At 64.5% G+C, this 114,136-nt stretch carries 114 protein-coding genes, 1 tRNA gene, 1 pseudogene and 1 riboswitch (2 of these 117 cut by a window edge); of the genes and pseudogenes, 73 read left to right on the top strand and 43 right to left on the bottom strand.

Features of this window, described 5'->3' with window-relative positions:
* Together CH305_RS09050 and CH305_RS09045 are read right to left on the bottom strand one after the other, a co-directional pair.
* Positions 1–233, bottom strand: partial view of an ABC transporter ATP-binding protein gene (locus CH305_RS09050; RefSeq protein ID WP_094703439.1) — the beginning only. It extends 520 nt beyond the left edge of the window; only the first 233 of its 753 coding nucleotides appear in the window; it begins with the start codon at positions 231–233; the stop codon falls past the left edge of the window.
* A 374-nt stretch (positions 234–607) separates the two neighbouring features.
* Positions 608–1,138, bottom strand: coding sequence for a GNAT family N-acetyltransferase (locus tag CH305_RS09045; protein ID WP_094703438.1), 531 nt, complete (start codon positions 1,136–1,138; stop codon positions 608–610).
* Positions 1,139–1,418: 280 nt separating this feature from the next.
* On the opposite strand from CH305_RS09045, the gene CH305_RS09040 reads away from it, so the two are divergent.
* From CH305_RS09040 to CH305_RS08940, 21 genes are all read left to right on the top strand, one after another.
* Positions 1,419–2,366, top strand: coding sequence for an ABC transporter ATP-binding protein (locus tag CH305_RS09040; protein WP_094608995.1), 948 nt, complete (start codon positions 1,419–1,421; stop codon positions 2,364–2,366).
* 9 nt (positions 2,367–2,375) lie between these two features.
* A complete protein-coding gene (locus tag CH305_RS09035; protein WP_094703437.1) occupies positions 2,376–3,158 on the top strand; it encodes an ABC transporter permease in 783 nt (260 codons plus the stop codon).
* A 103-nt stretch (positions 3,159–3,261) separates the two neighbouring features.
* On the top strand, positions 3,262–4,200 hold the full coding sequence (locus tag CH305_RS09030; protein WP_094703436.1) for an ACP S-malonyltransferase: 939 nt from the start codon (positions 3,262–3,264) through the stop codon (positions 4,198–4,200).
* Entirely contained in the window at positions 4,187–5,677 is a 1,491-nt protein-coding gene (locus CH305_RS09025) for a class I adenylate-forming enzyme family protein (protein WP_094703435.1), read from the top strand. The genes CH305_RS09030 and CH305_RS09025 overlap by 14 nt, the downstream gene beginning before the upstream one ends.
* Entirely contained in the window at positions 5,658–5,888 is a 231-nt protein-coding gene (locus tag CH305_RS09020) for a phosphopantetheine-binding protein (RefSeq protein WP_094703434.1), read from the top strand. The genes CH305_RS09025 and CH305_RS09020 overlap by 20 nt, the downstream gene beginning before the upstream one ends.
* A gap of 44 nt (positions 5,889–5,932) precedes the next feature.
* Entirely contained in the window at positions 5,933–7,159 is a 1,227-nt protein-coding gene (locus CH305_RS09015) for a PLP-dependent aminotransferase family protein (RefSeq protein ID WP_094703433.1), read from the top strand.
* A complete protein-coding gene (locus tag CH305_RS09010; RefSeq protein ID WP_094703432.1) occupies positions 7,156–9,438 on the top strand; it encodes a lantibiotic dehydratase in 2,283 nt (760 codons plus the stop codon). The genes CH305_RS09015 and CH305_RS09010 overlap by 4 nt, the downstream gene beginning before the upstream one ends.
* Entirely contained in the window at positions 9,435–10,493 is a 1,059-nt protein-coding gene (sbnA, locus tag CH305_RS09005) for a 2,3-diaminopropionate biosynthesis protein SbnA (protein ID WP_094703431.1), read from the top strand. The genes CH305_RS09010 and sbnA overlap by 4 nt, the downstream gene beginning before the upstream one ends.
* The gene (locus tag CH305_RS09000; RefSeq protein WP_094703430.1) at positions 10,490–11,527 is read left to right on the top strand and encodes a hypothetical protein; all 1,038 of its coding nucleotides are present in this window, start codon (positions 10,490–10,492) and stop codon (positions 11,525–11,527) included. Before sbnA ends, CH305_RS09000 begins: the two co-directional genes overlap by 4 nt.
* On the top strand, positions 11,524–12,282 hold the full coding sequence (fabG, locus tag CH305_RS08995; RefSeq protein ID WP_094611301.1) for a 3-oxoacyl-ACP reductase FabG: 759 nt from the start codon (positions 11,524–11,526) through the stop codon (positions 12,280–12,282). The genes CH305_RS09000 and fabG overlap by 4 nt, the downstream gene beginning before the upstream one ends.
* 53 nt (positions 12,283–12,335) lie before the next feature.
* Positions 12,336–12,626 (top strand): acyl carrier protein, encoded by a 291-nt coding sequence (locus CH305_RS08990; protein WP_094703429.1) that lies wholly within the window; start codon positions 12,336–12,338, stop codon positions 12,624–12,626.
* Complete coding sequence (gene fabZ / locus CH305_RS08985; RefSeq protein ID WP_094703428.1) at positions 12,626–13,141, top strand: 3-hydroxyacyl-ACP dehydratase FabZ; 516 nt, start codon at positions 12,626–12,628, stop codon at positions 13,139–13,141. Before CH305_RS08990 ends, fabZ begins: the two co-directional genes overlap by 1 nt.
* A gap of 1 nt (position 13,142) precedes the next feature.
* Positions 13,143–15,233: a GNAT family N-acetyltransferase gene (locus CH305_RS08980; RefSeq protein ID WP_094703427.1), complete on the top strand. Its 2,091-nt coding sequence runs from the start codon at positions 13,143–13,145 to the stop codon at positions 15,231–15,233.
* Complete coding sequence (locus CH305_RS08975; protein ID WP_256983623.1) at positions 15,149–16,273, top strand: hypothetical protein; 1,125 nt, start codon at positions 15,149–15,151, stop codon at positions 16,271–16,273. The genes CH305_RS08980 and CH305_RS08975 overlap by 85 nt, the downstream gene beginning before the upstream one ends.
* A 35-nt stretch (positions 16,274–16,308) precedes the next feature.
* The gene (locus tag CH305_RS08970; RefSeq protein ID WP_094703425.1) at positions 16,309–18,618 is read left to right on the top strand and encodes a beta-ketoacyl-[acyl-carrier-protein] synthase family protein; all 2,310 of its coding nucleotides are present in this window, start codon (positions 16,309–16,311) and stop codon (positions 18,616–18,618) included.
* Positions 18,615–19,196, top strand: coding sequence for a 4'-phosphopantetheinyl transferase superfamily protein (locus tag CH305_RS08965; RefSeq protein WP_141215819.1), 582 nt, complete (start codon positions 18,615–18,617; stop codon positions 19,194–19,196). Before CH305_RS08970 ends, CH305_RS08965 begins: the two co-directional genes overlap by 4 nt.
* Positions 19,193–20,434 carry a hypothetical protein gene (locus CH305_RS08960; RefSeq protein ID WP_094703424.1) on the top strand — a complete coding sequence of 414 codons (1,242 nt, stop codon included), beginning with the start codon at positions 19,193–19,195 and terminating at the stop codon, positions 20,432–20,434. The genes CH305_RS08965 and CH305_RS08960 overlap by 4 nt, the downstream gene beginning before the upstream one ends.
* Positions 20,431–21,864, top strand: a complete 1,434-nt coding sequence (locus CH305_RS08955) for a DHA2 family efflux MFS transporter permease subunit (RefSeq protein ID WP_094608985.1) — start codon at positions 20,431–20,433, stop codon at positions 21,862–21,864. Before CH305_RS08960 ends, CH305_RS08955 begins: the two co-directional genes overlap by 4 nt.
* A gap of 60 nt (positions 21,865–21,924) precedes the next feature.
* Positions 21,925–24,318, top strand: a complete 2,394-nt coding sequence (locus CH305_RS08950; protein ID WP_094703423.1) for a phosphotransferase — start codon at positions 21,925–21,927, stop codon at positions 24,316–24,318.
* 304 nt (positions 24,319–24,622) lie between these two features.
* A complete protein-coding gene (locus CH305_RS08945; protein ID WP_179278234.1) occupies positions 24,623–25,768 on the top strand; it encodes a sensor histidine kinase in 1,146 nt (381 codons plus the stop codon).
* Positions 25,769–26,377, top strand: coding sequence for a response regulator transcription factor (locus tag CH305_RS08940; RefSeq protein WP_094703421.1), 609 nt, complete (start codon positions 25,769–25,771; stop codon positions 26,375–26,377). It begins immediately after the preceding gene.
* Between the two features lie 84 nt (positions 26,378–26,461).
* On the opposite strand, the gene CH305_RS08935 is transcribed toward CH305_RS08940, so the two are convergent.
* Positions 26,462–27,289, bottom strand: coding sequence for an SDR family oxidoreductase (locus tag CH305_RS08935; protein ID WP_032378836.1), 828 nt, complete (start codon positions 27,287–27,289; stop codon positions 26,462–26,464).
* 167 nt (positions 27,290–27,456) lie between these two features.
* A complete protein-coding gene (locus CH305_RS08930; protein ID WP_032378835.1) occupies positions 27,457–28,014 on the bottom strand; it encodes a helix-turn-helix domain-containing protein in 558 nt (185 codons plus the stop codon).
* 66 nt (positions 28,015–28,080) lie between these two features.
* On the opposite strand from CH305_RS08930, the gene CH305_RS08925 reads away from it, so the two are divergent.
* The 4 genes from CH305_RS08925 to CH305_RS08910 all read left to right on the top strand — a co-directional run bounded on the left by CH305_RS08925 (position 28,081) and on the right by CH305_RS08910 (position 31,081).
* Positions 28,081–28,779, top strand: a complete 699-nt coding sequence (locus CH305_RS08925) for an AzlC family ABC transporter permease (RefSeq protein ID WP_094703420.1) — start codon at positions 28,081–28,083, stop codon at positions 28,777–28,779.
* The gene (locus CH305_RS08920) at positions 28,776–29,087 is read left to right on the top strand and encodes an AzlD domain-containing protein (protein WP_094703419.1); all 312 of its coding nucleotides are present in this window, start codon (positions 28,776–28,778) and stop codon (positions 29,085–29,087) included. Before CH305_RS08925 ends, CH305_RS08920 begins: the two co-directional genes overlap by 4 nt.
* A 569-nt stretch (positions 29,088–29,656) precedes the next feature.
* Positions 29,657–30,676, top strand: a complete 1,020-nt coding sequence (locus tag CH305_RS08915) for a DUF5914 domain-containing protein (RefSeq protein ID WP_179278233.1) — start codon at positions 29,657–29,659, stop codon at positions 30,674–30,676.
* The gene (locus CH305_RS08910) at positions 30,677–31,081 is read left to right on the top strand and encodes a VOC family protein (protein ID WP_212709781.1); all 405 of its coding nucleotides are present in this window, start codon (positions 30,677–30,679) and stop codon (positions 31,079–31,081) included.
* Here the strand turns inward: CH305_RS08910 and CH305_RS08905 are convergent.
* Both CH305_RS08905 and CH305_RS08900 read right to left on the bottom strand, forming a co-directional pair.
* Positions 31,065–31,554 (bottom strand): annotated as a pseudogene (locus tag CH305_RS08905) (SRPBCC family protein). The gene CH305_RS08910 and the pseudogene CH305_RS08905 overlap by 17 nt on opposite strands.
* A complete protein-coding gene (locus CH305_RS08900) occupies positions 31,551–31,895 on the bottom strand; it encodes a helix-turn-helix transcriptional regulator (RefSeq protein ID WP_094703418.1) in 345 nt (114 codons plus the stop codon). The pseudogene CH305_RS08905 and the gene CH305_RS08900 overlap by 4 nt, the downstream one beginning before the upstream one ends.
* A 229-nt stretch (positions 31,896–32,124) precedes the next feature.
* On the opposite strand from CH305_RS08900, the gene CH305_RS08895 reads away from it, so the two are divergent.
* Together CH305_RS08895 and CH305_RS29020 are read left to right on the top strand one after the other, a co-directional pair.
* Complete coding sequence (locus CH305_RS08895) at positions 32,125–32,574, top strand: Hsp20/alpha crystallin family protein (RefSeq protein WP_170944665.1); 450 nt, start codon at positions 32,125–32,127, stop codon at positions 32,572–32,574.
* Positions 32,575–32,612: 38 nt separating this feature from the next.
* Entirely contained in the window at positions 32,613–32,786 is a 174-nt protein-coding gene (locus tag CH305_RS29020; protein ID WP_155292641.1) for a hypothetical protein, read from the top strand.
* A 51-nt stretch (positions 32,787–32,837) separates the two neighbouring features.
* Here the strand turns inward: CH305_RS29020 and CH305_RS08890 are convergent, their stop codons facing one another.
* The 7 genes from CH305_RS08890 to CH305_RS08860 are packed head-to-tail and all read right to left on the bottom strand — an operon-like array spanning position 32,838 to position 39,427.
* Positions 32,838–33,293, bottom strand: coding sequence for a GNAT family N-acetyltransferase (locus CH305_RS08890; protein ID WP_094703489.1), 456 nt, complete (start codon positions 33,291–33,293; stop codon positions 32,838–32,840).
* 8 nt (positions 33,294–33,301) lie between these two features.
* Positions 33,302–34,819, bottom strand: a complete 1,518-nt coding sequence (locus CH305_RS08885) for an NAD(P)/FAD-dependent oxidoreductase (protein ID WP_094703417.1) — start codon at positions 34,817–34,819, stop codon at positions 33,302–33,304.
* The gene (locus CH305_RS08880; RefSeq protein WP_094703416.1) at positions 34,816–35,553 is read right to left on the bottom strand and encodes a class I SAM-dependent methyltransferase; all 738 of its coding nucleotides are present in this window, start codon (positions 35,551–35,553) and stop codon (positions 34,816–34,818) included. Before CH305_RS08880 ends, CH305_RS08885 begins: the two co-directional genes overlap by 4 nt.
* Complete coding sequence (locus CH305_RS08875; RefSeq protein ID WP_032401604.1) at positions 35,550–35,783, bottom strand: RNA-binding S4 domain-containing protein; 234 nt, start codon at positions 35,781–35,783, stop codon at positions 35,550–35,552. Before CH305_RS08875 ends, CH305_RS08880 begins: the two co-directional genes overlap by 4 nt.
* A 43-nt stretch (positions 35,784–35,826) precedes the next feature.
* Positions 35,827–38,013: a cation-translocating P-type ATPase gene (locus tag CH305_RS08870; protein WP_094703415.1), complete on the bottom strand. Its 2,187-nt coding sequence runs from the start codon at positions 38,011–38,013 to the stop codon at positions 35,827–35,829.
* Positions 38,010–38,888 (bottom strand): hypothetical protein, encoded by an 879-nt coding sequence (locus tag CH305_RS08865; protein WP_094703414.1) that lies wholly within the window; start codon positions 38,886–38,888, stop codon positions 38,010–38,012. Before CH305_RS08865 ends, CH305_RS08870 begins: the two co-directional genes overlap by 4 nt.
* Positions 38,889–38,914: 26 nt before the next feature.
* Positions 38,915–39,427, bottom strand: a complete 513-nt coding sequence (locus tag CH305_RS08860) for a GNAT family N-acetyltransferase (protein WP_256983621.1) — start codon at positions 39,425–39,427, stop codon at positions 38,915–38,917.
* 124 nt (positions 39,428–39,551) lie between these two features.
* On the opposite strand from CH305_RS08860, the gene CH305_RS08855 reads away from it, so the two are divergent.
* The gene (locus CH305_RS08855) at positions 39,552–41,237 is read left to right on the top strand and encodes a cutinase family protein (protein WP_256983619.1); all 1,686 of its coding nucleotides are present in this window, start codon (positions 39,552–39,554) and stop codon (positions 41,235–41,237) included.
* Positions 41,238–41,259: 22 nt separating this feature from the next.
* Here the strand turns inward: CH305_RS08855 and CH305_RS08850 are convergent, their stop codons facing one another.
* Both CH305_RS08850 and CH305_RS08845 read right to left on the bottom strand, forming a co-directional pair.
* Positions 41,260–42,492 (bottom strand): hypothetical protein, encoded by a 1,233-nt coding sequence (locus CH305_RS08850; RefSeq protein ID WP_143545265.1) that lies wholly within the window; start codon positions 42,490–42,492, stop codon positions 41,260–41,262.
* Between the two features lie 16 nt (positions 42,493–42,508).
* Positions 42,509–44,044 carry an aldehyde dehydrogenase family protein gene (locus CH305_RS08845; RefSeq protein ID WP_094703410.1) on the bottom strand — a complete coding sequence of 512 codons (1,536 nt, stop codon included), beginning with the start codon at positions 44,042–44,044 and terminating at the stop codon, positions 42,509–42,511.
* Between the two features lie 124 nt (positions 44,045–44,168).
* Between CH305_RS08845 and lat the strand changes: the two genes are divergently transcribed.
* Positions 44,169–45,497 (top strand): L-lysine 6-transaminase, encoded by a 1,329-nt coding sequence (gene lat, locus CH305_RS08840; protein ID WP_094703409.1) that lies wholly within the window; start codon positions 44,169–44,171, stop codon positions 45,495–45,497.
* Positions 45,498–45,565: 68 nt separating this feature from the next.
* On the top strand, positions 45,566–45,970 hold the full coding sequence (locus CH305_RS08835; RefSeq protein ID WP_037152235.1) for a hypothetical protein: 405 nt from the start codon (positions 45,566–45,568) through the stop codon (positions 45,968–45,970).
* Between the two features lies 1 nt (position 45,971).
* Here the strand turns inward: CH305_RS08835 and CH305_RS08830 are convergent, their stop codons facing one another.
* A complete protein-coding gene (locus CH305_RS08830) occupies positions 45,972–46,826 on the bottom strand; it encodes a LysR family transcriptional regulator ArgP (protein WP_094703408.1) in 855 nt (284 codons plus the stop codon).
* Between the two features lie 75 nt (positions 46,827–46,901).
* Here CH305_RS08830 and CH305_RS08825 point away from each other — a divergent pair, with 75 nt between their 5' ends.
* From CH305_RS08825 to CH305_RS08810, 4 genes are all read left to right on the top strand, one after another.
* On the top strand, positions 46,902–47,519 hold the full coding sequence (locus tag CH305_RS08825) for a LysE/ArgO family amino acid transporter (RefSeq protein WP_094703407.1): 618 nt from the start codon (positions 46,902–46,904) through the stop codon (positions 47,517–47,519).
* A gap of 87 nt (positions 47,520–47,606) precedes the next feature.
* The gene (locus CH305_RS08820) at positions 47,607–47,960 is read left to right on the top strand and encodes a PLD nuclease N-terminal domain-containing protein (protein ID WP_032401614.1); all 354 of its coding nucleotides are present in this window, start codon (positions 47,607–47,609) and stop codon (positions 47,958–47,960) included.
* Between the two features lie 33 nt (positions 47,961–47,993).
* A complete protein-coding gene (locus tag CH305_RS08815) occupies positions 47,994–48,515 on the top strand; it encodes a DUF664 domain-containing protein (RefSeq protein WP_094703406.1) in 522 nt (173 codons plus the stop codon).
* A complete protein-coding gene (locus tag CH305_RS08810; RefSeq protein ID WP_032401616.1) occupies positions 48,512–48,904 on the top strand; it encodes a VOC family protein in 393 nt (130 codons plus the stop codon). The genes CH305_RS08815 and CH305_RS08810 overlap by 4 nt, the downstream gene beginning before the upstream one ends.
* A 4-nt stretch (positions 48,905–48,908) precedes the next feature.
* Here the strand turns inward: CH305_RS08810 and CH305_RS08805 are convergent, their stop codons facing one another.
* Positions 48,909–49,334, bottom strand: a complete 426-nt coding sequence (locus tag CH305_RS08805) for a VOC family protein (protein WP_052065274.1) — start codon at positions 49,332–49,334, stop codon at positions 48,909–48,911.
* Complete coding sequence (locus CH305_RS08800) at positions 49,315–49,692, bottom strand: VOC family protein (protein WP_094703405.1); 378 nt, start codon at positions 49,690–49,692, stop codon at positions 49,315–49,317. The genes CH305_RS08805 and CH305_RS08800 overlap by 20 nt, the downstream gene beginning before the upstream one ends.
* Before the next feature lie 51 nt (positions 49,693–49,743).
* On the opposite strand from CH305_RS08800, the gene CH305_RS08795 reads away from it, so the two are divergent.
* The 3 genes from CH305_RS08795 (at position 49,744) to CH305_RS08785 (ending at position 51,983) form a co-directional block, all read left to right on the top strand.
* Positions 49,744–50,568, top strand: coding sequence for a helix-turn-helix transcriptional regulator (locus CH305_RS08795; RefSeq protein WP_255182614.1), 825 nt, complete (start codon positions 49,744–49,746; stop codon positions 50,566–50,568).
* Between the two features lie 115 nt (positions 50,569–50,683).
* Positions 50,684–51,754, top strand: coding sequence for a phospho-N-acetylmuramoyl-pentapeptide-transferase (mraY, locus tag CH305_RS08790; RefSeq protein ID WP_032379473.1), 1,071 nt, complete (start codon positions 50,684–50,686; stop codon positions 51,752–51,754).
* Between the two features lie 16 nt (positions 51,755–51,770).
* Positions 51,771–51,983 (top strand): hypothetical protein, encoded by a 213-nt coding sequence (locus CH305_RS08785; RefSeq protein WP_032378810.1) that lies wholly within the window; start codon positions 51,771–51,773, stop codon positions 51,981–51,983.
* Positions 51,984–51,994: 11 nt separating this feature from the next.
* On the opposite strand, the gene CH305_RS08780 is transcribed toward CH305_RS08785, so the two are convergent.
* A complete protein-coding gene (locus CH305_RS08780; protein WP_143545264.1) occupies positions 51,995–52,666 on the bottom strand; it encodes a hypothetical protein in 672 nt (223 codons plus the stop codon).
* A gap of 210 nt (positions 52,667–52,876) precedes the next feature.
* Between CH305_RS08780 and CH305_RS08775 the strand changes: the two genes are divergently transcribed.
* Together CH305_RS08775 and CH305_RS08770 are read left to right on the top strand one after the other, a co-directional pair.
* Positions 52,877–54,007: a Cmx/CmrA family chloramphenicol efflux MFS transporter gene (locus tag CH305_RS08775; RefSeq protein ID WP_094703403.1), complete on the top strand. Its 1,131-nt coding sequence runs from the start codon at positions 52,877–52,879 to the stop codon at positions 54,005–54,007.
* A gap of 29 nt (positions 54,008–54,036) precedes the next feature.
* Positions 54,037–54,501, top strand: coding sequence for a MarR family winged helix-turn-helix transcriptional regulator (locus CH305_RS08770; RefSeq protein WP_094703402.1), 465 nt, complete (start codon positions 54,037–54,039; stop codon positions 54,499–54,501).
* A gap of 2 nt (positions 54,502–54,503) precedes the next feature.
* Here the strand turns inward: CH305_RS08770 and CH305_RS08765 are convergent, their stop codons facing one another.
* Together CH305_RS08765 and CH305_RS08760 are read right to left on the bottom strand one after the other, a co-directional pair.
* Positions 54,504–54,728 carry a hypothetical protein gene (locus tag CH305_RS08765; RefSeq protein WP_032401622.1) on the bottom strand — a complete coding sequence of 75 codons (225 nt, stop codon included), beginning with the start codon at positions 54,726–54,728 and terminating at the stop codon, positions 54,504–54,506.
* Positions 54,721–55,446, bottom strand: coding sequence for a haloacid dehalogenase type II (locus CH305_RS08760; protein WP_094703401.1), 726 nt, complete (start codon positions 55,444–55,446; stop codon positions 54,721–54,723). The genes CH305_RS08765 and CH305_RS08760 overlap by 8 nt, the downstream gene beginning before the upstream one ends.
* 195 nt (positions 55,447–55,641) lie before the next feature.
* Between CH305_RS08760 and CH305_RS08755 the strand changes: the two genes are divergently transcribed.
* From CH305_RS08755 to CH305_RS08745, 3 genes are read left to right on the top strand one after another with little or no spacing between them, the layout of a single operon-like run.
* Entirely contained in the window at positions 55,642–56,808 is a 1,167-nt protein-coding gene (locus CH305_RS08755) for a hypothetical protein (RefSeq protein WP_052077383.1), read from the top strand.
* The gene (locus CH305_RS08750; RefSeq protein WP_256983618.1) at positions 56,805–57,179 is read left to right on the top strand and encodes a cupin domain-containing protein; all 375 of its coding nucleotides are present in this window, start codon (positions 56,805–56,807) and stop codon (positions 57,177–57,179) included. Before CH305_RS08755 ends, CH305_RS08750 begins: the two co-directional genes overlap by 4 nt.
* On the top strand, positions 57,176–57,640 hold the full coding sequence (locus tag CH305_RS08745) for a GNAT family N-acetyltransferase (protein ID WP_179278232.1): 465 nt from the start codon (positions 57,176–57,178) through the stop codon (positions 57,638–57,640). Before CH305_RS08750 ends, CH305_RS08745 begins: the two co-directional genes overlap by 4 nt.
* A 1-nt stretch (position 57,641) precedes the next feature.
* Here the strand turns inward: CH305_RS08745 and CH305_RS08740 are convergent, their stop codons facing one another.
* Positions 57,642–58,715 (bottom strand): aldo/keto reductase, encoded by a 1,074-nt coding sequence (locus tag CH305_RS08740; RefSeq protein WP_032401626.1) that lies wholly within the window; start codon positions 58,713–58,715, stop codon positions 57,642–57,644.
* A gap of 127 nt (positions 58,716–58,842) precedes the next feature.
* On the opposite strand from CH305_RS08740, the gene CH305_RS08735 reads away from it, so the two are divergent.
* Together CH305_RS08735 and CH305_RS08730 are read left to right on the top strand one after the other, a co-directional pair.
* Complete coding sequence (locus CH305_RS08735; RefSeq protein WP_032402031.1) at positions 58,843–59,703, top strand: helix-turn-helix transcriptional regulator; 861 nt, start codon at positions 58,843–58,845, stop codon at positions 59,701–59,703.
* A gap of 88 nt (positions 59,704–59,791) precedes the next feature.
* Positions 59,792–60,661, top strand: coding sequence for an AraC family transcriptional regulator (locus CH305_RS08730; protein ID WP_094703398.1), 870 nt, complete (start codon positions 59,792–59,794; stop codon positions 60,659–60,661).
* Between the two features lie 116 nt (positions 60,662–60,777).
* Here the strand turns inward: CH305_RS08730 and CH305_RS08725 are convergent, their stop codons facing one another.
* Positions 60,778–61,221 carry a MarR family winged helix-turn-helix transcriptional regulator gene (locus CH305_RS08725; RefSeq protein WP_037152200.1) on the bottom strand — a complete coding sequence of 148 codons (444 nt, stop codon included), beginning with the start codon at positions 61,219–61,221 and terminating at the stop codon, positions 60,778–60,780.
* A 59-nt stretch (positions 61,222–61,280) separates the two neighbouring features.
* Here CH305_RS08725 and CH305_RS08720 point away from each other — a divergent pair, with 59 nt between their 5' ends.
* Positions 61,281–61,808 (top strand): phenolic acid decarboxylase, encoded by a 528-nt coding sequence (locus CH305_RS08720; protein WP_037152197.1) that lies wholly within the window; start codon positions 61,281–61,283, stop codon positions 61,806–61,808.
* A 1-nt stretch (position 61,809) separates the two neighbouring features.
* Positions 61,810–62,265, top strand: a complete 456-nt coding sequence (locus CH305_RS08715) for a DUF3237 domain-containing protein (protein ID WP_094703397.1) — start codon at positions 61,810–61,812, stop codon at positions 62,263–62,265.
* Between the two features lie 81 nt (positions 62,266–62,346).
* Here the strand turns inward: CH305_RS08715 and CH305_RS08710 are convergent, their stop codons facing one another.
* The gene (locus tag CH305_RS08710) at positions 62,347–62,778 is read right to left on the bottom strand and encodes a PPOX class F420-dependent oxidoreductase (protein WP_032401631.1); all 432 of its coding nucleotides are present in this window, start codon (positions 62,776–62,778) and stop codon (positions 62,347–62,349) included.
* Positions 62,775–63,275 (bottom strand): tetratricopeptide repeat protein, encoded by a 501-nt coding sequence (locus tag CH305_RS08705; RefSeq protein ID WP_212709779.1) that lies wholly within the window; start codon positions 63,273–63,275, stop codon positions 62,775–62,777. The genes CH305_RS08710 and CH305_RS08705 overlap by 4 nt, the downstream gene beginning before the upstream one ends.
* Positions 63,276–63,312: 37 nt before the next feature.
* On the opposite strand from CH305_RS08705, the gene CH305_RS08700 reads away from it, so the two are divergent.
* The 3 genes from CH305_RS08700 (at position 63,313) to CH305_RS08690 (ending at position 66,759) form a co-directional block, all read left to right on the top strand.
* Positions 63,313–64,215 carry a LysR family transcriptional regulator gene (locus CH305_RS08700; protein ID WP_094608951.1) on the top strand — a complete coding sequence of 301 codons (903 nt, stop codon included), beginning with the start codon at positions 63,313–63,315 and terminating at the stop codon, positions 64,213–64,215.
* Between the two features lie 114 nt (positions 64,216–64,329).
* Entirely contained in the window at positions 64,330–65,439 is a 1,110-nt protein-coding gene (locus tag CH305_RS08695) for an isocitrate/isopropylmalate dehydrogenase family protein (RefSeq protein ID WP_094703396.1), read from the top strand.
* A 3-nt stretch (positions 65,440–65,442) separates the two neighbouring features.
* On the top strand, positions 65,443–66,759 hold the full coding sequence (locus CH305_RS08690) for a CitMHS family transporter (protein ID WP_094703395.1): 1,317 nt from the start codon (positions 65,443–65,445) through the stop codon (positions 66,757–66,759).
* 1 nt (position 66,760) lies between these two features.
* On the opposite strand, the gene CH305_RS08685 is transcribed toward CH305_RS08690, so the two are convergent.
* Positions 66,761–67,129, bottom strand: a complete 369-nt coding sequence (locus CH305_RS08685) for a glyoxalase (RefSeq protein ID WP_032401633.1) — start codon at positions 67,127–67,129, stop codon at positions 66,761–66,763.
* Between the two features lie 60 nt (positions 67,130–67,189).
* On the opposite strand from CH305_RS08685, the gene CH305_RS08680 reads away from it, so the two are divergent.
* Positions 67,190–67,660 (top strand): nuclear transport factor 2 family protein, encoded by a 471-nt coding sequence (locus CH305_RS08680; protein ID WP_176458185.1) that lies wholly within the window; start codon positions 67,190–67,192, stop codon positions 67,658–67,660.
* A gap of 119 nt (positions 67,661–67,779) precedes the next feature.
* Here the strand turns inward: CH305_RS08680 and CH305_RS08675 are convergent, their stop codons facing one another.
* From CH305_RS08675 to CH305_RS08660, 4 genes are all read right to left on the bottom strand, one after another.
* The gene (locus CH305_RS08675) at positions 67,780–68,538 is read right to left on the bottom strand and encodes an ABC transporter ATP-binding protein (protein ID WP_094703394.1); all 759 of its coding nucleotides are present in this window, start codon (positions 68,536–68,538) and stop codon (positions 67,780–67,782) included.
* Positions 68,535–69,560 (bottom strand): iron ABC transporter permease, encoded by a 1,026-nt coding sequence (locus CH305_RS08670; RefSeq protein ID WP_094703393.1) that lies wholly within the window; start codon positions 69,558–69,560, stop codon positions 68,535–68,537. Before CH305_RS08670 ends, CH305_RS08675 begins: the two co-directional genes overlap by 4 nt.
* Positions 69,557–70,585 carry an ABC transporter substrate-binding protein gene (locus CH305_RS08665; protein WP_094703392.1) on the bottom strand — a complete coding sequence of 343 codons (1,029 nt, stop codon included), beginning with the start codon at positions 70,583–70,585 and terminating at the stop codon, positions 69,557–69,559. The genes CH305_RS08670 and CH305_RS08665 overlap by 4 nt, the downstream gene beginning before the upstream one ends.
* Positions 70,586–70,650: 65 nt before the next feature.
* Positions 70,651–70,715: riboswitch (cobalamin riboswitch) on the bottom strand.
* A gap of 45 nt (positions 70,716–70,760) precedes the next feature.
* Positions 70,761–71,960: an MFS transporter gene (locus CH305_RS08660; RefSeq protein WP_032401637.1), complete on the bottom strand. Its 1,200-nt coding sequence runs from the start codon at positions 71,958–71,960 to the stop codon at positions 70,761–70,763.
* A 47-nt stretch (positions 71,961–72,007) separates the two neighbouring features.
* Between CH305_RS08660 and CH305_RS08655 the strand changes: the two genes are divergently transcribed.
* The 4 genes from CH305_RS08655 to CH305_RS08640 all read left to right on the top strand — a co-directional run bounded on the left by CH305_RS08655 (position 72,008) and on the right by CH305_RS08640 (position 75,642).
* Positions 72,008–73,057, top strand: a complete 1,050-nt coding sequence (locus tag CH305_RS08655) for a LacI family DNA-binding transcriptional regulator (RefSeq protein ID WP_256983616.1) — start codon at positions 72,008–72,010, stop codon at positions 73,055–73,057.
* A gap of 106 nt (positions 73,058–73,163) precedes the next feature.
* Positions 73,164–74,513: a bifunctional diguanylate cyclase/phosphodiesterase gene (locus tag CH305_RS08650; RefSeq protein WP_094703390.1), complete on the top strand. Its 1,350-nt coding sequence runs from the start codon at positions 73,164–73,166 to the stop codon at positions 74,511–74,513.
* A gap of 15 nt (positions 74,514–74,528) precedes the next feature.
* The gene (locus tag CH305_RS08645) at positions 74,529–74,948 is read left to right on the top strand and encodes a TIGR03668 family PPOX class F420-dependent oxidoreductase (RefSeq protein ID WP_032401639.1); all 420 of its coding nucleotides are present in this window, start codon (positions 74,529–74,531) and stop codon (positions 74,946–74,948) included.
* Between the two features lie 139 nt (positions 74,949–75,087).
* The gene (locus tag CH305_RS08640) at positions 75,088–75,642 is read left to right on the top strand and encodes a GNAT family N-acetyltransferase (protein WP_094703389.1); all 555 of its coding nucleotides are present in this window, start codon (positions 75,088–75,090) and stop codon (positions 75,640–75,642) included.
* Here CH305_RS08640 and CH305_RS08635 read toward each other — a convergent pair.
* Positions 75,624–76,607 carry a hypothetical protein gene (locus CH305_RS08635; RefSeq protein WP_094703388.1) on the bottom strand — a complete coding sequence of 328 codons (984 nt, stop codon included), beginning with the start codon at positions 76,605–76,607 and terminating at the stop codon, positions 75,624–75,626. The genes CH305_RS08640 and CH305_RS08635 overlap by 19 nt on opposite strands.
* 304 nt (positions 76,608–76,911) lie before the next feature.
* Here CH305_RS08635 and lysX point away from each other — a divergent pair, with 304 nt between their 5' ends.
* From lysX to CH305_RS08610, 5 genes are all read left to right on the top strand, one after another.
* Entirely contained in the window at positions 76,912–80,223 is a 3,312-nt protein-coding gene (gene lysX / locus CH305_RS08630) for a bifunctional lysylphosphatidylglycerol synthetase/lysine--tRNA ligase LysX (RefSeq protein WP_094703387.1), read from the top strand.
* Between the two features lie 108 nt (positions 80,224–80,331).
* Positions 80,332–81,228 (top strand): alpha/beta fold hydrolase, encoded by an 897-nt coding sequence (locus CH305_RS08625; protein WP_179278231.1) that lies wholly within the window; start codon positions 80,332–80,334, stop codon positions 81,226–81,228.
* 100 nt (positions 81,229–81,328) lie between these two features.
* Complete coding sequence (locus tag CH305_RS08620; protein WP_032401643.1) at positions 81,329–82,333, top strand: beta-ketoacyl-ACP synthase III; 1,005 nt, start codon at positions 81,329–81,331, stop codon at positions 82,331–82,333.
* Between the two features lie 172 nt (positions 82,334–82,505).
* Entirely contained in the window at positions 82,506–82,907 is a 402-nt protein-coding gene (locus CH305_RS08615) for a PPOX class F420-dependent oxidoreductase (protein ID WP_032401644.1), read from the top strand.
* A 50-nt stretch (positions 82,908–82,957) separates the two neighbouring features.
* Complete coding sequence (locus tag CH305_RS08610; RefSeq protein ID WP_094703386.1) at positions 82,958–83,449, top strand: DUF4190 domain-containing protein; 492 nt, start codon at positions 82,958–82,960, stop codon at positions 83,447–83,449.
* On the opposite strand, the gene CH305_RS08605 is transcribed toward CH305_RS08610, so the two are convergent.
* A complete protein-coding gene (locus tag CH305_RS08605) occupies positions 83,435–84,664 on the bottom strand; it encodes an MFS transporter (RefSeq protein WP_094703486.1) in 1,230 nt (409 codons plus the stop codon). The genes CH305_RS08610 and CH305_RS08605 overlap by 15 nt on opposite strands.
* 82 nt (positions 84,665–84,746) lie before the next feature.
* Between CH305_RS08605 and CH305_RS08600 the strand changes: the two genes are divergently transcribed.
* The 3 genes from CH305_RS08600 (at position 84,747) to CH305_RS08590 (ending at position 87,873) form a co-directional block, all read left to right on the top strand.
* A complete protein-coding gene (locus CH305_RS08600; RefSeq protein ID WP_094703385.1) occupies positions 84,747–85,658 on the top strand; it encodes a LysR family transcriptional regulator in 912 nt (303 codons plus the stop codon).
* Positions 85,659–85,662: 4 nt separating this feature from the next.
* Positions 85,663–86,277 carry a histidine phosphatase family protein gene (locus CH305_RS08595; RefSeq protein ID WP_032401646.1) on the top strand — a complete coding sequence of 205 codons (615 nt, stop codon included), beginning with the start codon at positions 85,663–85,665 and terminating at the stop codon, positions 86,275–86,277.
* An 87-nt stretch (positions 86,278–86,364) separates the two neighbouring features.
* Complete coding sequence (locus CH305_RS08590; protein WP_032401647.1) at positions 86,365–87,873, top strand: phage infection protein; 1,509 nt, start codon at positions 86,365–86,367, stop codon at positions 87,871–87,873.
* Here CH305_RS08590 and CH305_RS08585 read toward each other — a convergent pair.
* Positions 87,808–88,104, bottom strand: coding sequence for a putative quinol monooxygenase (locus tag CH305_RS08585; RefSeq protein ID WP_032378781.1), 297 nt, complete (start codon positions 88,102–88,104; stop codon positions 87,808–87,810). The genes CH305_RS08590 and CH305_RS08585 overlap by 66 nt on opposite strands.
* 98 nt (positions 88,105–88,202) lie before the next feature.
* Between CH305_RS08585 and CH305_RS08580 the strand changes: the two genes are divergently transcribed.
* Positions 88,203–89,729 carry an MFS transporter gene (locus CH305_RS08580; RefSeq protein ID WP_032378780.1) on the top strand — a complete coding sequence of 509 codons (1,527 nt, stop codon included), beginning with the start codon at positions 88,203–88,205 and terminating at the stop codon, positions 89,727–89,729.
* Here the strand turns inward: CH305_RS08580 and CH305_RS08575 are convergent.
* The 4 genes from CH305_RS08575 to CH305_RS08560 all read right to left on the bottom strand — a co-directional run bounded on the left by CH305_RS08575 (position 89,708) and on the right by CH305_RS08560 (position 97,350).
* Entirely contained in the window at positions 89,708–90,610 is a 903-nt protein-coding gene (locus CH305_RS08575) for a cutinase family protein (protein ID WP_032378779.1), read from the bottom strand. The two genes, CH305_RS08580 and CH305_RS08575, sit on opposite strands and share 22 nt — an antisense overlap.
* A gap of 205 nt (positions 90,611–90,815) precedes the next feature.
* Positions 90,816–92,267 carry a glutamate synthase subunit beta gene (locus CH305_RS08570; protein ID WP_094703384.1) on the bottom strand — a complete coding sequence of 484 codons (1,452 nt, stop codon included), beginning with the start codon at positions 92,265–92,267 and terminating at the stop codon, positions 90,816–90,818.
* The gene (gltB, locus tag CH305_RS08565; protein WP_032401650.1) at positions 92,260–96,849 is read right to left on the bottom strand and encodes a glutamate synthase large subunit; all 4,590 of its coding nucleotides are present in this window, start codon (positions 96,847–96,849) and stop codon (positions 92,260–92,262) included. Before gltB ends, CH305_RS08570 begins: the two co-directional genes overlap by 8 nt.
* 415 nt (positions 96,850–97,264) lie before the next feature.
* Positions 97,265–97,350 (bottom strand) — tRNA-Leu (locus tag CH305_RS08560).
* A gap of 207 nt (positions 97,351–97,557) precedes the next feature.
* On the opposite strand from CH305_RS08560, the gene CH305_RS08555 reads away from it, so the two are divergent.
* The 7 genes from CH305_RS08555 to pknB all read left to right on the top strand — a co-directional run bounded on the left by CH305_RS08555 (position 97,558) and on the right by pknB (position 107,332).
* Entirely contained in the window at positions 97,558–99,006 is a 1,449-nt protein-coding gene (locus CH305_RS08555; protein ID WP_094703383.1) for a DUF3662 and FHA domain-containing protein, read from the top strand.
* A gap of 170 nt (positions 99,007–99,176) precedes the next feature.
* A complete protein-coding gene (locus CH305_RS08550; RefSeq protein ID WP_094703382.1) occupies positions 99,177–99,641 on the top strand; it encodes an FHA domain-containing protein in 465 nt (154 codons plus the stop codon).
* Positions 99,638–101,080 (top strand): PP2C family serine/threonine-protein phosphatase, encoded by a 1,443-nt coding sequence (locus CH305_RS08545; RefSeq protein ID WP_032401652.1) that lies wholly within the window; start codon positions 99,638–99,640, stop codon positions 101,078–101,080. The genes CH305_RS08550 and CH305_RS08545 overlap by 4 nt, the downstream gene beginning before the upstream one ends.
* The gene (locus CH305_RS08540) at positions 101,077–102,534 is read left to right on the top strand and encodes an FtsW/RodA/SpoVE family cell cycle protein (RefSeq protein ID WP_032378773.1); all 1,458 of its coding nucleotides are present in this window, start codon (positions 101,077–101,079) and stop codon (positions 102,532–102,534) included. Before CH305_RS08545 ends, CH305_RS08540 begins: the two co-directional genes overlap by 4 nt.
* A complete protein-coding gene (locus tag CH305_RS08535; RefSeq protein ID WP_032378772.1) occupies positions 102,531–104,015 on the top strand; it encodes a penicillin-binding protein 2 in 1,485 nt (494 codons plus the stop codon). Before CH305_RS08540 ends, CH305_RS08535 begins: the two co-directional genes overlap by 4 nt.
* Before the next feature lie 6 nt (positions 104,016–104,021).
* Positions 104,022–105,398, top strand: coding sequence for a serine/threonine-protein kinase (locus CH305_RS08530; RefSeq protein WP_094703381.1), 1,377 nt, complete (start codon positions 104,022–104,024; stop codon positions 105,396–105,398).
* Positions 105,395–107,332 carry a Stk1 family PASTA domain-containing Ser/Thr kinase gene (gene pknB, locus CH305_RS08525; RefSeq protein ID WP_094703380.1) on the top strand — a complete coding sequence of 646 codons (1,938 nt, stop codon included), beginning with the start codon at positions 105,395–105,397 and terminating at the stop codon, positions 107,330–107,332. The genes CH305_RS08530 and pknB overlap by 4 nt, the downstream gene beginning before the upstream one ends.
* 8 nt (positions 107,333–107,340) lie before the next feature.
* Here pknB and CH305_RS08520 read toward each other — a convergent pair whose 3' ends face one another.
* Positions 107,341–107,982 (bottom strand): aminodeoxychorismate/anthranilate synthase component II, encoded by a 642-nt coding sequence (locus CH305_RS08520; protein WP_094703485.1) that lies wholly within the window; start codon positions 107,980–107,982, stop codon positions 107,341–107,343.
* 13 nt (positions 107,983–107,995) lie between these two features.
* Positions 107,996–108,739, bottom strand: a complete 744-nt coding sequence (locus tag CH305_RS08515; RefSeq protein ID WP_094703379.1) for a DUF881 domain-containing protein — start codon at positions 108,737–108,739, stop codon at positions 107,996–107,998.
* A gap of 202 nt (positions 108,740–108,941) precedes the next feature.
* Between CH305_RS08515 and crgA the strand changes: the two genes are divergently transcribed.
* Positions 108,942–109,205 (top strand): cell division protein CrgA, encoded by a 264-nt coding sequence (crgA, locus tag CH305_RS08510; RefSeq protein WP_032378768.1) that lies wholly within the window; start codon positions 108,942–108,944, stop codon positions 109,203–109,205.
* Between the two features lie 36 nt (positions 109,206–109,241).
* Complete coding sequence (locus CH305_RS08505; RefSeq protein ID WP_052077388.1) at positions 109,242–109,727, top strand: PH domain-containing protein; 486 nt, start codon at positions 109,242–109,244, stop codon at positions 109,725–109,727.
* 97 nt (positions 109,728–109,824) lie between these two features.
* On the opposite strand, the gene CH305_RS08500 is transcribed toward CH305_RS08505, so the two are convergent.
* Together CH305_RS08500 and CH305_RS08495 are read right to left on the bottom strand one after the other, a co-directional pair.
* Complete coding sequence (locus tag CH305_RS08500) at positions 109,825–110,754, bottom strand: rhomboid family intramembrane serine protease (protein ID WP_094703378.1); 930 nt, start codon at positions 110,752–110,754, stop codon at positions 109,825–109,827.
* A gap of 24 nt (positions 110,755–110,778) precedes the next feature.
* The gene (locus CH305_RS08495) at positions 110,779–111,315 is read right to left on the bottom strand and encodes a peptidylprolyl isomerase (protein WP_094616207.1); all 537 of its coding nucleotides are present in this window, start codon (positions 111,313–111,315) and stop codon (positions 110,779–110,781) included.
* An 82-nt stretch (positions 111,316–111,397) separates the two neighbouring features.
* On the opposite strand from CH305_RS08495, the gene CH305_RS08490 reads away from it, so the two are divergent.
* On the top strand, positions 111,398–111,778 hold the full coding sequence (locus CH305_RS08490) for a hypothetical protein (RefSeq protein WP_052058541.1): 381 nt from the start codon (positions 111,398–111,400) through the stop codon (positions 111,776–111,778).
* Here the strand turns inward: CH305_RS08490 and CH305_RS08485 are convergent.
* Together CH305_RS08485 and CH305_RS08480 are read right to left on the bottom strand one after the other, a co-directional pair.
* Positions 111,773–113,404, bottom strand: a complete 1,632-nt coding sequence (locus tag CH305_RS08485; protein WP_094703377.1) for an alpha/beta hydrolase — start codon at positions 113,402–113,404, stop codon at positions 111,773–111,775. The genes CH305_RS08490 and CH305_RS08485 overlap by 6 nt on opposite strands.
* Positions 113,405–113,541: 137 nt before the next feature.
* On the bottom strand, positions 113,542–114,136 hold the 3' portion of the coding sequence (locus CH305_RS08480) for a diguanylate cyclase (RefSeq protein WP_230592326.1). Its footprint extends 404 nt past the window's final position; 595 of the gene's 999 nt are visible here — the last part of the coding sequence; its start codon lies beyond the right edge, outside the window — the gene reads right to left on this strand; it ends in the stop codon at positions 113,542–113,544.

Genomic DNA, 114,136 nt, shown 5'->3' with positions numbered 1-114,136 from the left:
TGGGCGATGTCGGTGCCCGCAATCATGACGATGCCACTGGTCGGACGGTCCAGACCTGCTGCGCAGTGCAACAGCGTCGACTTACCCGAACCCGACGGGCCCATGATCGCAGTGAAACTACCCCGCGCGAAGTCCATCGACACCCCGCCGAGAGCTGTGACTGCGCGATGACTCTCGCCGTGTACCTTCCGAACATCGTCGAGCCGGACCGCAGGTGCTTCGTGTCGAATCATGCAGCAATTGAATCTGTTTCGTCGACGCGGCACAGTGCCGCACGCACTACACAATATTCGGGGGTCAGCCCTACCATCGGCGACGGGCGATGTGCCTACGATGGCCGGGCCCTCGATCCACGCCCGGGATCGTCGAGCACACCCCGTCGACGGGGTGTGGATCCCCACGAAGGGCGGCAATCCCAGCATCATGCGCGTAGCTGGCACCTGGCCCGTCCCGGGAACCGAAAACAGCTGGCCTGCGTCCAAGGAGATGGGGCTTTCGCGAGAACAGGTGAGGCAATGCGTGGAGCACGTCGATCGATAACGGCAGCAGTGGCGCTTGTGCTCCTCACTGGCTGCTCAGGATCTGACGTCGTCGAACATCTCGGCGCTCACTCCGGAGAACTGATAGACCGCAACGCTTTTCGGTGGACCTCGACTTCGCGTTTGTCGTTGTCCAGTCGCCGTTCTACCGGCAGATAGCCGAGTGAGCGCCACCATCCGATGCTCTCGACCATGCTCACCATCGGACCCACGAACACATGGGTCCACCCCTGTGCCACAAGAATGCGCTCGAGCTCCGCCAGCACCGGATTCGCCACACGCTCATGCTCCAGTTCCCCGTCGACGATCAGACTGCCCACCCACGGTTGACCTTCGCGGGGATGCGGAACCAGCAACGTCATGACCCCCACGATTCGTTCTGCTGCACGAATCACCAGGCAGTGAGAGTTCTCCATGACCGTGTTGTGCCAGAGAAATTTCTCGACATCCACCTCGGTGAAGACGGTGACGCCGGTGTGCAACGTGCTCGCATCGAGGAACTCGGGGTTGCTGTTGAACACGGCCAGGAACCGCTCGGTGGTGTCTCCGCCATCGACCTCACGGACCGTATACGAACCCGCGTCGAATCCGATTTCCATCACGCCACGATAAGTCCACTACCCAATCCACGCCCTTCATCGTCATTCACGCCCGCTCTAGGCGGTGTGAATCCCCGCGAGGGGCGTGAATCCCTGCATCGGGGCGCTTACGTGACACCTGGTCCGTAATTGCACGTGACAGTTGTCAACAGTTCATCGTGACGGCCGAAACGACGTGCCATTTGGCGTTGACCTGCGCTTTCTCCGAGGTGAAGAGTCTGATGTGTCGCCGAGGAACACGGCTGAAGATCCACTGACGAAAGAGCGAAGGGAATTGCAGATGATCACGCAGAGTTCAACTCGCGCCGAGGCGGTGAGTACCGAGACTGCACTCGCGGTGCACGCCAAGGGTGTCCACAAGTCGTTCAGCGACTCCACGGGTTCGAAGTTCCGCGCCGTTCGCGAACTGAACCTCTCGATTCCCCGCGGGCAGGTTGTGGCGTTTCTCGGACCGAACGGCGCAGGCAAGAGCACGACGATCGACATGATCCTCGGACTCACCGAACCGGACGGCGGCACCATCGAGGTGCTCGGCACCGATCCGCTGACCGCCGCGTCGACAGGACGCAGCGCAGCGGTACTGCAGTCCGGTGGACTGTTGCCGGACGTCACTGTCGGCGCACTGGTCACTATGATGGGCTCGCTGTACATCGGTGCCGATCCTGCCGCCGCGATCACCCGGGCCGGGCTCGGTGAACTGGTGAATCGACGCGTATCGAAATGCTCTGGTGGCGAACAGCAGAAGGTGCGGTTCGCTCTCGCGCTCCTGTCCGACCCCGAACTACTGCTGCTCGACGAACCGACCGCCGGCATGGATGTCACTGCGCGCAAGCACTTCTGGCAGGCGATGCACGCACAGGCAGCCAACGGCACCACCGTGATGTTTGCAACCCACTACCTCGAAGAGGCACAGGACTTCGCCGATCGAATCGTCGTCATCGTCGACGGCGCCCTCGTCGCCGACGGCACGGTGGCCCAGATCAAGGCCACCGTCTCCAATCGGACCGTCGACGCCAACCTGCCACGCTCCGAGGCCGAATTCGTTGCAGGGCAGACCGGCTCGCGACTGCAGGAACTCGCCAACGGCCGGTTCCGCTTCGTGTGCACCGATACCGACCCCGTGGTGCGCGCACTGAGCACGTCGACCTCCGCGACCGATATCGCGATCGTGTCGGCCTCACTCGACGAAGCATTCTCGGCGCTGACCGACCGCACTCACCAGAACTGAGGACATTCGATGACCACTACAACCTCACTACGCCCCCGCCGCGGACTACACCCCAAGTTCGTACTGCACGACATCCGTAGGCAGATCACCCCACAGAATCTGATCTTCACCGTCGCGCTGCCCGCCGTGCTCTACCTCGCCCTGTTTCGCGTCGTGGAACCCAGCGCCGGAGTCGATCTGCCGCACGGCAACTTTCAGGCCTGGATGATGATCGGAATCGCCGTCTACGGTGCGTCGATCGGCACCATCTCGCGGGCCGCGGGCATCTCGAACGAGAAGGCCAACGGCTGGCTGCGGACAATTCGCCTGTCGCCCTTGGGTGCCGGCGGCTACGTCGCATCGCGCATCATCGCCTGCCAGGTGTACGCGGCCATTCCGGTCATCGTGGTCGGCATCCTCGGAGCACTCACCGGGGCCCGCGCCGACGCGATCGTCTGGATCACCGGGCTCGTCGTGGCCTGGATCGGATCTGCCATCTTCTCCGCTCTCGGCCTGGTGCTGGGGATGCTGCTGCCACCCGAGGTGGTCACCCACGTTCCCGGCGTCGTCATGACCGGCCTCGCCTTCCTGGGCAACATCTTCATCCCGCTCTCGGGCGGCATGCTCGCAGTCGCGCAGGTGACACCGCTCTACGGTGTGGCGACACTGGCCCGCTACGCGCTGACCGACGGCTACAACCTCGACGGATCTCACGCCTCACTGGCAGGTGCTTTCATCAACGTGGCAGCCTGGTTCGTCGGATTCTCCTTCGCCGCCGTCCGACGATTCGCTGGGGCAACCGGCCGCCAGTGACTCACGTGTACTTCCCATCCTCTTCCAGCAGCACCCGACGCATCGGCCACTCCGGCCGCCGCGCGAGAAAGCATGCCCCGAACCTACGAGCACGAGGACCACCATGATCACCCTTCTCGCCCCCGGACAGGGAGCACAGACGCCGCGGATGCTCGCACCGTGGCTCAAGGACCCCGATCGACATCGACTGGTAGCGAACTGGTCTCAGCGCGCCGACATCGACTTGATCGCGCTCGGCACCACCGCGAGCAAAGACCAGATCGCCCGTACCGAGCACGCACAGCCCCTCCTCGTCACCGCCGCACTCCTTGCCGGGCTTCCGGTGATCGACGCCCTGGCAGACGCCGGCCAGGCCCACACCGCGGTGGCAGGGCATTCGGTCGGAGAACTGGCCGCAGCAGCGTTGGCCGGAGCACTCGACCCGGCGGACGCGGTACATCTGGCCGCCGTGCGAGGCCGCGCGATGGCCGCCGCGTGTGCAGCCACCACAGGATCGATGGCGGCCGTACTCGGCGGGGATCTCGAAACCGTCACCGAGGCAATCGAATCAGCCGGCCTCACCGTGGCCAACCACAACGGCCCGGGTCAGGTGGTGGCCGCAGGTCCGATCGACGCGATCGAGGCTTTCGTCGCAGCACCACCCGTCGGAACCGCCGTACGCCGTCTGCACGTGGCAGGTGCGTTTCACAGTGCCGCGATGCAGTCGGCCACCGAGGTCTTCGCCGAGGCGATTGCGTCGGTTCCTGTGCGCGATGCCAACGTCCCCATCGTGTCCAACGCCGACGGCTCGTTCGTCAGGAATGCAGCGTCCCTGCGCGAGCGACTCGTGGAACAGATCACCGCACCTGTCCGCTGGGACCTCTGCCTCGAGACCTTCCGCGCAGCCGAGATCACCAGCGCGATCTGCCTGCCACCGGCCGACACTCTGGCCGGAATCGCCTCGCGCACATTGCCATCGGCCACCGTCGTGCGCATCACCTCGCCGCGCGACATCGATCGCCTGTCGTCCACGACGAAGGGCCGATCCGATGCTGCTGCCTGAGCTCCTCGGCCAGGGTCGGGAAACCGACATTGCCATCGTCGACGGCGATACCGAGCTCACCTACGGGTCGCTGCGGGAACGCGTTCTGCGTGCGACGGCGTGGTTGATCGACAACGGCATCAGGCCCGGTGATCGCGTCGTACATCACGGACGGTCCAGTGCAGCATTCGTCGAGCTGCTGTTCGGAACCGTCTGTGCAGGAGCAGTGTTCGTACCGATCAACAACGAACTCACCGCGAGCCAGGCAGCACACATAGTCCGCGACAGTGGCTGCCGACTCGTCGTCACCGATCACCCAGAGCGACACCAGGACAGCCCGGTGCGGGTTCTCACCGTCGACAGCGTCACTGCCGCCCTGGGGAGCTCCCGATCCACAACTCCGATCACCAGACCCGTTCGACCCGACGACATCGCACTGCTGATCTACACCTCCGGAACCACAGGTAGTCCCAAGGGCGTCGTGTGCCCACACGGAGCAGTCGCTGCCGCGGTCAGCGCCATCGGCACCGGCCTGGGCTACCGATCCGACGACGTTGTGCTGTGCCGTCTCCCCTTGTCGTTCGATTACGGCCTCTACCAAGTGTTTCTATCCTTCGCAGTCGGAGCCTCGGTGGTGGTTGCCGAGGGGATCCAGGATCTGCGCATCCTCGACCTGGTGGTACGCCGCTCCGTGACCGTCATCCCACTGGTACCGGCGCTCGCCCAGATCCTGCGCATCGTGGCTCGCCGCACAGCCTCGATCACCACAGTTCGCCTCTTCACCAACACCGGTGCCCGGCTGGCACCCGAACTCGCTCGAACCCTGCTCCAGTCTTTCCCAGGATCCCGCTACGCCTCGATGTACGGCATGACCGAATGCAAGCGCATCTCCATTCTGCCGCCCGAGGAGTTCACCGAGTACCCGGATTCGGTGGGGTACCCCATCGCCGGCGACGACATCCGCATCGTCGCAGGCGACGGAACGTCCGTTTCGGCAGGAACTCCCGGTGAGATCGTGGTCTCCGGCGAGACGGTCATGGCCGGGTACTGGAACGTACCGATGAACGCACAGAACAGATTTCGTCCCGGTACCGATGGTCTCGAGCTGCACACCGGCGACCGGGGCTACGTGGACGACCGCGGGCGGCTCTACTTCTTGGGACGCGACGACGACGTCGTCAAACGCAACGGTGTTCGCATCTCACTCGTCGAAATCGAATCGTGTGCAGAGTCCTTCGACTCCGTGGACGAGGCGGTTGCCGTTGTCACCGAGGACGGAGCCCTGCGTCTGATCGTCACCGGGTCAGCCGATCCGCGCTGGGTGCATCAGCAGCTGCGCGCCGCGCTCGATCCCGTCCGGCATCCCAACGCCGTCATCCAACGCCCCTGCATCCCCCTCACCGCAAACGGAAAGCCCGACCGGCGCGCCCTGCGCGCCGAACTCGACACCACCACCTCGACACCTTCAGGAGACCACCATGCAGCGCTCGCAGTTTGATTCCGTTCTCGCCGCTCTCGCCCCCGAGTCGGTCGTGGCACCCGATCGTCCGTTCTCGCAGTCGTCCATCGATTCCCTCGGCGTGGTCAACATCCTGGTTGCCATCGAGGATGCATTCGGAGTCGAGTTCGACGAGCAATCCCTCACTGCAGGTATGGCTCTGAGCCCAGACGTCCTGTTCGACACCGTATCGAATCTCGCTGCGGCATAGCTGCAGGAGTTCATCGCACCCGACTCTTCGAGGACGGATCTCACATGCTCACCACTGCACTGCCACCGACGCGACCTACCCGGTCGTCGTTACCCCGCCTGTTCGATACCGTGGCCGACACCATCAACCTCGCCGGCGGATTGCCGGATCCCGAGCTCTTTCCCTCCAGCGACATCAGCGACGCCATGCGCAGCATGCTGCGACTCGGCGGGCGAACCCTGCTGCAGTACTCCACCTATCGCATGCCCGACGCCCTTGCAACCGCTATAGCCGGGGCCATGGAATTCCGCGGCGCCTCGGTGAACGCGGCAAATCTCATCCCGACTGCCGGTTCGCAGAACGGATTGCTCACCATCGCATTGGCATTCGCCGGCAGCGGAGCCACCGTGCTGTGCGAGACACCGATCTACCCGGGTGCTGCGGCGGCGTTTCGTACCGCCGGCCTGCACACCGTCGCAGTCGAATCGGACCGCGAAGGCCCCACTCCGGAGTCCATCCGGACGGTCGCTGCCGACGTGCGCGGAACGGGCGGTCGCCCGGTGCTGCTCTACACCAATCCGACGTTCCACAACCCGACCGGGCGATCGATGTCCGCGGACCGACGCGGGGGCATCGTCGAGGCGGCAGCATCGGCCGAGCTGACGGTGATCGAGGACGATCCCTATGCGCTGCTGAGCTTTCCGGGCGTGACGATCGACAACCGCACCGCCCCGACACTGCACAGTCTCGATCCGCAGCGGGTGATACACCTCGGAACGTTCTCGAAGATCCTCGCACCCGGCCTGCGGTGCGGCTGGATCGAATCGCCCGCCGCGCTCGCCGACGAGCTACGCACCGTAACCGAGATCACTACTCTCTCCCCCGCGCCGCTGGCCCAAGCAACCGTCGGCCGCTACTACGCCAAGCACGGCTGGCTCGATCTGGTGGACGCCTTCCGCACCGTGTATGCGCGTCGTGCAGCACTGATGGACACTCAACTCGCCGAACGTCTCGATCAGGGCGAGTGGGAATGGCAATCCCCACGTGGCGGCTTCTACATCTGGTTGCGTCGTCGCGACGGCTACCCGACGGCATCGGTCGTCGAACATGCTGCAGCTCAGGGCGTTTCCGTCGTCGGTGGCAGCCACTTCTCGCTCGCCGACGAACACGCCGACGGAATTCGTCTCAGCTTCTCCCACGTTCCCGACGGTTCCGTGGTCGAAGCGGTCACCCGGTTCGCCGCAGGCGTCACGGCTGCGCGAGCGGACGAGACCGAGAGGGCAGCGTCGTGACCGCCGTCGAACTTCCGCACACCACCGGGCATGCCGCGCTGACCGACCCGCCCTTCACCCGCACCCTCGCTCTGGGCACCACCGACTGGGACCTGTGGCGAACAGCCAATCTGCGCAGCGCCGGCTTCTCTGCCGACGGCCTCGACGTCTTCGGTGGGCCGTCCGTCGCCACCGAGGAGGAGTTCACCGCGTCCCGCGACGAGGAGGAAGCTCGTCTGACGCTCCTGGTCGAACGCGAGGATTTCGTCACCGCACTGGTGTGGCAGAACCGCGGTGCCTGGCGTCAGATCGCCAGTCCGTTCTGTGGATCGCCGTCCAAGCGTCGACAGCGTCTGCGATCACTTGCCCTGTACTGGCAGCGCTACTGCGGGAAGGCCGAGACCATCGGCTATTTCGGTCCCGGAGCGTGGGTGGAACTGGGTGAGAGCACCGAGGGAGAGCTCGAGCACGGGCCGCAGCTGATCCGCGAACGCCGCACCTTCCTCGAGGCTTGGGCCGCGGCGGCGATCGGCGCAGCATGGTCCCGAGACGAGCAGATCCGACGCTGGCTCCCGCCGTACCTGCGCCCCGATGTCGCAGTCGATACGGATCGGTCGCAGGCCCGATCGGGATCGCGCCGCATCCGGCTCGCCGAGGACGACCTCCGCATCGTGCTCCGCTGTGACGGGCACGCCACCATCGACCGGATAGCCGACGAACTCGCACTCGACGCCACGACGGTGGACACGGCAGTGCGCAAGCTCGTTCGGCGCAAGGTATTGAACTGGGACGCCAGAATTCCGACCACCGCCGACGCTCACCGCATCCTCGAGTCCCGCGTACTCCCCATCGCCGACGCCGCCGTGGCGGCCCGCTGCCTTCGCGATCTCGCGGACATCGACGGTGGGCTGCGGGCGGTCTCGGAGGCCGACACCCCGGATTCTCTCGACGCTGCTCTCACCGCACTCTCGGCCGACTTCGAGCGAATCACCGAGGTGAAAGCACACCGCGCCGAGGCGAAGTCGTACGCCGCCCGCAGCGTCTGCTTCGAGGACGCGGCCCGCGATGTGACCATGACCATCGGTACCGCTGCGCTGGCCCCGCATGCCGACGCTCTGGCACTCATAGCCGACGCCGCGCGGTGGTTCACCGATCGCCTCGCCTACTACGTCGTCGCCGAGATCGACGCGATCATCGACCGCGCGGCCCGCGGCGATCTGACCTCGATCACCCTTGCCGAGGTATGGCCCCGCACCATGACGGTGTTCTGGGGCGAGGGCACTGGGGCCGACCGCGCTCGCCGTGAACTCGCCGACCGATGGTCGCAGTCGATCGCCCTCGAACCGGGCGAGCTGGACGGTGCCGTCATCAAGCGCAGCGCAGCCGAACTGACGACACGGGCAGCATTCACCGATCTCACCGGTACCGCGGTGAATCTGCCGCACAGTCCGGATCTGCAGTTCGTCGCCGAGAACGCCGATCGACTTCTGGCCGGTGACTCCACTGCGATTCTCGGCGAGATGCACGCCGCTCTGGTCTCGCTGGACGTGCCGGTGTTCACGTGGAACGTGGGAGCCGCCGACGACTTCCGCGACACCATCAACGCAGTCTCGGGGGTCCGCAGACTGGTCCCGCTGCTGCCCTCGACGTGGGAGCGCAACACCGGCCGGTTCGTACCCACCACGTGCGGCCACGACGAGACGTCGATCGGCTTCACCAATGCCGCTGCGCGCGAGCCTCGATCGGTGGTGGCGGCGTCGGACATTCGATTCGACAGAACCGAGGGGCACACGTTCGTGGTGCTGCCCGACGGACGCCGATACACCCTCGCCGAAGCCTTCGCCGTGCCACTGTCGATCGTCGCAGCCGACGGCTTCAAGGTCGGGCTGCACGGACAGAGGACCCCACGGCTCGAGGTCGATCGTACGGTGGTGTTCCGACAGACCTGGCGCAGTCCGTTCGGCGAACTCGCTCTGTCCACGAAAACCGTTGCATGGCAGGACTTCGCGGCCGTCACCCGTTGGCGCCGCCAGCTGGGATTGCCGGGCCGGGTGTACGCGAAGGTGCCGGGCGAGACCAAGCCGCTCTATCTCGACCTCGACAGCCCGACACTCGTGGCGGCGTTCGTCCATCAGGTCCGGCGCCAGCAGCACCGACTCGATCCGATCGTCGTCACCGAATGCCTGCCCGCTCCGGGCAGTTCTTGGCTCGCCGACGCTGTCGGGCACCGCTACGTCAGCGAGATCCGCCTGCAGATGTTGCCGGCGACATCTCCCCCGAGAACCGGAGGTGCATCATGACCGTAATTCTGGACGGCACGGCAACCCGACATCCGACCAGCCCCGTGCACGACGGCATCGTCGCCGCAATCGGCGCGACCCCCATGGTCCGACTGGACCGACTGTTTCGCACCGTGTCCGCCAGCGTTCTCGCCAAGGTCGAACGCGCCAATCCCGGTGGTAGCACCAAGGATCGACCGGCGCGTGAGATGGTCGAGGCAGCCCTGGCAGAGGGACGCGCTGTTCCCGGGGTCACCACGATCGTCGAATCAAGTTCAGGCAACCTCGGTGTCGCGCTCGCGCTGGTCTGTGCCTATCACCGCCTCGGTCTGCACGTGGTAACAGATCCGAAGGCATCGCACACCAATCTCGCGATCATGCGGGCACTGGGCGCACGGGTCGAGATCGTCACCGAACGCGACCACGCCACCGGCGAGTTCTTGCCTACCAGGCTGCTCCGGGTCCAGGAGCTGCTGACGTCCATTCCCGGCGCACTGTGCCTCGATCAGTACAACAATCCGAGCGGAGCGGCCGCACACAGGAGAACAGCACGCGAAATCGTCGACGCCATAGGAGAACCCGATGTGTTGTTCGTGGCCGCCGGATCCTGCGGTTCGCTCCGCGGCATCGCAGATCACCTTCGCAGCAGCGGAGCCCATACGCGCATCGTGGCCGTCGATGCCTGCGGCAGCGCCATATTCGGTTCGGTCGCACCGCCCGCTCCCGACTACGGCCGCACCCTCCCGGGACACGGATCCACCATGGTGCCCGGTCATTTCCGAGACGATCTGGCCGACGACGTCGTATTCGTCACCGACGCCGAGTGCGTGGCCGCGTGCCGGCTGCTCGCCGAGCGCGAGGCGATTCTCGCCGGCGGCTCGTCCGGTGCGGTGATCGCGGCCATCGCCGCGTACCTGCCTCGACTACCGGCAGGCAGCACCGTCGTGACCATCCTCCCCGATGGCGGTGACCGATACCTGCACTCGATCTACGACGACGCGTGGGTCCAGAACCACATAGGACTACCGGCGGTACTCGCCGCATCCACCCGACTCGAGGAGTTGCTTCGACGATGAAATTGATGACCGCAGACGATGTTCACCGCGCACTGGCGGACTCCGAGATGGCAGTGCTGCATGCCGTCCAATCTGCATACATCGCACATGATCTGGGTCAATCCGACCTGCCGTTCTCGGCATTCGTGCGGCCCATCGACCAACCGGGCACACGCTTCATCGCACTGCCCGCCTATCTCGGTGGCGACCAGGCCCTCGCGGGTGTCAAATGGGTGTCGTCGTTTCCGCACAATGTGGAAACCGGCCGTCAGCGGGCCTCGTCCCTGGTGCTCCTGTCGGGTCTCGACACCGGCTACCCGCGCGCAATCGTGGAAGGCAGCAGAATCAACGCCTGGCGTACCGCGGCCTCAGCGGCGCTGGCCAGCATGACGCTGCGAGCCGGACAACCCGTCACGACGATCGGAGTGATCGGCTGCGGAACCATTGCACTCGAACAGGTTCGGTTCCTTCGCGTCGCTCATCCCGAGGCACGCACGGCACTGTTGTTCGACCACGACCCCCACCGGGCCCGGCAATTCGGGGACGTCATCGGTCGCGAATTCCCACAGTTGACACCCATCGTCGTCGACCGCGCCGAGCAGGTGATCCAGCGCGGTGACACGGTCGCCGTCACCACCACCGCACCCGCCCCCTGGCTCACCCTCGCTGCATCGGGCAGGCCGACCGGTCAAGTGCTACTGCACGTCTCGCTGCGAGATCTGACGGTCCCGTCGATTCTGTCCTCGCACAACGTGGTCGACGACGTCGACCACGTCAATCGGGAGAGCACCTCGATTGCGTTGGCGGCGCAGCAGCAACCGGACCTGTCTTTCGTGCAGGGAACGCTCGGTTCGATTCTGCGCACCGGCACCTATCGGCCGGATCCAGCGGGAGTTGTGTTCTCTCCGTTCGGCCTCGGCATCCTCGACCTCGCCGTCGCGGCTCTGGTTCTCGAGCGATCGAGTCGCCTCGGTCTGGGGACCGAGGTTCCCGGCTTCGACCCGCCCGAACACATCGTGGCAGGAACCACCCATTCGAGAGGAGCACGCTCATGACCGACACCCCCGTGACCGACCGTCCGCCCGTTGCACTCGTGACGGGAGGATCGCGCGGCATCGGAGCCGCCGTGGCGATCGGACTCGCCGAGGCAGGATGCGACGTGATCATCAACTACCGCAGCAGTTCCGAAGACGCCGAGAAGGTCGCCCAGTCCGTCCGTGAGCGCGGACGCGAAGCCACCACCATCGCCGCCGACGTATCCGACGAGACAGCCGTGATCGCGATGTTCCGTGAAATACGTTCCCGCTTCGGTCGACTCGACGTCGCGGTGCTCAATTCCGGTATCACCGCCGATGGGCACTTCGCGACGATGAGTGCCCGCAAGTGGGACTCCGTCATCGCCACCAACCTGACCGGCACATTCCTCACCGCCCGCGAGACCACGAAGCTCATGTTCTCCACCGGCGGCGCGATCGTGATGATCAGCTCCACCAGTGGTGTCGCCGGCAGGGCCGGTCAGGGAAACTACGCCGCCAGCAAGGGCGGCATCATCTCGATGGCGAAATCCCTCGCTGCCGAGGTAGCCGGACGCGGGATTCGCGTGAACGTGGTCGCCCCAGGATTCATCGAGACCGACATGGTTCGCGCGGTGCCGAAGGCCATGCGTGAGAGTGCTCGCAACGCAATCCCGCTGCAGCGCTTCGGTACTGCCGCCGAAGTTGCCCAGGCAGTCGTATTTCTCGGCATGCCGACCTCGTCCTACATCACCGGCAAGGTCCTCACCGTCGACGGCGGCATGATCGCCGCCTGACCCGACTCCCCCATCGATCCCCGAAATTCGACACACCAACCGGAAGGAACATCATGACCACCGCAACCCGCTCCTCCACTCGCGCCGCAGCCACCGAACGCCTCGCCCTGAACAACCGGCTCAAGGAACTCATCATCGACCGCCTGGGTCTGCAGACCTCGCCGGAACTGGTGTCGGACAACCAGCCTCTGTTCGGCCGCGGTATCGAGCTCGACTCGTTGGACACGCTCGAGCTCGTCGTGGCCGTGGCCGCCGAGTTCGAGGTCGACATCACCGACGACGACACCAGGGCGTTCGGCTCCATCAACGCCATGGTCGATCACATCGTCGATCGGACGCAGTGATGAGCGCTCCCACACTCGATTCCACCGCGCAGCGTTCCCCCGCACAGAAGACGCGAACACTGAGTTTCGGAATAGACGACATCCAGCGAATGCTGCCGCACCGGTGGCCGATGTTGATGATCGATCGGGCCTACGACGTCGTACCGGGGAAGTCCGGCCGCGGCATCAAGGCCGTCTCGGTCAACGAGCCCTACTTCGCCGGCCACTACCCCGGGCACTCGATCATGCCGGGCGTCATGATCGTCGAGGCCATGGCCCAGCTGGTGGCCGTCGTGTACGTGGCCGAGAGTCTGGACAAGTCCATCGGCGACGAGAACCCGGCCGACGGCGTCGGCTACCTCGGTTCGATCCGGGCCATGAAGTTCAATCGCCTCGTCGTGCCGGGAGACATGCTCGAGCTCGGTGCTCGCCTCGGTGCCAAACTCGGTGGGTTGCGTTCCGTCGATGTCACGGCGTCGGTGGACGGCAAGCCAGTGGCGGCAGGCTCGCTCGTGGTGACCGAGGGGCGGGGGTGACATGAGCACCGGTTCGCACACCTCCATCAGACCGTTCACCCCCGACGACGCGGATCGCGTTGCCACCCTGCTCACCGCGCGAGCGGATTCACCCAATCGCGTCACCGGGGGAATCGCCGGCGCAGATGTCCTCCGAGAACTCGAATTACGTCGAACGGTAGCGTTTTTCGTGGCAGAGGACACCTCGGGTGATACGACCGAGCTGTACGGCACCCTCGGCCTGTTTCGCACGTCGGGTCGACGCACCACCGCACCCCGCGAGGTCATCGCCGACATGTTCTATCTCGCACCGGGTCGGCGCGGCGGGACTGCCACCGGCCGACTCTTCGCCGCCGCCCTCGAGTCGGTGTTCGACGCCGGCTACGACGTCCTACGTCTGACGGTCGATCCCGCCAATGCAACCGCGTTCTCGCTCTACCGCCGCGTCGGCAGCGTCTGCCTGCGGCACACTGTCGCCGGGGCCGACGGAAACGTCGAACTCGTCAACCACGTCCCGCTCGTCCTGCGTACCGTCGCTCCCCATCTCGACGACACGGCGCGGGCGGCGCTGCGAGCGATCACCTCGTTCGGATCGGTGACTGCCCCACGCGGCACCGATCTCGGTGAGGATCTCGAGACGGTCGACGGAATGTCCTTCGTGCGATACCGGCTGCGATTCGGCGGGTATGCAGTCGACGCACTCGTGGATCCGCTCCACAACCTGGTCGATCGAGCGGTCGTGACCGACCCGGGCGGGTCCGAACAGGTTCTGAGCCTGCCGATCGTGCCGCGGCCGAGGATGATCGCGTCGACGTCGGTCGAGGTGACCGCCGGGTCGATCAGGGCAACGGTCGATACCCGCGACGGGCTACTGCGGATGTTCGACGATCGAGCCGGCATCACCGGCCCACTGCTGACCTCGACCCTGCCGAACCTGCACGCCGATCATCTCTCCGGGTGGCGTGACTCTCAGCCACGCACCCTCGATGTGCAGGCTCTCGGGCACACCATCCTGGTACAGGAACGCAGCGAGAACATCACGCTACGGGCACGATTCGAGGTCTCTCCCGACGGAGTGCGCCGCACGTACGCGCTGGACTGCGTCGGCGATTCTCGGTCCGAGTGGCAGGCAGATCTGTTCGATACCATCGGCCTCCGGCACGGCACCGTAGATGTCGGCGACGGTCCGGCCCTGATCGCATCCGGTGTGGAGCTGCGAGATTCCTCCGAGATTCCCTCGGCTGCAGTACAACTCGATCCGGACGTGGACCCGATCTGGCACGACTCTTCCCGTGGGGTCGTAGTGCGCTACAACGGAATCCGCGGCGGCGGATTGGTGACCGGCACGCTGCTCACCCATCGAGTGGAACCGGGCACGCAGACAATCGCCGTCACAGTGGAGGCCTCGGTACCGAGGCCCACGGCGCTGCTTCCTGCCTCGCCACTCGTCGAGGCCGCGTCGCCGGTCGAGGCGGTTCCGAACACGACGATCGCACTGGACGCCGAACGTGGCGTACTGGCACGATGGCGGCGGGACGGCAGCCGAGTGTTGTCCACCCCGTGGCCACGCACGTCGGCGATCGGACCCAATCCTGCCCGTTCGGGTGGCCTCTGGGTTACCGTCGAACCGGGTCGCACAGATCGAGATCATGGAATAGGCTGGGGTGCAGCACAATCCACTCGGTGGAGTCTGTGCGGACAGTGGCTCGAAGGCCACGAAGGCTTGCTCCGATGGTCTGCTCGCCACCACACCGACACCAGTCACGATCTTCTCGCAGTCGAAGCCGACGCTCACGGATCGGGAGACGTTGTCGTCTGGTCGACACCGACCGTCGCTCGTGGAGCGCGCATCGGAGTCCGCGACGGATCGGGCCCCGAGAACCTGCTCGATCTCGACCGTCGGTTCGAAATCTGGACCGACGAGCTCTCGGTTCCCACCGCAGCAGGCGTCACTCTGCGAATCAGGAACATCACCGGCCACGACCCGGAAATCCTCGTTCGTGCCACCTCGTCCGGACTCCTCGTCGGATGCGTCACCGCCGCGTCGGACTTACCCGCATTGTGGGAATTCGACTGCACAGCAACAGCCTCGACCCTCTCGCTCGCCGGCTAGACCGCACTACCGAACCCATTCACAGCAACGAAAGGCCTACGACCATGAGCACCAACGACTACCGCATCGTCCGCGAAGCTGCCGGCGTGTACCCGATCGCCGCTCCGTTGATTCACCTCGAAGGCGACGAGCGTCTCGCACTGCTCGACACCTTCCTGTCCAAGTCCTCCGACTTCGCCGATCCGGACACCACTCGCGAAGCACTCGCCCTGCGGGCCGACGGGTCACCGTTCGCCCTCGTCCTGCAGGTGGAGGGCGACGAGGACACGTGGCTGATTCCGCGCACCCCCATCACCGACGCCGAGGTGACCGAGTACGTCGGCGCACTCGAGATCCCCGAGGGCGTCAACGTCACCGTGGCCCCCGAAGGCTGGTCGGCCATCGCGGTCGAGGGCCCGCTCGCACCCCGCGTCGCCGAGAACTTCGTCGACGGCGACATCGAGGACTTGCTCTTGCACTCGGTGGTCGACGTCGAGCGTGAGTCCGGTGACGGGCAGGGCCGGCTCGCCCGAGTCGGTACGACGGGCGAGTACGGCTACCTGCTACTCACCACCGACGGCGAGGCCGATCTGGCACAGTTCGTGGAACTGGCCACGGCGGTCGACGGCGGCGCGGTCGGTCCCGATGGACTGGCACGAGTGCGTGCCGAGGCCGGAATGCCCTACTACGACCACGGATTCGCAACCCTGAGCGTTGCCGAGGCAGATCTGTCGTGGATCGTCGACTGGGAGCGCATCGGCGAATTCCTCGGTTCGGACGAGCTCGTTCGCCCGGCGGCCGACTCGCCCAAACTGACACCGGTCGTCACCGCCCCCGGCACCCGGATCGCTACAGGAGCGCCGGTCATCGCCGACGGCGAGCGCATCGGCACGATCGTCTGGACTGCAGCGGCAGGCAACGACACCGAGGAGCTCGCGTTCGCACTACTCGACGACCCGTTCGTCGTTCCGGCGCTGGACGTGACGATCGACGAGGTCACCGCGGTCACCGTCACCCTGCCCCGGGTGCTCTCGCGCTCCAGCGCGGGCGCATCGGCCTGATCACCGAGATCGCCGAACCTATTTCAGGAGATGACATGACAGATCAGGAGATCGCCGTCACCGGCGTCGGGCTCATCACGGCCGCAGGTGCCACCACCGAGGAATGCTGGGATGCCATCTCCAACGGCCGGTCCGGCATCCGCATCAACACCCTGTTCGACACATCTCAACTACGTACCGAATGGGCCGGCATGGTCGAAGCGCCATTGCGCGAGGACCTGGACCGGTGCTACGCCCTGGCCGAACGCGCGATCCGCGAGGCGTTCGCCGGTGCCGACTTCGACCCGGCGCGGTCGGATCGACGCGTCGCCGTGGTCGTCGGCAGCAGTCTGGGGGCCATGCCTACTCTCGAGGCCGAGCATCGACGTTTCGTGGAGACGTCCGGTTTCGATCATGTGGCCGTAGCGAATTCGCAGCTGCACTGTGTCGCCGACTGGATCGCGGGAGAGTTCGGCATCTCGGGCCCCCGCATCGTGACGTCCAATGCCTGCGCTGCTAGTGCCGTTGCCGTCGGCTACGCCGCCGAACTGTTGTGGAACGACGAGGTGGACGTGGTGCTCTGCGGCGGCGTCGACCCTCTCGCGTCCCTGTCGGCCCACGGGTTCACGTGCCTGGGTGCTCTGGATCCGCAGCCGTGCTCTCCGATGGCTGCGTCCACCGGAATCTCGCTCGGCGAGGGCGCAGGGTTCATGATTCTCGAACGCACCGACGAGGCCCGTGACCGCGGGGCTCGGGTCATCGCCGAGGTCGCCGGCTACGGCCTGACACTCGACGGTTACCACCAGACGGCGCCCGACCCCACCGGCGAGGGCGCAGCGCGGTCGATCACCGAGGCGCTCCGCACAGCGGGGCTCCACGCCGACGACATCGACTACGTCAACCTGCACGGCACCGGTACACCGACCAACGACGTGGTGGAGCCCAAAGCGATTCGGGCCGTGTTCGGCAAGGATGCGCCACCCGCCAGCACGACGAAGTCGATGATCGGACACACCCTCGGCGCAGCCGGAGCCGTCGAGGCGGTGTGCTGCATCCTCGCCATTGCCACCGACCTTCAACCACCCACCGTCAACACCCGCGGCCTCGAGGGAGCGACGGGCCTCGATATCGTCCCCGATATCGGACGGTCCGCGAAGACCGATGTGGTGCTGTCCAATTCGTTCGCCTTCGGCGGCAACAACGCCTCGCTCGTCATCACCCGCGCCGGACAGACACGTGACGAGCACATCGCCCCGCGCCGCGTCCGCACCACCGCGGTCATCACGGGGATGTCCGCCATCGCTGGTACCGCCACGTCCACCGAGGAGACCGTGGCCGCGGTGGCGTCGGGAACGCCGTTGTTCGGGGTCGAGACAATCGAACCGTCGGAGAAGTCGATGTTGTTCGGCAAGGCGAATACTCGCGGTCTGTCGAAGGGCATCAATCCCGCAAAGCTTCGTCGGATGGATCCCCTCAGCATCTTGGCCGCCGCCGCCACCAACGACCTACTGAAAAAGTTCGGCAAGCTCACGCGCGCCGAGGCCGAAGAGACCGGCGTGATCTTCGCGACCGGCTACGGCCCGACGACGGCCGTGTCGGATTTCCACCGCGGCATCGTCGAACACGGCGCGGCCGGAGCGAATGCTCTGGTGTTTCCCAACACCGTCGTCAACGCCGCCGCCGGACATCTGGCCATGCTCAATCGCTTTCGCGGTTACACGGCCACCATTTCGACGGGTGGAACCAGTGCGATCGCGGCCCTGCACCTGGCCAACCGAGTCATCGAACGCGGGGCCGCCAAGCGCATCCTCGTTGTCATCGCGGACGAATTCCCCGAGATGGCTGCTCGCACCGTGGCCGGGTTCCCCGGATATCGCGGCGTCGAGGAGGCCGAGACCGGCGACGGCATGGTGCTCAGCGAGGGATGCGCCGCATTCCTCGTCGAGTCCGAGGATGCCGCGACGGCGCGCGGAGTGACTCCGGTGGCGGCACTCGAGGGATTCGGATCCGCTGGCGACACCGACGGCGTCGGACGAATAGATCCGAACGGTGCCCACTGGAGCTCGGCGATAACGACCGCGTTGCAGCAGGCCGGCATCGACGCCACAGATGTCGATGCCGTAGTTCCCTCGGCGGTCGGAAGTGATCTACTCTCCCGTGCGGAGCACTCTGCCTTTGCTGCAACGGGACTCGCCGACTCGGCTCGGCATCTGTTCAAGAACAGCACGGGCGAGACGTTCGGCTCCTCGTCCGCCATCGGTCTGGTGACCGCACTGTCGACGCCCGAGGGCCCGTCCCGAGTACTGGTGTCGGCTCAGGCGTACGGCGGCAGCTACGCCGCGTTGGTCGCCCGGAGGCTCTCGTGAGGACCTCTGCCGTCATCGACGTGATCTCCTCTCGCCGACGCTCTCTTCCACGCGATCGCGCAGGCTATCCGGTACGACTGCACGGTCGTGGTCTGATCGCTACGGCCGTGCAGTGCCGTGCCGGCGTCGCACCGGACCGGCGGTCTATACGCGCGGATGCACTGCGGCGCTGGACCGTTGCCGATCATGGCCTGCATGCCTCGGTGGCGCACTGTGGTGCCGATGCGGTCGTGGCATTGCACCCGAGCGCCCCGGTGGGGGTGGACCTGCAGGATTCGCGCCCTCGGCCGTTGGCGTTGGCGTGGTTGGGCGAGCTGGTCGGACTACCCGGTCCGTGCACCATCGCCCAGTTCGCCGAATGCGAGGCGCTCATCAAGGCCTCGCATCTGACAAAGGAGACGTTCCACGGAGTGCGCCTGCCCGACGCAGCCCCCGGCTGGCGGCCCATGCACGACGGCTACTGGGTCCACACCGACGTCAGGCCCGACGGCAGTGCCGTGGCAGTTGTCACCACCGAACCACTACCGCTGCGCTGCAGCGTGATCGACGGTTCGCCCAGATTCGAGGAGGCAGCATGAGCGCCGCACCAGTACTCGACCACCGGTATCGTCGACGGCTCTCGCGGGTGGAACGCACCTACGTCAACGCCCGCACCCTCGGCGCGAACACCCTCATTCGCCTGGTGGTGGACGGCACCGGATCGATCGACCCGGCGGAATTCGACGCGGCCGTCGCGGCGGCGTTCGCCCTCGCCCCCGGACTGTCGGTGCGTCGGCGCGGTGCCACCTGGCACGGCGGCGGTCCTCTACCGGTGGTCGCCCATCTGCCGATCGACCGATTGCACTCCGGCGCAGCGTTCTTTCACGATCCGATCGACATCACCGAGGGCCCGGTGGTGCGGATCGCCGTCGGGCATTCCGATCCGGCTGTGGCCACCGACGCGCGCACCCGCATCGCAGCCGTGGTCGATCATGCGGTCACCGACGGACACGGCTTCACCGCCTGGCTCGCCGACGTGTTCCGCGAGCTTCGAGGGGAAGCGGCCCTGGGCTTTCCGTCGGAGGACGCCGATATCGACGTCGCACGCCGAGCACCGACATTCGGCAAGCGCAGCGCGCCGTCGCCGGCACCGCAGACACGTCCCTCACCGCTTCGTCGTAGCGGCAACAGCGAGGAGACGACAGCGTGCTGGTATCGAGCCGAACTTCCGCCGGTCACCGAACCGGTAGTCGGACACATCGTGGCAGCAGTGGCGAAGTCACTGCGATCGGATGCAGGCACCGTGTCGATTCCCGTCGATCTGCGACGGCACAGCCCCGGCGTCCGATCCACCGCCAATCTGTCCTCGCCCATCGCGATCCCGATCACCGGCGACACGGACGCTCGGGCCGCCCAGGGCGCAGTGTTGATGGCCCTTATGCGCGGCCGAGAACTCGACCCGTACCGCAGCGACTATCGCGCCTCCAACGGCTTCGCCAGAACTCTCGACTCCGCTCTGGGCACCGACTCCCCCGGTGGGCATCCCGTCACTGCAATCATCTCCGACCACGGCAGCATCGACGAGAGTCTGTTCGGTACAGCATCTTTCGACCCGATGACGATCAGTACACTGCCGATGGTCGTGCCGCACGCGTCGATGTTCGTCAGTGCCGTCACGACGTCGAGGTCGACGGTACTGACCCTCGGCTGCCGGCGCGACGACGACCCAGAGCTGTGCCTGGCCCTGCTCAACTACGCCTCCGTTGCCCTCGGCGGTGCTGCGAACGCCGCGGCGCTGCCGGGCGGCGACCCCGCCAACCGAGGAAGTATCCGATGACCATCCGTACCGTCGAACTGGAATCCGACACGGCCGCAGCCGCGCCCACCGAGACCGCACCCTCGCGCAGAGCCCGCGTGACCATCGCCTGCGCCCTGGCCGGAACCTTGCTGGCGACCCTGGACACCACCGTCGTCAACGTCGCGCTGCATTCGGTGACCGAACGGTTCGGCACCATCGACAAGGTGCAATGGATCGTCACCGGGTATCTCCTGGCCTTGGTCGCCGCGATGCCGCTGGCCGGCTGGCTCGCCGCCCGGATCGGTGCAGGACGGGCATATCTCGGCGCAATCACGTTGTTCGGCCTCGGCTCTGCGCTCTGCGCTCTCAGTCCGTCCCTCGAACTACTCGTCGCTTCGCGTGTACTTTCCGGTGCTGCGGCAGGAATCATCATCCCCCTGGCCACCGTTCTGGTCGCGCGGGATGTCTCCCGTGAGCAATTCGCTCGTGTGCAGGCTCTCAACGGCAGCATCCAACTCATCGGTCCTTTGTTGGGACCGACGGTGGGCGGCTTGCTCATCGAGGTCGGCGGCTGGCCCGCCGTGTTCTGGCTCAATGTTCCGGTATGCATCGGCATCGCCTGCATCGGAGCCTTCGTCGTAGGACCTAGGCCCACTGGACGCCCTCGACCACTCGATGTCCTCGGGTTGGTGACCGGTGCCACCGCGACGGTTTGTGCTGTCTCCGCCATCTCCGCTCTGTCGCAGGATGATTCGTTGCGTTGGATCCGGGTTGCCGGGCTCGCGTCGATCAGTGCAGTGGCGTTGATGCTGTTCGTGTTGCGCGAGAACCGAATAGAACACCCGTTGCTCGATCTGAGCCTGATGCGTCATCGCATCTTCGCTCGTGCCTCCGTGAACGTCTTTCTCCTCGGCTTCCTGCTCTACGCCCCGATGGTCGTCATTCCGCTGTATTTCTCGGCCGCCCGCGGTGAATCCAGTGTCACCACCGGACTGTTGCTCTCCACCGCGGGTCTCGGCGTGGTGATTTCCGGGAGTCTCTGCCCGCGCCTGATGCGGCGGTGGGGCGCGGGCCGCACGATGATCGTGGGTATCGTCGCCACCTTTGTCGCGACCGTCCCGCTCGTCACCCTGTCCGACGATACGTCCTATCCGCTGCTGTGTGGACTGCTCGTCGTCCGAGGGGCGGGCATCGGCCTTGCGGTGGTCGCGGTGATGACCCGGGCGTACCAGTCAAGCCCCGCCGAGTCGATCGCCGACGCCGCAGCTCAGCTCAATTTGCTGCAGCGGATCGGCGGCGCTCTGGCGGCCGCGATCGTCTCGCTCGTGCTCTCCAGGGCCGCGACCGTGCACGGCGGTTTGGTCCCCGAGGCGTTCGCGCACACCAGCTGGTGGCTCGTCGGTGCCGCTGCAGTGACGCTCCTGCCCGCCATCGCGCTGGCCAGGGCCGAGGTCCGCACCGAGTCCTGATACCGACCACCTGGCCCTGTTGCTGTTGCGAAACTCGTCTGCACGAGTAACGATGACCGCATGGGCGTCGACTGGGGGTTCTTCGCACTGGGGCACGAGCACTTCTTCGCGCCGCCCTGGGCGGAGGCCTCGCCCTGGTTGCGGGGTCTTTTTCCCGATCCCGCGCTGCCCTCGCAGTGGATTTCGAGCGACAGCGGGCCGTGGCGGTCGCACAGTCCTGCCGCCCCGCTCTCGCACTCCGGGTGGAAGGTACACATCTCCGCGCATCCTGATCACGCGGCGAGGTCGGTGCAGGACACCGCCCGCGTGTGTGTCGATCACGGTGTCGCGTTCAAGCACCTCCGCTCGTCCGGACTCGTGCATGCGCTGCAGATGAAGTTCGCGCCCACGGCCCACAGCGGCAAGGTCGTGGTGTGTTACCCCGAGCCGGACGCACTGGAGGATCTGTGCCTGGCACTGGTGGACGCGCTCGACGGTGTCGAGGGGCCGGACATCGTCGGTGAACCCAGAATCGGGACCTCATCGGTGCACCTGCGCTTCGGCGCGTTCGTCGGCGAGTGGCTGGCTACCGCGGACGGCGTGGTACCGGCCATCCGTCGCGGTGGGGAGCTCGAGCACGACCGTCGGGGCTCGGCCGGCGAGTCGCCCGCGCACCCGTTCGCCGATGCCGTGGCGGCCGAGCATCGCCGGACGCTGACCGCGGCAACGCTGCCGCTGCGGGACGCGCGGCTGATTCATCGCACCAATGCGGGTGGCGTCTACCGCGGTACGTGGGACGACGGACGCGCCGTCGTCGTCAAGGAAGCTCGTCATCGCGCCGGCCTCGATCTCGACGGCATTGCTTCACCCGTTCGACTCGCTCAGGAACACACTGCGCTACAACGACTCTCCGGGAGCGGAGTTGCGCCCGAGCCGATCTGGTTCGGAACCATCGGCCCCAGCGACTTCCTCGTGATGCAGGACGTAGGGATCGGAACACTGGTTCATCACGAAGCACGCCGTCATCCCGCCGTCATTCCCGGCCTCGACGTCGAGGACTCGGGGTACGTCGCGTGGACCGACGACGTCCTCGCCGCCGTGCGCCGGGCGCTCGACATCATGCACGCCGCAGGTGTCGCGCACGGAGACGTGCATCCGGCCAATGTGGTGATGCAGGAGGATGGTTCGGCGACGCTGATCGATTTCGAGTCGTGTGCGGTCGACGGAGTCTCGTGCTCGCGCGGGATCGCGGCGGCCGGCTACTCGACCGGAGGACCTCCCACTCCGCAGGGCGATCTCGCAGCCGTAGCAAACATCGCCGACGCCCTGGTGCATCCTGCTGCGGCGAACGCTACATCGACAGCGGTGCGCGCCGACATGCTCGCCGCTGCGCGGGCCGATCTCGAGTTGGCCCCGCACGTGGAGCGACTCCCGGCACCGACCGCCGGCGCACTGGTGGACGGAATATGCCGTTCAGCAACGCTCGACGCGTCGGATTCACTGTTTCCCGTCGACCATCGTCGATTTCACGTACTCGGTGCGGGCTTGTCTCTGCTGTGGGGGACGGCAGGGGTACTCGTCGAACTGCAGCGTTGCGGAGCGGACCGCGCGTTTCTCGGTGCCGGCGTGGAGTGGTTGGCGAAAGCGGCACACGCGGTGCCGCAGCTGGCCTCTGGATTCGGGGACGGTGGACACGGAATTGCCTGGGCGCTCAGCGAACTGGGCGATATTTCGTCGGCCGAGCAGGTACTCACTCGCCTGGACGACGGCCGACCCGACCCCTCGTGCCCGTGGTGGCGAAACGGAAACGCCGGCATCGCTCTCGCCTACGCCCACATCGCCCGGGCGACCGGACGCGACGATCTCCGAGACAGAGCGCTCGAGCTCACCGAGTCCCTACCGACGTCGAGCAGTCGACCCGTCGATCACATCCCGGGAATCGGGTTCGGCGGCGCGGGAGTCGCCTGTGCAGCAGACACTCTCGGTAGATTGCTGGACGGGGATACCGGAGCCGTCTCTGCGGCAGCGCTGGACTGGGACCTGCGCTCGTGCGAACAGCGAGCCAGCGGTTTGTACGGTCGACAGGACAGCGTGCTGCTGCCGTACCTGGGACGCGGCAGCGGAGGTGCGGCGGTGGCCGCCCGAATGTGCGGCATCGAGATTGATGCCGACACGGTGGCCGGACTCTCGGCAGCAGCGGCGACCCCGATCGTGGCGTTCGGCGGACTGTACGAGGGCCGAGCAGGATTGGCCGTCGCCGCACACGCGATATCGACGGGTGAGCACCCGTACTTGCCCGAGCTCACTCGGCGGCTCTGCTGGTCCGTAGGCAACGTCGACGGCAATATCATGTTCATGGGTGACCAGAATGCCCGGTACACAACGGATCTCGCGACCGGAGCCGCCGGCGCACTGATAGCACTCGCACAGGATCCGGTAGCCGCATTCGCGTCGAGCTGCGGGTTCTCGACATGACGGGTGTCATGTTCGCGGTGCGCACCGCGTCATACGGAACACGTGATGGCAGGTACTGCCGCTCGGGGGGGTCACTTCGGCAATATTTTCGGTGTCACATTCACACGAACGAGGGGTCCGATCATGAACATCGCCGAACTGCACGAGCTCACCGTCGACAAGTCCGCCGACTCCATCGACATCGTCGCCGCCATGAGCGGGGTTTCGGTCAACGGCTGGTGCGTCTGACCGATCTGCTCTCCTGCGCCGATAGGGTTGGCCCGGTGATCGATAGTGCGAGTCGATTCCCGAGAAAGCAGCCACCGTGACAGCGCAGATCGGCAGTACCCGTTCCCGCGACAGATACCCCAGCGAGTCCGTCGCTTTCGCTGCGACGTGGCTCGTCGTGGGCCTCATTTCATTCCTCGGGCTCACCAACATCTTCGAGCGTCGCGTCGACACCGGGGGGCCGGTCGCTGTGGTGGCGGCTGCGATCGTCGTGTTCGTCGGCACCGTCCTGGCCCTGGCCCAGTACGCACTCGCTCACAACTACATCGGCCCGAGGCTGAGGATTGCAGGGTGGGTCGCAATTCCGCTCGGGATCGTCAACATCCCGCTGTCGGAAACGTGGGAAACCTGCTGCATTTCCGTTGCTGTCGCCGCAACTCTGGTCCGAGGGCGGTGGGCAGGGCTCGCCATCGGAGGCGTATTCGCGCTCGTCACGGCAGCCACCGTGTACGCCGATCGCGACGACGAGCTGGAGGCCTTCGGAATCTTGTTGGGGACCGTCGGATTGGCCGTGGTCCTGATTGCCTTCTCCGAACTCGCTCGATCACTCATCGCACTTCATGCCTCACGAGAGGAGGTGGCCAGATTGCAGGTGGACGCCGAACGGCACCGAATTTCGCGGGATCTGCACGACGTCATCGGTCGCACTCTCGTGACGGCCCTGTTGCGAAACCAGGCCGCAATTCAGCTGTTCACGGTCGATCCGGAGCGAGCACGGGAGCAGCTCGATCACGTCCATCAGGTTCTCAGTGCCGGTCAGGCAGATCTCCGACGGTTGACGACCGGGCCCATCCTGGCCGACCTGGCCTCCGAACTCGCGACGGTCGAAGCCATGTGCGCCCGACTCGACATCGTCTGCCATGCGGAGGTCGAGCCGCCGGAGGACGAGAACGTCGATCGGGTGTTCGCGGCGATCGTGCGGGAAGCGTCGACCAACATGCTCAAGCATGCGCATCCGCGTCGTTGCTCGGTGCGAGTGGCGGTGGAGTCCGCGTCGCACATCCTGGAGTTCACCAACGATGGCATCACCAGGGACGTCGCCGAACGGATCGGTGTTTCAGGTACCGGTATCACTGACCTGACGGGCCAGGTGGCTCGAATCGGGGGGCAGCTCACTGCTGAGTGCAGCACTGACGGAGAATTCGTCGTGCTGGCTCGAATACCGTTGAGCAAGGGAGAGTAAGTGACAATCAGGCTGTTGCTGGCCGAGGACGTGGCACTGCTCGCCGAGGCCTTCGAGGTATTGCTCTCCACCGACCCCGATATCGAGGTCGTCGGGCGAGTGGCCCGTGGAGACGAAGTACGCGCCGCCGCAACGGAGCTGACTCCGGACATCATCCTCATGGACATCGACATGCCAGGGTTGACGGGCATCGAGGCCACCGCCGATCTGCGTCGGGCAGGGATCGTCACACCGGTCTTGCTGTTGACAGCGCTACCTGGCAGCGGACATGTGCACGACGCTCTCGCTGCCGGCGCGAATGGCTATCTGCTCAAGTCCACCGATGCACTTCATCTGCTCGACGGCATCAAGGCTGTCGTCTCCAAGCACACTGTGATCGATCCGGCGCTGGCAGCCGAGGCACTGCGCGCCGGACCGAATCCGCTGCGCGACCGTGAATTGGACGTGCTTCGATTGGTCGACGCGGGATTGTCGACCAAGTCCATCGCAGAGCGCCTGTTCCTCAGCCCCGGAACCGTGCGCAACTACCTTTCCAGTGCCATCACCAAGCTGGGCTCGAACAGTCGACTCGAGGCCATCCGCACCGCACGCGAAAACGGGTGGCTGTAGCGGACCTGGTTGTTCACGATCGTCGCTCGTGCGCGGGAAGCCGCCGACCGGATGCGATCGTGAACCTTCAGGTCCGCTGAATACTCAGCCTCCGTGCGCCTCGACGGCCACGGGCTGCCATTCGCGCCAGTTGGCCAGTCGCGACTCGTAGTCCTTCGTTGCGATCTGCAGCGGTGCATCGCCGAAAAAGACTCGCAGTGGCGGCTTTTCGGCGTCGATTACCTTGAGCAGTGCCGACCGTGTAGCGCTCGGATCACCGGGAGTTGCCTGCCGGGCACTGCGCAGCTTCGCTGCCTTGTCTCGAATCGGGTCGTACGCGGCGATGTCGGTCGACTTCTTGGCAGACGGGCCGGACCAGTCGGTGGAGAACCCGCCCGGCTCGATCAACGTCACATGGATGCCGAAGTCCTCGACCTCCTGGGCCAACGCCTGACTGAATCCCTCGAGGGCCCACTTGGAGGCATGGTACGCACCGACATTCGGGAACGCGGAGATTCCGCCGATGGACGACACCTGCAAGATGTGGCCACTCCCCTGCTCACGCATGAACGGCAGCGCCGCCTGCGTGACCCACAGCGCTCCGAAGACGTTGGTCTCGATCTGCGCGCGGGCGTCCTCCTCAGAGATCTCCTCGATCATGCCGAACTGACCGTAGCCGGCGTTGTTGATGACGATGTCGAGTGAGCCGAACGTGTCGTAGGCCTGCTGGACTGCCGCGAAGTCGGCGGCACGGTCGTTCACATCCAGTTCGATCGGCAGAATCGCATCGCCGTACTGCTCGACGAGATCCTTCAAGGTGTCTGTGTTGCGGGCGGTTGCCGCCACGCGGTCGCCGCGCTCGAGGGCTGCGATCGCCCACTCGCGTCCGAACCCCTTGGATGTACCGGTGATGAACCAAGTCTTCGCTGCCATGAAACTCGTCCCTTCGCTACACGGACAAAAGTAGGGACGACGTCCGCTGCAAACGCCTCTCGGCGAGTGGTCGCTCGTAGCGACAAATGGGGTGAGGCCCGGGGCTTGCCAAGCGAACGCCGTCGAAAGAGTCCAACGAGGTGCCTTCGCCGACTATTCCCCGCACGTCAGCTGTGTTCGGTGATCATCACCGCCATGGTGTTCGGCTCCAGCGCCTCGAAGATGTGCGGCACATCTCCGGGGTAGGCGACGTAGTCGCCCGGGGCCAGTTCGACGGCCTCTCCCGTCGGCCCCACCAGGGCTCGTCCTGCACTGAGCACCACATGCTCGACGACATTCGGCGAGTGCGGGTCCGAGCGCCTCGGCTCGCCGACGTCCGCGCTGATCAGGTAGATGTCCCGTCGGGCGTTCGGCGGTGACGACGCCAGCAGCGTTGCTGTGTAGTCCGCTCTGTCCGACGCGAATCTCGGCCCTTCTCCCGCACGGATCAGGCGGACCGACTGCTTAGCGGGCTCGACCAGTCTGGAGAACGGCACGCCCAGTGTGACGCTGAGCGCCCAGAGGGTCTCGAGACTGGGGTTCCCTGTTCCCGATTCCAGCTGCGACAGAGTCGACTTCGCAATACCGGCACGGCGGGCCACCTCGGCCAGAGAGAGTCCGACGCGTCGTCGTTCCTGCTGGAGGGCTGCGGCGATAGCTGCTATCGGTGGACCGGTATCCGCCATTCGTTCACTCCATCGGTACGTGCGTTTGATTTGACGAACACCCTAACATCGTCCACTATAACGATCATGCGTTCGACATGGCGAACCCTGCAGGGGGTCAACATCCGCGACATCGCGTTGGTCTGTCTGGCCGACGCCCTCGTCGGAGCCTCGTTCGGTGCGATCTCCGTGGCCGCCGACCTGCCGCTGTGGCTACCGGTGGTGATGTCACTGGTGGTCTTCGCGGGCTCCTCACAATTCATCTTCGTCGGCATACTGGCCGTAGGCGGCAACCCCGTCGCCGCAGTCGCGAGCGCTCTGCTCGCCAACGTCCGTCTGGTTCCACTCGGCTTCTCCATCGGAGCTGTGTTCGAGAACGTGTCACCGGTGAAGCGGCTTCTGGGCACCCACCTGATCACCGACGAGGCAGTCGCCTTCACCGTCGTAGAAGAGGACGAATCGAGCCGTCGATCAGCGTTCTGGCTGTGCGGAATCGGACTGTTCGTCACCTGGAACATCGGGGTGCTGATCGGCACGCTCGCCGGTGGCGCGATCACCGATACGGCGGCACTCGGACTCGACGCGGCGTTTCCGGCCATCCTGCTGGGACTGATCATGCCTGCCCTCCGAGACCGAGCTACCCGCAATGCCGCCCTCGTCGGCGCAGTGATCGCCCTGGTCGCCTCGATGTTCCTGCCCAGTGGACTCCCGGTGCTCCTCTCGTTGATCGCCGTCGTTCCGGCCATGCTCTCCACTGCTCCTGGCACCCAGAAGGAACCCGCATGAACCTCACGATCCCGCTGATTGCACTGGTTGTCGGCACCTATGCGCTCCGCATCGCAGGGCCGGCACTGCGCACGCGCATCACTATCTCGCCACGCATCGACAGGATCATGAACACATCGGTTGCCGTGGTGTTCGTCGCGTTGGTCGCGACCTCCACCCTGCTCGTGGGCAAGGAATTCGCGGGCTTCGCGGCCCCGATCGGCGTCACCGTCGCGGGAATACTCGCCTGGCGAAAAGCACCCTTCGTCGTCATCGTGATCGCCGCAGCAGCAACCACTGCGGGGCTGCGCTGGATCGGCGTCAACTGACCATCCGCACACAAACTACATCCGCCGACGCACCCAAATCCGTCCCCCGCGCTCGCCGACACCGCACCCAAGTCCACTCGATGTGACATTGACCCCCGAAAAGGCCACCAGATGTCACATCGAGTGCAGCGGAACGGGAACAATTGCGACCTAGCCATCGAACCTGTCGTCCACTACCGATACGGCAACCACCCGATTGCGCCGCATCAGCGATCTCCCCTGCTGGGTGCCATCGACACACGGCTTCGCCAGGTCATCGATACCTCGAGCCAACTGACCTGAGCGTCCACTATTTCCCTGCAACCACGGAATCCCGCTCCTCGAGCCAAATTGTGGACACTGACAGCAGTCGACTCGAGCAGCCCGATACCGCCGACGCATGCGCGGACCCACCCGTCCCATGGGGTCACCATCTCCCGTACTGCCCCCATTCCCGTTCACCGACGCCCCAAGTCCACTCGATGTGACATTGACCCCCGAAAAGGCCACCAGATGTCACATCGAGTACCGGGGAACGGGAACAATGGAAGAGGAACACGGGAAAACGACTGTCGACATTGGGAGCAGCAATGACCGCGCTGGATGCAGTACGACGACGGTGGCCGAAGACGATGCCTCTGCAGCCGTTGCCGTCGGAGTCGTGGGCCAAGCAGGAGCCCACCTGGAAAGGCGCGAATCCCCAGGTCATCGAGTCCGCTCTCAAGCGCGCAAAGACGCGGACCTCGGGCAACTGGTTCGTGTTCGCCGCCAGTCGCGACATCAAGGCCGACAAGCCGTTCGGTCGTTACGTGGGCACCACCGAACTCGTTGCCTGGCGTGACTCGGCGGGCAAAGTGCACATCGGCCCCGGCGCGTGTCCGCATCTCGGCGCTGCGCTGGACACCGCGAAGATCGAGTGCGACGCGCTGGTCTGTCGCTGGCACGGTCTGGCGCTCGGCCCGAAGGGCAAGGCAGGTTGGCGTCCGGTTCCCGCATTCGACGATGGAGTTCTGGTCTGGGTGCGACTCGACGAGCTCGGCGGTGAGGAGCCGACACCCGTCCCCGTGGTCCCGATCCGCCCGCCCGCTTCGACCGCCATCGCCGGCGTGGTCACTCTCGTCGGCAAGTGCGAGCCCGACGACATCATCGCCAATCGCCTCGATCCTTGGCACGGTGCGTGGTTCCACCCGTACTCGTTCGCGAGATTGAAGGTGGTCAGCGCGCCCACCGAGATCGACGTGCCCGACGAGGAAGATCGCTTCCTCGTCGACGTGACCTTCAGAGTCAGTCGCGGCGTCGGAGTTCCGGTACAGGCCGAGTTCGTCTGCCCCGGTCCCCGCACCATCGTCATGCGCATCCTCGACGGCGAAGGCGCGGGCAGCGTCGTCGAAACGCATGCGACGCCACTGGCCCCAGCAGCCGACGGCACGCCGCGTACGGCCGTCATCGAGGCCACGATCGCCAGCTCCGATCGCCCGGGCTTCCAGATGGCGCGCAAGGTATCCGGACTGCTGCGACCGGCGATGAACTTCACCGCCGCACGCTTGTGGAAGGACGACCTCGACTACGCCGAACGCCGCTACGAACTGCGCTCGACGGGCCGGGCCTGAGTGCAGCTCTACCACGTGTGCTTCGCCGTGCAGGATCTCGACGCGGCGATGTCGGACCTGTCGGCGACGACCGGTGCACGGTGGCGAGCGCCTCGTACAGGAACGCTGGGCGAGTGGACCTATCGCATCGTATTCTCCATCGCCGCTCCACATTTCGAGTTGATCGAGGGCCCACCCGGTAGTCCATGGGACTGCACGACGGGCCCTCGATTCCACCACCTCGGCTTCTGGTCCGACAGCATGGACTTGGACCGCACGGCCCTGGACGGCGTCGGACAAACCGTGTTCGATGCCTGCCCACTCGGCCGGCCGTTCAGCTATCACCGGATCGACAGCATCGGAGCAAACATCGAACTGGTCGACCGCTCAGCCGAACCGGGCTTCCGCACTACGTGGGATCTTTGACCACCTGACCCTCGACGAACTCGGCCAGTTGACCGATGACGGTTCCCCAACCGTCGTAGAAACCGTACTCCTCGTGCATCTTTCGATCCTCTTCGTTGCGGTGCATCACGTGGGCGCGGTAATCCGTTCCGTCGGGATGATCAGCGAACGTGATCACCGCGGTCATGAACAACTGCGGTGCGGGCCGCCATCCCTCGACGAGTGAGTTCGTGAACACGATGCGCTCACCGTCGTCGACGGCGAGGAAACAACCGTCGATATGAGGCTCGTAAGGCCCCCCCGGACTCACTGATCAGTGTGCGGAATGCGCCACCGGGCTTCGGATCCCAGGCATCGACGCGGCACAGCGCGGGAGCGGGAATCCACCACTTCTCGAACTTCGACGGGTCCGTCCACGCACTCCAGACTGCTGCGCGTGGTGCCTTGATGACGCGGGAGATGGTCAAGTCCAGAGCAGGATCGATCGATGTCATTGCGCTTCACTTTCTTTCGAGGTGTCGGTGACGAAGTGTTCGAGGCGATCGGTGCGGGATTCCCAGACGGCCCGCTGTTCTTGTAGCCAGTGACCGGCGACGTCCAAGTTGGCTCGCTCGATCGTGCATGCGCGCACTCGACCGACCTTGCGCGTGCTTATCCAGCCACTGCGCTCGAGCAGACTAATATGCTTCATGAAGGACGGCAGGGTCATGTCGAACGGTTCGGCGAGCTCGCCCACAGTTGCCGGTCCCGACCCGAGCCGACCCAGAACCGCGCGCCGTGTCGGATCGGCCAAGGCTTGGAAAACGTCGTCGAGAAGTTCCGGATACTGAGCCATAAGGCACACTATTGCCGCAGTAATACTTAGCGCAAGGGCTAAGTGTCGGCGACGTCATGCAGGAACTCGACCCCCGCTGCGCCGCAGCACTATTGGAGCTGAAAATTTCTCGAGAAACTGCCCGCAGACTCTTGGCACTCCAAGGGTGAGAGTGCTAATTTCTGTTCTGCACAGTTGAGGAGCGACTCGCCACAGGGGTGAGCGCATCTGCGTACAGGAGGTGGTTGCTGTGCTTCGATTCGATCCGTTCCGTGACGTCGATTCACTGGCTTCGGCGATGCTGGGTGTCTCTTCCGGTTCGGACCGCGCCCCACGATTCATGCCGATGGATCTCTACAAGGTCGATGATCACTACGTACTCAGTGCCGATCTGCCAGGCATCGACCCCGGATCCATCGACGTCGACGTCGATCGCGGCACCTTGACGCTCACCGCTCATCGTTCGGTACCGGAAAGCTCTGGTGTGCAGTGGATTTCCTCGGAGCGCTTCGCCGGAACCTACCGTCGCCAGGTCTCACTCGGTGATGGCGTCGACACCGAGCGTATCGCTGCGTCCTACGACAACGGCGTCCTGTCGGTGACGATTCCGCTCGCAGAGCGTGCGAAACCTCGAAAGATCGACATTGCTCGCACCGAGTCGACCAGCGAGCAGAAGTCCATCGAACACGAGCCGGCCTGAATCGAACCGACCACGACACGGCAGTGGGGGTGATGCGCATGGAATCCGATGCAGTGGTGTGGGCGGAATCGACAGATCGTGAGCACTGGTGGCGCACGGTGGTAGGCGTCGAGACGAGCATGAGGGAATGCTCGACGGCTGATGCGCTCGATCAGTGTCGAGCCGAGCCCCTCGACGACGATCTCTACCCGCATACGCAGCAAGCAGCGTGACGAGAGGGGCCGGCACCGAACACTCGGTGCCGGCCCTCTTCGTCGGAACCCTTACAGCGACAACGAGTAGAACGTGCTCGACGGATCCAGCACGTAGTCCCAGAAAGGCGGACACTCGACGAATCCGTGGCGCACATACAGCCTGCGGGCCGCAGCGAAGTAGTCCTGAGTTCCCGTTTCCAGGCTCACCCGGCCGTATCCGCGTCGACGCGCATCGTCGAGCACGTGAACGAGCAGACTCGACGCCACTCCGCGACCTCGCGCCGCCGCCGACGTGCGCATCGACTTCAGCTCGCCGTGATCGGGTGAAAGCTCCTTCACAGCAACGATTCCCAGCAGTGCGTCCACCGCCCAGGCAGTCCACACAGTGACGTCCGGTCCGCTCAGGCCGGACAGATCGAGGGCGTGCACACTCTCGGCAGGCGAGGTAGCGTGCATGTCCGTGAGATGCTCGGTGAGCAGTGCACGGACTTCCGGACGCGACAGGTCGTCGACCTCTATCCGCATCTCCGACTTCACCGATTCATGAGCTTTTCGATGGCGTCGAACATCTTGAATCTTCCACTCGTGGGCACTGTTTCGATGTCATGTCCCGCGATACCCCAGCTCGACAGAAGGGTGTTGGCAGCCTGCAACCCTGTGGTGGCTGCGCGCTCCATCAACGCCACGGGCAGATCGATGCGGATGCCGTCGCCCGCGAGGACCAGTGCAGGTTCGGGAGTGCGGACCGTAGGCCGCTCGGCGAACGCTCCGAGTCCGAACATGGGGCAGTCGTCTCGCCATTCCGACCGCTCGGCAATCACTTCTGCCGCAGCCGTTTCCGGATAGATCTCGTGCATCCGATCCATCAGTTGCGCGCGGGTGACTTCCTCGGATTCCTCGGCGGCGTAGGCGTGCAGTTCGACGACGGAGCCGCCGGTGCGGGCAGCCCACTGCGCGGCCTCGTCCTCGAAACGTTCGAGCACACTGATGTTGTCGATCGGCGGCATTCCGCCGGTGCCGATGAAGGCGGGGCGATCTGCGTTGACCGGCTTGCTCAGCCACACTCGGTGCACCAGAAACGGTGGTGTGTTCTGCAGCGCCGCAACTTGTTTGCGCCACGCGGACGTCCCCAGTTCGGGTGACTGCTCGAGCACTCGCTGCAATCCGGCGATGTCGGTAGCGAGAACGACGGCGTCGGCGTCGATGATTCCGCCGGCGTCGACGCGGAACTTGCGGAGGCCGCCGCGGGTGATCTCGCCACACGGTGTCGACGTTCTGATCTCGACACCGAGCCCGGTGAGGTACTCACCCAACGGATTCCACAGCGCCTGTGGATACGGGTCACGGGGAACGTCGAAGATCAGCCCCTCGGAAGAACCCAGGAAGTAGATGTGGAACATCATCGCCAGCTCGGCAGCCGACATCTTCTCGGGATCGGCGAAGAAGCTACGCGAGAACACCCCGAACGCCAGATGACGCGCTGCCTCGGGAAAGTTGATGTTGCGCAAAAACTCTGCGGCCGGAGTGGTGTCCAGCTCGTCGAAGGTCTTCGGCACGCTCACCGTCATCAGCGGCAGTGCCGCGATGCCGTTGAGGTCGGTGAGATCTTTCCACCGGAACGTCGGACTGCGCTTGACAAACGCGAAGGCGTTGAGCGGCGGCGTATCGGGCAGGCCTTTGAAACCGTCGATTCGGCCGTCGCCGTCGATCAGCGGGTAATCGTCCACCGGACGCAACCGAGCCAACCCCGGATCTGTGCGGCGTAACAGGTTTCGGAGGTTGTAGTACTGACGAAAGAATGCGTGGAAGCCGCGGCTCATGGTCGCGGGCGAACCGTCCTCGAGTGTCGTGTCCCACCCGCCGACGCGGCCACCGAGGTAGCTCTCGCGCTCGACCACGTGCACCTTCACGCCGCGCTCGGCCAGGGCTGTTGCGGCGCTCAGTCCGGCGATACCGCCGCCGACCACCACCACATGTGGAACGTCGGCCAACTGACCGGCATCGGAATACCCCTGCGGCGCAGCATGGGTGACCTTCTTGGAATCGGTCAACGCTCTTCCTCCGCGGGCCGGGAGCCGAGGAACGTGTGCACCACACCGTTCTGCCATCCGGTCATCGTCTCTCTGGCAACGCCGGTGTAACCCGCACGCTGCATCCGCCGCATGAAGGCAGAGGCACCGTCGAAGGTCACGACACTGCGCCACAGGTGCCGGTACAGGGTGGCGTCGCGAGTCGCCAGCCAACCGAGCGGAATGATGATGCCCCAACTGACCACGTTCCAGGAGATCCTGGCTCGCAGCGAATCGTGTACCGAGTACTCGTGGAATGCGATGGTCGAGCCCGGGCGGAGCAGCGACAGAAGCGATTTGAGCTCGGTGTCGGGTTCGTCGACATTCCTGATGAGATACGCGGCCAGGATTGCGTCGAACGGGCCGTCGACCCCGTTGACCGCCAGGTCCTCGACACGCGAGTGCACGAACGTCACGTTCGCCGGCCAGTCCTTGCTACGGGCCACCTCGAGCATTTCGGCAGACGCGTCGGCAGCGACGATCTCCGCGTGCGGTGCGGCTTCGAGCAGCGCGGCTGTGGATGCGCCCGTGCCGCAACCGATGTCGAGCAGACGCAGGCGCGCACCGAGATCGGGGATCCGCAGGCGCTGAGCTGACTTGAGCAGATGTTCGTGATAGCCGGGGTTCGCTCCGACCAGTCGGTCGTACGCCTTCGCGCCGACGTCGAATGCTCCGGGAACTTCGTTACGCGGCAGTCCGTTCTTACCGACCTTCACAGTGCCTCTTCCTTGCTCACGCGGGCAGAGGGCCCACCCTGGACCGTTACGACATCACCGTGCTGCAACTGCCGTCCGCGCCGCACATCGACGTCGCCGTTGACGCTCACCAGACCGTCGGCGATGACGCCCTTCGCCTCGGCACCGGATTCGATGAGGTTGGCGAGCTTGAGGAACTGACCCAATCTGATCGATTCGTCGCGAATGGGGACATCGTGTGCGTCGGACATGGCTCCATCCTGTACTAGCGCGCCGTTCGCTGCTACCAACGAGTCACATCGACGAACGGAACCTCCGCAATCGCAGGCTGTTGCTCACCACGAACACCGAGGACAGAGCCATCGCGGCACCGGCGAGCATGGGGTTGAGCATGCCCGCAGCGGCCAGCGGAACGGCGGCGACGTTGTAGGCGAAGGCCCAGAACAGGTTGCCCTTGATGGTGCTCAGCGTGCGACGTGAGAGCCGGATGGCATCGCCGACGGCCCGCAGATCTCCTCGCACCAAGGTGAGGTCACTGGCCTCGATCGCCACATCGGTGCCGGTCCCCATCGCGAGGCCCAGGTCGGCCGTGGCCAGCGCGGCCGCGTCGTTGATGCCGTCGCCGACCATCGCGACGACCTTGCCCGACGCCTGCAACTCTCGAACGGCATCGACCTTGCCCGACGGCAACACGCCTGCGATGACCTGGTCGATTCCCACCTCGGCAGCGATGGTCCGGGCGGCGGCCTCGTTGTCTCCGGTCAGCACCACCGGAGTCAGGCCGAGTGCCCGCAGTTCGGCGACGGCCTGCTTCGAGGTCGGCTTGACCGAGTCGGAGACCACCAGCACCCCGCGGGCTTTGCCGTCCCACCCGAGCGCGACGGCTGTCCGGCCCTGATGTTCGGCGGTCTCGAAGGCGTCGGCCAACTCTGCCGGCAGGGGCATCGACCATTCGGCCAGCAATGTGCGACGGCCGATGACGGCAGCGCGCCCATCCACGACGCCCTGCACCCCCAGGCCCTCGAGGCTGGTGAACTCCTCGACAGCCGTGGACTGGGTCGAACCCGCGATGGCCCGGGCGATGGGATGCTCCGAACCCGATTCCAACGCTGCCGCCACGGCACGGACAACGTCCTCGTCCTCACCGTCGGCCACGTGCACCGAATGCAGAGTCATCTCGCCGGTGGTGACGGTGCCGGTCTTGTCCAGTACGACGGTGTCCACGCGTCGGGTGGATTCGAGAATCTCCGGGCCCTTGATCAGAATCCCGAGTTGCGCAGCCCGGCCGGTGCCGACCATCAGTGCGGTGGGCGTGGCCAATCCGAGCGCGCAGGGGCACGCGATGATCAGCACTGCGACCGCAGCGGTGAACGCTCCGGCTGCGGAACTGCCTGCACCGAGCCAGAACCCGAGCGTGGCGACCGAGATCGCGATGACGATCGGTACGAAGATGCCGGAGATGCGATCGGCCAAGCGCTGTGCCTGAGCCTTACCCGTCTGCGCATCCTCGACTGCCTTCGCCATCTGCGCCAGCTGGGTGTCCGATCCGATTCGGCTTGCCCGCACTACGATTCGGCCACCGACGTTGACCGTCGCACCGACCACGGCGTCGCCGATGCCGACCTCCACGGGCACGGATTCACCCGTCAGCATCGATCGGTCGACGGCCGAGGAGCCGCTCTCGACGGTGCCGTCGGTGGCTACCTTCTCACCCGGACGAACGACGAACAGATCTCCGACGGCCAACTGATCGATCGGAATCTGTTGTTCTTTAACACCTTTCAGGACGGAGACCGTCTTGGCACCGAGGTCCATGAGGGCGCGCAGCGCCGCCCCGGCCTGCCGCTTCGATCGACTCTCGAACCAGCGACCCGCCAGAATGAACGTGGTCACCCCCGCCGCGGCCTCGAGGTAGATATTGCCTGCGCCATCCGTCCGCGCGATCGTGAACTCGAACGGATGCGTCATACCAGGTGTGCCCGCGGTGCCGAAGAACAGTGCGTAGAGCGACCACCCCAGCGCCGCAAGGGTTCCCATGCTGACGAGGGTGTCCATGGTCGAGGTACCGTGCCGCAGGTTGGTCCACGCGGCACGGTGGAACGGTAGAGCCCCCCACACGACGACGGGAGCAGCGAGCGTCAGCGACAGCCACTGCCAGTTGGTGAACTGGAAGGCCGGGATCATCGCCATCGCGATGACCGGAAGGCTGAGCACTGCCGAGACGATCAACCGCTGTTTCAGCGGATCGGTAGGGAGTTCGTCCGCGGTCTCGGCGGCAGGCAGCGTGGCGGTGTAACCGGCGGCTTCGACGGCGGCGATCAGATCCTCGGTGGCCACGCCGTCACTGGTGACTCGCGCCTTCTCGGTCGCATAGTTGACCGTCGCCGATACCCCGTCGAGCTTGTTGAGCTTGCGTTCGATGCGATTGGCGCACGACGCACAGGTCATGCCGCCGAGGATCAGCTCTGTTTCCTGGCTCATGCCTGCCCCTCCTGTACCTCGATGGTGAATTCGGCTGTGTGCACGATGCCCCCGTGCTGGAAGTCCAGATAGAGCGCATATGTTCCCGCCGTGGGCGCGTCGACGGTGAAGTCGACCCTCGGGCCCGGCGGCCCTTCTTCGGGGTGTGCGTGCAGGTACGCCAGGTCGTCGGCCCGCAGTGCCACCAGATGTCCGTAGGCACCGAGGTACGGCTCGAGATCGGTGACCTCGCGTCCGTTCTGCTCGATCGCCATGGAAACGGTGGAGTTCGTGCCCGCGGTGACTGCACCGACGAGCGTCACGGTGTAACCGGCGACACTCGATGTCACATTCGGTGGACTCAGGGGCTGCGGCCGATACTCGCCGGGAACGGTCAGCTCGGCTCCGAGGGTGATGTTCTCACCGCCGGCCGGGGTGAAATCAGCGAACAGTCGGTACGGGCCGGGCGTAGTGAGATCGAGAGCCGTCGACCATGTTCCCGACGCGTCACGCATCGGATGTACGTGCTGGAAGTCCGTCAGATCGCGTCGCACGACAATGAGGTGCAGTTCCTTGGTGTGCATGTCGTCGTAGTCGGCCAGAGCAGCCCCGTCCGGTCCCCGGATGGTGAAGGCAACCGGTACGGCCGGGCCGGACTCGACGACGGATCGATCGAGCTCGAGGGTGTAGCCGTCCTGGGTGGCCTGGAGCCCGGCCGGAATCGATGTCTCCTCGTTGTGCTCGTCGTGACCGGTGTGTGACGCGGCCGCGGTTGCCGGGGCCGCTGGTCCGATCGTGTCGCCGACGAACAGTGCCGCGAGAAACAGAAATGCGATCCCCACGAAGAATCCGACGAGTTTGGTGGGGGCGTCGAGTTCCTGCCGTCCGAAGTTCATGACACTACCCTACCCCCCCAGGGTATCTAAGCGGTAGTTCCGAGGTGCATCTTGTAGCCGACGTGGGAGTCGACGAATCCGAGACGGGTGTAGAAGCGATGCGCGTCCGTGCGACGGACATCGGACGTCAGCTGCACCAAAGCGCATCCCCGCCGCTCGGCCTCGTCTATCGCCCACGTGATCAGCGCACCGCCGAGTCCCCGGTTGCGCCACCGAGCGTCCACTCGAACCGCTTCGATCTGCGCCCGCAGCGCTCCCCCGCGCGCCAGCCCCGGAATGATCGTCAACTGCAGTGTTGCCACCACCTCGTCACCGTCCACCACCACGACCTGGAGGTTCCGTGGATCCGACGAGATGTCATCGAGAGCGGCGCGATACCCGTCCATGTCGTCGGCGGACTCCCGCGTGACACCCAGCGGGTCGTCGACCAGCAATGCCACGATCGACTCCAGGTCCGACGCAACCGCCTCCCGCACGACGCACGTCGACCCGTCGGTCAGGTCGAATTCCGTCGGTGTCATTCGGGGGTGAATTGTCATGCGCACGACGGTAAATCATCCGCTTTGTAACGCGAATGACCCCGAGGACGAAATGCCGGGTAACCCACTGGCAACTGCAGTCGGGAAATTCGGTGTCGGGCCGTGAGCGATGGGGATCGAAAACATGATTGTTGGCAAGTCGAAGCGAGTGCGCGTTGCCTTGAGCGCGTTCGCAATCGGAGCACTCGGTGCCGGAGTGGTGATCGCCGCACCGTGGTCCACGTCGTCGACGACTACCGAAGCGTCCATCGAACTGGTGTCGACGGCAACGTGCTACGACATGGTCAGCATCGCCATCGGCGGCCGCGGCGACACGCCCCGCGAGGGCGTCAAGTGGCTCACCACACCCGACGGCGAACGACTGCCTGCCGCGATGTCCGGCGACTACTCCAGCGACTGGATCGACCAGGCCGTACGCGCGCCCAACAACGGCAACGTTGTTCCGGATTCGTACGCCGCGGTGTACGTCGAATACCCCGCCGATCTGTCGAGCTACGAGAACGCCGTACAGACCGGTGTCACCAACTCGCAGACCATCATGAAGTCCATCACGGCGTCCTGCCCCAAGACGCGATTCGCCATCGTCGGGTACAGCGAAGGTGCCGACGTCGCCCGCCGCACCGCCATGGAGGTCGGCAACCAGGTCGCCGCGGCCGACGGCACCTACGGAATCGTCGATCCCTCGCAGGTCGTCGGAGTCGTCATCTTCGCCGACGCCGGCCGCGTCTCGGGAGAAGGCCCCTTCCCCGGTGCCGAGAACCCGTTCAGCAACCCCGACGGTTTCGACACCAAGTACCAGAACGGCAACACCGCTATTCCCGGACAGGGCGCACTGCCCGGCACGTCCGGCGGATTCGGAGCGCTCGACGGCCGAGTGGCGTCCTTCTGCTCCGACGGCGACCTCACCTGCGCACTGCCGGAGAACACGTCACTGATTCACTTGGCCGCCAACGTCGGTCGCCAGGTCAATGCCGACGCGCTGCAGAACGAGCAGCTCACCCCCGCCACCGGTGCAGATCTCGCACTGGCCCTGGGGCGCATCGCAGTCAACGCCTTCAACGACATCGCCTCGCAGCCCAACTGGATGCAGAGCGACGAGACGTTCCTCGACGTGCTGATCAAGGTGTCCGAGCCCAACTACAAGCCCAGCACCGTCACCACTCCCGTCTCGGCCAAGGTCGACGGCGAGCAGGAGCCCATCGAGACCGGTCAGATGGTCGACCTCGTGTACCTGCCGCAGAAGATCTTCCGCGAGATCACCGGCTTCATCTCGTCCAACCAGAACACCGTTCCGGTGATCATGAACGATCCTTACGGCCTGACGTTGGGACCCGGATCGGGACACCACTTCGATTACTGGCGTGACGCCGATGCCGCCAACGGCAAGCCCTTGACCTCGGTGCAGTACGCCGCGGCATGGCTGACCCAGCTGGCAGAGCAGGCCAACAAGGGCGAGCCGGTGAAGACCAAAGAGGTTCAGGAGAAGGCCGGACGGGCAGCGATCGAAACGATCGTGGCACCCGCGACCACCTCGGCAACGCCGACTCCGACGGCCACGACGACCGCACCGGTCACGACCAGTCCCGCAGTGACCACCAGGGTTCCGGTTGCGCCTGCACCCGCCGCAGAAGCACCGGCACCGGCACCGGCGTCCGAGCCGGTCACAACCCCCGAGTGCACCGTCCCCGTCGAGGGTGAGACCCCCGTCGAGGGAGCGCCGCCAGTCTGCGTCACCACGACCGAGACACCCGCTGCAGTAGCTCCCGAGACTGCGGTTCCGACCACGACGGCGGCGGTTCCTGCACCGTAGGTGGACGGAAACTCGTAGTCCGCTACGAAGTTCCGCTCACGACGGTGGGTCTGCGCATCGACAGCGCGCAGGCACCCGTCATCACCGCAACAACCACGAGCCCGACCACCGACAACACCAGGTGGTCGGGCTCGCTTGTGCGCGTGGCGACTGCAACGTCCGAAGACAGGCCCGGCTGATAGCTCGCGGCGCACACCACCACCGGCAGAGTCATGGTGAACAGCGCGGGCAGCGAGAGTGCCAGTGAACCCGGTGAGGTCGTCAGAGCGGACACCACCACGTACGCGGCGACGAACGGCAGAATGAATTCCGTTCCTGTCGGCACCTCGAAGTAGCCCTCGACAACTCCCGCAACAGCGATCAGGAGCAGCACGCCCAGCCCGACATACAACTGCGGCCACCGGTAGCCGATACATGCTCCGACGATCAGCAGACCAACACCGAGAGCCAGCTGTGCACTGTCTTCAGCGGCCAGGCCGAACGATCCGAGCGCAGACGCCGCCAGTGCGACGAGCACCAGCAGCATGCGGCCGTCCCGCCCGGGGATCAGGAACGAGGCCAGCAACGCGACTGCCGTCACACCGGCGAGGCTGCCGAGCCAGACCACGCTCCCGGCGTTGTGACCGGCGGCAATCCAGCTCAGGAATCCCGCTGCGACGGGCAGTGGAATGCCGACCAGCAGAATTCGCCGGGTCTCGTACGGCTGTAGCTCCTCGCGGCGGTGCGCCAGGAACAGAGCAACAGCCGTGCCCGACGCGACGATCACCATCACTATCGCCCGCTGCGGGCTCACGTCGTCCTCGGCACCGACCACATCCCAGACGAACACGGGACCGTCGTTCGCCTCCAACAGCGCATCCAGTGCACCACCGAGCAGACCGGCACCGAGGACGGCAACTGCCAACGCGGCCTGTGCAGCGCGTTGCCGCCCCGCCAACACTGCAGCCGCGGCGAGTAATGCACCGGTGGCCAGTGCGCCGGCCCAGTGGCCGAGCAATCCGGTCACCATTCCGACGGTCTGGAACACGATGACGAGCACCGCTGCGATCGCCACGACGATCGAGGTGTGTGCGCTCGCACGTGCCAGCCCGACCGAGGCCACGCAGGCAGAAATCGCAACGACGGTCAGCCCGTTGACAATTGCCCAGAACGAACGGAATTCTGCGGTGGCGCTCAACAGGGAATCGAGCGGGCCGATGTCACTGATGGCATAGCCGACGACAAAACCGGCCAGGAGCATCGACAGTACTTTCATACTGCCGATCATGCCGTCAGCCGAATTTCACTCCCTGCGCCAGGGGCAGTTCGTTGGAGTAGTTGACGGTGTTGGTTGCGCGGCGCATGTAGGCCTTCCATGCGTCGGAACCGGATTCGCGTCCGCCGCCGGTTTCCTTCTCACCACCGAAGGCACCTCCGATCTCTGCGCCGGAGGGTCCGATGTTGACGTTCGCGATGCCGCAGTCCGAACCGGCGGCAGACAGAAAGCGCTCCGCTTCACGCAGGTCGGTGGTGAAGATCGACGACGAAAGTCCCTGCGGCACATCGTTGTGCAAGGCGATCGCCTCGTCGAGGGTCTCGTACGTCATGACGTACAGGATGGGCGCGAAGGTCTCGTGCTTGACGATGTCGGTCTGCGCGGGCATCGTCACGATCGCGGGCTGAACATAGAACGAGTACTCGTCGACCACGTTCACCCGCTCGCCGCCGACCACCACGGTTCCGCCGTCGGACACTGCGGTCTCGAGGGCTTTCCGATAACCCGAGAAGGCACCAGCATCGATGAGCGGGCCCACCAAAGTGTCACTGGCCAAAGGAGATCCGATCGACAGTGTCTCGTACGCCGCAACCAGCTTGCCGACCAGTTCGTCCGCGACCGAGGCGTGCACGATGACGCGTCGAAGCGAGGTGCAGCGCTGACCTGCCGTGCCGGCGGCCGAGAACACCAGTCCGCGCGTCGTCAGATCGAGATCGGCCGACGGCGTCACGATCGCCGCGTTGTTGCCGCCGAGTTCGAGCAACACCCGGCCGAATCGTTCGGCAACCCGCGGGGCCACGGCCCGGCCCATTCTCGTCGAACCGGTAGCCGACACCAGTGCGACGCGTGAATCGTCCACCAGCGCTTCGCCGGATGCGCGGCCACCGACCACCAACTGCGCGATCTTGGGGTCCACGCCTGCCGCAGCGGCAGCACGCTCGAACAGTGCCTGCACTCCGACGGCAGTCAACGGAGTCTTCTCCGACGGCTTCCAGATGACGGTATCGCCCGCGACGAGCGCGAGGGCGGTATTCCAACTCCACACCGCAACAGGGAAATTAAAGGCGGTGATGACGCCGACGACGCCGAGCGGGTGCCACTGTTCCATCATGCGGTGCCCGGGCCGCTCGGTGGCAATGGTGTTGCCGTAGAGCTGACGTGAGAGTCCGACGGCTAAGTCGCAGATGTCGATCATCTCCTGCACCTCACCGAGGCCCTCGGAGACGATCTTTCCGGCCTCGATCGACACGAGCGCGCCCAGATCTTCCTTGTGCACCCGCAGTAGTTCGCCCAGTTCGCGGATCACCTGACCCCGTACCGGGGCAGGCACCTGCGACCACGACACGAACGCGGTGTGCGCGTCGGCGATGACGCTCTCGACGTCGGCTGCGGATGCGGATGCCAGCGACGCCAGGTTTCCGCCGGTGATGGGCGAGCGCGCGACGATCGCGTCGGGTCCAGCGGGAGCGTCGAGCGCGATCGTCGCACCCAGCCGGTCGAGGATGGCGCGAGTGCGCACACTCAACTCGTCGTGGGTGATGGATGCAGACATGCGCGTACACCTTCCGTGGAGAGAACCGAACCGTCGGAGATCAGCCTACCGATGAGGGTCACAACCGTATAATTTCCTGCGTATTGGGCTTGCCTACGGAATATTAACGCGTATCTTCGACGTCATGACGCAAGTATTACAGCGCACCGGAGTGACGATCGACGCCTCCAACGTTCGCGACGTGATCGGTGAACACCTACTGGCCGACGGTTTCGAGCTTGTCCTCGACCTTGATGCCTCGACCGGTTCCACCCTGGTCGACGCCAGGGACGGCACCCGCTACCTGGACCTGTTCACGTTCTTCGCGTCCAACGCCCTGGGCATGAACCATCCGGCCCTGATCGACGACCCGGAGTTCCGGGCAGATCTGATGCAGGCGGCGATGAACAAGCCCAGCAACTCCGACATCTACACCGTGCCCATGGCCCGGTTCGTCGACACGTTCGCCCGTGTACTCGGTGACGATCGATTGCCGCACCTGTTCTTCGTCGAGGGCGGCGCACTGGCGGTGGAGAACGCGTTGAAGGTGGCGTTCGACTGGAAGTCACGCTGGAACGAAAGTCATGGTCAGGACCCATCACTGGGCTCCCAGGTGATGCACTTCGAGCATGCGTTCCACGGGCGCTCGGGTTACACGATGTCGTTGACCAACACCGACCCGAACAAGGTTGCACGCTTCCCGAAGTTCGACTGGCCACGAATCCCGTCCCCGTTCATCAGATCCGACGCGAACATGGACGAACTCGAGAACGCGTCGTTGGCGGCAGCCCGCCTGGCCTTCGAGGCCAACCCGCACGACATTGCCTGCGCCATCATCGAACCCATCCAGGGCGAGGGCGGAGATCACCACTTCCGGCCCCGCTTCCTGCAGAAGTTGCGAGACCTCTGCCACGAGTTCGACGCCTTGTTCGTCATGGACGAAGTTCAGACCGGTGCCGGAATGACCGGTACAGCATGGGAATTCCAGCAGCTCGACGTCGTTCCGGATATCGTCGCCTTCGGCAAGAAGGTGCAGGTCTGCGGCGTCATGGCCGGCGGCCGTGTCGACGACATCGACGACAACGTCTTCGCCGTCAGCTCTCGCATCAATTCGACGTGGGGTGGCAATCTCACCGACATGGTGCGGTCGCGTCGAATCCTGGAAGTGGTCGAGTCCGAGAAGCTCATCGACCGCGCCGGCAAGCTCGGGGTAGTGCTGCTGACCATGCTGGAGGAGTTGGCAACACGACACAACGTGGTCTCCGAGGTCCGCGGACGCGGTCTGATGTGCGCCTTCTCCCTGCCCGACGCCGCCACTCGCGACCGAGTGATCGAGCTGTTGCGTACCGAGGAACACGTCCTCGCCCTCGGCTGCGGCGACACCGCGGTGCGATTCCGCCCCGCACTGACGATCACCGAAGCCGAGCTGACCCAGGCCGTCCAGTCCATCGATCGGGTGCTGAGCATCCTCTGACGTTGTCAGGTAAATCTTGACAAACCGACCTCCTGTTGTCAGGCTGTTCCTGACACAGGAGGTCGATCATGGATCCCATCACCCTCGCCATCGAGGCCGATATCTCTGCTGCAACGCGGGCAGTCGTGACAGCAGCGGCCATCGAGGCCGGACGGGTTGCCGACGAGATCATCGGCACAGGTCCCCTGCCTGGAACACCGGAATGGGATGCCGAGCAATCGACCGACCTGCCCGCACGACGCAGCCTCGCGTGGCATCTGTTGAGCCTTCGTGTCCAACTGGCGGCGGGACTCGATGGCCTCGAAACCGTTGTGGTGCTGCGGGTTCAGGGTGCAACGTGGGCGACCATCGGCACTGCTGTCGGCATGTCGCGGCAGTCCGCGCACGAGCGGTGGGGTGCCCGATCGGCGGCCGTTCTCGATCCCGTCGGCGACGGACTGCCCGAGATCGTGCCGAACGACGACCCGACCTGAGCTACAGCAGCATCCTCGCAGCACCTGCTGCCACGGCGTCTGCTGCTCGCTGGAGTGCGGGCGAAGACAACGACCACTGCTGCCAGTACAGCAGCACGTCGTCGATTCCGTTGTCGTCGAAGCACTTCAGCGAGTCACGGGCCTGAAGGTCGGGGATCATGCCCCATCCGAAGCCGAGGTCGACGGCCCGCGCATAGTCCGCGGACGCCGGCACCAGATGACGCGGAGGCTCGTGCGGTCCGACACCGAAACGCTGTAAGTAGTTGTCCTGCAACCGGTCGTCGGCGTCGAAGACCACCACCGGGGCGGCACGTAGCGCCACGGCCGTGACCCCTGCAGAGAACCATCGTTCGACGAATTCAGGCGTAGCCGACGGCCGGTAGCGCATCGCACCGAGGCGTCGAACGGTGCACCCACGAACCGGATCGGCTACCGATGTTATTGCGGCGGAGACGATCCCGTCGTGCAGCAGTTGAGCGGTACGATCCTGATCTTGCCGATGCAGGTCGAAGGTCGTCTGGGACGACAGTGGCGCGAGCACAGGCAGTACCCAGGTCGCCATCGAATCCGCATTGACGGCAATGGAGACAGGAGCGGCGATTCCGTCGTCGGTCAGTTCGGCCCGAGTCTGGTCGGTCAAGGTATCGATCTGGCGAGCCAGTCGCAGCACTGCAATGCCGGATTGAGTGGCCACCACCGGTTTGCTTCGCTGCACCAATGTTCGCCCCAACGACTGCTCGAGCGACTTGATTCGCTGGCTCACCGCCGACGGCGTCACGTGCAGCGCCCGAGCCGCAGCCTCGAATGTTCCGCCGTCGACCACTGCTTTCAGGGCTCTGAGCTGCTCGATCTCCATCGTATGAAGGTACTCTAATCAATACTGAAAAACATGCGCTGGACCTTACTGTGGGGTCCTTCTAGCGTTACAGTCATGACATCGCTTGCCGCCGCACAATCGACCCTCACCGGATTGGGCGTCGGGCTCTCTCTCATCGTCGCCATCGGCGCGCAGAACGCGTTCGTGCTGCGCAAGGGCCTGCAGCGCACCCACGTGTTGCCGGTAGTGGCGGTATGCGCCCTGTCCGACGCGGTGCTCATTCTCGCCGGGGTGGCCGGCATCGGAGTTCTCGTCGACCGCTTTCCCGTCGCTCTGCGCGTGGTGACCGTCCTCGGTGCCTTGTTCCTCCTCGTCTACGGACTGATGGCACTCAATCGCGCGCGCACTCCCTCGACGATGACGACCGAGACGACCGGTGGCGGTTCACTGATCGCGGCCCTCGCCACCTGCCTGGCGCTGACCTGGCTCAACCCGCACGTCTATCTCGACACCGTGGTGTTCCTCGGTTCCATCGGCAACCGTCAGCCAGGAGACCTGCGTTGGTGGTTCGCCGTCGGCGCGATGCTGGGCAGCGTGCTGTGGTTCACCGCCCTGGGATACGGATCGAGGGTGCTCAGTCCGCTGTTCGCGCGACCGTTGGCCTGGCGAATCCTCGACCTCGGGATCGGGATCATGATGCTGACCCTGGCGGCACTGTTGGTGTTCGGCTGAACCTGGACACTTGATCCGCGGTACAACGAGTGATCTGATAGTCGCGGTAGACCGACCGCACGGTCTCGAAAACCCTGGAGGACTCCCGTGCCGTACCTCGGCCTGTTGATCATGCTGATGGCAATCTTCTGTCTGATCGACGTCATCACCGCCGACGACTCCGGCATCCGCCACCTCCCCAAAATGGTGTGGCTACTACTCGTCATCGTCCTGCCGTTGGCCGGCTCGATCGCATGGCTCGTCGTGGGAAGACCCGAAGGCGGCGGCATCTGGGGTGGCAGCGGTGCACCGCGCACCGCGTCGGCATACCCCGAGTACGACGCCAAACCCGGCCGGGCCGTCGCCCAGTCGCAGGAAAGCGACGAGGAGTTCCTCCGCCGCTGCCGCGCCCGCGCCGAGGAACAGCGTCGCATCGCCCGCGAACAGCGCAAGAGCGAATGAGCCAGCGGCCCACAGTGCACGCGGAATAACACCATGGCCAAGCTGACGACGTTTCCCGAACCGAGTTCCGCCCTGTCCGATCCCGCCGACCTGTTTCGCGAGTACCTACGCTTCTATCGCAGCGAGCTGGTTCGGCGAATCACTGCCCTGAGCGGCGATTCCCTGACCACCACAGCCGTTCCCTCGGAGTGGACCCCGCTGCAGATGCTGACCCATCTGGTGCACATGGAGCAGCGCTGGTTCGTCTGGGGATTTCTCGGCAGGGCGGTCGACGCGCCGTGGGGTGACGAGAAGGACGGCTCATGGCATGTGCCGGCCGACGTGGACGCCGAGACCCTGCTGACCAGGCTCGAGGTCGGTGCCAGTCTCACCGAGGAAGTACTGAGCACACACCGGATGGACGAATTGGCCACGCTCGGTGGGCGATTCACCGATGAGAGGCCGACTCTGATCTGGATCTGCTTTCATGTACTCCAGGAATACGCCCGTCATCTCGGCCACCTCGACGTCGCTGTCGAACTGGCCGGCGGGCCGAGAGGTGAGGGACCGGCATGAGAATCAACATCACCAGCGTCTTCGTCGACGATCAGAGCAAGGCGCTGACGTTCTACACCGAGGTACTGGGCTTCGTCGTCAAACACGATGTAGCCATGGGTGGCCCCGATCGTTGGCTCACGGTCGTCTCACCGCAGGATCCGGAAGGCACCGAGTTGCTGCTCGAGCCCAGCGGTCATCCTGCAACCGCACCGTTCAAGGATGCACTCTTCGCAGACGGCATCCCGTTCACGCAGTTCGCGGTGGACAGTGTTGCAGCAGAATACGATCGGCTCATCGGCCTCGGCGTTCGGTTCACTCAGCAGCCCACCGAGATGGGCCCGGTGATCACTGCGGTGTTCGACGACACCTGTGGAAACCTGATTCAGATCATCGCTCCGGCGAGCTGACAACTCAGACGTTCGCGTACAGATCGACGGTGGTGCCGTCGGGATCGTGCACGACGGCATAACGCTGCCCCCAGAACGCATCCCACGGCTGCAGGTGGCCGGTGTACCCCGCCTCGGTCACCGCTGCCCACGCCGCGTCCACTCCGGCGGCGGAACCGCAATCGAAGGCGAGCGCAACGCGATGACCGCCGCTGGGCGGCGTCCACGTCGGGTCGAAAGAGGTGATCGTGGAGGGCAGGTCGAACAACAACCGAACGCCGCCGAGATCTACCTCGACATGTTGCTCGGCATCGGCGTCGGCCGGAATATCCAGTCCCAGAACGCGATAGAACGCCAGTGCGGCAGCCATATCGGCGACGACTATTTCGATTCCTGCCAGACGTGGTTTCACGACGACAAGGCTAGCCGCGTCAGCCCCAGTTCGCGGCATTTGTCAGGCAGAAGGGATGCCCTGCCGGGTCGAGCAGTACGCGCCAGGTCTCACCCGGCTGGTCGTCGGGCAGCGTCGCCCCGAGTTTCACGGCGGCCGCCGCCGCGGCGTCGAGATTTTCGACGGCAAGATCGAAGTGAAACTGCTTGCTGCCATTGGCATTCGGCCACGGCGGTGGCTGATAGTCGTCGACGCGACCGAATCCGAGCGCACTGCTCGGACCCTGCAGCATCGCGTACTCCTGCTCCGAATGTACGACGCTCCAGCCCAACAACGACGACCAGAATCTCGCGCTGGCCGCAGGGTCTGCGCAGTCCAGGGTGACCATCTTCAGCGTGGCCACGGGTATCTCGGTCATGGTGATCCTCCTTCACAACGAATGTCGGACCAGACTCCTACACTGACGCCCGTGCCGGATAGGAAAAACGCGACAGCCACCCAGTCCGGCGTCCTGCGGCCGGATCAGCTGGCACAGTACGTCGACCTGGTACGGCTGCCGTGTGCGGCGGCGTTGGAACCGTGGGTCGAGAATTACTGGCAGCTCCAGTGGAATCTGCCACCCGGCACCTCGTACTGCAGTTCGACGCTCCCGCACCCGGCCTGCACGCTCAGCGTCGAACACGGCTGGACCAGAGAAGGCGTCGTCGACCCGGTGGTGGTGACGGGAGTGCTCACACGCCGCTTCGACGTCGTGCTCGCCGAATCCGGTTGGGTCTTCGGCGTCAAGTTCCGGCCGGGCGGCTACGCGGCCTTCACGGGAACGGTGGCTCGAAGCCTGCGCGACGTCCAGGTGGCCCCGCCCACTCCGTTCCGAGCCGACACCGTCGACGCATTGGCGGAACTGGGCGGACATCTGGATGCCGACCACTGCCGAACCGTCGTCGATGCGGTTCTCGCGCCCTATGCACCGGACGTCGAGCCGGAGTTCGAGGTCGTTCTGGCCATCATCGGGACCATGCTGGGCGATCGGACGCTGATTCGTGTCGCCCAGGTGGAAGAGCGGTGCGGGATAGGCACTCGGCGACTCCAGCGACTGTTCGAGCGTTATGTCGGAGCGACGCCCAAGTGGGTTCTCGGCCGCTATCGCATCCACGATGCTCTCAGTGAGCTCGACAACGGCTACTCAGGTCCCCTGGCAGACCTCGCGGCGCGATACGGCTGGTTCGACCAGGCGCACTTCACCCGTGAGTTCACCGAACTGGTGGGAATGCCACCGAGTTCGTATCAACTGTGAGTAACGCCTTCGTCACGCATTGGGACTTTTGCCGGTTCGTTTGGCACAGTATCCCGCGGTGCTCGGTAGTACCGGGCGGGGAACAGCAGCACAGAGGAAGAGTGGGCTCCAACGCATGATCAACATTCTTGTTGCCGGTGGTATCGCGTTGGCGGTCTCGATTCTGTTGACGCCGTTTCTCATCGCGCTGTTCACCCGACAGGGCTTCGGCCAGGAGATTCGCGTCGAGGGCCCGGCAAGTCACCAAGCCAAGCGAGGGACGCCGACGATGGGCGGCGTCGCGATCATCGTCGGTCTGTGGGCCGGCTATCTCGGCTCCCACCTCGTGGCGATGGGCGGCGACGGCCCGTCGGCGTCTGCCCTGTTGATCCTCGGTCTCACGACTGCTCTCGGCGTCGTCGGTTTTCTCGACGACTACATCAAGGTCCGCATGAAACGAAGCCTCGGCCTCAAGGCAACCGGCAAGTACGTCGGGCAGATCAGTGCAGCGGTGATCTTCGCAGTACTGGCGCTGCAGTTCCGCAATGGGAACGGGCTGACGCCGGGCAACGTCGAACTCTCGCTTGTGCGCCAATCGACGTTCTTCACGATGGCCCCGATCGTTTTTGTGCTGTTCTGTGTATTCCTCATCGTCGCGTGGTCCAACGCGGTCAACCTCACCGACGGGCTCGACGGTTTGGCGGCAGGATCGATGACCCTCGTCCTCGGCGCGTACACCGTGATGACGTTCTGGCAGTACCGGCAGTCGTGCGCGACCAACTCCGTTGCCGGGTGCTACCAGGTGCGCGATCCACTCGACCTCGCCGTCGTCTGCGCCGCCGCTGCAGGTGCCTGTATCGGCTTCCTGTGGTGGAACGCCGCCCCGGCCAAGATCTTCATGGGCGACACCGGTTCGCTCGCCCTCGGTGGACTGCTCGCAGGCCTGTCGATCGTGAGCAAAACCGAGCTGATCGCCGTCGTCTTCGGAGCTCTGTTCGTAGCCGAAGCTGCGTCGGTTGTCATTCAGGTCGCCTCGTTCAAGAGCACCGGCAAGCGGCCGTTCCGAATAGCGCCGATTCACCACCACTTCGAGTTGGGCGGCTGGGCGGAGACGACGGTCATCATCCGGTTCTGGCTCTTCGCCGCGATCGCATCGGCATTGGGGCTCGGGTTGTTCTACAGCGAATTCCTCGCGGCCGTCGGCTGACCTCTACGATTTCGATATGACCGACGAACTGTCTCCGGTGGCCAAGGTCGATGCTCTCGCCGCCGAACTCGAACAACTCGATGCTCGACGCGTCGCCATCGGGGTCGAGCTCGTCAACCTTCAATTCGGCCTCGACGGAGATGCCAAGATCCGCGCGACGGAGGTCTTTCACAGCGACTACCTGGAACGCCTCTTCTCATTGGTCGACGAACTGCGCACCGACGAATAGCTCCGGCCTCGCTACACAGCGTCGGGGTCCGAGCGCGACACCACGGTCAGCCGGAAGTCTCGCAGCGACAGAGTGAGTGCGGCCAACGCTGCAATCGCTACTCCACCGATCGGAAACACCAACCACGGATTGCCGATGGTGGGAGCGAAGGTCGACGGGACCTCTTCATCACCGAGATACGGCACAAACACTGCGTCTGTCTCATACGTTTCGGCCACGTAGGTGTCCGAAACTGAACTACCGATTGACGTCCAGCCGAAGTCAGCTGCAGGAGGCGAGTTGATCTCGATGCTGAACGGATGCTCCCACGACCAATTCGACGCCGCTTCGGTTGGTTGCGGCGGCCAATGCGTCCAGGCGAGTGCACTGCCGGCTCCGAGCGTCGCACCGATCACGACCAACAACGCGAACAAATCGATGCGACTGCGCTGGCGATCCTGGACGAGACGCAGACCCGTGTCGACGAGGAACGACGCCGCCACCAAGCCGATTGCCAGTCCGGCACCGACGAGATAGAAGGTGACGGGAAACCAGCTCGGGCGGATGTACTGAACACCGATACCTGGCGCACCGTCGGACGGCCCGGCGACAGCGACATGCCATACGACCGCCGCCGAAGCTCCGACCGCCGCGCCGACGGCGGCAAGCACCGCGACGAGCGCTTTACCGGATGGCCTGTCCACGATCGGGACTCTACCCACGACGGAAACTCGGTGGTGTCGGAGGGAAACTCACGTTACGGTGTTTCGGTGAGTTCACCCGAGGCATCCAGATTCGAGCTACCGGCACCCCGGTAGCTCGACAACCGAAGCACTCGATCACGACACGTTCGGTGAGCACCCGTGTGCCGGTCCATTTTGTCCTGGACCCGTCTCACATTCGGAGAACCCTCCATGCCACCGCTCGTATTCTTGCTGTCCACAGCTGTTTTCGCGCAGGGAACGTCAGAGTTCATGCTGGCCGGACTGCTGACCGACATCGCCACCGATCTCCACACAACGGTCCCCCGCGCTGGATTGCTGACCTCGGCATTCGCCATCGGCATGATTGTCGGGGCACCGGTCATGGCCGTAGCGACACGGCAGTGTCCACCGCGCCTGGCCCTGTGCTCATTCCTGGCGACCTTCATCGCGATGCACGTACTCGGCGCATCGACCAACAGCTACGCGCTCCTGTTCGTCTCGCGGGTAGTGGCCGCATTCGCCAACGCCGGTTTCCTGGCACTCACCTTGGCCATGGTCTCGGCGTTGGTCACACCCGATCGCCTCTCTCGCGCCGTCGCCACGATCCTTGCCGGCACCACTCTCGCACTCGTTGTCGGCGTTCCGTTGGGCACACTCGTAGGATCACTTCTGGGTTGGCGTGCGGCACTGTGGGCTGTGGCGTTGCTGTCGGTTCCTGCGCTCGTCGCCGTGGCATTGGCTGCACCCGCCACCCAGGAGGTGCGAGCCATGGGTTCGCTGACCACCGAATTGGCTGTCCTGCAACGACGCTCAGTGCTCCGGGTCCTCGTTCTCTGCGTTATCGTCAACGGTGCCACCTTCTGTTCGTTCACCTACTTGGCTCCCGTCGTCACGGAACGAGCGGAATTGCAGACAGCGATGGTGCCGGTAGTGCTTGCGTTGTTCGGGATCGGCGCTCTGGGTGGAGTCTGGACCGCAGGCAGGTACGGTGACCGGCACGCGAGGAGAATCGTGTCGTTCGGTGGCACAGCGCTTCTCGTCGGTTGGTGTCTGTTCGCGTTTGCGTCGCAGTGTCCGGCTACTGTGCTGTTCTTCAGCTTCGTGCAGGGAGGGCTGTCGTTCGCCCTCGGCAGCACACTGGTGAGCCGAGTGATGCGCAACGCGGTCGGTGCGCCGACAATGGCGGGCTCGTTCGCAACAGCGAGCTTGAACATCGGTGCTGCCGCCGGGCCTGCTCTCGGCGGAGTGGTCTACAGCTCGGCACTCGGACCGATCGGGCCACCAGCCGCCAGCGCAGTCTTGGTGGGTACAGCTCTTGTGGCATCTGTTCTGTTGACCTGAAGCGTGGTTGAGGTTCTACTGTCGTTTTCATGAACTCACAAGCACACCGACAACCACGACCGATGCAGCCACCCGAGCGACAGCCGATCGGATTCTGGACCGCCCGCGCCGGCGACGCCATCCGAGCACGTACCCGCGGCGCCCTCCACGACATCGGTATCACTCAACCCGAATGGTGGCTCCTGCATCAGATCTCGCTGCACCCCACAGGGGCCGACAGGGAAGCGACGATCGAGAAGATCGGCCACAACGATACTCCGGAGGCAATCGTCGAGGCACTCGACTCCGCACGTGCGAAGGGCTGGATCACGGAGTCCAATTCACGCGTGACATTCACCCCGGACGGCAAGGAACAATTCCGACGTGGGGCGGACGTTCAGCAGATGCTGCAGGACGAACGTATGCAGGGCATCGGTCAGGACGAGTTCGTCACCGCAATTCAGGTGTTGCAGAGAACAATCCAGAACGTCGGGGGCGACGCCTGGCATTGGTGAGATCAGCTGCGTCGAATGCGGCCGACCGATACCGCAATCGCCAGTCCCAGAAGTGCACCGAGAACAGGCAGGCCGAATACCAGGAGCATCCAATCGGGCGCACCCTGGTACTGCTCGTCGCCGACGAATGCGTAGTTCACCCGCTGCGGCTGGGGCTCCCACAACAGATAGCCGACCGCACCGACGAGACCGACCGAAAAACCGATCAGCGTGAACAACTTACGCATCCGGGTGCGCCTCTCGGGCAGCTGTTGCGAATGCGGCCATACTCGGGAACCTCATGTCGAAGCTGTATTCCTCGGACGGTTCCGGCGTCGCACCCCATCCGGGGCGATCGTGCCGCCGATCGATCCACACCGACGCGAGGCCATGACGTTTCGCCGGTACGTGATCGTGGAACAGACTTTGCGCAACGTGCAGTAGACGCGACCGGGGCACGCCCAGGTTATCGAGAACTCCATCGATTGCGTCGAAGTGGTTGTCGGCAGGCTTGTACGCCCCGACATCCTCGGCCGTGACGATGGCGTCGAACTGAACGCCGAGACGGCGGTTGCTACCCGCAAAACCGTCGCGGTGAACGTTGGACAGTATGACCAGCTTGTACCGCTGGGCGAGCGACGCCAGCGCGTCGGCCGAGTCCGCGAAAGCCGGCCAATCCGGGACGGATGCTCCGAGCTTGTCCGCCCAGTCGGCCGAGACAGAAATCCCCAGTGTGTCACCGGTCCTCACGAAGGCCTCGGCGAGAATTCGGGGATAGAGGGCGGCGGGAGAATCTCGCTGCGCCCCAGCTTCGTTGGGGCCATAGGCCGTGAGCAACTCGTCGTCCGACAGCTCCGAGCCGGCCTCCTGCGCCCACGCTCTGAGCACCTCGAGAATGCCGGCTTCCCAGTCGATCAACGTCCCGTAACAGTCGAAGCTCAGCACGTCGTAGTCGGCGAGATTCATGCGACAGCGCTCCTAGCGAAAATCAATGGCGGACGACAAGTCGTGCCGATACCGTCTGCAGGTCATGAGCATCGTACTGCGATTTACAGGCCCTCGACCGGGTATCGGTCGTCGGGTCGGCCCAGTGCACCGCTGAAGTCCAGACGTCGGACACGGTCGAGGGATCCCATCCGTCGATCGACAGAGGACACTCACATGACCAGCTATATCTCCAATTCCCAACTGATTCAGGATCTCTCGATCCGCGACTTGACCGACCCGGACCAGGGCCCACACGCGATGCAACTCCTGTTGACCGCAGTGGTCGAAGATCTCACACACATGTGGGACACCGATACCGAGGTTCTCCGGCTCAGTGCCGTTGTACCGGTGCAGGACAATTACGACAAGCTCGGATTCGGTGCCGATGCTGTGACCCGCGACCGACGGTATTCGCGCTACCTCGGTCCCAACGTGATGCTGCGCAGTCACACATCCGCATACATCCCGTGGATACTCGAGCAAATGGACGGCGCATCGGATGTCGATCGACTCGTCGTTCTGCCCGGTCTGGTCTATCGGCGCGATGCCATCGACCGCACGCATGTCGGTGCGCCGCATCAAGTCGATCTGTGGCGATTGGTATCCCGGCCCGACCTCACCGATCAAGACCTGTCCGCCATGATCGAGTCCGTTGTTCGATCGGTCCTTCCCGACGCCGAGTGGCGGGCAGTGCCCGCGGACCACCCGTACACCTGGGGTGGCCATCAGATCGACGTGCGCAACGGCGACGCCTGGATGGAGCTCGCCGAGTGCGGCTTGATCTCGCCACAATTGTTGCAGCGCAGTGGCCTCGACCCGACTCGGTGGTCCGGCCTCGCACTCGGAATGGGGTTGGACCGCGCGTTGATGCTGCGCAAAGGGATCGACGACATTCGTCTGTTGCGCGCCGAAGATCCTCGAATTCGAAGCCAGATGCTTCACTTGGAACGGTGGCAACCGGTGTCCTCCATGCCGCCCATTCGTCGTGACATTTCTGTCGTGGTTCACGAGAGCATCGACGGCGAACTCCTCGGTGATGCAATTCGCACCGCATTGGACGGGGACGGTGAACTACTCGAATCCGTGGAGCTACTCTCCGTCACAACCTATGAGGATCTGCCCGACGCAGCCCGCGTCCGACTCGGCCTCGCTTCCAACCAGGTCAACGCTCTGATACGTATGACGCTCCGGCCTATCGGACGCACTCTCACCGACCGAGAGGCAAACCTGCTGCGCAACAGAGTGTATCGAGCAGTTCACATCGGTCCCGTCGGAGAGCTGATCGACGGTAGAGTTCTTCGTGACAGTCGATCGGCTCACGATGAAAGGCAGAACCCATGAACATGGGCGAAGACGCCGAGGTACGCAACGTCGTCGACGCCCTGAGCAAGATTGACAAGCCCTGGCAACCGCACCGACTCGCCAGCATCAACGACTACGACGTCAAGGTGGTCAAACTTCTCGGCGAATTCGTCTGGCACACGCACCCGGACACCGACGAGATGTTCTTCGTCCACAGCGGAGAACTCACCATCCAACTGCGTGACCGCGACGTCGCACTCGGGCCCGGTGATGTTTTTGTCGTCCCGGCAGGCGTCGAGCACTGCCCCAAGGCAGCCGAAGAGGTGTCGGCTCTGCTGTTCGAGCGATCGGGCACCGTCAATACCGGCGATGCAGGCGGCGACAGGACCTCGCAGGTCAAAGAGTTGTGACGGCAGTTCTGCTGCGTCCGGCTGTTCGGTCCGACGCCGAGTTTCTGTTCTCCATGGCGTCGGACGTCGAGGTAGTTCGATGGGTTGGCGACGGAAACCCATGGAGTAGAGAGTATTTCGACCATCGACTTGCGCTGGCACTGAACGCGACGGGCAGCCACGAGCCGGACGTGCAGAAGTGGTTCATCGGGACTACCGAGGAGCCGGCGCGTGTTGGGTTGCTCAGCACCATTCGTCGATCCGACCACCTGGAGGTCGGCTATTGGGTACATCCGGACCATTGGGGTCTCGGCTACGCAGGCAAGCTTCTCGTTCACGCGCAGGAGCATGCGTCCGGTCTACCGTTGGCAGCGCAGGTGTATCGGGAGAACGGAGCATCTCGTCGGGTTCTCGAGCGGGCCGGGTTCGCACTCGTCGACGATGGAGATCCCCTCACCTACGGGCGTAATCCGGTGCCCTGACTCACCACGTCCTGACAGGCCGGGGACGAACGGTGGTGCGGCCGGTCGTGACGCCACGCACCATCGGGCGCATCAGAAATTCGTGGGGAAACCCGGGATCGACAGCGCTGACTGCATGCAGTTGGTCGAGTTGCGATCGGTCGAATACGACATCGAGAGCAGAGATGTTCTGCTGCAACTGTTCCAACGTCCGCGCCCCGATCAGCGAACTGACGACCGACGGATGCCGAAGGGTCCATGCCAACGCCACCTGAGCAGCGGTGACTCCGAGTTCGTTCGCGACGTCGACGACGGTATCCGCAATCTCGAGCCCACGCACGGTCAACGTTCCGTTGGCCTTCGCGTGATCGCGACGAGTCCCTGCTGGACTCGCGGAACCGACCGCCACAAGGTCTGCGGCAGTGTATTTCCCCGTCAGCACCCCACCGCCCAGTGGGGCCCACGGAACGACGCCGATGCCCAGACTCGCTGCCATCGGCAGCAATTCCCGCTCGGTCGTCCGTTCGATCAAGCTGTACTCCACCTGGAGTGCCGCAAACGGCGGCCAACCGCGTAGCTCCGCTGTGGTCTGCATGCGCGCGACTTCCCATGCCGGTGTATCCGAAATGCCGATGTACAGAACCTTTCCCGAACGGACCAGCTCACCGAGCGAGGCGATGATCTCGTCACCGGGCGTCATGCCGTCCCAGGCGTGCAGGTACAGCAGGTCTATGTAGTCGGTGCCGAGATTCCGCAGGCTTGCTTCGACGGACCCGCGCAGACTCTTTCTACTGCCCCCACCCGCATTCGGATCCGACGGATCACGCGTCGCGGCATATTTCGTGGCGACGACGACCGAATCACGGCGGCCCCGGAGAAATCGCCCCAGGTACTGCTCGGACTGGCCGTCGGTGTAGATATTGGCGGTGTCGACCATATTTCCGCCGGCATCGAGGTAGGCGTCGAATATTCTTCTCGAGTCGCCCTCGTCTGCACCCCAGCCCCAGGCGGCTCCGAATGTCATCGCTCCCAGCGAGAGTGGTGATACTCGAAGACCGGAGCGGCCCAGCAATCTGTACTCGTCCATGCGTGTCATCGATCATGTCTCCTTCGTGTGCGGTCCTACTCACCGTCCTTGCCCCGTCGGGAAACGGGAAGGACAAGATCATCCTGGGAAGGGCGATACCAGGCTGATCGCACCGAAGTGGCATACCGTGGATCGGGTGAGTACTCGGTTGGGTCGAAACGAACTGGCAGCATTTCTGCGTGCCAGGCGTGAGGCGCTCAATCCGTCGGATGTCGGTCTACCACCACGGATAGGTGCCTCCCGGACACCCGGTTTGCGGCGTGAGGAGGTCGCTGCGTTGGCTGGAGTGAGCGTGGACTACCTCGTTCGGCTCGAACAGGCGCGGGACGTTCGGCCATCCGCCCAGGTGGTTCAGTCCCTGTCGAATGCGCTCAGACTGTCTCCCGATCAGACCGGCTACCTGTTCTCGCTCGCCGGCCATCGCGCACCGGAGCGGGCCTCCGCCCACGAGGTGCCCGACGGCATTCAGCAGCTGATCGACGACGTCGCCCCGTTGCCGGCGATGGTGCTCGATCACCGGCTCGACATCCTGGCCACGAACGACATGATGGCCGCATTGCTGCTCGACATCGACCGACGACCCGTCGTGGACCGCAACGTTCTTCGAATGTGTTTCCTGGACACCCGATTCGATGGATTCTACGAGGCTCGTGATGATGTCGTTCGGGGTGCAGTGGCCGACCTTCGCGCTGCCTGGGTGAACCACTCACACGACGCGAAGTTGGCAGCGTTGATCGAGGAGCTCGAACGAGGGAGCACGGAATTCTCCCGCTACTGGCAGTCCCGGGAAGTGTCCGTGCGGAACCGAGGTGACAAACCGATGCGGCATCCACTTGTCGGGCAGATCACCGTGACATTCGATGTCCTCACCCCACTCGGCGACCCGGACCTGCGGCTCATCGTCTACCGTCCGGCAGACGCGCAATCCCGTTCTGCGTTGGACGAACTCGGGCGTCTGCGCACGCAGCAATCGCAGCGACACCTGCACACCATCTGAATCCGACTGTGCCGGGCACAGAAAGTCGGGTGTGCGCTCCCGTTTTTCCCTATCGTTTCCCTCAGAACGAGGGAAGGTCTGGCGGCACATGCTCGAACGATGGAACGCAGCACTCGACTACATCGAAGACAATCTCGACCACGAGATCGAAACGACCGAGCTCGCCCGCATCGCGCTGACATCGGAATACCACTTCCGGCGCGTGTTCTCGGCTCTCGCCGGGATCCCGCTGTCGCTGTACATCCGACAACGCCGAATGACATTGGCAGCAGCGGAGATCCTCGACGGACAGGGCGTACTCGACGTTGCGACCAAATACGGTTACTCGGCAGATGCATTCACCCGAGCCTTCCGAGATCTGCACGGCGTCACACCGTCTCAGGCACGCCGACCCGGAACCATCCTTCGTTCCCGACAAGCAGTGGCATTCCACCTGACCATCGAAGGACGAAGCACCATGCGATACCGCATCACCGACCTGCCGCCATTCCACATCGTCGGCAAAAGCACCCGAATCCCACTTCGGTTCAGCGGCGAGAACACCGCAATGACCGAATTCCACCGAAGCCTGGCCCCGGGAACCGGCGACCGACTGCGTGAACTCGCCGACCTGCCCGAACTCCCCCAGATCCTGTTCGTCAGCGACAGCTTCGAACCCCACCGCGAGGACGGCAGTCTCTTCGACTACTACTTCGCCGTCGCCACCACATCGCCCGCACCACCCGAATGGAACACCCTCACCGTCCCCGCATCGACCTGGGCGGTATTCGAAACACGCAGCGATACCGCACTCGCCCCCGCCCTCCAACAACTCTGGGCCGACGCCTTCGGCGAATGGTTCCCCTCCAACCCCTACGAAGCAATCCCTGGACCGGAAATTCTCACGGTCACCGAAAACTCCCCCGACTGGTCCTCGGGTGCGGGAGAACTGTGGATCCCGATTCGACGAAGCCACTAGCCATTGCGTCCGTTCTTCTCGCACACCCCATTCCCCCGGCAGTCAATGTGACCTTCGGTGGCCTTTTCGGGGGTCAATGGCACATCGAGTGGACTGCATGATCCGGGCCGTTGAAATCAAGAAGGCCGGCGAGCCAAGATCGTCGTCAGGTCGGCCAGGGCTGAAGTTGCCGCAGTCAGTGCTCGACGGCCGTCCGGGGTCAGTTCGTCGAGCGCATCGGAGAGCACCTGAGAGCTGACCGCGTCATATTCGGCCAAGAGGTGCACTGCTTTCGGTGACGCCGTGAGGGCCGCTCCGCGCAAGTCGTCCGACGAGACCGATCTTTCGACGAGTTCGGCGTCAACCATCGCCTTGATCAAGTTGCTCACGGTGGATCGAGCCAGGTTCAGGTGTGCGGCGAGGCTCCCCGGGCTCATATACGGCTCAGCGGCGAGGGCTCTCATGACCTCGATATGCGAATCGGGGATGTCGGGTAGTTGGGCAGCTTCTCGCGTCGCACGAAGCAGCGACCGTCGCAGCGGTCCCAGTTGTCGACCGAGTTCGATCGCGGTGGAGTGCATCGTTCGATACTCCCACATATAGTTTTGCCGCAAACATAGTTTTGTGACAAAATGGCTACATGAGCGCAGATACCACCGTCCACAACCCTGTTCCGACTCAAGACCTCAGCGGCATAGTCGGACACCGCTTCATCTACACCTACGCGAACAACTGGCAGTACGAGATGTACGTCAAGAACGCGACCACCATCGACTACCGCATCCACACCGGCATGGTCGGCGGACGATGGGTCAAGAACCAGGAAGTCGATCTCGTCCAACTCGACGACGATGTCTACAAGATCTCCTGGAACGAACCCACGGGAACATCCGTCGTCGTCAACGTCATACCCGGTAAGCGTCGTCTGCACGGCACGATCTTCTTCCCTCAGTGGATCGAGCTGGACGGTACGAAAACCGTTCTGTACCAGAATGATCATCTCGACGAGATGCGCGCCTACCGTGATGCCGGACCGACCTACCCCATTTACGTGGTCCCCGAATTCGCCCGAATCACTCTGTTCGAGCACGTCGGCATCGACGACGAGACGATCGTCTCGGTCGCGCCCAGCGATCTGCCCGACGGATTCGCCGACCGAACGAACTGACGTGGGCCCCGAGCTGATCTTCGTCGCACATCTGTCGGTCACCGTGGGCGAACCGATCGACGTGGGCGAGGTGGTCGACGGTCACCGTCGCCTCGTGCCGATCCTCGGCGGTACTGTCGAGGGCCCTCTACTGCGCGGCCGAGTCCTGCCCGGCGGAGCGGATCACCAGATTCTCCGCACCCCCACACTCACAGAACTGGACGCCCGATACGCGCTCGAGACCGATGCGGGCGAACGAATCGCCGTACACAACATCGGCATGCGAAGTGGTGCCGAAGAGGACATCGATGCACTTGTCCGCGGTGAACATGTGCCCCCCGAGCGCATCTACTTCCGAAGCCAACCACGCCTGTCCACCGCCGCGAGCCGCCTCGGATGGATGAACGAACGACTGTTTATCGGATCCGGCCAGCGATTGCCGAACTCCGTGGAGCTGGACGTGTATCAGGTCACCTGAGCGGTGCGGTGGGGTGCACTCGATGTCACCTTCGGTGGCCTTTTCGACGGTCGATGTCACATCCAGTGGGCTCGAGGGCGGTCAGGTGAGGGACTGCCCGTAGACGTGGGTCACGGAGATCGTCACCAACACTCGTCGGTCGGCGACCATGACTGCTCGGTATTCGTTCCAGTCGGGATGCTCGCCGGCCGCGGCGCGGTAGTAGTCGACCAGAGCCTCGATTTCGGGGCTGTTCGGTGACGTACCCGGGCCGGTGAGGGTGACGGTTCCTTCCGCCGTTGCCCATGCCGTGCCGTCGGCGTTCGTCACTTCGAGAGCCGCACGTGGATCTCGGCGCAAGTTGGCCGTCTTCGCTCGTCCTTCGGTCACCGAGATCCGGATGGTGTCGGCGGCGCGATCGTAGAACGGCGTCACCGGCGACAGCTGCGGAAGTCCGCTCGACTTGATGGTGGCCAGCACGCCGATTCGGCTCTGCTCGAGAAGGTCGTGTGGATCGAATGCGCTGTCGGTCATTGATTCCCCTCAGGTCGTGTGGACAACTCGGCCGCGTATGCCCCGATTGCTCGACGATATTTCCCCGTCGCCGGGTTCGCGGCCTGAAGTGCACTTCGTAGCGCCTGCGCCGCATCCCCGATATCCCAGAGGGTCAGCGCCACGAATGCGTCACGTGCAGAGATGTATTCGTTCGAGAACTCGAAATCTCGCAGCACCTGAAGCGCTTCGTGCAATCGCCCCACGTTGCGCAATGAGCTCGCTAATTGGATCCGGGCTTGATTCTCCCGGTCGCCGTCGAGACCAGCTGACAGGGAGGCTTCGTACAACGGGACCGCACCCGCTTCGTCGCCCAAGAAGTCTGCGAGCGATGCACGCTCGAACAGCACTCGAGCATCCGAATACGCTGTGGCCGAGAACAAGTGCTCCATCTCGACTCGCATCCGGACGGGGTCGGCGTCGTCTGCGTCGCGCCAGAACGCCGCTACCGGGTCCACGTTGTCTCCTCCTGTCGTCACGTGCTCCATCGTCGCAGACACCGCCTAGTCTCGACAGATGGATGTGGAACTGTCCCTTCTCAAGTTGCTGGTGGAAATCGACCGCAGTGGGTCGATGACGGCCGCTGCCGAACGGCTCATGTTCACCCCTTCAGCGGTGTCGCAGCAGGTCAAGAGGCTCGAAGCCGTCGTCGGAACCCCCGTCCTCGAGCGACACGCGCGCGGAGTGCGCCTCACCGAGGCCGGTAGGCTCGTAGCCGGGAGAGCGTCCGCGATCGACACGCAACTGTCTGCCCTGCGCGCCGACCTCGACGATCTGCTCGACGCCCGCAGCGGCCACGTCACCCTGGGCGTCTTCCCTTCCTTCGCTGCATCTCTTCTGCCTGATGTCATGGGCGCATTTCGCTCGGCGCACCCGGGGATCGAACTGGGCATACGGTCGTCACGACTGCGCGACCTGCACGCCATGCTGCTGGGACGTGAAGTAGATCTGTCCTTGGCATGGGACTACCCGGAATTGCCGATGGTGGTCGACGACGTCGAGACCGAAGTCATCGCCGACGACGCCACGGTCCTTCTCGTTCCAGCGGGTTGGTCGCGCGGAGGTCCGGTTCTGCTCGAATCGCTCGCAGACGAGCAGTGGATCGTCCGCGCATCGCAGCACCCCATCACCTCGATATTCCGATCATCCTGTCGCAAAGCGGGTTTCGAGCCGAGGGTCCTGGTCGAGTCCAACGACTACATGGAGTCTCAGGCAATGGTGGCCGCCGGGCTGGGACTCACCGTGGCACCCGCCATGACCACTCGCTATCTGCGCGACGGCGTCGACTCCATCGCCCTGGACGACCTGTCGAGGCGTCGAATCCTGCTGTGCCGGCTCGATCAACGAACGCCGTCACCCGCCGCACAGGCCATGCGATCGGTTTTGGTCGCATTGTTCCAAGCTATGAATTCGGCTTAAGTCAGATGTAAGAAGCAGTCTCTGGTCTTCACGCTCGCGGCCCGGCAAGGTATGCCACAGGTCACAACGATGACCGAGTCCGCAACGGTGCGGACGTGAACACCTGGAGACATCGTGACATCCGGACATTCCGCAGACACCGCTACCAACACCGTCGACCTGGTGATACTCGCCGGGGACGGCATCGGTCCCGAGATCAGCGTCTCGACGGTCTCGGTCGTCGAGGCCGCGCTCGCACGCAACGGCATCAGCGCTACGTTCACCGACGGCACCATCGGATTCGACGCACTTCGCGCATCAGGGACGACGATGCCCGACGCAATCGTCGACCTCGCACGCGCAGCCGACGGCGTCGTCCTGGGCCCGGTGTCCCATCTGGACTATCCCCCGACCTCGGAGGGTGGCGTCAACCCGTCGGGAATTCTGCGGCGAAAGTTGGACCTGTACGCCAACATCCGTCCGGCCAGGACCGTTTCGGCTCTGCCGAATCCGCTCAACAAGAGTTTCGACCTCGTGATCGCCCGAGAGAACACCGAGGGCTTCTACGCCGATCGCACCATGTTCGCAGGTGGAGGCGAATTCATGCCGACAGAGGACCTTGCCCTCGCCATCCGAAAAGTGACTCGACACGGTTCCGAACGGATCGTTCGCCGCGCCTTCGAGCTTGCACAGACGCGTCGATCGAAGGTCACAGTGGTACACAAGGCCAACGTTCTCAGGCTGAGCGACGGGCTCTTCCTCGAGGCGGCCAGGGCCGTCCGGCAGGACTTTCCCGACGTCGACTACGAGGAGCTGTTGGTGGACGCAGCCGCCGCATTGCTCATCCGTCGACCGGAGTCGTTCGACGTCATCGCCACCACCAACATGTTCGGGGACATCCTGTCCGACGAGGCGACCGAACTCTCGGGCAGCTTGGGGCTGGCAGCGTCGCTCAATGTCGGCGACAGTCATGCCGTTGCGCAAGCCCAGCACGGATCGGCGCCCGATATCGCCGGGCGAGGAATCGCCAACCCGGCATCCTTGATCGGTTCTGCAGCCATGCTCCTGGACTGGATCGGTCAGCAGCGGGGCGACGAAAGACTCTCTGCAGCCGGACGATCGATTCATCGTGCCATCGACGCAGGCGTGGGCAGGCCCGAGACGCGCACCGCGGACCTCCACGGAACCGCGACCACCGAGCACTTCACGCGCGCGGTGATCGAGCATCTCGATTCGGAGAACTGAATCATGTTGGCAGTACTCGGATTCTTGTCTCTTGCATCCTTCATGCTGGTCGTCATCAAGAAATGGGCGACGGCGCTCGTAGCCGTCGTCACCATCCCCATCGCCGTTCTGCTGATCAGCGGTCAGGGCGCAGCGCTGCCCGACATGGTGGCGGAGGGTATCGAAACCGTCGCCCCCACAGCAATTCTTCTTCTCTTTGCCGTTCTGTACTTCGGAATCATGATGGACGCCAAACTCTTCGACCCCATCTCACGTGGCATCATCCGATTATCCGGCGGCGACCCCGTCAAAATCTGCGCCGGCACAGCGGTTCTGGCACTATTGGTCGCACTCGACGGTGACGGCACGACGTCGTACATGATCATTTGCTCCGCATTTCTCCCCATCTATCGCAAGCTCGGAATCAACCCCCTGGTGATTGCCACAATCGCCACGATGGCTCTCGGGACGATATCCGGCACCACACCGTGGGGTGGGGCAGCGACCCGAGCGATCAGTGTGCTGCAGATCGACGCCACCGACTACTTCGTGCACATGCTGCCGGCCATGCTGCTGATGTCTGCGGCGATCATCGGACTCGCATACCTGTTGGGCCGCAGTGCACGAAAGAAGATTTCCCCGGAACGCATTGCCGAAGCCACCGCACACGTGTCTTCCGGTAGGCACGAAAGAGGTCCGGAGGGAACACTTCTGACGAAGGCAACCTGGCGAGCGTGGGTGAACGCAGCACTCACGGTCACACTGCTGGTACTGCTGGTACTGGGAGTTGCAGACCTACTGGTGCTGTTCATGCTCGGGTTCATCATCGTACTGATCGTGAATCACCCCAAGCCCTCCGATCAGGGCGACGTGATCCGATCGCATGCTGCCAACGCCGTCCCCGTCGTCATATTGGTCCTCGGTGCCGGCGTGTTCACAGGAATCCTCACCGAGACCGGTATGACCACCGCCATGGCCGACGCGCTGATCTCGCTGATTCCTGACGGTGCCGAGGGCATGATCCCTGCCGCCGCCGCACTGATCGGCATACCGTTGAGCTTCTTCATGGCCAACGACGCCTACTTCTTCGGGATCGTGCCGGTCCTCGCGGAATCGGCTGCGCAGTACGCCATCCCACCCGAAGAGATGGCGCGCGCCGCAGTGATCGGACAGATGGCTCACTCGATCGGGCCCGCGTCGGCACCGTTGTGGGTTCTGCTCGGCCTGGTCCGCGCGTCATTGGGCGACTTCCAGCGCTTCGCATTCCTGTGGGTTCTGGCCGCGTCGCTGATGTACATCGTCTTCGCGATACTGACCGGAGCCATCTCGGTGGGTCTGTGATCTATTGTGCTGCTACGAATTCGATGCGATTGCCTACCCCGTCGCTGGTATGGAACCGTCTTCGCCCCTGGATCTCGTCCGAGTCGGCCCAGTCCACCGGATAGCCGGCAGACAACAACGCCGTAGCAGTCGCATCGACATCGACGACGAAGGCCGGATGAGCCTTCCGTGCCGGCCGGAAGTCGTCCTCGATGCCGACATGGACCTCACCGTCTGGACCGCCCACCCCAGGCACACGAAACCAACAGCCCCCGCGAACAGCCAACAGCGGCGGCTTCGCGATCTCCTGCCAGCCCAGAGCGCCCACGTAGAACTCACGCTCGCGGTCCTCGCCGCCCGCCGGACATGCGACCTGCACATGGTGAATCATCGAACGAACGTACCGCCATCTCGATTGACACGTCGGTGAACGGTAGGCAAACGTATGGGTATGCAACTGAGATTTCTGGCCGGCGTCTCTACGGCCTTTGCAGTCAAGCTCCTGGTGATGCGAGCGCTGACACTCAAGCTGCAGCGAGACATCGCGGCACTCAACAACGGCGACTACCGACCCCTGCTGTCGTCGTTCCACCGAGATGCGGTACTCAAATTCGCCGACGGTGACAGCCGCTGGTCTGGTACCCACCGCGGCCGCCCGGCCATCGAAAAATTCTTCCAGGACTTCGTCGCCGCCGGCATCAAGGGGCAGATCACCGAAATCTACAGCGGCGGGGCACCCTGGCGAATGACCCTGCTCGTGCGCTTCGACGACCACGCCCACACAGCCGAAGGTGCCGAGCTCTACAGCAACCGCACGGTGCTACTGGTCCGTACGAGCTGGGGGAAAATCGTCTCGCAGGAAGACTTCTTCGAGGACACCACACGCATAGACGCATTCGAAAAGAAACTCCGCCAACTCTGAAATCGCCCGCCGATTCTTCCGGTGCACCATTTCCGCCTGCACTCGATGTGACATTTGGTGGCCCTTTCGGGGGTCAATGGCACATCGAGTGGACTCATGGGGCCCGGTAGCGGGAGGAATCAGGGACGTCGATAGGTCACCTGTGGATAGTTGTCGGCATTCGTGACGCTGGCGTGCACGTTGTATACCGTCCGGACCAGGTGCTCGGTGATCACATTTTCCGGGGTTCCCGACGCCACGATGGTGCCGTTGTTCAGGACGACGATGCGGTCGCAGAACATCGCGGCGAGGTTGAGGTCGTGCAGGGCGATGTAACTGCTCAGAGGTAGGCCTGCGACGAGGGTGAGGATGTCGAGTTGATGTTGGATGTCGAGGTGATTGGTCGGCTCGTCGAGCAGTAATTCGGTGGGCTGTTGAGCCAGGGCGCGCGCGATCTGGACGCGTTGGCGCTCGCCGCCGGAGAGTGTGTGCCAGCGCCGGGTGGCTTTCGACGCCATGGCGGTGTCGGTCAGTGCTCGGGCTATTGCGATGTCGTCGTCCGTCGCGTCTCCGCCGAGGATTCCGTGGTGCGGTATTCGCCCGAGACGCACGACATCGCGAACGCTGATGTCGACGTCGGTGTCGGAGTGTTGGTCGACCATCGCCACGCGCCGGGCCACGCGCCGTCGACGCAACGTACGAAGGCTGTCTCCGTCGAGCAGCACGTCGCCACTGTCGGGGGCGACGATGCCCGCAAGGATTCGTAGCAGGGACGACTTGCCCGATCCGTTGGGGCCGATCAGACCGATGGTCTCCCCTGGCTCCGGCTCGAAGCTGATTCCGTCGAGAATGGGGTGTCCGCTGCGTGTCCATCGAATATCTCTGGCGTGCAGTGTCATCGGGATCTCCTGAGCCTGAACAGAATGAGGGCGAAGGCAGGCACTCCGATCAGTGCAGTGACCACTCCCACGGGAATTTCCTGAGGTGCGAACACTGTTCGGGCAATGGTGTCGACCCAAACCATGAAGGTGGCGCCGATGACCACCGTCGTCGGCAATAGTCGACGGTGCCGCGCTCCGACGAGAAAGCGGGCGGCATGCGGCAGGACCAGCCCCACGAAACCGATTGCCCCTGCAGCGCTGACGAGCGCGGCGGTGATCAATGCAGTGATGACCAGCAACAGGATTCGCACCCATTTCACCGGAACGCCGAGAGATGCGGCCGCGTCGTGCCCGAACGTGAAGGCGTCGAGGGCAGAGGTGTTGAACAGGCACACCGTCATTCCCAACAGCGTGACCGCACCGCACAGTGCCACGTCCGTCCAATCGGCACCGCTCAGGGAGCCGAGCAGCCAGAACAGCACCCCACGAGTCTGCTCGGCATCGGCCGAAGAGATGACAATGAACGACGTCAGGGCCGAGAACAATTGTGTACCTGCCACTCCCGCCAGTACGACGCGGTCGTTCCCGCCGCCCGCTCCGACGGCGAGCAGCATCACCAGGACGAAGGACAGCAGCGCACCCGCGAACGCTCCGGTCGACAGCGACAGTGCGCCGCCGCCGACTCCGAGCACAGCTACGACGACGGCGCCGGTGGATGCTCCCGACGAAATTCCCAAGACGAACGGGTCGGCCAGGGGATTGCGCAGCAGCGACTGCATGATTGCGCCGCACAGCGCCAGCCCGGCACCACACACGGCGGCGAGCAACGTCCTGGGCAGCCGCAGCTCCCAGACGATACCGTCCTCGATGCGACTGACCTCTGCCGTCCCGATCCCGATGTGCCCCAGTATCACTCGATACACATCGGATACCGACACCGACGCCGGGCCGATCGTCACGGCCACCCCGATCGACAGCACCAACACCGCACAACCACCGAGCAGAAGCGGGATCAACAACCCGCGATCGGTTCGGGTCATCGGGTGGTCAGTCCCCAATTCTTCAGAGCAGCAGCCACTTTCTCGACTCCGTCGACGGTACGAATCGACGGGTTGAGGTCGGCACCGTTGACGACGATGTAGCGCTTGTTCTCGACGGCCGTCAGGCGGCTCGTGACGGCATTCGACTCGAGGAACTCGATCTTGCTGTCGAGGGCATCTCCGGCAATGCTGCGGCGGCTCAGATCCGTGAGGACGAGCGCGGTCGGATTTCGGTCGAGAACACTCTCCCAATTGACCTGGGGCCATTCGTCGGTGGTGTCGGCGTAGATGTTCTCGGCGCCGACAGAATTGGTGATGATGCCCGACGACCCGCAGCACCCCGCCATGTAGGGGGTATCGGTGTCGGCGAACCAGTAGGCCAACGTCGTACCCGAGGCGTCGACCGCACCGGAAGCCTTCGCGAAGCGGTCCTGCAGCTCGCTGACAAAGCGCTCACCGCGGTCGCGCACGTCGAAGATCGCCGCCAGGTCTCGGATCTCCTGATAGACGGTCTCGATCTCGAGCGGCTGAGTGCGAGCACCGTCGGAATTGACGCTCTCGTCGGTCTTTCCGTTGCAGTCGGTCGGTGAGAGGTAGTTCGGTACACCGAGTTGATCGAACTGGCTTCGGTCGGCCACACCCCCCGGACCGAGGGTCCCGCCGAACGACGCCGACACGAAATCGGGCTCGGTGTCCAGCACGACCTCGAGTGACGGCTTGTTGTCCGCCAGCCTCGGAACCTTGGCGTTGTCCGGTTCGAGATCGGACCGAACCGGGTCCGTCCACGTGGCAGTGCCCACCATGCGGTCGGCGAGTCCCAGGGAGAGGAGGATTTCCGTCGAGCTCTGATTCAGCGACACTGCGCGTTGCGGCGGTGTGTCGACGACGACCTCGCGGCCGCAATTCTCGATGGTCAGCGGATAACTGCCGGTCGGGTCGGTGGACGCTTCGGGCGTCGGTGCCGTCGAACAGGCAGAAACGAGGAGGATGGAGACGGCGCCGAATGCGGCGAGATTGGTGCGCATCGAAGGGCTTCCTGCTTGGGGCTCGTGTCGCGGAGCCGCGGGTGGGGTTGAATCACGACGTCCGAGCATTCGGACTTCGAGCTCTCACCCGTCACCGTTGCGCGCCAGCTCCGGAATTGCACCGGATTCCCTCGTTCGTCGCGTGCTGACCCTATCGTGCGGGGTACCGCAACGGTCAGCGTGCCGCAGCTCTCACCGGCTCCTGTGCGTGGGTTCGCGGGAAAGTGTTGCGCGCCAGTAGAACCACCGCGAGGGCACCAGCAACCAGAACCGTTGCAGCAGCGGTGACGGCCACGATGCCACTGGCATCGACGACGACACCGCCCACCAGGGCGCCTGTGGCGATCGCCAGTTGGAACGCGACCACGTAGATCGCCGACGCCTTGTCCGCGTCGCCCGGTGCCGCCCGCACAACCGCAGATTGAATGCACACCGGGAGCGTGGTGAATGCCAGCCCCCACAACGCGATGGCCACGACGGCGAACACGGCGAAGCTCCCCGGTGCTCCACTGAGCGTGCACCACAGAATCGCCACCGCGACGGCAACTGCACCGAGGGCCGCGATGGTGGAGTGACGGGGCCAACGGTCGTACGTTCTGCCGATCACCCAGATCCCGACCACTCCGAACAGGCCGTACAGCATCAACATCAGCGTCAGTGTGGTTCCGGCCGAACCGATTGCCCGATCGACAATCAGAGCGAAATAGGTGTACGCGGCGAAATGACCGAGGACGGCCAGAAACGTCACACCACACAGAATCGCCAGGGTGCCGTCGAGCACCCGCGGTGTCGTTTTCTTGTCCGAAACAGTTCGGCTGACCGGTAGGGGCGGAAGTACGAAATACAGCGCCACCGCGATGGCTGCCGCGACTATTCCGAGAATTGTTGCCGCGGTGCGCCATCCGAGCCATTGACCCAGGGCAGCGGTGAGCGGATTGCCGGCAACCAATGCCAACGAGGTTCCCGCGTATACGGTGGCGATTGCCTTGCCCTGCTTGCCGGGCAGCGCCAGTGACGCTGCGACGGGCGCAACGACGGCCCAGAATATGCCGTGCGTTGCCGCACAGAGCATTCGCGAGATCACCAACATCGGATAGCCGACTGACACTGCGGAAAGCAGTTGCGAGAGTGCCAGCGCGGCAACGGTGATCACGACGACTCGGCGACGTGGCCACTCGCGCACGAACCTGATCAGCGGCATCGTCATCACAGCGACGCCGTAGGCGTAGAAGGTCAGCAGGAGCCCGACGGCCGCTTCGCTGACACCGAGGTCGCCGGATATCTCCGGGAGCAAGCCCACGGGCAGGGTTTCCGCCGTGACGTAGATGAAGGCGGCCGCGGCGAGCACAAGGAGCTTCGGTAGTGGTGACGACATGCTGTGTATCGTTACACAACATGGCGGTATCGCGCTACAGTTGCCCGGTGAACACTCGGGTGACCATGGCGGACGTCGCCGCGGCGGCAGGCGTCTCCACCATGAGCGTGTCGTATACCTACAACCAACCGAACCGCGTTTCGGAGACCACCAAGGACCGCGTCCACGCAGCAGCGGCGCATCTCGGTTACACCGGTCCCAACCGCGCGGCTCGCTCGTTGCGGAGCGGCAAGCACAACAGCATCGGCGTCGTACTCGGAGAAAAGCTGACCTACGCCTTCGAGGATCCGCAGGCTCGACGCCTCCTGTCGGGTATCGCCGACGCGTGTCTCGACGCCGACACCGCGCTCGTGATGCTTCCGAATCTGCATCGCGACAACGACATTGATCGAATCCGTGACGCCCAGGTCGACGGATACGTGGTGTGGACCACCGAGATCGCCGACCCCCTCCTCGACGTACTCGTCGACACCGGCCGTCCGGCATGCATCCAGGGTGGGCCCGACCATCCGGGTCTGGAGTGGATCACCATCGACGACCGCGCAGCGGCCGACGCCGTGGCCACTGTTGCGCTGAAGGACCGACTACACCCGGCGATCGTGGCCCTTCGACCCGATTCGCTACGCACGTCGACCGTGGTGCGCGGCGCGGACCCGTCGGACGTCTCGATGCCGGTGACGCGCGCTCGATTGGACGGTTATCGCGACGCATGCCTGCGCGTGGGTATCGACTGGTCGACGGTGCCGACCCTGTTCACTACCCACAACGCGCGCGCCGAGGGTGATCGCGCTGTGCGACTGTTGCTGCAGGACAACGTGATCGATACCTTGCTCGTGATGAGCGACGAACTCGCTCTCGGAGCTCTCGACGCTGCAGCGGCGTCCGGTGTCGAGATTCCATCACGGCTGGCCGTCACTGGATGGGACGACTCCACCGCTGCAGCGGCTGCGGGGTTGACCACGGTGGCGCAGTCCTTGTTCGACCAGGGACGCTCGGCGGCTCGGTGGGTACTCGGGCTCGACGACTCCGTGGACGCCGCAGCCTGGAGGGTCGAAGAACGAAGCTCGACAGGAGCCGAAACGGGCCACAAACCGTGAGCATCGTGATCTAATAGGTCATAAAAAGGGGATGTCCCCGGTTTATAGCGTTAAAGCAAACTCTCAGCTAGTATCCGTTGTGGCTATCCGGCCATGAGGGGGAACAGTGAGCCGAGAGCACGACGCGCCGCCCCGTCATGTCGCCGCCCGCCACGATGCGCTGACCGGACTTGCGAGCCGTGACGAGATTCTTGCCCTCATCACCGCAGAATTCGATTGCCAGAGCTCGGACCGCCACTTCAGCGTCCTGCTGGTCGACATCGATGGATTCCGAGAATTCAACGACGCACTCGGGCCGGCCAAAGGTGACGAACTGCTGTGCATGATCGCCGACCGACTCACCGCGTCTCTGCGCCCCGGCGACACCATCGGCCGACTCGCCGGCGACGAATTCGTCGTCATCGCACGCCGATGCCACTCCATCGCCGCCCGGGCAATGGCCGCAGGATTCGCGAGCATCTTCGAACCCGCCTTCGAGCTCGGCAATCGGCAACTGACCCTCACAGCCAGCGTCGGAGTCGCCTCCAGCACCGACACAGACATCAGCGCAACGCAATTGGTTCACAATGCCACAGCAGCGATGCACGCCGCGAAAGCCGTCGGGCGGAACAAGCATCACGTCTTCACCGACGAGTTGCACAACACCAACCGCACCCGACTGGAACTCATCGAACGGCTCCGCGGCGTCGCCATGGTCGAGCGTGAACTGACGATGGCCTATCAGCCCATCGTCGAACTGGCGACGGGAACCGTTGTCGGCGCGGAAGCGCTCATCCGATGGAACCACCCCGAACTCGGCCTGCTGATGCCCGATACCTTCATACCCCTCGCCGAAGACGCCGACCTCATCGTCCCCCTGAGCATATGGATCATCACCGAGGTCGCAGGCACGATCGCCGATTGGCAGGCCCGCGACATCCACCTCCAGATCGGGGTGAACGTCAGCCCGGCACACTTCGCCACTGGAACCCTCGCCACGGACGTCATCGACATCGTCGACACCTACCGCATCGAACCCGGACGGCTTGCACTCGAACTCGCCGAATCGCAGACACTGCACGACCTCGATGCCGTGCACTACCAACTTCGCGACGTTCAACGCCACGGCGTTCTCATCGCCATCGACGATTTCGGCAGCGGCTTCTCCTCCCTCGAGCGACTCGCCACCCTTCCCGTCGACATCCTCAAGATCGACAAATCCCTCACCCAACACCTCGACAGCGACAACCTGCACCGGCGCCGCGCCATGACGACGCTGTGTACCGCCCTCGTTGACGTCACTTCCACCCTCGGCAAAGACACCGTCATCGAGGGAATCGAGACCGCGGAACAACTCCAGATCTGCACCGACATGGGCGTAACGTTCGGCCAAGGACACCTGCTCGGGCGCCCCATGTCCAGTGCGGCACTCGAACAATTCATCGCCCGACACAGCACCCACAGCGAATCCGCATAACCCGAGGAACCGAACGTGAAGATCGACAACGAAGTTCAACGCTTCACCGACGCACCCCGAGCTCAGCTCTCCACCATCAACCCCGACGGCACACCACACCTGGTACCGATCGTCTTCGCCGTCGCGGACACCGGCGACCGCATCGTCACCGCCATCGACTGGAAACCCAAAACCACCCAGAAACTCCAGCGACTCGACAACATCCGCGCCGACTCCGCCGTCAGCCTCATCGTCGACCACTACACCGACGACTGGTCCCAGCTCTGGTGGATCCGCGCCGACGGAAACGCCCACATCGCCGAATCCTCCAGCACCGACGGCACAGCGGCCATAGACGCCCTGGTCGCGAAATACAGTCAATACAAAAACAACAGACCTGAGGGCCCGGTGATCATCATCGAAAAACTGTCCTGGCGATCCTGGTCCGCTTCCTGACACGCGATCGGCCCATCCACTCAATGTGACATCCGGTGGCCTTTTCGACCGTCGATGACACATCGAGTGGACATGACAGCGGGCGAACGTCCAACAAAATCGTTCGCCGACATGCGGCACGGTCGTCAGACTGATCACTATGGCCGTCGCACCTCCCGATTGGATCGAGACCGAACGCCTCGTGATTCGTCGTGAGTCGGCGCACGATTCCGTCGCCGTTGCCGATGCGATCGCTCGCAATCACACGCGGCTACTTCCGTGGATGGGGTGGGTGACGGAAGAATCCGCCGAGGTCACTACGCAAGATGCTCGTATCGCAGACGCGCGTGAGCAATGGGACGCCCGCGAGATGTTCGACTACGGGATCTTCGACCTGGTCGACGGGTCCTTCATGGGCAAGATCGGTATGCATCGCAGAATCGGCCCGCACGGAATCGAATTGGGGTACTGGCTCGACGCCGACGCCGAAGGACGTGGAGTGATGACGGAGGCGACCGCGGCGCTCGTGCGGGAGGCACTCGAACTCGACGGCATCACACGGGTCGAAATCCATTGCGATGCAGCAAATTCGAGGAGCCGGGCCGTACCCGAGAGGCTCGGCTTCGCCCTGGACCGCATCGAGCATCGATCGATCGCGGCAGCGTCCGAAACCGGCCGACACATGGTGTGGGTGTATCAGCCGGATCGTCGGTAGGTCCGGTCCGGGGTCGGTCGCGCCCTGACGTCGGGACGCTCCCGTGCTTTGGCCTGCTCGTAACGTGACCGCAGGTCCGACAGCACCCGTTCCGGATCGTCGCGTATGTCGCTCGGAAGGTGTGTCACCACGATGAGACCGGCGTTCTGGGCTCGCTCGCGTCTCTCCACAGTCGCTCTGTGGGCCGTTGGCGACAGGTGGTACTCGAGCGAGTCGATCTCCCAGTCCAATGCAACGTCATCGAGCCAATTGTCGGCGATCAGGAGAAATTTTCCCTGCGCGTCGTAGACAGCCACGTTGTGTTGCATCGCCGGAAGCCCGCTGCGTCGATACAACTTCTGGGCTTGGGCTTCGGCCACAGAATGTGCGCCCGCAGCCAATTCCCGCAACACTCGCCGAGGCATCGCAGTCCCTCGGGTGCTGCCGGCGTCGAGTTCCTTTATGATCGCGTCCACGGTGGCCGCTCCCCGCTGAACGACGCTCGCAATCAGACCCATGCACTGTTCGGTATTCCTCATCCGCCGAACCGCATCGCACAGGCACCGAACAACCGGCGCGACGCGCAGCCCCGACTTGATCTCCGGGGTCGGCATCCGCCACGTACGCTCCACCGCCGCGAAACCCACGGACTTGCGATGCTGCGACTCCGGAATGAGTGCAAACGTTTCTTCGAACGACCCGGCCGACCCCAATCCATGCAACGCCAACCCCGCCCGACCGCTGATCACGGCATCGCGGCCGCAGTAGATCGACACCGCAGTCGCTCGTTCCATCGGCGTCAACGACCGGTTCTTCAAGAACACCAGTCCGGGCAGCGCCCGAGACCAGATGCCGTCGGGCAGGGTGCGTCGAACAATTGTCTTCGACGCCACCCCGAGCTCCAGCAGATGCGCCGTCCGCACCAATCCACGGTCCGACGCAGCCGCGATCACCTTCGCATCGATTTTTGCGCCGCCCCGCTTCATACCCCTGATGGTGCTCTGCCCGCACGGGAGCAATCGCACAAAACGACGGTGAACGTGCTGGGCTGTGGATAACTCACACCCTGTGGACAAACGCCTGACCCTCCGATGCCGCACCGGGCGATGGTGATCCCACAATCGGCGTCCAGTCGGGAGTCGGGGGGCCACTCGATGTGACATTGACCGTCGAAAAGGCCACCGTCGGTCACATTGAGTGGCGAGCGGGGTGGGAATCCGTCGCCTGACTCGGGGCTGACGGGGATACCGTCTACCTTGCATAGGTGCATTCTGACTTCGGGAGTGAGATATGACGGCGACAGCAGTTCCCTCGGAGCGGTCCGGATCCTCGGTTCCCCGGTCGTTTTCGCCACCCGAGCGCGGTCGTTTGCGCGAGGTTCCGCACATCGCGGGGCTGGTGCTCGGGGTGTTCGCGGCGGCGTTGTTTCTGTGGAGTCTGTCGCCGACTCTTCGCTATCTCGTTCATGCCCCTCGCGAATACGTCGACAGGTACTACTTCGATGCGCCGGATACGAGTTTGTCCTGGGCGCTCGTTGTCGGGCTGCTGGCGGCGGCGTTGGCGAGTCGCAAGCGAATTGCGTGGTGGTTGCTGACCATCTATCTGGTGTTGTTGGCGATCACCAATGTCGTCGAAGGTATCCAGGACAAGGATGTCAATTCATGGATCGCGCTGGCGGTCCACGTCGTAGCGGCTGGGTTGCTGATCGCGGCGCGCAAGGAGTTCTACACCCGTGTCCGTCGCGGTGCGGTGTGGAAGGCGCTCGGCGTACTCGTTCTCGGGGCAACCGTCGGGACCATCATCGGGTGGGCGTTGGTGGCGCTGTTCCCTGGATCGCTGCCGGAAAGTCAGACATTTCTGTGGGCCTTCAACCGTGTCACCGCGTTGGCGACCGTGGACAACGAGCAGTTCGACGGCAGGCCCAACGGCTTCGTCAACACGGCGTTGGGATTGTTCGGCGCATTGGCGCTGCTGGGGGCCGTGGTCACGCTGTTCCGATCGCAGCGGTCCAGCAACGCGCTCACCGGTCGCGACGAATCGGCGCTGCGCGGCCTGCTCGACAAATGGGGTGCCGACGATTCCCTCGGCTACTTCGCGACGCGCCGCGACAAGGGCGTCATCTTCGCCACCAGTGGCAAGGCGGCGGTGACGTATCGCGTCGAGGTGGGAGTGTGTCTGGCGAGCGGTGACCCGATCGGCAACCCCGAGGCCTGGCCGCATGCCATTTCGGAATGGCTCGACCTGGCCGAGAAGTACGGCTGGACCCCAGCTGTCATGGGGGCCAGCGAGATCGGAGCTACCGCCTACAAGCGCGCCGGGCTCAGCGTCCTCGAACTCGGCGACGAAGCAATCCTGAAAACCAAGGACTTCAACCTCAATGGACGCGAGATGCGCCCCGTGCGTCAGGCGGTCAACCGGGCTCGCAAGGCGGGTGTCGTGGTCACGGTGCGTCGTCATCGCGATATCTCCTCGCAGGAGATGACAGAGATCATTTCCTGCGCGGATGCGTGGCGCGATACCGAGACCGAGCGCGGATTTTCGATGGCGTTGGGCCGGTTGGGTGATCCGCTCGACGGCGATTGTCTTCTGGTGCAGGCGGTTCAGGGCGAGAAGGTGGTGGGTGTTCTCTCCCTGGTGCCGTGGGGTCGAACCGGCGCGTCGTTGGATCTGATGCGCCGCGATCCAGCGTCACCGAACGGAGTGATCGAACTGATGGTGACCGAATTGGCCACCGGTGCAGATCATTTCGGCGTCAGCAAGATTTCGTTGAACTTCGCGGTGTTCCGCGCTGCATTCGAGGAGGGCAGCCGAATCGGTGCCGGTCCGGTTCTGCGGATCTGGCGCAGCATGCTGGTCTTCTTCTCTCGGTGGTGGCAGCTCGAGGCGCTGTACCGATCGAACGTGAAGTATCTGCCGGAGTGGGAGCCGCGCTACCTGTGCTTCGCCGACAACCGAGTGTTGCCCAAGGTCGGCATCGCGTCGGCCATCGCCGAGGGCTTTCTCACGCTCCCGACGTTCCGGCGCGCATCGAAGCACACCGGGTCTCATGTCGCGGTGCCCGCCGCTCTGGCCGACGCCGAAGACATCCATCCCGACGGCAGCGGACCGAACACTCTCGCAGACGAACCCGTGCCAGGCCGCAAACGTCCGGACCAGGTGCGCGTCCGCATGTCGAAACTCGAACGCCTCCGAAGCGAGGGCATCGAGGGCTATCCCGTCGCTTATCCCCCGACCCACACGGTCGGCGACGCGGCGGCATCGCCCCAGGGAACAACGGTCCGGATCGCGGGCCGCATACTGCGTATCCGCGACTACGGCAGCGTGTCCTTCGCCGTCATCCGGGACTGGTCGTCCGATATCCAGGTGCTGTTCGATCGCGAACGCGTCGGCGACAGAATCGAAGAATTCGATGCCGACTTCGACCTGGGTGACCTCATCGAGGTCAGCGGAACCATCGGGTACAGCAGGCGTGGTGAGCTGTCGCTGCTGGCCACCGAGTGGCGGATGAACGCCAAATGCCTACATCCCTTGCCCGACAAGTACCGCGGTCTGACCGACCCAGAGGCGCGGGTGCGGCAACGCTACGTCGATCTGGCGATCAATCGCGATGCTCGCTCCTTACTCATCGCACGGTCCAATGTTGTGAAATCCCTGCGTGATTCGTTGGGAGAGCGCGGCTACATGGAAGTCGAGACCCCGATCCTGCAGCAGGTGCACGGCGGTGCGAACGCGGCACCGTTCATCACTCATATCAACGCCTACAACCTGGATCTGTATCTGCGGATCGCCCCGGAGCTGTATCTCAAGCGCCTGTGCGTGGGCGGTATGGAGAAGGTGTTCGAGATCGGCCGGGTGTTCCGCAACGAGGGCGCAGATTTCAAGCACAATCCCGAGTTCACGATCCTCGAAGCCTACGAGGCGCACAGTGACTACGAACGCGCAATGGTGTTGTGCCGCGAGCTGATTCAGCGTGCAGCCGTTGCGGCGCACGGTCGCGAGATCATCCTGCGTCCCGACGGCCCGAACGGGGAGATGATCGAGATCGACATCTCCGGCGAGTGGCCCGTCAAGACACTGCACGGTGCCGTCGCCGAGAAGCTGGGGGTACCCGTCGAACCGGCAACTCCACTGGAGGAGCTGCAGCGACTGTGCGACGAGAACGACATCCCGTACGAGAAGTCCTGGGATGCAGGGGCGCTCGCTCAGGGTATGTACGAGCATCTCGTCGAGGACTACACGGAGTTCCCCACGTTCTACAAGGACTTTCCGACGTCGATGTCACCGTTGACCAGACCGCATCGGAGCATTCCGGGCGTGGCAGAGAAGTGGGATCTCGTCGCGTGGGGTGTGGAACTGGGTACCGCGTACAGCGAACTGACCGACCCCGTCGATCAACGGCAGCGCCTCACCGAGCAGTCGCTGCTGGCGGCCGGTGGCGACGAGGAGGCGATGAGCTTGGACGAGGATTTTCTGCAGGCGCTCGAACACGGAATGCCGCCGACCGGCGGTCTCGGAATGGGTGTCGACCGGGTGGTCATGTTGATCACCGGAGGCAGCATCCGTGAAACGTTGGCTTTCCCGCTGGCCAAGCCACGTCAGTGATGCCAGCGTTCACCGTTCCGACTGGACTGAACGACGCAAAACAGGGAATATGGTTGTAAACAGTGGCGAAAACCGGAAACGCGTCACCGCTATCGCCCTGGAGAGAACATGGACCGTGGAGACAGAATCGAGCCCAGTGCGTTGTTTCCCGTGAAACATCCACCGGGACGGTTCGTCGAGGTAGACGGCCAGCGCCTCCACGTACTCGTGCGCGGCTCCGGCCCCACGGTCGTCCTGTGCGGCGGACTCGGCAGCAACTGGTTCGACTGGCAGGACACCGTCGACATTCTGGGCCACAAGCACCACGTCGTGGTGATCGACCGTCCCGGCTTCGGACTCAGTGATCCGCTTCCCGCCGGTGTCACCCCCACCGTGCGGGGTGAAGTCGAACGCATCCTCGGAGTTCTCGACGCGCTCGGCGTCACCGAACCGGCGGTGGTTGCCGGCCATTCGATCGCAGGCTTCTATGCCGAGGCTGTCGCCCGGCTGTACCCGTCGCGCATCCGCGGGGTTCTGCTTCTCGACTCCAGCGCCGAATCCGACCCTCGACGCATTATCCCGGCGGCCGTACGCATCGAGGCCGCACGCAGGATCGCAGCGGTGCTCAGTGGAACCGGCCTGCAGAAACTGGTCGGCCCCCGCGTTCGACGCGTCCTCAATCAAGCAACCCCACCCGACGGCATACCGCAGGAAACGTTCGACTGGGTGGACGACATCTACCGCCGGCCCACCTATCTGGCTGCCGCCCTGACCGAGGACGTCGTGTATCCAGATCTCGCTGTCGAACTGAATCGCATTCGTAAGAAGTTCCGACTCGACGTGCCCGTCATCGTGGCAGCCGCACATACCGGACGACCGTCCCCGTGGGGCAAGAGATGGATACGAACGCAGCGCAAACTCGCTGCCTACCTGCAAGCCGATTTCACGGTGCTGATCCCCGCACATCACCACGCCATGATCGACAAACCTGCCGAGGTCGCAGCCATCATCGCCGAACTGGTGTGAACCTCTCGAGGCGGCGCACGTAACGTGTGTCACCGAGCCCGTAGCCCAAGACCCGAGCCGAAGCTCGGCGATGGCGCGGTAGCACGAGAGGAAATTCAAGATGGGTGCGATCAGCACAACGCAGGGCCGGCAGTCGAAACTTCTCGGTCTGGGCGTTCACCGACCCGAACGGATAGTCACGAACGACGAGATCTGCGAGTTCATCGACTCCAGTGACGAGTGGATTCAGACGCGATCGGGCATCAAGAACCGCCGATTCGCCGAACCCGAAGAAAACGTCGTCCAGATGTCGATCTCGGCCGGGCGCAAGGCCCTCGAGGCAAGTGGAATCACGGCCGACCAGGTCGACACCGTCATCGTCGCCACGTCGACTCATCTCGAGCTGACCCCTCAGGCCGCCGCAAAGGTGGCACACGGCCTCGGCACCAAGGGACCGGCCGCCTTCGACATCTGCGCTGGCTGTGCAGGATTCTGCTACTCCCTGGCCGTCGCATCCGACCTGGTCAAGGCCGGAACATCGAAGTACGTGTTGGTCATCGGCGCGGAGCAGCTCAGCGTCACCACCGACCCCTACGACCGCACCACGCGTTTCATCTTCGCCGACGGCGCGGGTGCCGTCGTCGTCGGACAGAGCGACGAAACCGAAATCGGACCGGCCGTGTGGGGATCCGACGGCTCGCAATCCGACGCCATCGTCCAGACCACCGACTGGTACGACTACATCACCAAAGCCGACCTCGAACGACCCTGGATCCGTATGAACGGAATCTCCGTCTTCCGCTGGGCCGCATTCGAAATGGGCAAAGCTGCGCAGAAGGTACTCGACGTCGCCGGCATCAAAACCGACGAACTGCACGCGTTCATCCCGCACCAGGCCAACAGCCGTATCACCGACCTGCTGGCCAAGAGCCTGAACCTGGACGAAAGCACTCCCGTCGCCAACGACATCGCGGAAACCGGCAACACCTCGGCAGCCTCGATTCCCCTGGCCATGGAAGAACTGCTGCGCACCGGCAAAGCAAAAGCAGGAGATACCGCCCTCCTCCTCGCCTTCGGAGCCGGACTCTCCTACGCCGGACAGGTAGTCAAACTCCCCAACCTGTAGTCGACGCCCCCACCTGGACTCGACTCGATTCCCACCGCGCCCGGATCCCCCGGTGCACTCGATGTGACATTCAGTGGCCTTTTCGGCAGTCAATGGCACATCGAGTGGACTTCGGGGGTCGGTGTGGGCGGGAAGCAAGACCAGAGCGGGGATCGAGTCGTAAGGTTGTCGTATGCCGAAGCCCCCGTTGCCCGATGATGCTGTGGAATTGTTGAAGAAGCCGAATCCCGCAGTCATGGCTGTGGTTCGTGCCGATGGAACGCCGATCACCGCACCCACCTGGTATTTGTGGGAGGACGGGAAGATCGTGCTCAATTTCGACGCGTCTCGGAAGCGTCTCGAGCACATCAGGGCCAATCCGAAGGTCTCCATTTCGGTGTTGGACGAGGCCAGTTGGTACACGCATGTGACGGTGCACGGCTCGATCGAGTTGCAGGACGACCCGAATCTGGTGGACATCGATCGCATTTCGACGCATTACACCGGGAATCCGTATCCGGTTAGGGATCAGCCTCGGGTGACCGGATACGTGACCGTCGACGCGTATGTGGGCTGGGGCAAACTCGGGACGTAACCACTGCGTGCGCTCTTGCGGCGACGGTGTCGAAGTGTCAAACTCCCGCAATGGTGAATCCGCAGGGCGAGGGCAGCGATCCGTTCGACGCATCCGACAAGGATCAGCCGTACCCGGGCCAGCAGCAGTACCCGCCGTACCAAAACGCCCAGTACCAGAACCCCCAGTACCAAAATCCCGAGTTCCAGAACCCCCAGTACGCCAACACCCAATATCAAAATCCCCAGTACCCCAACCCGCAGTACGGGAATGCACCGTATGCCGGTGGGGGATTTCAGACGCCCGCACCCACCAACACGCTGGCGATCGTCTCCCTCGTGTTGGCGATTCTGGGTCTGACATTCCTGCCACTGATCGCGTCGGTGTGCGCCGTGGTCTGCGGCCACATTTCGCGTGGTCAGATCAAGCGCACCGGCGAGGGCGGATCCGGGTTCGCTACGGCAGGCCTGGTGGTCGGGTACGTATCGATCGCGCTGTTCGTCATCGTGGTGGGGGCCATCATTCTGTTCGCGGTGGCGGCGTCGACCTCATCGACCTACTGAGACCGGCCGCGCCAGCCGACCGCCCAGGCACGCAGCCCAGATTCCTGCGACGACGGCCAACGCAATGACGAACAGCGCCAACGCGTTCCATCCCAGGGACTGAAAGACCACGCCGCCGAGCCAGCCGACGATGGACGAGCCACCGTAGTAGAAGAGGTTGTACAGCGAGGTCGCCTGAGCGCGGCCGTGCACTGCGCGTTGCCCGGTCCAACCCGACGCGATGGCGTGGGCGGCGAAGAAGCCCATGGTCAGGATCACCAGGCCGATCAGGATCACGGCGAGGTTCGACGCCATCGTCAACGCCACTCCGACGATCATCGTGGCGGTGGCTCCGGCGAGAACTGCTGATCGTCCGTGCTTCGTCGCCAGCTTCCCGCCCACTCGGGAGGAGACGGTACCGCTCAGATACGCCACGAAGATCAGGCTGATCAGCGATTGCGGTAGCCCGAAAGGCACGGCCTCGAGCCGGAATCCGAGGAAGTTGTAGATCGCGACGAAGCCGCCCATCAGCAGGAAGCCCTGGCCGTACAGCGCCAGCATTCCCGGTTCGCGTAGGTTCACCCACAGCCGACCCGGCAGGTCACGGATTTCGCTGTGTGCCAGTGTCGTTCGCGGTTTCGGGGCCAGCCACACGAAGAGCGCTGCAGCCAGCGCAGCAATCACCGAGACGGTCAACGTGCCGATACGCCAGTTGGTGTATTCCGCAACGGGTCCGGCGACGATGCGGCCCAGCAACCCGCCCAGCGTCGTCCCCGAAACATAGGTGGCGGCGGCGAGTGCGGTGTGACTGCGGTGCACTTCCTCACTGAGGTAGGCGATCGCAATCGCCGGAAGTCCGCCCAGTGCAGCACCTTCGAAGAATCGAACAGCCAACAACACCTCGAGCGAGGGCGACAACGGAACCAGCAGACCCAGCGTCGTCGCAACGAGGATCGAGGCGGTCATCGCCCGCACTCGGCCGACGCGATCGGCGGCCACGGACCAGGGAATCACCGACACTGCCACCCCGACCGTCGCGAGACCGACGGCAAGCGACGACTGAGACGGCGTGATGTCGAGGTTCGCGGCGATCAGCGGCAGAATTCCCTGCACCGAGTACAGCTGAGCGAAGGTCGCGACTCCGGCGAACAGCAATGCCAGCACCAACCGTCGGTACTCGCGCGATCCCCTGGGGTGTCCCTCCCATTCGAGGACGTCGGTACGCGTCGTAGTCATACCGATCACGTTAGAAGTGCTCACTACATTCGTCCAATGCATGAGACGTGTCCAATCGATACGGCAGAGCTATGATTCGACCATGCGGCGCGAAACGATCGAGCTGTTGCCCCTACTGCCGACGCTCGTCGCGGTAGCCGACACCGAGCACATCACCGACGCCGCCCACGTTCTCGGCGTTCCACAACCCACCGTCAGCCGTCAGGTCGCTCGCGCGTCCGCGATCCTCGGCGTCGACATCGTGGAACGACGCGGCCGCGGCATCGTGCTCACCAGCGCCGGGCGCGTGTTGATCCCGTACCTGCAGCGAGCGTTGAGCGACCTCGACGCCGGCATCGACGCCATGACCGAGCACGACGCCCGAGCCAGGGGCCGCATCGCCGTGGCGTTCCAGAACACTCTGGGCGAGGACGTCGTACCCGCACTGATCCGTCAGTTCCGCGTCGACCACCCGGCCGTCACGTTCGATCTGGACCAGGGCGCACGCGCGCGCTGCCTGGAGCGGCTCGCCGATGGGGTGTCGGACCTGGCGTTCGTATCTCTCAGCGCCGAGCACACCGACGCCAATTCGTTCCAGCTCTACGACGAGCGGCTGATGCTTGTCGTGCCCTCAGATCACCGCTTTGCGTCGAGAAGAACCGTCGATCTCGCCGATACTGCAGACGAGAACTACATCGCGATGGGCCACGGCTTCGGAATGCGATCGATCTGCGACGAGCTGTGGGCCGACGCCGGCTTCAGCCCGCGCATCGCATTCGAGGGCCAGGACACCCACACTGTGCGCGGACTGGTCGGTGCCGGTCTCGGGATAGCCATCCTGCCGCGAATCCGTGCGCACGGCGGTGAGGGCGGGACCGTCGACATCGGCCTCACCCAACCCGCGGCACGCAGGCGCATCGGCATGGTGTGGAATCCCCGAGCCGACCTTCCGCGCCAGGTGGCCAGTTTTCGGGCGATTGTGCAACGCAGCGGTCGAACACTCGTGATTAGGTGAGTCGATGCAACTGGTTCTGGTGCGGCATGCGCTGCCGCAGCGTTCGGAGACCTCGGCCGATCCTGCTCTCGCCGAGCTCGGAGTCGAACAATCCCGGCGGGTACCGGACGCCGTGGCCCGGTTCCCGATTTCTCGAGTCGTCGCGAGTTCCCAGCTCCGCGCCGTTCAGACGGCACAGCCGTTGGCCGATCGGCTCGGTCTGACCGTCGAACCCGACGAGCGCTTGACCGAATACGATCGCGATTTCGGCGGCTACGTCCCGATCGAAACGGCCAAGACCGAATTCCGCGAGGCCTTCGATCGCATCAAGGCCGGGCATCTCCCCGAACAGGTCGACGAGCACGCGTTTCGTCAGCGCGTGCTGGCCGGAGTAGCCGACATCGTGTCGGCCGGCAGGCACAACGACACGGTCGCACTCTTCGCCCACGGCGGCGTCATCAACATCCTGCTGCAGGACATTCTGCACACCCCGAAGGTCCTCGGATTTCCGATCGACTACTGCTCGGTGACGCGCATTCTGTTCTCCCGGAGCGGTGCGCGATCGGTGTCCTCGGTGAACGAAACCGAGCACGTATGGGACCTGCTACCTCGCAATCGGCAATCCACAGAGACCTCTTAAAATCCCAGGTCAGCACCACCGAACACGGCGTCTGCGAACACGCGTCGGTCAAGAACGCCGTCTGTGGCAGTTAGCCTCGAACTCATCATGGGTGAATTGCGTATCTTCCGACGTCCTGCCGTTGCTCTCACCGCACTGGCGTTTCCACTGGTGGCAGTCGGTGCTTTCGCACTCGGCACCGGCTACGACCTCGGCGGCGAGTCCGCCACCGAGACGACCACCGTCGCGGCCGATACCGAGCAGGCACCGGCATCCGAGCAGGCGTCGGCAGATCCCCTGGCTGCGGCGCGGACCAGCCTCAACAGCGCGTCCCTTCCCATCACCTTTCTCTCCAGTGGCATCGGTCAGCTGACCGCCGGCGGAACGCAGCTCAACGACGGCGTCGGGCAGCTCGCCGACGGCATCACCCAGGCTCACGACGGAACCATCCAGCTCGCCGACGGGTTCGGGCAGTACCGCGACGGCATCGGCCAGCTCGGTGACGGCGCATCGCAGATCAGCGGTGGCGTCGACCAGGTGGTCGACCAGCTCGCCGGATTCGGCGCTCTGCAGGCCGACTTCACCGCAAAGCTCGCCGCCACCGCGGACCAAGTCGATCGCTTTCCACACCCGGGATCAGACGCCATCTCCGGTGAAATCCGGGGCGTCATCGACACCCTGAACACGCAAGCCTTCGGTCCCGATACGCTCGCGCAGCTGCAGACCCTCAAGGGTGGCGCTCAGCAGCTCTCGACCGAACTGAACGACCCGAACAGTCAGTTCCTCGGTGCCACCGCGCAGCTCGGCGACGCGACGGTGCAGTTGCGTGACGGACTCGGCCAACTCGACGACGGCGGCCAGCAGCTCAAGGCCGGCACCGATCAGCTCGTGACGTCGGTCAAGCCGGTCGAGGGAATCGTCAACGGCATCGCGACCAACGTGCGCGACGCCTCCGCGGCACTTCCACAGGGAGCCGCAGCCGCCACCGACGGCGCCACCGCCGATCAGAACGTCGCCGCCACGTCGACGAGCACCGGCACCGGTGCCACCCCGTACCTGATCGCCGCCCTGGTGGCCCTCGGAGCTCTCGGCTGCGTCAGCCTCGTGCGGGTCCTGGGCAGGGACACCAAGCCGCGCTGGCTCGCCGTCGGAGCGGCCGTCGCCGCAGTGGGCATCAGCGCCGCATTCGCGTTCGCCTTCGCCACCGACGCCGCCATCGGACCGGTGATCGGAGCAGGCGTATTCCTGATCGTCTCCGCCGCGGCATATCTCGCTGCAGCGGGCGCAATTCAACGCGTACTCGGTGCCGTCGTCGGACAGATCGTCAACGTTGTCGCCCTCGCGGTGCAGGTCGTCGTCTGCGGCTTTGCGTACGCATCGACGGCACCGATCTGGGGCGACCTCGCCGCATTCATGCCGATGAGCTACACCGCCGCCGGTGCCCGCATCATCGCGTCGGGCGAGATGAGCGGGACCGGGTGGCTGGCGATCGGTGCCACGGTTGCTCTGCTGGCTGTCTCAGCACTCGTGTACGTCAGCGCGCGGGGTGACTCAGCCGACGGGCCGGAGCGGGTGGATAGCGGGCGGGGCCGCGAGATGGGCACCGAACTCGCTTAGAGCCTGCTGCAGATGTGGAGTCTGCATGTGACCGTCCAGGTCCTCCTGCGACTTCCACAACTCGACGGTGACGAAGGTCCCCGGCTCGACTGCGGACTCGAACAGCTCGTACGAGATGTTGCCCTCTTCCTTCCGGGTTTCGGCCACCAGGGCAGACAAGCCGTCGCGCACCGCGTCGATAGCGTCGGGCTTGGCGATGATCGTCGCGACAACCTGCAGATCGTTGCTCATGAGGTGATGTTTCCTTCTTTCGGCGAGTCCCACTTTCCTCACCGAACGTACTCCCGACACCCCTAAGCTGGGGTGTCCGTACGGAAAGGGAAGTCACAGTGAGCCACAGGACCACCGAGCAGCGCGCCACGAAGAAGGATTGGCTCGGCCTCGCAGTACTGGTGGTACCCATTCTCGTCGTGTCGATGGACATGTCGGTGCTCTATCTGGCTCTGCCGTTCATGACGGCCGATCTCGAACCCACCAGCAATCAGACGCTGTGGATTCTCGACATCTACGGATTTCTCCTCGCCGGCCTGCTCATCACCATGGGTTCTCTCGGTGACCGCATCGGCAGGCGGACCCTCCTGATGATCGGTGCAGTCGTGTTCGGTGCGGCGTCACTCGCCGCAACGTTCTCCACATCTCCCGAGATGCTTCTCGTCGCACGGGCCCTACTGGGAATCGGCGGAGCGACCATCGCGCCGAGCACACTGTCGTTGATACGCAACATGTTTCACGACCCCGCTCAGCGTAAGGAAGCAATCGGACTGTGGACCGCAGGGTTCGCCGGCGGAGCAGCAGTAGGCCCCGTCATCGGAGGTGTTCTGCTGGAACATTTCTGGTGGGGTTCGGTGTTTCTGATCAACATTCCGATCATGGTGGTGCTGTTCGTCGCGGCACCGCTGCTGGTCCCCGAGTTCAAGGATTCGGACCCCGGACGATTCGATCCGATCAGCGTGATACTCGCAATCTCCTCGATGCTCTCGATCGTCTATGCAATCAAACACGGCGCGCAGGAGGGTATCGACGCAGCAACGATCACCACGGCCGTGCTCGGGCTGGCGCTGGGCACGGTATTCGTCATCCGGCAACGGAAGGCAGCGAATCCGCTCATCGACGTGACGCTCTTCGCCGAACGAGCCTTCAGCGCAGCGGTTGTGGTGCAGTTCCTCGTAATCTTCGCCATGACCGGGTTCAGCCTGTTCGCTTCGCAGTACCTGCAACTCGTCGTAGGCCTCGGACCGCTCGAAGCCGGACTGTGGCTGCTGATACCTGCCGTTGCGGCGGCGGCCGGCGCCGTCCTTGCGCCGACACTGAGCAAGGTGATCAGGACCGGCACCATCATCGCCGGTGGCCTGCTGTTCATCGCCTTCGGTTGCGCGGCAATGGTCTTCGTTGCTGCCGACTCGGGCCTACCGTTACTGCTCACCGGGATGGCCCTGTTGACGTTCGGTATCGGAGCGGCGTCGACCCTCAATTCGGACATCGTTCTCACCGCCGCCGCACCCGAGAAAGCCGGTGCCGCATCGGCATTGTCGGAAACCGGAGCCGAATTGGGCGGGGCCGTCGGCATCGCGATCCTCGGCACGATCGGCAGCACCGTCTACCGCCACCGCATGGAAGACGTCATCCCGGTCGGCACGCCCGCCGAGATCGCCGATCCCGCCAGAGAAACCATCGGCGGTGCCATCGCCGTCGCCGACTACCTACCGGAGCCGTTCGGCTCGCAACTGACTGCCGTCGCCAACTCGTCGTTCATCGACGGCTTCAATCTGGCGGCCGGGTGGAGCGCTGGTTTGATGGCCGTCAGTGCGGTGGCTGTCTTCGTGCTACTTCGCCGTCAGACCGCGTCGGAGAGATAACGCGCCAACCAGCGCGTCGCGGACTGGCCGTTGTCGACGTCGTAGCTCTGGTATTCCTGATGGATTCCCGAGCGGTAGAACGCTTCGATCTCCCGGCTGCGCTGTTCGTTCGCCTGGTCGGTCAGCTGACCCTGCAGAACCGGAAGGCCCCCGGCCGCCGCCAAGTCCGCGATCAACGACTGCGCTTCCTGCGAGTACTGATCGGCTACATCGGGCGCCGGGTTGGAGGAGACAGCGAGGAAACCGGCCAGACGCGCCACGTAGTCGTCCTTCGGCGTCGAGCAGTACAGATCGCCGACGGCGCAGAACGTCCGCACCACCGGGCTGACGTAACCGAATCCTCCGACGCGAGGTCCACCGACCCCGGTGCCCACCACGGCAGGACCGACCAGAGCGTCGGTGTCGGAGCGCTTGGGATCCGAGATCAGACCCACCGCCACCACCTTGTCGGCGGGAACGACGCCGACCCCGGTGCCGATCGCCGCGGCGAGATCACCGGCCGCGTCGGCTCCCTGGCTGTATCCGATGATGCCGAGTTTTGTTGCCCCACAACGATCTGCCATCGCCTTCAGCATCCCGCCGGCATTGGTGACCGCAGCGGCGCGCGACTGCCCGTAGACCTCGCCCTCCCACGGGAACGCGGTGGCGGGATACGAGACGTAGTCGGTGCGAATGTCGTCGCCGAGACGATCGGTGACGTCGGTGAGCATCCCCGGCTTCGGTGCGGCACCCGAGCTGGTCTCCCAGGTTCCCGGAATGGCCACGACGTACATGGACGGGCAATCGCCCGGATCAGCGGCGGCGGGCGATGCTCCGACGACCAGACCGGATGCAACCGCTGCAGCGACGCCGACACCGGCGCAGATCTTCTTGACACTCATGGGGAGGGGGCCTCACTGGGTGATCGAACGCTTCGTTGTTCGATACCGACAATGCCAGGGGCCTGTGACCATCAGATGCCTACATGGTTAACGGACGTAACCGTATGGCGGATTCTCGGCACCCACCCGGTGGATCAATGTGAGATTCAGTCGCTCAGAGTGCAACAAAGAGACATTGATCCCCCGGGGGGCGGTCGAGTGTTGTCTACCGCTGCGGTGCCTGGGTGGGCACGATCGGCGACGGTAGTGCCGTTGCTCCCTGCAGGAAGGTGTCGACGGCGGCCGCGCAGGAGCGGCCCTCGGCGATGGCCCACACGATGAGCGACTGGCCGCGGCCCATGTCTCCGGCAACGAAGACGCCGGGGACGTTGGTGACCCACTCTTTGGTGCGCTCCACGTTGCCGCGCTGGTTGAAGTCGACGCCCAGGTCGGTCAGCAGACCGCCCTTGTCGGGTCCGACGAATCCCATGGCGAGCAGAACGAGATCGGCTTCGAGCGTGAACTCGCTGCCTTCGACCTTCTCGAACTTGCCGGCCTTGAACTCGACCTCGCAGGCTTCGAGTGCGGTGACCTTGCCGTCTTCGCCGACGAAACGCTCGGTGTTGACGGAGAAGACGCGCTCGCCGCCCTCCTCGTGTGCGGACGCGACGCGGTACATCAACGGATACGTCGGCCACGGGGTGGACGTTGCACGCTCCTCGGGCGGCCGCGCCATGATCTCGAACTGGTGCACGCTCTCCGCGCCCTGTCGGTGCGAGGTACCCAGGCAGTCGGCACCGGTGTCGCCGCCGCCGATGATGACGACCTTCTTGCCCTCGGCACTGACGGGCGGCGCAGCGAAGTCGCCCTGCTGGACGCGGTTGGCGTGCGGCAGGAACTCCATGGCCTGGTAGATGCCGTCGAGCTCGCGGCCCTCGATGGGCAGGTCGCGCCACGCGGTGGCACCGCCGGACAGCACGACCGCGTCGAACTGCTCACGCAACTCGTCGGCCGAGATGTCCACGCCCACATCGACGTTGGTGCGGAAGACGGTGCCCTCGGCCTCCATCTGCGCCAGCCGTCGATCGATGTGGCGCTTCTCCATCTTGAACTCGGGAATGCCGTACCGCAGCAGTCCGCCGATGCGATCGGCACGCTCGAACACCGTGACGGTGTGGCCGGCGCGGGTGAGCTGCTGCGCGGCAGCAAGTCCCGCGGGTCCGGACCCGACGACGGCGACGGTCTTACCGGTCAGGTGTGTCGGGTAGACCGGCGTGACCCAGCCCTCTTCGAAGGCCTTGTCGATGATCTCGACCTCGACCTGCTTGATGGTGACCGGATCCTGGTTGATGCCCAGGACACACGACGCCTCGCACGGAGCCGGGCACAGCCGTCCGGTGAATTCCGGAAAGTTGTTGGTGGCGTGCAGGCGATCGATGCTGTCGCGCCAGCGATCCTTGAACACCAGGTCGTTCCACTCGGGAATCAGGTTCCCCAGCGGACAACCGTTGTGGCAGAACGGAATACCACAATCCATGCACCGGCTGGCCTGGGTACGCAGAGTGTCCTTCGAGAAGTCCTCGTAGACCTCTTTCCAGTCCATCAGGCGCAGATCGACGGGCCGCCGCTTGGGTACTTCGCGAACCGTGTTCTTCAAAAATCCCTGTGGGTCACCCACGAGCTGCCTCCATGATCGCTTCGTCCACGTCCGCGCCGTTCTTCTCGGCTTCGGAGATGGCCAGCAGTACCTTCTTGTAGTCGCGAGGCATGACCTTCACGAAATGGTTCACCTGCTGTGACCAGTCCGCGAGGATCCGCTCGGCCACCTCGGAGCCGGTCTGCTCCTGGTGACGGGTGACGATGTCCTTCAACCAGGTGAATTCGTCGCCCTCGAGCTCGTCGATGTCGACCAGCTCCGTGTTGAGGTTGGCCTCGAACGTCTTGTTCGGATCGAAGATGAACGCGACGCCGCCGGACATGCCGGCACCGAAGTTGCGGCCCGTCGTGCCGAGGATGACCACCTTGCCGCCGGTCATGTACTCGCACCCGTGGTCGCCGACGCCTTCGACGACGGCCTCCGCGCCGGAGTTACGTACAGCGAAACGCTCGCCGACGACACCCCGGATGAGAGCCTCGCCGCTGGTGGCACCGAACAGGAAGACGTTGCCGCCGATGATGTTGTCCTCGGCGACGAATCCCTTGGGAGCACTCAACGACGGACGCAGCACGAGATGTCCACCGGACAGTCCCTTGCCGACGAAGTCGTTGGCATCACCCTGCAGCCGGAGCGTCATTCCCGACGGGACGAACGCACCGAAACTGTTGCCGGCCGAGCCGGTGAACGTGATGTCGATGGTGTCGTCCGGGAGCCCGACGCCGCCGTACGCCTTGGTGACCTCGTGTCCGAGCATCGTTCCGACGGTGCGGTTGACGTTGGTGATCTTGGATTCGAAGACGACCTTCTCGCCCTTGTCCAATGCGTTGCGGCTGGCCGCGATGAGCTGCTGATCCAGAGCCTTGTCGAGGCCGTGATCCTGAACCCCGGTGTTGTAGAGGTTCTGGTTCATGAAGGCCGATTCGACCTCTTCGAGGATCGGCGACAGATCCAGCTTCGACGCCTTCCAGTGCTCCTTGGCAGCGGTGGTGTCGAGCAGACCGACCTGACCGACGGCCTCGTCGAGCGTGCGGAACCCGAGCTCGGCCATGAGCTCGCGAACCTCCTCGGCGATGAACATGAAGAAGTTCTCGACGAACTCGGGCTTACCCGCGAAACGCTTGCGCAGCAACGGGTTCTGCGTCGCAACGCCGACCGGGCAGGTGTCGAGGTGGCAGACACGCATCATGATGCAGCCCGAGACGACGAGCGGAGCGGTGGCGAAGCCGAACTCCTCACCACCGAGCAGCGCGGCGACCATCACGTCGCGGCCGGTCTTGAGCTGGCCGTCGACCTGAACGACGATGCGGTCACGAAGACCGTTGAGCAGCAACGTCTGCTGGGTCTCGGCCAAGCCGAGCTCCCACGGTCCACCTGCGTGCTTGACCGACGTCAGCGGCGTTGCGCCGGTGCCGCCGTCGTGGCCCGAGATGAGCACCACGTCGGCGTGGGCCTTGGACACACCGGCCGCGACCGTTCCGACGCCCACCTCGGAGACCAGCTTCACGTGGATGCGGGCCTCTGGGTTGGCGTTCTTCAGATCGTGGATCAGCTGCGCGAGATCCTCGATCGAGTAGATGTCGTGGTGCGGCGGCGGCGAGATCAGACCGACGCCGGGCGTCGAATGCCGAACCTCGGCGACCCACGGGTACACCTTGTGCGCCGGAAGCTGGCCGCCCTCACCGGGCTTGGCTCCCTGCGCCATCTTGATCTGGATGTCGGTGCAGTTGGTCAGGTAGTGCGAGGTGACACCGAAGCGTCCCGACGCGACCTGCTTGACGGCCGACCGTCGCCAGTCCCCGTTCTCGTCGGGGGTGAACCGCGAGACATCCTCGCCACCCTCACCGGAGTTCGAGCGTCCGCCGAGACGGTTCATCGCGATGGCGAGGGTCTCGTGTGCCTCGGCCGAGATGGAGCCGTAGCTCATCGCACCCGTGGAGAAACGCTTGACGATCTCGCTCGCCGGCTCGACCTCGTCGATCGAAATGGCCTGTCGCTCTTCGGTCTTGAAGCGGAACAGACCGCGCAGCGACGCGAGTCGCTCGGACTGGTCGTCGACCATCTTCGTGTATTCCTTGAAGACGTCGTACTGACCGGTGCGGGTGGAGTGCTGCAGCTTGAACACGGTGTCGGGGTTGAAGAGGTGGTACTCCCCCTCGCGGCGCCACTGGTACTCGCCGCCCGTCTCGAGCTCACGGTGCGCGCGTTCCTGACGGTTGTCGAGGTATGCGACGGCATGTCGCGCCGCGACGTCGTCGGCCACCTGATCGAGATCGATGCCGCCGAGGTGGCTGTTGAGGCCGGTGAAGTACTCGTCGACCAGTTCCTGCGAGAGGCCGATGACCTGGAACAGCTGCGCTCCGGTGTACGACGCGAGCGTCGAGATGCCCATCTTGGACATCACCTTCAGCACGCCCTTGCCTGCGGCCTTGATGTAGTTGCCGACGGCCTTGTCGAACTCGATGCCCGTGAGTGCGCCGCGCTCGATCATGTCCTCGATCGACTCGAACGCCATGTACGGGTTGACCGCTGCCGCACCGAAACCGATGAGCAGAGCCATGTGATGGACCTCGCGAGCGTCACCGGACTCGATGATCAGGCCGACCTTGGTACGGGTCTTCTCCCGCACCAGGTGATGGTGCACCGCGGAGGTCAGCAGCAACGACGGAATCGGAGCGAGCTTCTCGCTCGACTCGCGGTCGGAGAGCACGATGATCCGTGCGCCGCCCGAGATCGCAGCGGAGACCTGAGCTCGGATGGCCTCCAACGACTTTCGGAGACCTTCGCCGCCCTCGGCAACCGGGTACAGGCCGCGCACGACCACCGAACGAAGTTCTTCCTGCGTGCCTTCGTCGTTGATGTGCACGAGCTTGGCGAGATCGTCGTTGTGCAGGATCGGCTGTGGCAGCACGATCTGCTTGCAGCTCTCGGCATCCGGGTTGAGCAGATCGCCCTCGGGGCCGATCGTGCCGCCGAGGCTGGTGACGATCTCCTCGCGGATCGCGTCGAGCGGCGGGTTGGTGACCTGGGCGAAAAGCTGCGAGAAGTAGTCGAACAACATCCGCGGACGAGCCGACAGCACCGCAATCGGGGTATCGGTACCCATGGATCCGATGGCCTCGGCACCGGACTTCGCCATCGGCGAGACCAGCACGTTCAGTTCCTCGGTGGTGTACCCGAAGATCTGCTGACGGATGAGCACGCGATCGTGCGGCATGTGCACGTGCGGGCGCTCGGGCAGATCGTCGATCGAGGTCAGACCCTCGTCGAGCCACTGCTGGTACGGATGCTCGGCAGCGAGCTCGTCCTTGATCTCGTCGTCGGAGACGATGCGACCCTGTGCGGTGTCCACCAGGAACATCCGGCCCGGCTGCAGCCGAACCTTGCGGACGACCTTGGACGGGTCGATGTCGAGAACGCCGACCTCGGACGCCATGACGACCAAGCCGTCGTCGGTGACCCACAGCCGGCTCGGGCGCAGGCCGTTGCGGTCGAGGACCGCTCCGATGACGGTGCCGTCGGTGAAGCACACCGACGCCGGTCCGTCCCAGGGCTCCATCAGCGAGGAGTGGTACTTGTAGAACGCCCGACGCGCGGGGTCCATGGACTCGTGCCGCTCCCACGCCTCGGGAATCATCATGAGTACGGCGTGCGGCAGGCTTCGTCCACCGAGATGCAACAGCTCGAGCACCTCGTCGAAACGTGCTGTGTCGCTTGCTCCGTGGGTGACCACGGGGAAGATCTTCTCGAGCGCCTCGGAGCCACCGAACACGTCGGAGGTGATGAGCGCCTCGCGGGCGCGCATCCAGTTCTCGTTGCCGGTGGCGGTGTTGATCTCGCCGTTGTGCGCGACGCGCCGGAACGGATGCGCCAGCGGCCAGGACGGGAACGTGTTGGTCGAGAAGCGCGAATGCACAAGCCCGAGTGCACTTTCCACGCGCTCGTCCTGCAGGTCGAGGTAGAAGCCCTTGAGCTGAGGAGTTGTCAGCATGCCCTTGTAGACGAAGGTCTGGGAGGACAGCGACGGGAAGTACACGGTCTCGCGACCGGGGCCGTCCTTGCCCGCACCCTCTTCGCCCAGCTCGTGCTCGACGCGCTTGCGGATGACGAACGCACGACGCTCCAGGTCGAGATCGGTGACCGATGCGTCGGGAGCGGCGAGGAACAGCTGACGGAAGGTCGGCATCGCGTCGCGCGCGAGCGCTCCGAGCGACGAGTCGTCGGTGGGAACCTCACGCCAACCGAGAACCGTCAGGCCCTCGCTCTCGACGATGCGCTCGACACCCTCGCAGGCACGTGCCGCGTCGCTGCGGCCCTGCGGCAGAAATGCGACACCGGTTGCGTAGGCACCGGGAGCGGGGAGCTCGAAATCTACGACGGCGCGGAAGAACGCGTCCGGAACCTGGATCAGAATGCCTGCACCGTCACCGGTGTTCGGTTCGGAGCCGGCGGCACCGCGGTGCTCGAGGTTGACCAGTGCGGTGATCGCCTTCTCGACGATGTCGCGACTGCGGCGACCGTGCATGTCCACCACGAACGCGACACCACAGGAGTCGTGCTCGTTGACGGGATCGTAGAGGCCTTGCGGGCCCGGAGTGTGCTTCATACCTAGCCTTCGGATAAGTCCAGCCTTGAAACTCGTCGGCGACGGTGTGGTGTAACCGGCTGCTCGAACGGCCTGCGGTGCGTCCTCGCCGTTGAAGCAGCACCTGTCGATCGTCGACGCTTTTCCTCTGCACGAGCGGGTGAGCTCATGGTAGAAAAGTGAGGGTCTCGACGGATCCGGCCGTGGTGAGGCCGATCCAACTACGAACGATAAGTCAGCACCTGGGTACCCCCGCAAATAAGGTAAGCCTATTGTGGGCTCTCACCTGCGAATTTCCCGACATCGGTCGACGTATCGGCCCCTTCCCGAGACGGCGGGGACGCGACGGCCGAAAAGTACACGCGTGTAAGACGATCGGGCCGCAACCGCATCGAAAAAAACTGGCCGCAGCGATCGAGATCAGCTGCGGCCAGTGTGGTGGGCGGAGGGGGACTTGAACCCCCACGTCCCGAAGGACACTGGCACCTGAAGCCAGCGCGTCTGCCATTCCGCCACCCGCCCGGGTGACGGCGAGAACACTAACACGCACCCTGCCGCGCTCGAAAATCGCGGCCTCGCGTCGTTCGGAGCGAACGGCGGCAGGCGGTCTGCGTCGGCGGCACCGTATATCATGCTTGAAGCGCGACCTCGTGATGACACGCGGCTGTCGCACCCTGCGCACCTGCAGGCACCACACGGTGGAAGAACACAGTGAGAGGAGGGGTCACGATGGGCATCGTTCAACGTTTCGAGCGCAAGCTCCAGGGCGCTGTCGGCGACGTCTTCGCCCGCGTGTTCGGCGGTGGCGTCGTACCGGCCGAGGTGGAAGCGGCGCTCCAACAAGAAGCGTCGGATCTGGTTCGGCCCCTCGACGGCGGCCATTACCTGGCACCCAACAGCTACGTGATCACCATCAACAGCTCGGACCACGATGAGCTCGCAGGCGATCGAGAACTCACGGTCAAGGCATTCTCCCGCCACCTCGACGATTACATTCGCGATCAGGGGTGGCAAACCTACGGTGACGTGGTGGTTCGCTTCGAACCGTCGCCCACTCTGCACACCGGTCAGTTTCGGGCCAGTGGCTCGGTCGACCCCGATGTGGGACGATCGGCGACTGCTGCCCGAAACCCGTCTGCGCAGCACGGCGCGTCGGCCGAGCAGAACGTATCGGCCAAGCCGGCACGAAGTCCCGTCCCTTCAGCTACGCAGCGACCGTCTGCCCCACCGATGTCGATACCAGGAGCCGGCCACATGACGCAGAACCCAGGCTACGACCCGCAGCGCGACCCCGCGGACGGTCATCGTCCCGATCCGCGCGCTCGCAACGGTTACGCCGGTGGCCAAGATCCCCGCTACGCCGCGCGTGAGCAGAACGGCTACGACGCCCAGGCCTACGCGCCTGCCGATTACGATCCGCGCTACGACCAGCAGCAGCCGTACAACGGTCAGGGCTACGACGAGCAGCAGTACGCCGAGCAGGGTCAGGCATACAGCGCGGCAGGCGGCCAGGACCAGGGTTACGACCCGCACGCCTACGGCAATGCCAATGGTCAGGACCAGGGCTACGACGCCCAGGGCTACAACGCGCAAGGCTATGACGCACAGGGGTACAACGCGCAGGGGTACGACGCCCAGGGCTACCAGTACAACGGTGCCGACGGCGGTGCCTACTCCGAGTCCCCGTACCAGGAGCAGGCCTACAGCGACCCGGCCGGGCAGTACGCCGAGCCCCAGGCCGCCGGGTATCAGCAGCCCGGCTACCAGCAGCCTGCATACGACTACCCACCTGCCCCGGCTGCCTACGGTCGCGGCTACCCGCAAGGCGCGGGCGATCGTAACGACGGGTACGGCTACGACCAGCCCGCCGCGTACGCCGGTCAGGCTCAGGCGCTCGCAGCGACACTGCAGCTCGAGGACGGCAGCGGCCGTTACTTCCAGCTCCGTGACGGTCAGAACATCATCGGCCGCGGCCAGGACGCGCAGTTCCGGCTGCCCGATACCGGTGTCTCGCGGCGGCACATCGAGATTCGCTGGGACGGCCGAGTGGCCATGCTCTCCGACCTCGGCTCCACCAACGGCACCACCGTCAACGGCGCCCCGGTTCAGGACTGGCAGCTGGCCGACGGTGACGTCATCAGGGCCGGACATTCCGAGATTCTGGTCCGGATCGTCTGACACAAGGGCTGCCAGGCACGAGCGATGGTCGACTCTCGTGCTCGTCCACCCGAATGTCGTCCACCCGAGCGGCTTCACCCTATGATGCTGCGAGACAACCATGTCTGCCGCGCCGCAACGTTCGGGCGTGTGGGGAGCAGGTCCGATCGCGAAGGAGGAGGTGAATCGTCGTGCAGGGATTGATTCTGCAATTGACCAGGGCGGGCTTCCTGCTTCTGCTGTGGTTCTTCGTCTGGGCCGTCCTTCGCACCCTGCGCAGTGACATCTACGCGGCCGCAGGCATGCGAGTACCAGCGCGCTACACCGGTGGCTCCAAAGTTCTTCCGTCGTTCAACAAGCAGAAGGTGGCCAAGTACCTCGTGGTGACCCAGGGCGGTCTCGCCGGAACGCGCATCTCACTCGGTGCGCAGCCCGTCCTCATCGGACGTGCAGACGATTCGACTCTCGTTCTGACAGACGACTATTCGTCCACCAGGCATGCCCGTCTCTCACCTCGTGGCGGAGATTGGTACGTCGAAGACCTCGGCTCGACCAACGGGACTTACCTCGACCGAGCCAAGGTGACCACCGCAGTGCGCGTACCCCTGGGAACCCCGGTTCGTGTCGGCAAGACCGTGATCGAGTTGCGCCCGTGACCCTCGTTCTCCGCTACGCCGCCCGCAGCGACCGCGGTCTGGTCCGCTCCAACAACGAGGACTCCGTGTACGCGGGAGCTCGACTGTTGGCACTGGCAGACGGTATGGGCGGTCACGCTGCCGGTGAAGTGGCCTCCCAGTTGATGATCGCCGCATTGGCCCACCTCGACGACGACGAGCCGGGTGAGGATCTGCTGGGCAAGCTCGAGGCGGCCACCCGTGAAGGCAACGCGTCCATCGCCGATCAGGTCGAGGACGAGCCCGAGCTCGACGGTATGGGCACCACGTTGACAGCAATCCTGTTCGCGGGCAAGCGAATCGGGCTCGTTCACATCGGCGACTCACGTGCGTACATGCTGCGCGACGGATCGCTCACCCAGATCACCCGCGACGACACCTTCGTCCAATCACTCGTCGACGAGGGCCGCATCACCGCCGAGCAGGCGCACACGCACCCGCAGCGATCGCTGATCATGCGTGCCCTCACCGGTAACGAGATCGAGCCGACGCTCACCGTCCGAGAGGTGCGCGCAGGCGACCGCTACCTGCTGTGCTCCGACGGCCTGTCCGATGTCGTCAGCGACGAGACCATCGAGAACACGATGAACGAGGGCGAAACCGGTCCCTGTGCCGATCGTCTCATCGAACTCGCACTGCGCAGCGGTGGACCCGACAACGTGACCGTCGTCGTCGCCGATGTCATCGACCTCGACTACGGACAGAGCCATCCCATCCTCGGTGGCGCCGCCAGCACCGAGGACGAGGAGGACGCTCCTCCCCCCAACACCGCAGCAGGACGCGCCGCGGCGATGCGGCCGCCTCGCTCGACGCCCAAGCGCGTCACCACCCCGGTGGTCACCCCGGAGAAGAAGTCGCACAAGCTGCGCTGGACGCTGATTGCCCTCACCCTGGTGGTCCTCGCCGCAATCGGTGCGCTCGTTGCCAATTCGATCATCAGAGGCAACTACTACGTCGGTGCCGACAACAGCAAGGTCACGGTGCTGCGGGGCCTGCCCGGCTCGGTGCTGGGGTACTCGCTGCAGAGCGTGGAACTGACCGGATGCCTCGATGGCGACGGAGCCGTCACACTGACCGCTCCCGATGCCGAGCCTGCCGACTGCGTTCCGTTCGAGATCGACGACCTTCTGCCCGCCGCCCGCGAGCAGGTCACGGCCGGATTGCCGTCGGGATCCCTCGACGATGCGCGTGGCCAGGTGCAGCGTCTGGCCTCGGGCGACCTGTTGCCGGTCTGCGAGACCGAGCCCGCCGTCACCACCACCACCCCCGAACCGACCCCCACGACGATCATCCCGCCACCCGGGGTGCCGTTGCCGCCGACCGCGGAACCCGTTCCCGAGGCCGCGCCGACGACCACCGCGGTACCGACGCCGACGGTGCCGCAGGTTCCCGGCCAGAACTGCAGGACCGGTACTCGATGAGTTCCCCTACCTCTGCCGGAGGGTCCTTTCCGAGTCCGCCCGGGGGTTTCGCTCCTGCACCGATCCAATCGAACCGGCGCGGAGTCGAGTTGCTTCTGCTCGGGGCCGCGGTTCTGATCACCACGATCTCGTTGGTGTTGGTCGAGGCCAGCCAGGAGCAGACCATCACCTGGGATCTGGCGAAGTACGCGCTCGCGTATCTCGCGCTGATGACGGTGGCGCACTTGGCCGTCCGACGCTTCGCGCCTCATGCCGATCCGCTACTGCTCCCGATCGTGGCACTCCTCAACGGCCTCGGTCTGGTGCTCATTCATCGACTCGACCTCGCCGATCAGCAGCAGGCGCAGTATCTCGGTAACCCGATCCCCTCACCCGACGCCAACCAGCAGGTGCTGTGGACGACATTGGCAATCGCCGGTTTCGTGGCGTTGCTGGTGCTGCTCCGCGACTACCGCACCCTGGCCCGCTACGGCTACACCGTCGGTCTCGCCGGCCTGATTCTTCTCGCAATCCCGGCGATGCTGCCGTCCGCATTCTCGGAGGTCAACGGGTCGAAGATCTGGATCCGGCTGCCCGGCTTCAGCATTCAGCCCGGTGAGTTCGCGAAAATTCTGCTGCTCATCTTCTTCGCTTCGCTGCTGGTCGCCAAGCGCGAGTTGTTCACCGTCGCGGGCAAGCACGTACTGGGTATGGACTTCCCGCGAGCCCGCGATCTGGGTCCGATCCTGGTCGTCTGGGTCGTCTCGGTCGCAGTCCTGGTGTTCGAGAAGGACCTCGGCACGTCGCTGCTGATCTTCGGAACCGTGCTGGTGATGATCTATATCGCGACCGAGCGCGTCGGCTGGTTGATCATCGGGTTCGGCCTGCTGATCGTCGGATTCCTGTTCGCGTATCAGGTATTCGGCCACGTCAAGATCCGAACCGACACCTGGCTGCACCCGTTCGACGACTACAACGACACCGGATATCAGATCGTTCAGTCGATGTTCAGCTTCGCCACGGGCGGATTGGCGGGCACCGGCCTCGGAAGCGGACGCCCGTCCCAGGTGCCGTTCGCCAAGACGGACTTCATCATCGCGACCGTCGGCGAAGAGCTCGGCCTCATCGGCCTGACCGCGGTGCTGATCCTGTACCTACTGTTCATCATTCGCGGCATGCGCACCGCGCTGGCCGTCCGGGACAGTTTCGGCAAACTGCTGGCAGCCGGTTTGTCGTTCACCATTGCAATCCAACTGTTCGTCGTCGTCGGCGGCGTCACCAAGCTCATTCCGCTCACCGGCCTCACCACGCCGTATCTGTCCTACGGAGGATCTTCGCTTCTCGCCAACTACCTGCTACTCGCATTGCTGATCAAGATCTCCGATGCGGCCCGTGAGCCGGCAACCCCCAAGAAGAAGCCCGCTCCTGCAGCACCTATCGCGGACGCTCCGACCGAAATGGTGAAGCGCCCATGAACACTCCCCTACGCCGCGTGTCCATCGCCGTGATGGTCATGGTCGTCGCGTTGCTCGCCAATGCCACCTACCTCCAGGTCATCAAGGCCGACGATCTGCGAACCGACCCACGCAACTCACGTGTGTTGCTCGACGAGTACTCACGCCAGCGCGGTCAGATCTCGGCCGGCGGCCAGGTTCTCGCGTCCTCCGTCGCGACCGACGACCGCTACAAGTACCTGCGGACCTACCCGCAGAACTCGATCTCTCCGGCCAGCCCCCAGGCCAACGCGCCGATCACCGGCTACTACTCGATGCTGTACTCGAGCAACGGCCTCGAGCGGGCCGAGGATCCCGTGCTCAACGGATCCGACGACCGCCTCTTCGGCGGGCGTTTGTTCGACCTCATCTCCGGCCGAGATCCGCGGGGCGGCAACGTCGTCACCACCATCGACCCCGTCGTCCAACAGGTCGCATACGACCAGCTCACGGCCAAGGGGTACACCGGTTCGGTGGTGGCACTCGATCCCGCCACCGGCAACATCCTCGCCATGGCCAGCACCCCCAGCTACGACCCCAACCTGTTGGCCAGCCACGACGGCAGCACGACAACCACGGCGTGGGAGAACCTGAGCAACGACCCGAACAAGCCGATGGTGAACCGGGCGATCTCACAGACCTATCCCCCCGGATCCACCTTCAAGGTGATCACCACCGCCGCCGCACTCGAGGCGGGCGCGACGCCTGATACTCAGCTCACGGCCGCGTCGAACATCACGTTGCCGGGAACCTCGACGACCCTCGAGAACTACAACGGTTCGACGTGTGGCGGCGGCCAGACTGCAAGCCTGCGCGAAGCGTTCGCACGTTCGTGCAACACGGCCTTCGTCGAGCTCGGCATCGACACCGGAGTGGACAAGATGCGCGACGCCGCGGCCGCTTTCGGTATCGGAGAGGACACCTCCATTCCGCTCCCCGTCGCCGACAGCACCATCGGCCCGATCGACGACGACGCGGCCCTCGGCCAGTCCAGCATCGGCCAGCGCGACGTTGCACTGACCCCCTTGCAGGACGCCGTCATCGCAGCCACGGTCGCCAACGGCGGCGTGCGGATGGCCCCGAACCTGGTGCAGCAGCTGCAATCTCCCGACCTGTCCGACCTGTCGAGCTACCAGCCGAAGTCCATGGGAGAGGCCATCAGCTCCGATACCGCTGCGACCCTGACCGATCTGATGATCGGCTCCGAGAACAACACCAGCGGCGAGGGAAAGATCCCCGGAGTCCAGATCGCCTCGAAAACCGGTACCGCAGAACATGGTTCCGATCCACGCAACACCCCACCCCATGCCTGGTACATCGGATTCGCGCCCGCGAACGATCCGAAGGTCGCCATCGCAGTCATCGTGGAAGACGGCGGAGACCGAGCCCTGGCTGCAACCGGTGGATCCGTGGCCGCACCCATCGGGCGCGCCGTCATCGCAGCCGCATTGCAGGGGAGGTGACATAAGGTGCCATTGAGCAACGGAGCCGTAATCGCCCAGCGCTATCGACTACTGCGCCTCATCGCCACCGGCGGTATGGGGCAGGTGTGGGAGGCGATGGACAATCGTCTCGATCGCCGAGTGGCGGTCAAGGTACTCAAGGCCGAGTTCTCCGAGGACCCGGAGTTCTTGCAGCGCTTCAGGTTCGAGGCTCGCACCACAGCGCAGCTGAACTACCCGGGGATCGCCGGGGTCTACGATTACGGCGAGACTCGTGACGGCGCAGGCGAATCACTGGCCTACCTCGTGATGGAACTGGTCAACGGTGAGCCGCTGAACGCAGTGCTGGGCCGTATGTCCAGGTTGCCACTCGGCCATGCCCTGGACATGCTCGAGCAGACCGGCCGCGCTCTGCAGATCGCACACACGGCAGGCGTCGTGCACCGTGACGTCAAGCCCGGCAACATCCTGATCACCCCCACCGGGCAGGTCAAGATCACCGACTTCGGCATCGCCAAGGCCGTCGACGCGTCCCCGGTGACCAAGACCGGCATGGTGATGGGCACCGCGCAGTACATCGCGCCCGAGCAGGCACTCGGCGAGGAGGCCACCTCGGCCTCCGACGTCTACTCGCTCGGCGTCGTCGGATACGAAGTGCTCGCAGGCACGAGGCCGTTCGTCGGAGACGGTGCCCTCACCGTCGCGATGAAGCACGTCCGTGAACAGCCGGCACCGATGCCGGTCGACCTGCCGCCTGCCGTGCGCGAACTCATCGAGATCACGATGGTCAAGGACCCGGCCACGCGCTATGCCAACGGCGGCGAATTCGCCGACGCGGTCGCCGCGGTCCGTGCGGGTCGCCGACCCCCTGCACCCGGGAACTCCCGCGGCTCGGGCACCGGCCGGGTGATGATGCCCGGCGTCGTGCCGAGTCCGCAGCCGCCTCCGCCGTCGAGCACCCAGATGATGCCGACGTCCCAACGCGAGTACCGCGGACCGGCCACCGGAACGGCTGCTGCAGCTGTGCCCGAGCCCACCGGAATGTCCTCGGCGCAGAAGGCACTCGCCTGGGGTGGCGGCGCCCTGCTGTTGCTCGGCATCCTCATCGGCGGTTACGTACTGCTGACCGGGGGCCGGGACGACACGCAGACGCCGTTCGTGCCGCCGACCACCACCACGCAGCCGGTCACGACCACTCGGACGACCACCGAGCCCACGACGACCACTACCGAGGAAACGACCACCGAAGAGACGACCACTACAACAACCACCACGACCACCGAACCCACCACCACGACGACGAGCCCCACCACGACGTCGGAGGAGCCGACGCAGACGACGACCACTACCCCCCGGCCGCTATTCGAGAATCCGTTTCAGCAAGAGCCACAAGGACAACGATGACGACTCCCCGTACGCTCTCCTCTCGCTACGAGCTGGGCGAGATACTCGGTTTCGGCGGTATGTCCGAGGTCCATCTGGCCAGGGACACCCGACTCGACCGTGACGTCGCCATCAAGGTCCTGCGCGCCGATCTCGCCCGCGACCCCACGTTCTACCTGAGGTTCCGACGCGAGGCCCAGAACGCTGCTGCCTTGAATCACCCCGCCATCGTCGCCGTGTACGACACCGGTGAAGCGGAGACCGAAGCCGGTCCGCTCCCGTTCATCGTCATGGAATACGTCGACGGCGACACCCTGCGCGATATCGTCCGCGCCGAAGGACCCATGCCGCCGCGCCGGGCCATGGAGGTCATCGCCGACGTCTGTGCCGCGCTCGATTTCAGCCACCGCAACGGCATCGTGCACCGCGACGTCAAGCCCGCGAACATCATGATCAACAACGCCGGCGCTGTGAAGGTGATGGACTTCGGCATCGCGCGCGCCATCGCCGATTCCTCGTCGCCGATGACCCAGACCGCCGCCGTGATCGGAACCGCGCAGTACCTCTCTCCCGAACAGGCGCGCGGCGAACAGGTCGACGCTCGATCGGACGTCTACTCGCTCGGCTGTGTCCTCTTCGAGATCCTCACCGGCGAACCGCCGTTCAAGGGAGACTCACCGGTCGCCGTCGCCTACCAGCACGTGCGCGAGGATCCCCAGCTACCTTCGCTCGTCAACGACACTGTGCCGCGCGAACTCGACTCGATCATTCTCAAGGCGATGGCCAAGAACCCGGCCAACCGCTACCAGAGCGCTGCCGAGATGCGTACCGATCTGGTTCGCGTTCTCGGCGGTCAACGGCCGAGCGCGCCGATGGTCATGAACGACGAGGACCGCACCACGATTCTGGGTTCGGTCGACTCCCGTCAGGCCGACTTCTCCGGACGGGACAAGCCCGCTGCGGCCGCCGAAGCATCTCGCCCCTCGCGGCACGCCGGACCCGATGACGAGCGCCAGAGCCGACGCGGCTTGAAGATCGGGCTCGTCTCGGTCGCGGCCGTGATCGTCGTCGCCATCGTCGGTGCCTTCCTGTGGTCGCTCGGACCCGGTGCGGACCCCAAGACCGTCACGGTGCCGACCGTCGTCGGACTGGCCGCGGACGAAGCCCAACGCCAGCTCGAAGACGTCGGACTCCGGGTCACGATCCAGGAAAAGCCCGATGCGTCGGTGCCGGAAGGATCTGCGATCGGTACCAATCCGGCGGCCGGGTCGCAGACCGAGTCACCCGGAGCCATCTCGCTCGACGTGTCCTCCGGACCTCAGCAAGTGCAGGTTCCGCGACTGACCGGTCGAACGCAACAGCAGGCGTCCGACGCGTTGAACGAGGTGGGACTCGAACTCGATCCCACGATCGCCCGTGCACCGTCGACGCCGGAGAACCTGGACAAGGTCGTCGAGCAGAATCCGTCGTCGGGCGTGAGCATGAACGCCAACTCACAGGTGCGCATCACCCTGGGATCCGGACCGGCGCAGGTACGCATGCCCAACGTCGTCGGCCAGCTCGTCGACGTCGCACAGCCGAACGTCGAGGGTGCCGGCCTCCGCGTGCAGGTCCAGAACATCGATTCCTCACAGCCGGTGGGTCAGGTCGTGTCGACCGATCCCGCCGGAGGAACCAACGTCGCCGAGAACACCGTCGTCACGCTGCGGGTCTCCAACGGTGACAAGATCCCGATGCCGGACCTGTCCGGACTCACCGAAGCTCAGGCCCTGACGGCACTGGAATCCGCGGGATGGACCGGGACCGCGTCGAACCTGTCGACGTCGCGGCAGTCGACGCTGGACCCATTGATGGTGGGGCGAATCGTCAATCAGACTCAGCCCGCAGGCTCGGAGATCAGCAAGACCGACACCCTCTCCGTAAGTATTGGCGCGCTGGGGATTCCCACCGGCTAGTCGGTAACTCAGGCGAAGGCTTCGGCCACCTGAGCTTCGAGCTTGGCGACGAGGCCGGAGTCGGTGGGCATGCCGCAGACGGCGAGCCAGTTCGCCAGCATGCGGTGCCCGCCCTCGGTGAGGATGGATTCCGGGTGGAACTGAACCCCGTGAATCGGCAGCTCGGTGTGCCGCATGGCCATCACGAGACCCGATTCGGTGCGACCGATGACCTCGAGTTCCGCCGGAATGGTGTCTGCACGGACGGTCAGTGAGTGGTACCGAGTGGCGGTGAAGGGATCGTTCATCCCTTCGAGCACTCCGACGCCCGAGTGATGCACGAGACTCGTTTTTCCGTGCAGGAGTTCCGGGGCCTTCTCGACGGTCGCACCGAACACGGCTCCGATGGCCTGGTGTCCGAGACAGACTCCCAGCAGCGGCGTCTTCGCGCGGGCGGCGGCCGACACCAGATCCATCGTGGCACCGGCGCGCTGCGGCGTACCCGGCCCGGGGCTGAGCAGAATTCCGTCGAACTGGGCCGCGACCGCATCGCGATCGGTGAGCCGTTCGTCGTCGTTGCGCCAGACCTCGACATCGACGTTCAGCTGGCCCAGGTACTGGACGAGGTTGAAGACGAAGCTGTCGTAGTTGTCGACGACGAGAATGCGCATGTCGACAGCGTACTCAGCGTGGCTGCGCATACCGCATGCGCACCGATTCGGTGTATGCGGGCACCGAGACGTCCGCGGAGGTCTCGACGTCGTAGCGCAGGCCGTAGCGCAGCGCGTATTGCTCGTACAACCGCACGCCGGGCTCGTTCTTCAACGCTGCGCGCAGCCGGTCCTGGTCGCCGATCGCGGTCATCACGTACGGCGGACTGTACGTCCGGCCGCCGAGCAACAAGGTGTTGCCGATGCAGCGCGGAGCGGACGAGGCCACCAGCCGCTGATCCTGCATCGCGATCGCCGAGGCACCGCCGGCCCACAATGCGTTGAGCACGCTCTGCACGTCGACCTGATGGACCACCAGATCGTTGGGCGAGGCGTCGGATGCATACGCGCCGTCGGGGCCCCGGGACGCGTCAGCCATCGTCACGGTCAGTCCGGCACCGGACGCGGCCTCGCGTCCTGCCGCGTCGGCGAGGGAATCGATGCGGGCCAACGCGTCGGCGACGTCGGTGTCGCCGGAGGCGGTGCGCTGCTGGATCGTGTCGACCTGTTGCTCGAGCGCGTCCCTGCTGCGTTGGGCATCCTCGCTGCTGCCACGAGCCGCGTCGACGAGATCGGCCAGACGGATGGTGTCCCCGCTGCGCAGTTCGGTGCCGTCCGAGATATGTCTGGTGGTACCGAGCAGCAGACCGACGACTGCACACACCGCGACGGCGAGAACCCACCAGCGGGTGTCGGCGCGGGTCGATCGTCGTGTCACGGGTGCTCGCAATTTGTCCGGTGGGTCGGTGCTGGGCTCACCTGGGTTAGCGTGTACAGCAACCGGGTCGATCACTGTCACGGTCCTCGAGGAGACAATAGCCTGGGGATGCGCGACACCCGTCGATCCACAGGTTCCCGTCGTCAGTTGTCCACAGGTCGGTCGAAGGACCGACAGCCGTCAAGAACGCGAAGAGGAAGCAATGCCGAAGTCGAAGGTACGGAAGAAGAACGACTACACGATCAACCCGGCGAACCGCACGCCGGTGAAGGTCAACGCCGGACCGTCTCCGGTCTGGTACGTGGTCCTGATGCTGGGATTCATGCTGGTCGGCCTGCTGTGGCTGATTGTCTACTACCTCGCTGCGGACGACATCGCATTCATCGGAAACCTCGGCGCCTACAACTTCCTGATCGGCTTCGGCTTCATGGTCGTCGGGCTCGTCATGACCATGCGGTGGCGCTGACAGTCGAGCGAGTTACACCGATGTCATTCATCCCCAATGTGGATAAACCCTGTGGATAACTTCTCGAACGATCCACAGGGTGTGTACGAAGAGCGCTGGGCAACACCCGTCGTCGCCATCGCAGCACTGGTCGTGGGCGGTTTTGCCCTCGGAATCGGTGCCGTGTTGTCCTCCACCGACGCCGCGGGAACGTTCCTCGTCGGACTGGCAGCCGTCGGAATGTGGGTGATCGCGGCACTCGCCGCCGCACAGCGTCCCCGTCTGGCCATCACGCGCGACGGATCATTGACGATGAAACGCCTCGGCGGCATACGCACGTACTCCCGCGCCGACATCGTGCGCGTCAAAATAGTGCGCTACCCACGACTCGGCCGACGCGTCCCGATGCTCGAACTCGACATCCGCCCACCCGGCGAGGACGACGACCGACTGATCATCTTCGGCAGATGGGACCTCGGCACCGACCCACGGGATGTGTTCGACGCGCTGAACACACGCGGCTTGGTGCCACCGAACTCCTGATCGCCGAGCGGCCCGGGGGTACTCGATGTGACGTTCAGTGGCCTTTTCGGGGGTCAATGGCACATCGAGTGGACTCGGGTCGGCACAGGGCGGGCGGTCAGATGCCCATCTGCGCGCGGAGGTCGAGCATTCGCACCGCGATGACGCCGAGGGTCACCAGAGCGACAGCGATCACCGAGATCCAGGCCATGGACACACCGGCCGATGTACGTCCACTCTCCGGTCCGCGGCGACGGTTGGGGAGAAACACCAAACCGGCGGTGGCGGCGGCACCGGCGACGAGTCCGCCCATATGACCCCACAGCGAGATGCTGGGGATCGAGATGCTGATGAAGATGTTGAGTGCGATGACGATCAGAACCGGCGCCGGGCTTCGCTTAAGCCTGAGCAGGATGACGGCCTGGGCACCCAGGAGCCCGAACACCGCACCAGAAGCGCCGGCGGTGAGAGACAGCGGGTTCTCGAACACCATGACCGACGCGCTACCGCCGAGCAACGACAGGAGATAGACGGCGAGATACCTGCTGCGGCCCAGGACCAGTTCGACGTCGCGACCGATGAGATAGAGCGCGAACATGTTGACCAGCAGATGAATCGGCCCGATGTGCACGAATCCACTGCCGATGAGGCGAAATACATCACCGTTCGCCACGAGCAAACTGTTCAGAGACCACGCCTGAGCCAGAGCAGAGCCGGTGAAGTTGCTGGTGACATTGCCGGACTGAGCGGCGGTGATGCCGAAGACCACGACGTTGATCGCGATCAACGCGTAGGTCAACGGGGTCTTGGCAGATCGCGTGACCGGCGCTCCGGCGACCGTCTGCGCAGTACGGACGTTCTTGTTGCCCTCCCGCACACAATCCACGCAATGCTGGCCTACAGCGGCGGCCTGCAAGCACTGCGGGCACGCCGGGCGACCACAGCGCGAGCACGCCAGGCCCGTGGGGCGGTCGGGATGTCGGACGCACACCGACTGGGGTGAGTTGGGTTGGTCGCCGTACGGGCCACCCCAGCCGGGGTTCGTCATCGTGAATCTTTCTGTGGAACTAGATCAGGCAATCGTGACGCTGTTGATGACGACCTCGTCGACCGGACGATCGCCGCGGCCGACCTGGGTGCTCGAGATCGCGTCGACGACCTTCTTGGACGCCTCGTCGGTGACCTCACCGAAGATGGAGTGCTTGCGGTTGAGGTGCGGGGTCTTGCCGGTGGTGATGAAGAACTGCGAGCCGTTGGTGCCGGGGCCTGCGTTCGCCATGGCCAGCAGGTACGGGCGATCGAACGAGAGCTCGGGGTGGAACTCGTCCTCGAACTTGTAGCCCGGTCCACCGGAGCCGGTGCCGGTCGGGTCGCCGCCCTGGATCATGAAACCGTCGATGACGCGGTGGAAGACTGCGCCGTCGTAGAACGGTCCGGTCTTGGCACCCGACGCGTTCTGCGTCGTGTATTCCTTCGACCCGTCCGCGAGACCGACGAAGTTCGCGACGGTCTTGGGGGCGTGATTGCCGAACAGTTCGATGACGATGTCGCCGCGGTTGGTGTGCAGCGTTGCCGTTTGGGTCTTGTTTGGTGAAGTCACGCCCACCATCGTGCCATCTCGGGCGTTCGGGTAGTTCACAGGTGGTGTATCGGGAGGGTCGATCGGGGTGCTGTTGTGGAACAGTGAGGGTATGACGAGCACTACGAAAACCGAGCAGGTTCACTCCTCCACCGGCACGGCGGCATCGGCGCTGCTCGGTGCCGCTTCCGCCGTGAGCAAGGGCCCTGCCGGAGTGGGTCTGCTGCTCGCCAAGCGCGGCTACGGTCTGGCACGCAAACAGGCTGCACAGCGTCGCGTCGCGACTGCGGAACGGATCGCCGAAGCCAACCTCACCAGGACGGCTCTGACGGTCGACCCGAAGTCGGGAAACAAGCGTCGCGTTCTGGTGTTCGGGGTTGCCGCTGCCGTCATCGGTGGTGTCGTGTTCTACCTCGGCCGTCGCCGAAACGAGGTACCTCCGCCCGCCGACGTTCCGCCGAGCCTGGCCGACTACGACGAGGGCTCGTCATAGATACAGAATCTTTTGCAGCAGGTCGAACAATGCCGGCCTGGTTCTGACCACGGCGTCCTCGCTGCGGTCGGCCACGACAAGCGCGGCGTTGTGACGACTGGTCGATCCCTCGGCAAAGTAGTCGCTGTGACCGATCGATCCGCTGCGGCCGTCGGAGTGATCGGTCGAGAGCAGCGTGACCCCGTCCATCGCGCCTGGGTCTGGGCCGAAGGCACCGAGGTCGGCGACTATATCGCCACCGGCTTCGGCGGAGAACACGTGTCCGTCGGGTAGCCGAAGATCCGAGACCGTGTGCGTGCCCAGTCCTGGGGACCCGAGCGCCACGAAGTCGTCGACCCCGGTGTCGGCTCGAAGCGCCGACGCCGCGGTGAGCGATCCGTACGAGTGGGCCAGCACCGACAGGTGCGGATCGCTCGCACGAGCTGCGTCGAGTCCGTCCAGAAATGGACCGAGCCGATCTGCCCCCGCTTCCGCTGCCAGCGGGGACATCACGGTTCGGTCAGGATCGAGCAGTCCCCAGCCGAGTTGGGGGGCCTGGTAGTCCATCCACGTCACGACCGCCGCACTCTCAGCCTGATCTCCTGTAAATAGTTGCTGCACAGTCGATTGCAATCCTTCCATATCGCCGTCGTAGCTCTCGATGTCTCCGTGCACGGTCGAACCGAGACCGGGTACGAACACGGCCACATGCGTGGCTGTGTCGACATCACCCACCGCAACAGCCGCTGTGGTCTCCTCGTACGAGGAGTTGTCCAACACCAGAAGCTGCCGATCTCCCTGCGCAAGGACAGATTCGATCGCATCGAGCGACCGAAGTCGCTTGCGCGTCTGTTCCAGCCCCGCATCTGCGTCGCTGAAGATTCCTCCGAACATGTTGTCGTCCAACTCCTTCCGTAACTCGGCCTCGACAGCGAGGAGGCGAACACGCTCAGCGGCCAGAACCCGCCGATTGGCACTGTCTCGCACCCGCCCCGGCAGACCGTCGAGACTGCCGATCAGCGCGGGCTGCTCCACCATCAACCTGGTTCGCGCAGCAGGCGAGAGCGCGCTCCAGAACGCAGAATTGGCAGCCGGAGTTGCGCCCGGGGTCACCGAGGCCGCAACTGCGGTCGCGACCTGTATCTCCGGGGTTCCCCCGGCGAGGCGTCGAGCAAGGGTCTCGTCGAAAATCGTTGCCGTGCGGATCAACTGAGAGACTCGCGCCGCCAACTCCTCTCGGAGGCGCCGACGATCCCGCGTCGTCGACCACAGGTCCGAGAGCGCAACCGAGTACGACTCGACCGTGTCGGTCACCGAACCGTCGGAGTGGATTCCGAACCGAGATTCGCCCGCCTCCTGCTCCACTGTGTGCAGAGCTGCGATCAGGCTCGCCATGTCGATCGAGGCGTCGGCGACGCAGCTCGCGATCCGGAGCAGCTCGTCGGAGGAACCGCGTACATCGGATCGGACGCCTCTCATCGCCTCTCGGGCAGCATCGGCGGCCGCACCGACCCAGTCGTCGCCGAGCACGGCGTCCGCGGACGCACCATGTACGACGACCAGTTCGCGCCACTGCCGCATCAGACCGTCGGAGGCGGTGATCAACTCACGGCTGTTCCACGATCTGAACTCGTCGAGTGTGACCATCGTGAATCCCCCGCAGCGTCGTCGTATCCGACGAGTCAACGCGACAGACGAGCCCGGCCGTGAAATCTATCCCCAGCCTGTGGATAAAATCTGGGGATCAACGCAAGCTGAGGATCAACGCAAGCGTCCTGTGCACGTCACCGCGCGATTCTGTGAACCGGTCCGCTGAAGCCGTCTCCCGGGTCGGTCGGACGACTGGTCCGAGGCGGCCTGCTCCGCTTGGCCCGGTAAAGATCTGCGTCGGCTGCCCGATAGATCTCACCCCAACGACGACCGGCGGGCATGCACGCCAGGCCGACGCTCCACTCGGCCCGATGGGCACGGCGCAACCGATCGATGATCTGCAAGGCTTCTTTCTCGAGAACCCCGGGCATGAACAGCACGAACTCGTCTCCACCGAGGCGACCGAGAACATCTCGTTTGGTCAGCTGCCCCTTCCACGCTTTCGAGACCCGAGTCAGGAGTACGTCACCCGCAATGTGGCCGTACTCGTCGTTGATCTCCTTGAAATTGTCGAGATCGAGCACCGCCAGGCTGACCGAGAGTCCGCGGGCAGCGCAGGCCGGAAGCATCTTCTCGATCTTGGACTCGAAACCGAAGCGGTTGAGAAGTCCGGTCAATGCGTCGTGGGTCGAGAAATACCGCATCCGGCGTGCGAAGACACCGAACACCTCGGTGGCACCGACAATTCCGAGAGCGACGAGAATGTAGGAGATGAACGGTGTTCCGTAC

The organism is Rhodococcus sp. 15-649-2-2 (genome assembly GCF_002258645.1).
In the GTDB taxonomy this organism is placed as follows: domain Bacteria; phylum Actinomycetota; class Actinomycetes; order Mycobacteriales; family Mycobacteriaceae; genus Rhodococcoides.
Note: the sequence above shows the minus strand (reverse complement) of the source record. Positions and strands in the feature narration are given on the sequence as shown.

Coding starts and splice junctions, on each gene's coding strand:
- CH305_RS08800 (WP_094703405.1), bottom strand. CDS start 49,692: ATGACCGAGATACCCGTGGCCACGCTGAAGATGGTCACCCTGGACTGC.
- CH305_RS08835 (WP_037152235.1), top strand. CDS start 45,566: ATGGATCCCATCACCCTCGCCATCGAGGCCGATATCTCTGCTGCAACG.
- CH305_RS09040 (WP_094608995.1), top strand. CDS start 1,419: ATGATCACGCAGAGTTCAACTCGCGCCGAGGCGGTGAGTACCGAGACT.
- lat (WP_094703409.1), top strand. CDS start 44,169: ATGACGCAAGTATTACAGCGCACCGGAGTGACGATCGACGCCTCCAAC.
- CH305_RS08850 (WP_143545265.1), bottom strand. CDS start 42,492: ATGAAAGTACTGTCGATGCTCCTGGCCGGTTTTGTCGTCGGCTATGCC.
- CH305_RS08615 (WP_032401644.1), top strand. CDS start 82,506: ATGCCGAAGCCCCCGTTGCCCGATGATGCTGTGGAATTGTTGAAGAAG.
- CH305_RS08750 (WP_256983618.1), top strand. CDS start 56,805: ATGAACATGGGCGAAGACGCCGAGGTACGCAACGTCGTCGACGCCCTG.
- CH305_RS08680 (WP_176458185.1), top strand. CDS start 67,190: ATGCAACTGAGATTTCTGGCCGGCGTCTCTACGGCCTTTGCAGTCAAG.
- CH305_RS08825 (WP_094703407.1), top strand. CDS start 46,902: ATGACATCGCTTGCCGCCGCACAATCGACCCTCACCGGATTGGGCGTC.
- CH305_RS08675 (WP_094703394.1), bottom strand. CDS start 68,538: ATGACACTGCACGCCAGAGATATTCGATGGACACGCAGCGGACACCCC.
- CH305_RS08585 (WP_032378781.1), bottom strand. CDS start 88,104: ATGAGCAACGATCTGCAGGTTGTCGCGACGATCATCGCCAAGCCCGAC.
- CH305_RS08775 (WP_094703403.1), top strand. CDS start 52,877: ATGCCACCGCTCGTATTCTTGCTGTCCACAGCTGTTTTCGCGCAGGGA.
- CH305_RS08975 (WP_256983623.1), top strand. CDS start 15,149: ATGCGTCACCGCCGCGTCGGACTTACCCGCATTGTGGGAATTCGACTG.
- mraY (WP_032379473.1), top strand. CDS start 50,684: ATGATCAACATTCTTGTTGCCGGTGGTATCGCGTTGGCGGTCTCGATT.
- CH305_RS08990 (WP_094703429.1), top strand. CDS start 12,336: ATGACCACCGCAACCCGCTCCTCCACTCGCGCCGCAGCCACCGAACGC.
- CH305_RS08670 (WP_094703393.1), bottom strand. CDS start 69,560: ATGACCCGAACCGATCGCGGGTTGTTGATCCCGCTTCTGCTCGGTGGT.
- CH305_RS08785 (WP_032378810.1), top strand. CDS start 51,771: ATGACCGACGAACTGTCTCCGGTGGCCAAGGTCGATGCTCTCGCCGCC.
- CH305_RS08710 (WP_032401631.1), bottom strand. CDS start 62,778: ATGACCGACAGCGCATTCGATCCACACGACCTTCTCGAGCAGAGCCGA.
- fabG (WP_094611301.1), top strand. CDS start 11,524: ATGACCGACACCCCCGTGACCGACCGTCCGCCCGTTGCACTCGTGACG.
- CH305_RS08740 (WP_032401626.1), bottom strand. CDS start 58,715: ATGACACGCATGGACGAGTACAGATTGCTGGGCCGCTCCGGTCTTCGA.
- CH305_RS08845 (WP_094703410.1), bottom strand. CDS start 44,044: ATGTCTGCATCCATCACCCACGACGAGTTGAGTGTGCGCACTCGCGCC.
- CH305_RS08540 (WP_032378773.1), top strand. CDS start 101,077: ATGAGTTCCCCTACCTCTGCCGGAGGGTCCTTTCCGAGTCCGCCCGGG.
- CH305_RS08490 (WP_052058541.1), top strand. CDS start 111,398: ATGACGAGCACTACGAAAACCGAGCAGGTTCACTCCTCCACCGGCACG.
- CH305_RS08555 (WP_094703383.1), top strand. CDS start 97,558: ATGGGCATCGTTCAACGTTTCGAGCGCAAGCTCCAGGGCGCTGTCGGC.
- crgA (WP_032378768.1), top strand. CDS start 108,942: ATGCCGAAGTCGAAGGTACGGAAGAAGAACGACTACACGATCAACCCG.
- CH305_RS09000 (WP_094703430.1), top strand. CDS start 10,490: ATGAAATTGATGACCGCAGACGATGTTCACCGCGCACTGGCGGACTCC.
- CH305_RS08665 (WP_094703392.1), bottom strand. CDS start 70,585: ATGCGCACCAATCTCGCCGCATTCGGCGCCGTCTCCATCCTCCTCGTT.
- CH305_RS08620 (WP_032401643.1), top strand. CDS start 81,329: ATGGGTGCGATCAGCACAACGCAGGGCCGGCAGTCGAAACTTCTCGGT.
- CH305_RS08600 (WP_094703385.1), top strand. CDS start 84,747: ATGCGGCGCGAAACGATCGAGCTGTTGCCCCTACTGCCGACGCTCGTC.
- sbnA (WP_094703431.1), top strand. CDS start 9,435: ATGACCGTAATTCTGGACGGCACGGCAACCCGACATCCGACCAGCCCC.
- CH305_RS08635 (WP_094703388.1), bottom strand. CDS start 76,607: ATGAAGCGGGGCGGCGCAAAAATCGATGCGAAGGTGATCGCGGCTGCG.
- CH305_RS08960 (WP_094703424.1), top strand. CDS start 19,193: ATGAGCGCCGCACCAGTACTCGACCACCGGTATCGTCGACGGCTCTCG.
- CH305_RS08915 (WP_179278233.1), top strand. CDS start 29,657: ATGACCGCGCTGGATGCAGTACGACGACGGTGGCCGAAGACGATGCCT.
- CH305_RS08925 (WP_094703420.1), top strand. CDS start 28,081: ATGCGTTCGACATGGCGAACCCTGCAGGGGGTCAACATCCGCGACATC.
- CH305_RS08610 (WP_094703386.1), top strand. CDS start 82,958: ATGGTGAATCCGCAGGGCGAGGGCAGCGATCCGTTCGACGCATCCGAC.
- CH305_RS08770 (WP_094703402.1), top strand. CDS start 54,037: ATGAACTCACAAGCACACCGACAACCACGACCGATGCAGCCACCCGAG.
- CH305_RS08725 (WP_037152200.1), bottom strand. CDS start 61,221: ATGCACTCCACCGCGATCGAACTCGGTCGACAACTGGGACCGCTGCGA.
- CH305_RS08605 (WP_094703486.1), bottom strand. CDS start 84,664: ATGACTACGACGCGTACCGACGTCCTCGAATGGGAGGGACACCCCAGG.
- lysX (WP_094703387.1), top strand. CDS start 76,912: ATGACGGCGACAGCAGTTCCCTCGGAGCGGTCCGGATCCTCGGTTCCC.
- CH305_RS09045 (WP_094703438.1), bottom strand. CDS start 1,138: ATGGAAATCGGATTCGACGCGGGTTCGTATACGGTCCGTGAGGTCGAT.
- fabZ (WP_094703428.1), top strand. CDS start 12,626: ATGAGCGCTCCCACACTCGATTCCACCGCGCAGCGTTCCCCCGCACAG.
- CH305_RS08575 (WP_032378779.1), bottom strand. CDS start 90,610: ATGAGTGTCAAGAAGATCTGCGCCGGTGTCGGCGTCGCTGCAGCGGTT.
- CH305_RS08935 (WP_032378836.1), bottom strand. CDS start 27,289: ATGGCAGCGAAGACTTGGTTCATCACCGGTACATCCAAGGGGTTCGGA.
- CH305_RS08830 (WP_094703408.1), bottom strand. CDS start 46,826: ATGGAGATCGAGCAGCTCAGAGCCCTGAAAGCAGTGGTCGACGGCGGA.
- CH305_RS09020 (WP_094703434.1), top strand. CDS start 5,658: ATGCAGCGCTCGCAGTTTGATTCCGTTCTCGCCGCTCTCGCCCCCGAG.
- CH305_RS08660 (WP_032401637.1), bottom strand. CDS start 71,960: ATGTCGTCACCACTACCGAAGCTCCTTGTGCTCGCCGCGGCCGCCTTC.
- CH305_RS08730 (WP_094703398.1), top strand. CDS start 59,792: ATGCTCGAACGATGGAACGCAGCACTCGACTACATCGAAGACAATCTC.
- CH305_RS08700 (WP_094608951.1), top strand. CDS start 63,313: ATGGATGTGGAACTGTCCCTTCTCAAGTTGCTGGTGGAAATCGACCGC.
- CH305_RS09015 (WP_094703433.1), top strand. CDS start 5,933: ATGCTCACCACTGCACTGCCACCGACGCGACCTACCCGGTCGTCGTTA.
- CH305_RS09035 (WP_094703437.1), top strand. CDS start 2,376: ATGACCACTACAACCTCACTACGCCCCCGCCGCGGACTACACCCCAAG.
- CH305_RS08485 (WP_094703377.1), bottom strand. CDS start 113,404: ATGGTCACACTCGACGAGTTCAGATCGTGGAACAGCCGTGAGTTGATC.
- CH305_RS08520 (WP_094703485.1), bottom strand. CDS start 107,982: ATGCGCATTCTCGTCGTCGACAACTACGACAGCTTCGTCTTCAACCTC.
- CH305_RS08640 (WP_094703389.1), top strand. CDS start 75,088: ATGGCCGTCGCACCTCCCGATTGGATCGAGACCGAACGCCTCGTGATT.
- CH305_RS08535 (WP_032378772.1), top strand. CDS start 102,531: ATGAACACTCCCCTACGCCGCGTGTCCATCGCCGTGATGGTCATGGTC.
- CH305_RS29020 (WP_155292641.1), top strand. CDS start 32,613: ATGGAATCCGATGCAGTGGTGTGGGCGGAATCGACAGATCGTGAGCAC.
- pknB (WP_094703380.1), top strand. CDS start 105,395: ATGACGACTCCCCGTACGCTCTCCTCTCGCTACGAGCTGGGCGAGATA.
- CH305_RS08805 (WP_052065274.1), bottom strand. CDS start 49,334: ATGCCGCGAACTGGGGCTGACGCGGCTAGCCTTGTCGTCGTGAAACCA.
- CH305_RS08815 (WP_094703406.1), top strand. CDS start 47,994: ATGGCCAAGCTGACGACGTTTCCCGAACCGAGTTCCGCCCTGTCCGAT.
- CH305_RS08505 (WP_052077388.1), top strand. CDS start 109,242: ATGTGGATAAACCCTGTGGATAACTTCTCGAACGATCCACAGGGTGTG.
- CH305_RS08810 (WP_032401616.1), top strand. CDS start 48,512: ATGAGAATCAACATCACCAGCGTCTTCGTCGACGATCAGAGCAAGGCG.
- CH305_RS08855 (WP_256983619.1), top strand. CDS start 39,552: ATGATTGTTGGCAAGTCGAAGCGAGTGCGCGTTGCCTTGAGCGCGTTC.
- CH305_RS08720 (WP_037152197.1), top strand. CDS start 61,281: ATGAGCGCAGATACCACCGTCCACAACCCTGTTCCGACTCAAGACCTC.
- CH305_RS08890 (WP_094703489.1), bottom strand. CDS start 33,293: ATGCGGATAGAGGTCGACGACCTGTCGCGTCCGGAAGTCCGTGCACTG.
- CH305_RS08625 (WP_179278231.1), top strand. CDS start 80,332: ATGGACCGTGGAGACAGAATCGAGCCCAGTGCGTTGTTTCCCGTGAAA.
- CH305_RS08500 (WP_094703378.1), bottom strand. CDS start 110,754: ATGACGAACCCCGGCTGGGGTGGCCCGTACGGCGACCAACCCAACTCA.
- CH305_RS08755 (WP_052077383.1), top strand. CDS start 55,642: ATGACCAGCTATATCTCCAATTCCCAACTGATTCAGGATCTCTCGATC.
- CH305_RS08595 (WP_032401646.1), top strand. CDS start 85,663: ATGCAACTGGTTCTGGTGCGGCATGCGCTGCCGCAGCGTTCGGAGACC.
- CH305_RS08690 (WP_094703395.1), top strand. CDS start 65,443: ATGTTGGCAGTACTCGGATTCTTGTCTCTTGCATCCTTCATGCTGGTC.
- CH305_RS08495 (WP_094616207.1), bottom strand. CDS start 111,315: ATGGTGGGCGTGACTTCACCAAACAAGACCCAAACGGCAACGCTGCAC.
- CH305_RS08950 (WP_094703423.1), top strand. CDS start 21,925: ATGGGCGTCGACTGGGGGTTCTTCGCACTGGGGCACGAGCACTTCTTC.
- CH305_RS08920 (WP_094703419.1), top strand. CDS start 28,776: ATGAACCTCACGATCCCGCTGATTGCACTGGTTGTCGGCACCTATGCG.
- CH305_RS08685 (WP_032401633.1), bottom strand. CDS start 67,129: ATGATTCACCATGTGCAGGTCGCATGTCCGGCGGGCGGCGAGGACCGC.
- gltB (WP_032401650.1), bottom strand. CDS start 96,849: ATGAAGCACACTCCGGGCCCGCAAGGCCTCTACGATCCCGTCAACGAG.
- CH305_RS08760 (WP_094703401.1), bottom strand. CDS start 55,446: ATGAATCTCGCCGACTACGACGTGCTGAGCTTCGACTGTTACGGGACG.
- CH305_RS09025 (WP_094703435.1), top strand. CDS start 4,187: ATGCTGCTGCCTGAGCTCCTCGGCCAGGGTCGGGAAACCGACATTGCC.
- CH305_RS08970 (WP_094703425.1), top strand. CDS start 16,309: ATGACAGATCAGGAGATCGCCGTCACCGGCGTCGGGCTCATCACGGCC.
- CH305_RS08980 (WP_094703427.1), top strand. CDS start 13,143: ATGAGCACCGGTTCGCACACCTCCATCAGACCGTTCACCCCCGACGAC.
- CH305_RS08765 (WP_032401622.1), bottom strand. CDS start 54,728: ATGCGTAAGTTGTTCACGCTGATCGGTTTTTCGGTCGGTCTCGTCGGT.
- CH305_RS08860 (WP_256983621.1), bottom strand. CDS start 39,427: ATGACAATTCACCCCCGAATGACACCGACGGAATTCGACCTGACCGAC.
- CH305_RS08875 (WP_032401604.1), bottom strand. CDS start 35,783: ATGTCCGACGCACACGATGTCCCCATTCGCGACGAATCGATCAGATTG.
- CH305_RS08590 (WP_032401647.1), top strand. CDS start 86,365: ATGGGTGAATTGCGTATCTTCCGACGTCCTGCCGTTGCTCTCACCGCA.
- CH305_RS08870 (WP_094703415.1), bottom strand. CDS start 38,013: ATGAGCCAGGAAACAGAGCTGATCCTCGGCGGCATGACCTGTGCGTCG.
- CH305_RS09030 (WP_094703436.1), top strand. CDS start 3,262: ATGATCACCCTTCTCGCCCCCGGACAGGGAGCACAGACGCCGCGGATG.
- CH305_RS08900 (WP_094703418.1), bottom strand. CDS start 31,895: ATGGCTCAGTATCCGGAACTTCTCGACGACGTTTTCCAAGCCTTGGCC.
- CH305_RS08865 (WP_094703414.1), bottom strand. CDS start 38,888: ATGAACTTCGGACGGCAGGAACTCGACGCCCCCACCAAACTCGTCGGA.
- CH305_RS08930 (WP_032378835.1), bottom strand. CDS start 28,014: ATGGCGGATACCGGTCCACCGATAGCAGCTATCGCCGCAGCCCTCCAG.
- CH305_RS08955 (WP_094608985.1), top strand. CDS start 20,431: ATGACCATCCGTACCGTCGAACTGGAATCCGACACGGCCGCAGCCGCG.